124 protein-coding genes, 3 tRNA genes, 2 pseudogenes and 1 riboswitch (2 of these 130 cut by a window edge) are annotated in these 115,343 nt (G+C 38.7%); of the genes and pseudogenes, 118 read left to right on the top strand and 11 right to left on the bottom strand.

Annotation, left to right across the window (positions count from 1 at the left end; genetic code table 11):
* The 16 genes and pseudogenes from NML75_RS04245 to NML75_RS04170 form a co-directional block, all read left to right on the top strand.
* Positions 1-65: the 3' end of a DUF969 domain-containing protein gene (locus NML75_RS04245; RefSeq protein WP_254804130.1), read on the top strand. The gene continues 625 nt to the left of window position 1, outside the view; the window shows 65 of its 690 coding nt (coding positions 626-690); its start codon lies off the left edge, out of view; its stop codon occupies positions 63-65.
* Positions 62-985 carry a DUF979 domain-containing protein gene (locus NML75_RS04240; RefSeq protein ID WP_254804129.1) on the top strand — a complete coding sequence of 308 codons (924 nt, stop codon included), beginning with the start codon at positions 62-64 and terminating at the stop codon, positions 983-985. The genes NML75_RS04245 and NML75_RS04240 overlap by 4 nt, the downstream gene beginning before the upstream one ends.
* A gap of 13 nt (positions 986-998) precedes the next feature.
* Complete coding sequence (gene pcp, locus NML75_RS04235; RefSeq protein ID WP_254804128.1) at positions 999-1,643, top strand: pyroglutamyl-peptidase I; 645 nt, start codon at positions 999-1,001, stop codon at positions 1,641-1,643.
* 125 nt (positions 1,644-1,768) lie between these two features.
* Positions 1,769-1,999, top strand: coding sequence for a DUF2969 domain-containing protein (locus tag NML75_RS04230; RefSeq protein ID WP_070677178.1), 231 nt, complete (start codon positions 1,769-1,771; stop codon positions 1,997-1,999).
* A 49-nt stretch (positions 2,000-2,048) separates the two neighbouring features.
* A tRNA-Tyr gene (locus NML75_RS04225) sits at positions 2,049-2,129 on the top strand.
* A 9-nt stretch (positions 2,130-2,138) separates the two neighbouring features.
* Positions 2,139-2,210: transfer RNA gene (locus NML75_RS04220), tRNA-Gln, on the top strand.
* A gap of 159 nt (positions 2,211-2,369) precedes the next feature.
* A complete protein-coding gene (gene rpsA / locus NML75_RS04215) occupies positions 2,370-3,572 on the top strand; it encodes a 30S ribosomal protein S1 (RefSeq protein WP_004253232.1) in 1,203 nt (400 codons plus the stop codon).
* A gap of 84 nt (positions 3,573-3,656) precedes the next feature.
* On the top strand, positions 3,657-4,154 hold the full coding sequence (locus NML75_RS04210) for a GAF domain-containing protein (protein ID WP_254804127.1): 498 nt from the start codon (positions 3,657-3,659) through the stop codon (positions 4,152-4,154).
* The gene (gene dnaX, locus NML75_RS04205) at positions 4,154-5,818 is read left to right on the top strand and encodes a DNA polymerase III subunit gamma/tau (protein ID WP_254804126.1); all 1,665 of its coding nucleotides are present in this window, start codon (positions 4,154-4,156) and stop codon (positions 5,816-5,818) included. Before NML75_RS04210 ends, dnaX begins: the two co-directional genes overlap by 1 nt.
* A 22-nt stretch (positions 5,819-5,840) precedes the next feature.
* Positions 5,841-6,035 carry a DUF3272 family protein gene (locus tag NML75_RS04200; RefSeq protein ID WP_006153320.1) on the top strand — a complete coding sequence of 65 codons (195 nt, stop codon included), beginning with the start codon at positions 5,841-5,843 and terminating at the stop codon, positions 6,033-6,035.
* 154 nt (positions 6,036-6,189) lie between these two features.
* The gene (gene sufC, locus NML75_RS04195) at positions 6,190-6,960 is read left to right on the top strand and encodes a Fe-S cluster assembly ATPase SufC (protein ID WP_000114489.1); all 771 of its coding nucleotides are present in this window, start codon (positions 6,190-6,192) and stop codon (positions 6,958-6,960) included.
* A 27-nt stretch (positions 6,961-6,987) separates the two neighbouring features.
* A complete protein-coding gene (sufD, locus tag NML75_RS04190; RefSeq protein ID WP_254804125.1) occupies positions 6,988-8,250 on the top strand; it encodes a Fe-S cluster assembly protein SufD in 1,263 nt (420 codons plus the stop codon).
* 10 nt (positions 8,251-8,260) lie between these two features.
* A complete protein-coding gene (locus NML75_RS04185; protein ID WP_254804124.1) occupies positions 8,261-9,487 on the top strand; it encodes a cysteine desulfurase in 1,227 nt (408 codons plus the stop codon).
* On the top strand, positions 9,474-9,914 hold the full coding sequence (gene sufU, locus NML75_RS04180) for a Fe-S cluster assembly sulfur transfer protein SufU (protein ID WP_254804123.1): 441 nt from the start codon (positions 9,474-9,476) through the stop codon (positions 9,912-9,914). The genes NML75_RS04185 and sufU overlap by 14 nt, the downstream gene beginning before the upstream one ends.
* Positions 9,915-9,972: 58 nt before the next feature.
* Positions 9,973-11,385, top strand: a complete 1,413-nt coding sequence (gene sufB, locus NML75_RS04175) for a Fe-S cluster assembly protein SufB (protein ID WP_004253255.1) — start codon at positions 9,973-9,975, stop codon at positions 11,383-11,385.
* Positions 11,386-11,508: 123 nt separating this feature from the next.
* Positions 11,509-11,730 (top strand): annotated as a pseudogene (locus NML75_RS04170) (amino acid permease); the annotation flags it as partial.
* Positions 11,731-11,852: 122 nt separating this feature from the next.
* On the opposite strand, the gene pbp3 reads toward NML75_RS04170, so the two are convergent.
* Positions 11,853-13,094: a D-alanyl-D-alanine carboxypeptidase PBP3 gene (pbp3, locus tag NML75_RS04165; protein ID WP_060955866.1), complete on the bottom strand. Its 1,242-nt coding sequence runs from the start codon at positions 13,092-13,094 to the stop codon at positions 11,853-11,855.
* Between the two features lie 105 nt (positions 13,095-13,199).
* Here pbp3 and NML75_RS04160 point away from each other — a divergent pair, with 105 nt between their 5' ends.
* From NML75_RS04160 to NML75_RS04100, 13 genes are all read left to right on the top strand, one after another.
* Positions 13,200-14,300 carry an AI-2E family transporter gene (locus NML75_RS04160; protein ID WP_060955865.1) on the top strand — a complete coding sequence of 367 codons (1,101 nt, stop codon included), beginning with the start codon at positions 13,200-13,202 and terminating at the stop codon, positions 14,298-14,300.
* Between the two features lie 198 nt (positions 14,301-14,498).
* The gene (gene tuf, locus NML75_RS04155; RefSeq protein WP_004253262.1) at positions 14,499-15,695 is read left to right on the top strand and encodes an elongation factor Tu; all 1,197 of its coding nucleotides are present in this window, start codon (positions 14,499-14,501) and stop codon (positions 15,693-15,695) included.
* Positions 15,696-15,965: 270 nt separating this feature from the next.
* Positions 15,966-16,604, top strand: a complete 639-nt coding sequence (tmk, locus tag NML75_RS04150) for a dTMP kinase (protein ID WP_254804122.1) — start codon at positions 15,966-15,968, stop codon at positions 16,602-16,604.
* Entirely contained in the window at positions 16,601-17,485 is an 885-nt protein-coding gene (locus NML75_RS04145; RefSeq protein WP_254804121.1) for a DNA polymerase III subunit delta', read from the top strand. The genes tmk and NML75_RS04145 overlap by 4 nt, the downstream gene beginning before the upstream one ends.
* A 35-nt stretch (positions 17,486-17,520) precedes the next feature.
* Complete coding sequence (yabA, locus tag NML75_RS04140; RefSeq protein ID WP_004253267.1) at positions 17,521-17,838, top strand: DNA replication initiation control protein YabA; 318 nt, start codon at positions 17,521-17,523, stop codon at positions 17,836-17,838.
* Positions 17,839-17,840: 2 nt separating this feature from the next.
* Positions 17,841-18,719, top strand: a complete 879-nt coding sequence (gene rsmI / locus NML75_RS04135; protein ID WP_254804120.1) for a 16S rRNA (cytidine(1402)-2'-O)-methyltransferase — start codon at positions 17,841-17,843, stop codon at positions 18,717-18,719.
* A gap of 78 nt (positions 18,720-18,797) precedes the next feature.
* Positions 18,798-19,754 carry a hypothetical protein gene (locus NML75_RS04130; RefSeq protein WP_254804119.1) on the top strand — a complete coding sequence of 319 codons (957 nt, stop codon included), beginning with the start codon at positions 18,798-18,800 and terminating at the stop codon, positions 19,752-19,754.
* 157 nt (positions 19,755-19,911) lie between these two features.
* Entirely contained in the window at positions 19,912-21,246 is a 1,335-nt protein-coding gene (gene trmFO, locus NML75_RS04125; RefSeq protein WP_254804118.1) for a methylenetetrahydrofolate--tRNA-(uracil(54)-C(5))-methyltransferase (FADH(2)-oxidizing) TrmFO, read from the top strand.
* A gap of 83 nt (positions 21,247-21,329) precedes the next feature.
* Entirely contained in the window at positions 21,330-22,067 is a 738-nt protein-coding gene (gene pyrH, locus NML75_RS04120; protein ID WP_004253279.1) for a UMP kinase, read from the top strand.
* Between the two features lie 8 nt (positions 22,068-22,075).
* Positions 22,076-22,633 carry a ribosome recycling factor gene (frr, locus tag NML75_RS04115; RefSeq protein WP_006152642.1) on the top strand — a complete coding sequence of 186 codons (558 nt, stop codon included), beginning with the start codon at positions 22,076-22,078 and terminating at the stop codon, positions 22,631-22,633.
* A gap of 60 nt (positions 22,634-22,693) precedes the next feature.
* Entirely contained in the window at positions 22,694-23,548 is an 855-nt protein-coding gene (gene cvfB / locus NML75_RS04110; protein WP_254804117.1) for an RNA-binding virulence regulatory protein CvfB, read from the top strand.
* Positions 23,549-23,556: 8 nt separating this feature from the next.
* Positions 23,557-23,772 (top strand): YozE family protein, encoded by a 216-nt coding sequence (locus NML75_RS04105; RefSeq protein WP_004253287.1) that lies wholly within the window; start codon positions 23,557-23,559, stop codon positions 23,770-23,772.
* An 84-nt stretch (positions 23,773-23,856) separates the two neighbouring features.
* Positions 23,857-24,843, top strand: a complete 987-nt coding sequence (locus tag NML75_RS04100) for a PhoH family protein (RefSeq protein WP_004253290.1) — start codon at positions 23,857-23,859, stop codon at positions 24,841-24,843.
* Between the two features lie 49 nt (positions 24,844-24,892).
* On the opposite strand, the gene ald is transcribed toward NML75_RS04100, so the two are convergent.
* The gene (ald, locus tag NML75_RS04095; RefSeq protein WP_254804116.1) at positions 24,893-26,005 is read right to left on the bottom strand and encodes an alanine dehydrogenase; all 1,113 of its coding nucleotides are present in this window, start codon (positions 26,003-26,005) and stop codon (positions 24,893-24,895) included.
* Positions 26,006-26,245: 240 nt separating this feature from the next.
* Between ald and NML75_RS04090 the strand changes: the two genes are divergently transcribed.
* The 12 genes from NML75_RS04090 (at position 26,246) to NML75_RS04035 (ending at position 37,375) form a co-directional block, all read left to right on the top strand.
* The gene (locus NML75_RS04090; protein ID WP_254804115.1) at positions 26,246-26,887 is read left to right on the top strand and encodes a helix-hairpin-helix domain-containing protein; all 642 of its coding nucleotides are present in this window, start codon (positions 26,246-26,248) and stop codon (positions 26,885-26,887) included.
* Entirely contained in the window at positions 26,871-29,081 is a 2,211-nt protein-coding gene (locus NML75_RS04085; RefSeq protein WP_254804114.1) for a ComEC/Rec2 family competence protein, read from the top strand. Before NML75_RS04090 ends, NML75_RS04085 begins: the two co-directional genes overlap by 17 nt.
* A 122-nt stretch (positions 29,082-29,203) precedes the next feature.
* Entirely contained in the window at positions 29,204-30,490 is a 1,287-nt protein-coding gene (locus tag NML75_RS04080) for a peptidase U32 family protein (protein WP_006148665.1), read from the top strand.
* Between the two features lie 13 nt (positions 30,491-30,503).
* On the top strand, positions 30,504-30,815 hold the full coding sequence (locus NML75_RS04075; protein WP_006148664.1) for a CHY zinc finger protein: 312 nt from the start codon (positions 30,504-30,506) through the stop codon (positions 30,813-30,815).
* Between the two features lie 229 nt (positions 30,816-31,044).
* Positions 31,045-31,245, top strand: coding sequence for a F0F1 ATP synthase subunit C (locus tag NML75_RS04070; protein WP_001054551.1), 201 nt, complete (start codon positions 31,045-31,047; stop codon positions 31,243-31,245).
* Positions 31,246-31,277: 32 nt separating this feature from the next.
* On the top strand, positions 31,278-31,994 hold the full coding sequence (gene atpB / locus NML75_RS04065; protein ID WP_006148663.1) for a F0F1 ATP synthase subunit A: 717 nt from the start codon (positions 31,278-31,280) through the stop codon (positions 31,992-31,994).
* An 18-nt stretch (positions 31,995-32,012) separates the two neighbouring features.
* Entirely contained in the window at positions 32,013-32,507 is a 495-nt protein-coding gene (gene atpF / locus NML75_RS04060; RefSeq protein ID WP_004253314.1) for a F0F1 ATP synthase subunit B, read from the top strand.
* Positions 32,507-33,043: a F0F1 ATP synthase subunit delta gene (locus NML75_RS04055; protein WP_223338978.1), complete on the top strand. Its 537-nt coding sequence runs from the start codon at positions 32,507-32,509 to the stop codon at positions 33,041-33,043. The genes atpF and NML75_RS04055 overlap by 1 nt, the downstream gene beginning before the upstream one ends.
* A 14-nt stretch (positions 33,044-33,057) precedes the next feature.
* Positions 33,058-34,563: a F0F1 ATP synthase subunit alpha gene (gene atpA / locus NML75_RS04050; RefSeq protein ID WP_006152674.1), complete on the top strand. Its 1,506-nt coding sequence runs from the start codon at positions 33,058-33,060 to the stop codon at positions 34,561-34,563.
* A gap of 15 nt (positions 34,564-34,578) precedes the next feature.
* Complete coding sequence (locus NML75_RS04045) at positions 34,579-35,457, top strand: F0F1 ATP synthase subunit gamma (protein ID WP_004253324.1); 879 nt, start codon at positions 34,579-34,581, stop codon at positions 35,455-35,457.
* An 81-nt stretch (positions 35,458-35,538) separates the two neighbouring features.
* Positions 35,539-36,945, top strand: a complete 1,407-nt coding sequence (atpD, locus tag NML75_RS04040) for a F0F1 ATP synthase subunit beta (protein ID WP_036757320.1) — start codon at positions 35,539-35,541, stop codon at positions 36,943-36,945.
* 10 nt (positions 36,946-36,955) lie between these two features.
* Complete coding sequence (locus NML75_RS04035) at positions 36,956-37,375, top strand: F0F1 ATP synthase subunit epsilon (protein WP_006148659.1); 420 nt, start codon at positions 36,956-36,958, stop codon at positions 37,373-37,375.
* A gap of 42 nt (positions 37,376-37,417) precedes the next feature.
* Here the strand turns inward: NML75_RS04035 and NML75_RS04030 are convergent, their stop codons facing one another.
* The gene (locus tag NML75_RS04030; protein ID WP_254804113.1) at positions 37,418-38,431 is read right to left on the bottom strand and encodes a lactonase family protein; all 1,014 of its coding nucleotides are present in this window, start codon (positions 38,429-38,431) and stop codon (positions 37,418-37,420) included.
* 188 nt (positions 38,432-38,619) lie between these two features.
* Here NML75_RS04030 and NML75_RS04025 point away from each other — a divergent pair, with 188 nt between their 5' ends.
* The 4 genes from NML75_RS04025 to NML75_RS04010 all read left to right on the top strand — a co-directional run bounded on the left by NML75_RS04025 (position 38,620) and on the right by NML75_RS04010 (position 42,395).
* Positions 38,620-39,783 carry an AI-2E family transporter gene (locus tag NML75_RS04025; RefSeq protein ID WP_254804112.1) on the top strand — a complete coding sequence of 388 codons (1,164 nt, stop codon included), beginning with the start codon at positions 38,620-38,622 and terminating at the stop codon, positions 39,781-39,783.
* Positions 39,773-41,005, top strand: a complete 1,233-nt coding sequence (locus tag NML75_RS04020; RefSeq protein ID WP_004253338.1) for a tetratricopeptide repeat protein — start codon at positions 39,773-39,775, stop codon at positions 41,003-41,005. Before NML75_RS04025 ends, NML75_RS04020 begins: the two co-directional genes overlap by 11 nt.
* 170 nt (positions 41,006-41,175) lie before the next feature.
* Complete coding sequence (locus NML75_RS04015) at positions 41,176-42,012, top strand: DegV family protein (RefSeq protein ID WP_049495720.1); 837 nt, start codon at positions 41,176-41,178, stop codon at positions 42,010-42,012.
* A 107-nt stretch (positions 42,013-42,119) separates the two neighbouring features.
* Entirely contained in the window at positions 42,120-42,395 is a 276-nt protein-coding gene (locus tag NML75_RS04010; protein ID WP_004253345.1) for an HU family DNA-binding protein, read from the top strand.
* A 212-nt stretch (positions 42,396-42,607) separates the two neighbouring features.
* On the opposite strand, the gene NML75_RS04005 is transcribed toward NML75_RS04010, so the two are convergent.
* Both NML75_RS04005 and NML75_RS04000 read right to left on the bottom strand, forming a co-directional pair.
* Entirely contained in the window at positions 42,608-42,850 is a 243-nt protein-coding gene (locus tag NML75_RS04005) for a type B 50S ribosomal protein L31 (protein WP_004253349.1), read from the bottom strand.
* A gap of 92 nt (positions 42,851-42,942) precedes the next feature.
* Positions 42,943-43,881 carry a DHH family phosphoesterase gene (locus NML75_RS04000; protein ID WP_254804111.1) on the bottom strand — a complete coding sequence of 313 codons (939 nt, stop codon included), beginning with the start codon at positions 43,879-43,881 and terminating at the stop codon, positions 42,943-42,945.
* Positions 43,882-43,984: 103 nt separating this feature from the next.
* Between NML75_RS04000 and NML75_RS03995 the strand changes: the two genes are divergently transcribed.
* The 22 genes and pseudogenes from NML75_RS03995 to NML75_RS03890 all read left to right on the top strand — a co-directional run bounded on the left by NML75_RS03995 (position 43,985) and on the right by NML75_RS03890 (position 56,152).
* Positions 43,985-44,428, top strand: a complete 444-nt coding sequence (locus NML75_RS03995; protein WP_004253355.1) for a flavodoxin — start codon at positions 43,985-43,987, stop codon at positions 44,426-44,428.
* Between the two features lie 115 nt (positions 44,429-44,543).
* Entirely contained in the window at positions 44,544-44,810 is a 267-nt protein-coding gene (locus NML75_RS03990; protein ID WP_254804110.1) for a chorismate mutase, read from the top strand.
* Complete coding sequence (gene crcB, locus NML75_RS03985) at positions 44,807-45,181, top strand: fluoride efflux transporter CrcB (RefSeq protein WP_254804109.1); 375 nt, start codon at positions 44,807-44,809, stop codon at positions 45,179-45,181. The genes NML75_RS03990 and crcB (NML75_RS03985) overlap by 4 nt, the downstream gene beginning before the upstream one ends.
* Positions 45,175-45,504 (top strand): fluoride efflux transporter CrcB, encoded by a 330-nt coding sequence (crcB, locus tag NML75_RS03980; RefSeq protein WP_254804108.1) that lies wholly within the window; start codon positions 45,175-45,177, stop codon positions 45,502-45,504. Before crcB (NML75_RS03985) ends, crcB (NML75_RS03980) begins: the two co-directional genes overlap by 7 nt.
* 118 nt (positions 45,505-45,622) lie before the next feature.
* Positions 45,623-45,970, top strand: coding sequence for a 50S ribosomal protein L19 (gene rplS, locus NML75_RS03975; RefSeq protein WP_001068670.1), 348 nt, complete (start codon positions 45,623-45,625; stop codon positions 45,968-45,970).
* A gap of 42 nt (positions 45,971-46,012) precedes the next feature.
* Positions 46,013-46,084: transfer RNA gene (locus NML75_RS03970), tRNA-Arg, on the top strand.
* A gap of 367 nt (positions 46,085-46,451) precedes the next feature.
* Complete coding sequence (locus tag NML75_RS03965; RefSeq protein WP_254804107.1) at positions 46,452-46,814, top strand: hypothetical protein; 363 nt, start codon at positions 46,452-46,454, stop codon at positions 46,812-46,814.
* Positions 46,815-47,035: 221 nt separating this feature from the next.
* On the top strand, positions 47,036-47,512 hold the full coding sequence (locus NML75_RS03960) for an Imm6 family immunity protein (RefSeq protein ID WP_254804106.1): 477 nt from the start codon (positions 47,036-47,038) through the stop codon (positions 47,510-47,512).
* Positions 47,509-47,952, top strand: a complete 444-nt coding sequence (locus NML75_RS03955; protein WP_254804105.1) for a hypothetical protein — start codon at positions 47,509-47,511, stop codon at positions 47,950-47,952. The genes NML75_RS03960 and NML75_RS03955 overlap by 4 nt, the downstream gene beginning before the upstream one ends.
* Positions 47,953-47,961: 9 nt before the next feature.
* On the top strand, positions 47,962-48,408 hold the full coding sequence (locus NML75_RS03950; RefSeq protein WP_254804104.1) for a hypothetical protein: 447 nt from the start codon (positions 47,962-47,964) through the stop codon (positions 48,406-48,408).
* An 11-nt stretch (positions 48,409-48,419) separates the two neighbouring features.
* A complete protein-coding gene (locus tag NML75_RS03945) occupies positions 48,420-48,893 on the top strand; it encodes an SMI1/KNR4 family protein (RefSeq protein WP_254804103.1) in 474 nt (157 codons plus the stop codon).
* Between the two features lie 65 nt (positions 48,894-48,958).
* Positions 48,959-49,360 (top strand): hypothetical protein, encoded by a 402-nt coding sequence (locus NML75_RS03940; protein ID WP_254804102.1) that lies wholly within the window; start codon positions 48,959-48,961, stop codon positions 49,358-49,360.
* Between the two features lie 44 nt (positions 49,361-49,404).
* Positions 49,405-49,755, top strand: a complete 351-nt coding sequence (locus NML75_RS03935) for a hypothetical protein (protein WP_254804101.1) — start codon at positions 49,405-49,407, stop codon at positions 49,753-49,755.
* 18 nt (positions 49,756-49,773) lie between these two features.
* Positions 49,774-50,175, top strand: coding sequence for a hypothetical protein (locus NML75_RS03930; protein WP_254804100.1), 402 nt, complete (start codon positions 49,774-49,776; stop codon positions 50,173-50,175).
* Positions 50,148-50,498: a hypothetical protein gene (locus NML75_RS03925; RefSeq protein ID WP_254804099.1), complete on the top strand. Its 351-nt coding sequence runs from the start codon at positions 50,148-50,150 to the stop codon at positions 50,496-50,498. The genes NML75_RS03930 and NML75_RS03925 overlap by 28 nt, the downstream gene beginning before the upstream one ends.
* Before the next feature lie 24 nt (positions 50,499-50,522).
* Positions 50,523-51,008: a hypothetical protein gene (locus NML75_RS03920; protein WP_254804098.1), complete on the top strand. Its 486-nt coding sequence runs from the start codon at positions 50,523-50,525 to the stop codon at positions 51,006-51,008.
* Between the two features lie 98 nt (positions 51,009-51,106).
* On the top strand, positions 51,107-51,997 hold the full coding sequence (gene ifs / locus NML75_RS03915; RefSeq protein WP_254804097.1) for an NAD glycohydrolase inhibitor: 891 nt from the start codon (positions 51,107-51,109) through the stop codon (positions 51,995-51,997).
* Positions 51,998-52,207: 210 nt separating this feature from the next.
* Positions 52,208-52,870 (top strand): annotated as a pseudogene (locus NML75_RS03910) (DUF443 family protein).
* A gap of 60 nt (positions 52,871-52,930) precedes the next feature.
* Complete coding sequence (locus NML75_RS03905; RefSeq protein WP_254804096.1) at positions 52,931-53,902, top strand: hypothetical protein; 972 nt, start codon at positions 52,931-52,933, stop codon at positions 53,900-53,902.
* A gap of 153 nt (positions 53,903-54,055) precedes the next feature.
* The gene (locus NML75_RS03900) at positions 54,056-54,682 is read left to right on the top strand and encodes a lantibiotic ABC transporter permease (protein WP_254804095.1); all 627 of its coding nucleotides are present in this window, start codon (positions 54,056-54,058) and stop codon (positions 54,680-54,682) included.
* Positions 54,683-54,744: 62 nt separating this feature from the next.
* Positions 54,745-55,632 carry a hypothetical protein gene (locus tag NML75_RS03895; protein WP_254804094.1) on the top strand — a complete coding sequence of 296 codons (888 nt, stop codon included), beginning with the start codon at positions 54,745-54,747 and terminating at the stop codon, positions 55,630-55,632.
* A 46-nt stretch (positions 55,633-55,678) separates the two neighbouring features.
* Positions 55,679-56,152, top strand: coding sequence for a hypothetical protein (locus NML75_RS03890; protein ID WP_254804093.1), 474 nt, complete (start codon positions 55,679-55,681; stop codon positions 56,150-56,152).
* 74 nt (positions 56,153-56,226) lie between these two features.
* On the opposite strand, the gene yidA is transcribed toward NML75_RS03890, so the two are convergent.
* Together yidA and NML75_RS03880 are read right to left on the bottom strand one after the other, a co-directional pair.
* Complete coding sequence (yidA, locus tag NML75_RS03885; RefSeq protein WP_006148642.1) at positions 56,227-57,033, bottom strand: sugar-phosphatase; 807 nt, start codon at positions 57,031-57,033, stop codon at positions 56,227-56,229.
* A 12-nt stretch (positions 57,034-57,045) separates the two neighbouring features.
* Positions 57,046-58,350, bottom strand: a complete 1,305-nt coding sequence (locus tag NML75_RS03880) for an HD domain-containing protein (RefSeq protein ID WP_006148641.1) — start codon at positions 58,348-58,350, stop codon at positions 57,046-57,048.
* Between the two features lie 72 nt (positions 58,351-58,422).
* On the opposite strand from NML75_RS03880, the gene NML75_RS03875 reads away from it, so the two are divergent.
* Positions 58,423-58,800, top strand: a complete 378-nt coding sequence (locus NML75_RS03875; protein WP_004253378.1) for a DUF1934 domain-containing protein — start codon at positions 58,423-58,425, stop codon at positions 58,798-58,800.
* A gap of 179 nt (positions 58,801-58,979) precedes the next feature.
* Here the strand turns inward: NML75_RS03875 and NML75_RS03870 are convergent, their stop codons facing one another.
* On the bottom strand, positions 58,980-60,062 hold the full coding sequence (locus tag NML75_RS03870; protein ID WP_004253381.1) for a DEAD/DEAH box helicase: 1,083 nt from the start codon (positions 60,060-60,062) through the stop codon (positions 58,980-58,982).
* Positions 60,059-61,036, bottom strand: coding sequence for a Gfo/Idh/MocA family protein (locus tag NML75_RS03865; RefSeq protein WP_254804092.1), 978 nt, complete (start codon positions 61,034-61,036; stop codon positions 60,059-60,061). The genes NML75_RS03870 and NML75_RS03865 overlap by 4 nt, the downstream gene beginning before the upstream one ends.
* 146 nt (positions 61,037-61,182) lie before the next feature.
* On the opposite strand from NML75_RS03865, the gene NML75_RS03860 reads away from it, so the two are divergent.
* The 10 genes from NML75_RS03860 (at position 61,183) to sdbB (ending at position 68,726) form a co-directional block, all read left to right on the top strand.
* A complete protein-coding gene (locus tag NML75_RS03860; protein ID WP_254804091.1) occupies positions 61,183-61,878 on the top strand; it encodes a YoaK family protein in 696 nt (231 codons plus the stop codon).
* A gap of 269 nt (positions 61,879-62,147) precedes the next feature.
* On the top strand, positions 62,148-62,462 hold the full coding sequence (gene rplU, locus NML75_RS03855; RefSeq protein WP_003007734.1) for a 50S ribosomal protein L21: 315 nt from the start codon (positions 62,148-62,150) through the stop codon (positions 62,460-62,462).
* Between the two features lie 15 nt (positions 62,463-62,477).
* Positions 62,478-62,822 (top strand): ribosomal-processing cysteine protease Prp, encoded by a 345-nt coding sequence (locus tag NML75_RS03850; protein ID WP_070677270.1) that lies wholly within the window; start codon positions 62,478-62,480, stop codon positions 62,820-62,822.
* A 16-nt stretch (positions 62,823-62,838) separates the two neighbouring features.
* Complete coding sequence (gene rpmA / locus NML75_RS03845) at positions 62,839-63,132, top strand: 50S ribosomal protein L27 (RefSeq protein WP_000916509.1); 294 nt, start codon at positions 62,839-62,841, stop codon at positions 63,130-63,132.
* Positions 63,133-63,345: 213 nt separating this feature from the next.
* Positions 63,346-64,605, top strand: coding sequence for a UDP-N-acetylglucosamine 1-carboxyvinyltransferase (locus tag NML75_RS03840; RefSeq protein WP_074324155.1), 1,260 nt, complete (start codon positions 63,346-63,348; stop codon positions 64,603-64,605).
* 17 nt (positions 64,606-64,622) lie between these two features.
* Positions 64,623-65,174: a GNAT family N-acetyltransferase gene (locus tag NML75_RS03835; RefSeq protein ID WP_006145664.1), complete on the top strand. Its 552-nt coding sequence runs from the start codon at positions 64,623-64,625 to the stop codon at positions 65,172-65,174.
* The gene (gene spxR / locus NML75_RS03830; protein WP_036757618.1) at positions 65,167-66,444 is read left to right on the top strand and encodes a CBS-HotDog domain-containing transcription factor SpxR; all 1,278 of its coding nucleotides are present in this window, start codon (positions 65,167-65,169) and stop codon (positions 66,442-66,444) included. Before NML75_RS03835 ends, spxR begins: the two co-directional genes overlap by 8 nt.
* 15 nt (positions 66,445-66,459) lie before the next feature.
* Positions 66,460-67,320: a methionyl aminopeptidase gene (locus NML75_RS03825; RefSeq protein WP_045763436.1), complete on the top strand. Its 861-nt coding sequence runs from the start codon at positions 66,460-66,462 to the stop codon at positions 67,318-67,320.
* Positions 67,321-67,442: 122 nt separating this feature from the next.
* Positions 67,443-68,150 (top strand): thiol-disulfide oxidoreductase-associated membrane protein CcdA2, encoded by a 708-nt coding sequence (gene ccdA2 / locus NML75_RS03820; protein WP_070677276.1) that lies wholly within the window; start codon positions 67,443-67,445, stop codon positions 68,148-68,150.
* A 12-nt stretch (positions 68,151-68,162) separates the two neighbouring features.
* Complete coding sequence (gene sdbB / locus NML75_RS03815) at positions 68,163-68,726, top strand: thiol-disulfide oxidoreductase-associated lipoprotein SdbB (RefSeq protein ID WP_070677279.1); 564 nt, start codon at positions 68,163-68,165, stop codon at positions 68,724-68,726.
* 62 nt (positions 68,727-68,788) lie between these two features.
* Here the strand turns inward: sdbB and NML75_RS03810 are convergent, their stop codons facing one another.
* Positions 68,789-69,775 carry an L-lactate dehydrogenase gene (locus NML75_RS03810; protein ID WP_004253416.1) on the bottom strand — a complete coding sequence of 329 codons (987 nt, stop codon included), beginning with the start codon at positions 69,773-69,775 and terminating at the stop codon, positions 68,789-68,791.
* 194 nt (positions 69,776-69,969) lie between these two features.
* On the opposite strand from NML75_RS03810, the gene gyrA reads away from it, so the two are divergent.
* From gyrA to NML75_RS03680, 26 genes are all read left to right on the top strand, one after another.
* Positions 69,970-72,438 (top strand): DNA gyrase subunit A, encoded by a 2,469-nt coding sequence (gene gyrA / locus NML75_RS03805; protein WP_254804090.1) that lies wholly within the window; start codon positions 69,970-69,972, stop codon positions 72,436-72,438.
* Positions 72,438-73,187, top strand: coding sequence for a class A sortase (locus NML75_RS03800; RefSeq protein WP_254804089.1), 750 nt, complete (start codon positions 72,438-72,440; stop codon positions 73,185-73,187). The genes gyrA and NML75_RS03800 overlap by 1 nt, the downstream gene beginning before the upstream one ends.
* 287 nt (positions 73,188-73,474) lie before the next feature.
* Positions 73,475-74,551, top strand: coding sequence for an aspartate-semialdehyde dehydrogenase (locus tag NML75_RS03795; RefSeq protein WP_254804088.1), 1,077 nt, complete (start codon positions 73,475-73,477; stop codon positions 74,549-74,551).
* A 139-nt stretch (positions 74,552-74,690) separates the two neighbouring features.
* Positions 74,691-75,626 (top strand): 4-hydroxy-tetrahydrodipicolinate synthase, encoded by a 936-nt coding sequence (dapA, locus tag NML75_RS03790; RefSeq protein ID WP_254804087.1) that lies wholly within the window; start codon positions 74,691-74,693, stop codon positions 75,624-75,626.
* Between the two features lie 98 nt (positions 75,627-75,724).
* Positions 75,725-76,588 carry a DNA-processing protein DprA gene (dprA, locus tag NML75_RS03785; protein ID WP_254804154.1) on the top strand — a complete coding sequence of 288 codons (864 nt, stop codon included), beginning with the start codon at positions 75,725-75,727 and terminating at the stop codon, positions 76,586-76,588.
* A 120-nt stretch (positions 76,589-76,708) separates the two neighbouring features.
* The gene (gene topA / locus NML75_RS03780; protein WP_247921455.1) at positions 76,709-78,796 is read left to right on the top strand and encodes a type I DNA topoisomerase; all 2,088 of its coding nucleotides are present in this window, start codon (positions 76,709-76,711) and stop codon (positions 78,794-78,796) included.
* 108 nt (positions 78,797-78,904) lie between these two features.
* On the top strand, positions 78,905-79,264 hold the full coding sequence (locus NML75_RS03775) for a YbaN family protein (RefSeq protein WP_036757599.1): 360 nt from the start codon (positions 78,905-78,907) through the stop codon (positions 79,262-79,264).
* A gap of 92 nt (positions 79,265-79,356) precedes the next feature.
* Complete coding sequence (locus tag NML75_RS03770; protein WP_254804086.1) at positions 79,357-79,989, top strand: copper homeostasis protein CutC; 633 nt, start codon at positions 79,357-79,359, stop codon at positions 79,987-79,989.
* 43 nt (positions 79,990-80,032) lie between these two features.
* Entirely contained in the window at positions 80,033-80,689 is a 657-nt protein-coding gene (locus NML75_RS03765; protein WP_254804085.1) for an MmcQ/YjbR family DNA-binding protein, read from the top strand.
* A gap of 313 nt (positions 80,690-81,002) precedes the next feature.
* Positions 81,003-82,565, top strand: coding sequence for a 2-isopropylmalate synthase (locus NML75_RS03760; RefSeq protein WP_254804084.1), 1,563 nt, complete (start codon positions 81,003-81,005; stop codon positions 82,563-82,565).
* Positions 82,566-82,576: 11 nt separating this feature from the next.
* Positions 82,577-83,614: a 3-isopropylmalate dehydrogenase gene (gene leuB / locus NML75_RS03755; RefSeq protein ID WP_254804083.1), complete on the top strand. Its 1,038-nt coding sequence runs from the start codon at positions 82,577-82,579 to the stop codon at positions 83,612-83,614.
* Positions 83,611-83,880 (top strand): DUF1294 domain-containing protein, encoded by a 270-nt coding sequence (locus NML75_RS03750; protein WP_254804082.1) that lies wholly within the window; start codon positions 83,611-83,613, stop codon positions 83,878-83,880. The genes leuB and NML75_RS03750 overlap by 4 nt, the downstream gene beginning before the upstream one ends.
* Positions 83,881-83,883: 3 nt before the next feature.
* On the top strand, positions 83,884-85,266 hold the full coding sequence (gene leuC, locus NML75_RS03745) for a 3-isopropylmalate dehydratase large subunit (RefSeq protein ID WP_254804081.1): 1,383 nt from the start codon (positions 83,884-83,886) through the stop codon (positions 85,264-85,266).
* Between the two features lie 9 nt (positions 85,267-85,275).
* Positions 85,276-85,869, top strand: a complete 594-nt coding sequence (gene leuD / locus NML75_RS03740; RefSeq protein ID WP_070677321.1) for a 3-isopropylmalate dehydratase small subunit — start codon at positions 85,276-85,278, stop codon at positions 85,867-85,869.
* 27 nt (positions 85,870-85,896) lie between these two features.
* Entirely contained in the window at positions 85,897-86,676 is a 780-nt protein-coding gene (locus NML75_RS03735; RefSeq protein WP_070677323.1) for an L-threonylcarbamoyladenylate synthase, read from the top strand.
* A 199-nt stretch (positions 86,677-86,875) separates the two neighbouring features.
* Complete coding sequence (guaC, locus tag NML75_RS03730) at positions 86,876-87,859, top strand: GMP reductase (protein WP_070677326.1); 984 nt, start codon at positions 86,876-86,878, stop codon at positions 87,857-87,859.
* Positions 87,852-87,948, top strand: a riboswitch (purine riboswitch). Its footprint overlaps the gene before it by 8 nt.
* Before the next feature lie 76 nt (positions 87,949-88,024).
* On the top strand, positions 88,025-88,606 hold the full coding sequence (locus tag NML75_RS03725; RefSeq protein WP_006151911.1) for a xanthine phosphoribosyltransferase: 582 nt from the start codon (positions 88,025-88,027) through the stop codon (positions 88,604-88,606).
* The gene (locus NML75_RS03720; RefSeq protein ID WP_254804080.1) at positions 88,606-89,865 is read left to right on the top strand and encodes a nucleobase:cation symporter-2 family protein; all 1,260 of its coding nucleotides are present in this window, start codon (positions 88,606-88,608) and stop codon (positions 89,863-89,865) included. The genes NML75_RS03725 and NML75_RS03720 overlap by 1 nt, the downstream gene beginning before the upstream one ends.
* A 92-nt stretch (positions 89,866-89,957) precedes the next feature.
* Positions 89,958-91,916, top strand: coding sequence for an NAD-dependent DNA ligase LigA (ligA, locus tag NML75_RS03715; RefSeq protein WP_254804079.1), 1,959 nt, complete (start codon positions 89,958-89,960; stop codon positions 91,914-91,916).
* A gap of 106 nt (positions 91,917-92,022) precedes the next feature.
* Entirely contained in the window at positions 92,023-94,305 is a 2,283-nt protein-coding gene (pulA, locus tag NML75_RS03710; RefSeq protein ID WP_254804078.1) for a type I pullulanase, read from the top strand.
* 408 nt (positions 94,306-94,713) lie between these two features.
* Positions 94,714-96,642, top strand: a complete 1,929-nt coding sequence (gene glgB, locus NML75_RS03705; protein ID WP_074324143.1) for a 1,4-alpha-glucan branching protein GlgB — start codon at positions 94,714-94,716, stop codon at positions 96,640-96,642.
* Positions 96,632-97,774, top strand: a complete 1,143-nt coding sequence (locus NML75_RS03700) for a glucose-1-phosphate adenylyltransferase (RefSeq protein WP_074324142.1) — start codon at positions 96,632-96,634, stop codon at positions 97,772-97,774. The genes glgB and NML75_RS03700 overlap by 11 nt, the downstream gene beginning before the upstream one ends.
* Positions 97,764-98,903 (top strand): glucose-1-phosphate adenylyltransferase subunit GlgD, encoded by a 1,140-nt coding sequence (glgD, locus tag NML75_RS03695; protein ID WP_225750270.1) that lies wholly within the window; start codon positions 97,764-97,766, stop codon positions 98,901-98,903. Before NML75_RS03700 ends, glgD begins: the two co-directional genes overlap by 11 nt.
* Positions 98,900-100,333 carry a glycogen synthase GlgA gene (gene glgA / locus NML75_RS03690; protein ID WP_049496435.1) on the top strand — a complete coding sequence of 478 codons (1,434 nt, stop codon included), beginning with the start codon at positions 98,900-98,902 and terminating at the stop codon, positions 100,331-100,333. The genes glgD and glgA overlap by 4 nt, the downstream gene beginning before the upstream one ends.
* Before the next feature lie 62 nt (positions 100,334-100,395).
* Entirely contained in the window at positions 100,396-101,037 is a 642-nt protein-coding gene (serB, locus tag NML75_RS03685) for a phosphoserine phosphatase SerB (protein ID WP_254804077.1), read from the top strand.
* 18 nt (positions 101,038-101,055) lie between these two features.
* Entirely contained in the window at positions 101,056-102,165 is a 1,110-nt protein-coding gene (locus tag NML75_RS03680; RefSeq protein WP_254804076.1) for a glycerate kinase, read from the top strand.
* 2 nt (positions 102,166-102,167) lie between these two features.
* On the opposite strand, the gene NML75_RS03675 is transcribed toward NML75_RS03680, so the two are convergent.
* Positions 102,168-102,611 (bottom strand): DUF1694 domain-containing protein, encoded by a 444-nt coding sequence (locus NML75_RS03675; protein ID WP_074324138.1) that lies wholly within the window; start codon positions 102,609-102,611, stop codon positions 102,168-102,170.
* A 163-nt stretch (positions 102,612-102,774) separates the two neighbouring features.
* Here NML75_RS03675 and eno point away from each other — a divergent pair, with 163 nt between their 5' ends.
* From eno to NML75_RS03605, 14 genes are all read left to right on the top strand, one after another.
* Complete coding sequence (eno, locus tag NML75_RS03670) at positions 102,775-104,079, top strand: surface-displayed alpha-enolase (protein WP_254804075.1); 1,305 nt, start codon at positions 102,775-102,777, stop codon at positions 104,077-104,079.
* A gap of 177 nt (positions 104,080-104,256) precedes the next feature.
* A complete protein-coding gene (gene xseA, locus NML75_RS03665; protein WP_254804074.1) occupies positions 104,257-105,597 on the top strand; it encodes an exodeoxyribonuclease VII large subunit in 1,341 nt (446 codons plus the stop codon).
* A complete protein-coding gene (locus tag NML75_RS03660) occupies positions 105,575-105,787 on the top strand; it encodes an exodeoxyribonuclease VII small subunit (RefSeq protein ID WP_075567625.1) in 213 nt (70 codons plus the stop codon). The genes xseA and NML75_RS03660 overlap by 23 nt, the downstream gene beginning before the upstream one ends.
* On the top strand, positions 105,784-106,659 hold the full coding sequence (locus tag NML75_RS03655) for a polyprenyl synthetase family protein (RefSeq protein ID WP_254804073.1): 876 nt from the start codon (positions 105,784-105,786) through the stop codon (positions 106,657-106,659). Before NML75_RS03660 ends, NML75_RS03655 begins: the two co-directional genes overlap by 4 nt.
* Positions 106,652-107,467 carry a TlyA family RNA methyltransferase gene (locus NML75_RS03650; RefSeq protein ID WP_254804072.1) on the top strand — a complete coding sequence of 272 codons (816 nt, stop codon included), beginning with the start codon at positions 106,652-106,654 and terminating at the stop codon, positions 107,465-107,467. The genes NML75_RS03655 and NML75_RS03650 overlap by 8 nt, the downstream gene beginning before the upstream one ends.
* The gene (locus tag NML75_RS03645; RefSeq protein ID WP_006148593.1) at positions 107,460-107,891 is read left to right on the top strand and encodes an arginine repressor; all 432 of its coding nucleotides are present in this window, start codon (positions 107,460-107,462) and stop codon (positions 107,889-107,891) included. Before NML75_RS03650 ends, NML75_RS03645 begins: the two co-directional genes overlap by 8 nt.
* A 6-nt stretch (positions 107,892-107,897) precedes the next feature.
* Positions 107,898-109,565 (top strand): DNA repair protein RecN, encoded by a 1,668-nt coding sequence (recN, locus tag NML75_RS03640; RefSeq protein WP_254804071.1) that lies wholly within the window; start codon positions 107,898-107,900, stop codon positions 109,563-109,565.
* Complete coding sequence (locus NML75_RS03635; protein WP_070677373.1) at positions 109,566-110,294, top strand: metallophosphoesterase family protein; 729 nt, start codon at positions 109,566-109,568, stop codon at positions 110,292-110,294.
* Positions 110,295-110,375: 81 nt separating this feature from the next.
* Positions 110,376-112,199: a translation elongation factor 4 gene (lepA, locus tag NML75_RS03630; RefSeq protein WP_070677376.1), complete on the top strand. Its 1,824-nt coding sequence runs from the start codon at positions 110,376-110,378 to the stop codon at positions 112,197-112,199.
* A 73-nt stretch (positions 112,200-112,272) separates the two neighbouring features.
* The gene (locus NML75_RS03625; protein WP_254804070.1) at positions 112,273-112,884 is read left to right on the top strand and encodes a hypothetical protein; all 612 of its coding nucleotides are present in this window, start codon (positions 112,273-112,275) and stop codon (positions 112,882-112,884) included.
* 212 nt (positions 112,885-113,096) lie between these two features.
* Positions 113,097-113,684, top strand: coding sequence for a hypothetical protein (locus NML75_RS03620; RefSeq protein WP_254804069.1), 588 nt, complete (start codon positions 113,097-113,099; stop codon positions 113,682-113,684).
* 188 nt (positions 113,685-113,872) lie between these two features.
* Positions 113,873-114,349: a PTS sugar transporter subunit IIA gene (locus NML75_RS03615; RefSeq protein WP_254804068.1), complete on the top strand. Its 477-nt coding sequence runs from the start codon at positions 113,873-113,875 to the stop codon at positions 114,347-114,349.
* A 41-nt stretch (positions 114,350-114,390) separates the two neighbouring features.
* The gene (locus NML75_RS03610) at positions 114,391-114,696 is read left to right on the top strand and encodes a PTS sugar transporter subunit IIB (RefSeq protein WP_006148587.1); all 306 of its coding nucleotides are present in this window, start codon (positions 114,391-114,393) and stop codon (positions 114,694-114,696) included.
* Between the two features lie 44 nt (positions 114,697-114,740).
* On the top strand, positions 114,741-115,343 hold the 5' end (the start) of the coding sequence (locus NML75_RS03605) for a PTS galactitol transporter subunit IIC (protein ID WP_254804067.1). The gene runs 873 nt beyond the window's last position; the window shows 603 of its 1,476 coding nt (coding positions 1-603); its start codon is at positions 114,741-114,743; its stop codon lies beyond the right edge, outside the window.

The following is a 115,343-nucleotide window of genomic DNA, read 5'->3' as shown; positions in this document are numbered from 1 at the left end:
TGTACAATTACTTATTTGATAGAAAACTGCTAGCGAATAAGCTTAGTAAAGGAAAAGAAGAATGACCAATCTAGCAAGACAGTTATTAGAGTTAACCTATATTGTGATTGGTTGTCAATTTCTTCACACGGCCTATTGTAGCTATAAAGACAAAACAAACCCAGTTCGCTTTGGAACAGCTGGGTTTTGGGCTTTATTGGGAATCAGTTTTATTGGTGGTTCCTATCTACCATCTATCGTTGTTGGAATTATCGTAGTGCTCTTAGCCCTACTAACACTCTTTAAACAGGTTCGTATCGGGACCTTGCCATCTCTGAATGAAGTCAAGGCAAATATTGAAGCTAAACGGTTGAAGAATAAAATTTTTATTCCGGTCATGTTGATGGCTTTGATTGCTTTAGTATTAGCAAAAATGATCCCTGAGTTTAGTAAGATTGCTATCAGCCTTGCAGCATTTCTTGCAACCATCTCTCTTTTATTGATTACTAAAAGTTCTCCTAAAAGCTTGCTGGCAGAAAATAATCGCATGGTTCAGCAAGTCTCAACTAGTGGGATTGTGCCCCAACTTTTAGGGGCTTTGGGAGCGATTTTTACCGTAGCAGGAGTTGGAGATTTAATGTCACATCTGATAAGTGATTTTGTGCCTTCGGGGAGTCGGTTGATGGGTGTAGTGGCTTATGTGTTGGGGATGGTTCTATTTTCAATGATTATGGGAAATGCCTTTGCGGCCTTTACTGTCATTACTGCTGGAATTGGTGTGCCCTTTGTATTTTCCTTGGGAGCAGATCCAATTATGGCGGGTGCTCTTGCTATGACAGCAGGTTGTTGTGGGACTCTATTAACCCCAATGGCTGCTAATTTCAATACTCTACCTGTAGCCCTTTTGGATATGAAAGATCCAAATGGCGTTATCAAAGCACAAGTAGGAGTAGCTATTGTCATGATTATCATACATGTATTTCTGATGTACTTTTTGGCATTTTAGTAAAGGAAATAAAATGAAAATATTAGTTACAGGATTTGATCCTTTTGGTGGTGAAAAGGTCAATCCAGCTCTAGAAGCTGTTAAATCATTACCGTCTGAAATCAATGGTGCAGAGCTCCATTGGGTAGAAATCCCAACGGTCTTTTATAAATCAGCAGAGGTTTTAGAAGCAGAAATAAATCGATACCATCCAGATGTTGTGCTTTGCATTGGACAAGCAGGAGGAAGAGCGAGTTTAACTCCTGAGAGAGTTGCTATCAATCAAGATGATGCTAGAATTCCAGATAACCAAGGAAATCAACCGATTGACACTCCAATTCGCCTTGATGGAGAAGCCGCCTATTTTAGCACACTCCCTATCAAAGCAATGGTACAAGCCATAAAAGAAGAAGGGCTACCTGCTACAGTATCCAATACAGCTGGAACCTTTGTTTGCAATCATCTGATGTATCAGGCTCTCTATTTAGCGGATAAGAAATTTCCCAATATGAGAGCAGGATTTATGCATATTCCCTATATGACAGAGCAAGTGGTAAATAAGCCTAATACTGCATCCATGTGCTTAAGAGATATTGTCCGAGGTATCGAAGCTGCTATTGGTGCTATCGTGGACCATAAAGATAAAGATTTGAAGTTGGTCGGAGGGACGACTCACTAATGATTCAATTTTCAAATTAAAAAAATATTCCTTAAACTCTCTGTCAAGATAAGCATGGTAGAGAGTTTTTTCTTGCTAGATTAGGGAATTTCTTGTAAAATAGAAAAAGTGAAAAGAGGTATGGTATGAGCAAAAAGGATAAAAAAATTGAGATTCAATTGTCAGATGCTAAAGTAGTAGTTGGAAAAGATAAGTACGCTGGTTATACTTTAATGATTGGTAAAAAGTTAATCGGCGAAATTGCCGAACTAGACAACCAATTTGCAATCATAAAGAATGGAAATGTCGATAGTTTTTACAAGAATCTTGAAAAAGCTGTGGAAATATTGATTGAGAACTATAATTTAGCAAAATAATGCTTGTTTTTTGCAAATTTTCATGATATAATAGTTTTCGTTGATTGTCGGAGAGATAGCGAAGAGGCTAAACGCGGCGGACTGTAAATCCGCTCCTTCGGGTTCGGGGGTTCGAATCCCTCTCTCTCCATATCATCAATGGGGTATAGCCAAGCGGTAAGGCAAGGGACTTTGACTCCCTCATGCGTTGGTTCGAATCCAGCTACCCCAGTTCTTAGGTAATAAATTCAAGATAAAAAGAAAAATATCTTAGGGTATTTTATTTTTATAATTGAAGGACGTTCGAGATGTTCATGTCGTTGCGGGTGCTTAGGAAAAAAATTATAAGTATGTCAAGTTAAAAAGACTTGATTGTTGGAGGATTTTTTAGATGAATGAATTTGAAGATTTGCTAAATAGCGTTAGCCAAGTTGAACCTGGTGATGTTGTTAGTGCTGAAGTATTGACAGTTGATGCTAATCAAGCTAACGTTGCAATCTCTGGAACTGGTGTTGAAGGTGTCTTGACTCTTCGCGAATTGACAAACGATCGCGATGCAGATATCAATGACTTTGTAAAAGTAGGTGAAGTATTTGATGTTCTTGTACTTCGTCAAGTAGTTGGTAAAGATACTGATACAGTAACATACCTTGTATCTAAAAAACGCCTTGAAGCTCGCAAAGCATGGGACAAACTTGTAGGACGCGAAGAAGAAGTTGTTACAGTTAAAGGAACTCGCGCTGTTAAAGGTGGACTTTCAGTAGAATTTGAAGGTTTGCGTGGATTTATCCCAGCTTCAATGTTGGATACTCGTTTCGTACGTAACACTGAGCGTTTTGTAGGTCAAGAATTTGAAGCTAAAATCAAAGAAGTTGACCCTAAAGAAAACCGCTTCATCCTTTCACGTCGTGAAGTTGTAGAAGCAGCTACTGCAGCAGCTCGTGCAGAAGTTTTCGGTAAATTGGCTGCTGGTGATGTAGTAACTGGTAAAGTTGCTCGTATCACAAGCTTCGGTGCTTTCATCGACCTTGGTGGTGTTGACGGATTGGTTCACTTGACTGAATTGTCACACGAACGTAACGTTTCACCAAAATCAGTTGTAACTGTTGGTGAAGAAGTAGAAGTGAAAATCCTTGACCTTAACGAAGAAGAAGGACGTGTATCACTTTCACTTAAAGCAACAACACCTGGACCATGGGATGGCGTTGAGCAAAAATTGGCTAAAGGTGACGTTGTAGAAGGTACAGTTAAACGTTTGACTGACTTCGGTGCATTTGTTGAAGTATTGCCAGGTATCGATGGACTTGTTCACGTATCACAAATTTCACACAAACGTATTGAAAATCCAAAAGAAGCTCTTACAGTTGGTCAAGAAGTTACTGTTAAAGTTCTTGATGTTAATGCTGATGCAGAACGTGTATCACTTTCTATCAAAGCTCTTGAAGAACGTCCAGCTCAAGAAGAAGGACAAAACGAAGAAAAACGTGCTCCACGTCCACGTCGTCCAAAACGTCAAGAAAAACGTGACTTTGAACTTCCTGAAACTCAAACGGGATTCTCAATGGCTGACTTGTTCGGAGACATCGAACTTTAATCAATCAGAACTAATTATAAATCCTTTGTTGTAAAACAAGGGATTTTTCTTTTTTCAACTAGTATTTTTTGATATAATGGATTTATGTTACATTCCGAAAAAGAATCAATTTACCAAATTGTAAATGAACAACTCTCTAGTCTTTTAGAAGGTGAGACCAATGTGTTGGCTAATCTATCAAATGCTAGTGCTCTCTTAAAAATGAACTTTCCTCGTACTGTCTTTGCAGGTTTCTATTTATATGACGGAAATGAGCTTATTTTAGGCCCTTTTCAGGGTGGAGTCTCATGTGTTAGAATTTCGCTCGGAAAAGGAGTTTGTGGTGAGTCAGCGGCTAGCCGTCAAACAGTTATCGTTGTCGATGTCAAGACTTATCCAAATTATATTTCTTGTGATAGTAGTGCTCGTAGCGAGATCGTACTTCCAATGGTAAAAAATGGACAGCTTTTGGGTGTATTAGATTTGGACTCATCTCATGTTGATGATTATGATGAAATTGATCAATGCTATTTAGAAGAGTTTGTGTCCATTTTACTAGATAAGACAGTATGGAAATTTTCAATGTTTGAGGAGAAAGCATAATGTATCAGGCGCTTTATCGAAAATATAGAAGTCAAAATTTTTCACAGCTAGTGGGCCAGGAAGTTGTTGCTAGAACTCTTAAACAGGCTGTAGAACAGGATAAGATTAGTCACGCCTACCTATTTTCAGGGCCTCGTGGAACTGGTAAGACTAGTGTGGCTAAGATTTTTGCTAAGGCTATGAACTGCCCTAATCAAGTAGGGGGAGAACCTTGTAATAACTGTTACATCTGTCAAGCTGTTACGGATGGAAGTTTAGAAGACGTTATCGAAATGGATGCTGCTTCTAATAATGGGGTTGATGAAATTCGTGATATTCGTGATAAATCAACTTATGCTCCAAGTATAGCTCAGTATAAGGTTTATATCATTGATGAGGTTCATATGCTTTCGACAGGTGCCTTTAATGCCCTTTTGAAAACACTGGAAGAACCAACTCCTAATGTAGTCTTTATTTTGGCAACGACTGAGCTTCATAAAATTCCTGCAACTATTTTGTCTCGTGTTCAACGATTTGAGTTCAAGTCCATTAAGACTCAGGATATTCGAGATCATATCTTCCAGATTTTAGAAAAAGAAGGGATTGATTACGAAACAGAAGCTGTTGAAATTATTGCTCGACGAGCTGAAGGTGGGATGCGGGATGCCTTGTCAATTCTAGACCAGGCATTAAGCTTAACCCAAGAAGCTAGATTGACAACTGCAGTCTCAGAAGAAATCACTGGTACCATTAGTTTAAGTGCCTTGGATTATTACGTAGCTGCTTTAGCTCAAAAGGATGTACCAGGAGCCCTTCAAAATCTTGATTTGATTTTTGAGAATGGAAAGAGCATGGCACGTTTTGTAGTCGATTTGCTGCAATATCTACGTGATATCTTAATTGTTCAAGCAGGCGGAGAAAATACACATCATAGTGATGCATTTGAGAAAAACTTAGCTCTTCCGCAGGATGTCTTGTTTGAGATGATTAGTTTTGCTACTAAAAGTCTAGCTGATATTAAGGCTAGCCTACAACCTAAAATTTATGCCGAAATGATGACTATTCGTTTAGCAGAAATTGATTCTCAACCAGAACTTTCAGGTGAGGTGGCTGAGGAATTGTCTTCTCTTCGAGAAGAAGTTGCACGATTGAAACAAGCTCTTGCAAATGTTGGTTCTAATCCCAAACAAACTGTTTCTACACCAAGTCGTCCGACTAACAGTAAATCAATCTATCGTGTAGACCGAAATAAGGTGCAGTCTATTCTTCAAGAAGCAGTAGAGAATCCAGACTTAGCCCGTCAAAACTTAATCCGTCTTCAGAATGCTTGGGGAGAAGTCATTGAAAGCTTATCTGGTCCAGATAAGGCACTCTTAGCTGGTTCTAAACCAGTTGCGGCTAATGAACACCATGCGATTTTGGCTTTTGAATCGAATTTCAATGCTGGTCAAACCATGAAACGAGACAATCTTAACACCATGTTTGGCAATATTCTTAGTCGTGCCGCTGGATTTTCTCCAGAGATTCTTGCTATTTCTATGGAAGAATGGAAGGAAGTTCGAGCTGCATTTTCAAGCAGAGCTAAAGGTTCTCAAGAACAAGTCGTGAAGGAAGAGACTGAAGAGTCCATACTTCCTCAAGGCTTTGAATTTTTAGCAGATAAAGTGACTATAGCCGAAGATTAAAAGGAATTGGTGGTAAAAGACTATGAACAGACAACAATTTATTATCATGGCCTTCTTTACTGCTGCTGAGACTTATTTCTTTAATGAATCCATCATGGAGCAACGGTATATCGTGGCCTTGCTTTGGGCTATTTTGATCCTGAGAAATTTTCGCGTGAGTTATATCATGGGTAAAATTGTGAGCGCTATAGATGATCATTTTCAAGGGAAGAAGTAGCTCCTAGCTTCTAGACAAAATCAAAGCCTTTTAGGCTTTTTTTTGTTATACTATTAAGGTATATTTATTGACATTTTACCGTGTTTTTCTAGAGATTTAAAAAGGTTAAATTTCTGGTAAATACAGTAAAAAGGATGAAAAGAAAGGAACAATCATGTCAGTATTAGAGATCAAAGATCTTCACGTTGAAATTGAAGGAAAAGAAATTTTAAAAGGGGTCAATCTGACTCTTAAAACAGGAGAAATTGCAGCTATCATGGGACCAAATGGTACCGGTAAGTCTACTCTTTCAGCTGCTATTATGGGGAACCCAAACTATGAAGTCACTAAAGGTGAAGTCTTGTTTGACGGTGTAAACATCCTTGAATTGGAAGTGGATGAACGTGCGCGTATGGGACTTTTCCTTGCCATGCAATATCCATCAGAAATTCCTGGGATTACAAATGCTGAGTTTCTTCGTGCAGCTATGAATGCTGGGAAAGAAGATGATGAGAAGATTTCAGTTCGTGAATTTATCACTAAGTTAGACGAAAAAATGGAATTGCTCAACATGAAAGAAGAAATGGCAGAGCGTTATCTCAACGAAGGTTTCTCAGGTGGTGAGAAAAAACGTAACGAAATTCTTCAACTCTTGATGTTGGAACCAACTTTTGCACTCTTAGATGAGATTGACTCTGGTCTTGATATTGATGCCCTTAAAGTTGTCTCTAAAGGTGTGAATGCTATGCGTGGTGAAGGTTTTGGTGCTATGATCATTACTCACTACCAACGTCTTTTGAACTATATCACACCAGATGTGGTACACGTTATGATGGAAGGTCGTGTTGTTCTTTCTGGTGGTCCAGAATTAGCTGCACGCTTGGAACGTGAAGGATACGCGAAACTAGCTGAAGAACTTGGCTATGACTACAAGGAAGAATTGTAATTCCCTCGTATCTTTTAGGAGAAGTAAATGACTAAAGAAACTATTAAACTTTTTTCAGAAATGCACGCTGAACCAAGCTGGTTGTCAGACCTCCGTCAAAAAGCTTTTGACAAGATTGAGACTTTGGAATTGCCAGTCATTGAGCGTGTAAAATTTCACCGTTGGAATCTTGGTGATGGTACCATCACAGAAAGTGAACCATCAGCAAATGTTCCTGATTTCACTGCTTTAGATAATCACTTGAAATTGGTGCAGGTTGGAACTCAAACTGTTTTCGAACAAATTCCAGTTGAGTTGGCTGAACAAGGAGTGGTCTTTACAGACTTCCATTCGGCTTTAGAAGAAATTCCAGAACTCGTAGAAGAATTTTTCATGTCATCAGTAAAATACGACAATGACAAGTTGGCTGCTTATCATACTGCTTACTTTAATAGTGGTGCTGTTCTCTATATTCCAGACAATGTCGAAATCACAGAACCAATCGAAGGAATATTCTACCAAGACAGTGATAGTGATGTGCCATTTAACAAGCATATTCTGATCATTGCAGGTAAAAACTCTAAAATCAGCTACCTCGAACGTTTAGAATCACGCGGTGAGGGTAGTACTAAGGCGACTGCTAATATCACTGTTGAAGTGATTGCACGTTCTGGTGCTCAAGTGAAATTTGCTGCAATTGACCGTCTTGGTGAGAATGTCACTGCCTACATTAGCCGTCGTGGTAAATTAGGTAACGATGCAAGTATCGACTGGGCTATCGGTGTCATGAACGAAGGAAATGTTGTTGCTGACTTTGATAGTGACCTACTTGGAAATGGTAGCCATGCAGACCTCAAGGTCGTAGCTCTTTCAAGTGGTCGTCAGGTGCAAGGGATTGATACTCGAGTGACTAACTATGGTTGCATCTCTATCGGTAATATCCTTCAACATGGAGTAATTCTTGAAAAAGCAACTTTGACCTTCAATGGTATTGGACACATCATCAAGGGTGCTAAGGGAGCGGATGCTCAACAAGAAAGTCGTGTTCTCATGCTTTCAGACCAAGCACGCTCCGATGCCAACCCAATTCTTTTGATTGATGAAAATGATGTCACCGCAGGTCACGCGGCTTCTATTGGTCAAGTTGATCCAGAAGACATGTACTACCTCATGAGCCGTGGATTGGACAAGGCAACTGCAGAACGTTTAGTTGTTCGTGGTTTCCTTGGATCCGTTATCGTTGAAATCCCTGTCAAGGAAGTTCGTGATGAAATGATTGCGACGATCGAAGAAAAATTGTCAAAACGCTAAGGGGAAGCCTATGTTAGATGCAGAAGCTATTCGCAAGGATTTTCCAATTTTAGATCAGATTGTCAATGACGAACCTCTGGTTTATTTGGATAATGCTGCGACGACACAAAAACCACTAGCTGTTCTGGAAGCCATTAACCGCTACTATGAACAGGATAATGCAAATGTCCACCGAGGTGTTCATACCTTGGCAGAGCGTGCGACAGCATCTTATGAAGCCGCTCGTGAAACCATTCGCAAGTTCATCAACGCAGGTTCGACAAAGGAAGTACTCTTCACTAGAGGAACTACGACTAGTCTCAACTGGGTGGCACGTTTCGCTGAGGAAATCTTGACTGAAGATGACCAGGTCTTGATTTCAGTCATGGAACACCATTCCAATATTATTCCATGGCAGGAAGCTTGCCGAAAGACTGGGGCAGAGCTTGTTTATGTCTATCTCAAAGATGGAGCTCTGGATATGGATGACTTGCGAGCTAAATTGACTGACAAGGTCAAGTTAGTCTCACTAGCTCACGCATCAAACGTTCTTGGAGTGGTTAATCCTATCAAAGAAATCACACAAATGGCTCACCAAGTTGGAGCCATCATGGTGGTAGATGGTGCTCAATCTACGCCTCATATGAAGATTGATGTACAGGATTTGGATGTGGACTTCTTTGCCTTTTCAGGTCACAAGATGGCTGGTCCGACTGGTATTGGTGTTCTTTACGGTAAAGAAAAATATCTGGAGCAAATGTCACCAGTTGAATTTGGCGGCGAGATGATTGATTTCGTCTATGAGCAATCTGCTAGTTGGAAGGAATTGCCTTGGAAATTCGAGGCTGGAACTCCTAATATGGTTGGTGCTATTGGACTTGCAGCTGCCGTGGATTATCTTGAAAAGATTGGTATGGACGTCATTGAAGCCCACGAACAAGAATTGATTGCATACGTCTATCCAAAATTACAGGCAATTGAAGGATTGACCATTTACGGTTCGCAAGATTTGGCTCAACGTTCAGGAGTTATTGCCTTTAACCTAGGTGATCTTCATCCTCATGACCTTGCAACTGCTCTGGATTATGAAGGCGTGGCAGTTCGTGCGGGTCACCATTGTGCGCAACCTTTGCTTCAATATTTGGATGTTCCAGCAACAGCTCGCGCTAGTTTTTATATCTACAACACCAAGGCTGATTGCGACAAGTTGGTAGATGCCCTACAAAAGACAAAGGAGTTTTTCAATGGCACTTTCTAAACTAGATAGCCTTTATATGGCAGTGGTAGCAGACCATTCGAAAAATCCTCATCATCAAGGAAAGTTAGAAGATGCTGAGCAAATCAGCCTCAATAATCCAACCTGCGGGGATGTTATCAACCTCTCTGTCAAGTTTGACGCAGAGGATCGTTTGGAAGATATTGCTTTTCTAAATTCAGGATGCACGATTTCCACTGCTTCTGCTAGTATGATGACGGATGCTGTTTTGGGCAAGACCAAGCAAGAAATTTTAGAACTTGCAACCATTTTTTCTGAAATGGTTCAAGGGCAAAAAGATGACAGACAAGATAGTCTCGGCGATGCAGCTTTCTTATCAGGAGTTGCCAAATTCCCTCAGCGAATCAAATGCGCAACCCTAGCTTGGAATGCCCTGAAGAAAACAATTGGAGACCAAGAAAACAAATAAGACAAGCTTTCTTTGTCTTATAAATCATTAGAAAAAAAAGAATGAAAGAAAGGATATTATGGCTGAAGAAAGAGTAGAACCAAAACCAATTGATCTTGGTGAATATAAATTTGGTTTCCATGACGATGTAGAGCCTGTCCTATCGACAGGAAAAGGATTGAATGAAGATGTTATTCGTGAACTATCAGCTGCTAAGGGAGAACCTGAGTGGATGTTGGAATTCCGTTTGAAATCTTATGAAACCTTCAAAAAAATGCCCATGCAAACTTGGGGAGCAGACTTGTCAGAGATTGACTTTGATGACTTGATCTACTACCAAAAACCATCTGATAAACCAGCCCGTTCTTGGGATGACGTTCCTGAAAAAATCAAAGAAACTTTTGAACGGATCGGGATTCCTGAAGCTGAGCGTGCCTATCTAGCTGGAGCTTCTGCCCAGTATGAGTCAGAAGTGGTTTACCATAACATGAAGGAAGAATTTGAGAAGTTAGGAATTATCTTTACAGATACAGATTCTGCCCTCAAGGAATACCCAGACTTGTTTAAGCAATACTTTGCGAAATTGGTACCGCCGACAGATAACAAGTTGGCCGCCCTCAACTCAGCAGTATGGTCAGGTGGAACCTTTATCTACGTGCCAAAAGGTGTCAAGGTAGATATTCCACTTCAAACCTATTTCCGTATCAATAACGAAAATACTGGACAGTTTGAACGTACCTTGATCATCGTTGATGAGGGAGCAAGTGTACACTACGTAGAAGGATGTACAGCGCCAACTTATTCAAGCAACAGCTTGCACGCTGCTATTGTAGAAATCTTTGCTTTGGACGGAGCTTATATGCGTTATACGACTATTCAAAACTGGTCTGACAACGTTTATAACTTGGTAACCAAACGTGCTAAAGCTTTGAAAGATGCGACTGTTGAGTGGATTGATGGAAACTTGGGTGCCAAAACGACGATGAAATATCCATCTGTTTACCTAGATGGAGAAGGTGCGCGTGGGACTATGCTTTCGATTGCCTTTGCCAATGCAGGGCAACACCAAGATACTGGTGCCAAGATGATCCACAATGCTCCACATACGAGCTCGTCTATCGTCTCTAAATCAATCGCTAAAGGCGGTGGTAAGGTAGACTACCGTGGACAAGTGACTTTCAACAAGAACTCTAAGAAATCTGTTTCTCACATCGAGTGTGACACCATTATCATGGATGACTTGTCTGCATCTGACACTATTCCATTTAATGAAATCCACAACTCGCAAGTAGCTTTGGAACACGAAGCCAAAGTATCTAAGATTTCAGAAGAACAACTCTATTACCTTATGAGTCGTGGCTTGTCAGAGACTGAAGCAACTGAGATGATTGTCATGGGATTTGTAGAGCCCTTCACCAAAGAACTTCCAATGGAGTATGCAGTTGAGCTTAACCGCTTGATTAGCTATGAGATGGAAGGATCAGTTGGGTAATCATTATAAAAAAACTGAGCAAATATTACATTTGTTCAGTTTTTTTAGATACAATTTTATAAATATTCACAAAATACATTATCTGTGGTAAAATAAAACAATTATTGTTAGTGGAGATGAAGAATGAATATTTTTAGAATAAAAGACTTCAGTCTAAGTAAAACAGAAATGCATCGTCATTTGAAGTTATGGGATTTAATTCTTTAAGGAATTGGGGCCATGGTGGGAACTGGTATTTTTACCATTACAGGAACAGCTGCAGCAACACTAGCAGGACCTGCTCTTGTGGTATCTATCGTGATTTCTGCGATTTGTGTGTCCTTTATGCTTCAATATACTCTTGAAACTTGGATAGCATTTGTATTAGCCTTAATAGTAGGAGTTATTACTTACTTTACTTATGGCTATAAAAACTCTACACTATCAAAAAATCAATAAAGAAAAAATCGCGATTTTTCGCGATTTTTTTATAATTTTTCATTTACAAATCGAACGAAACGATTCCACCATACTTTTAAGAAGAAGGCTTTCTCAACATTTTTATCAGCAACCATTTCAAAGGTTGGTTTGTCAGTTGTGATATAACCTTGACCGACTAAGTCCTTGTCGTCATAGGTCAGATGTCCAACGACCGTACCTGCTTCTAGAGGAGCAACATGCTCAGTAGCATCAGGTGTGTATGTAACACTTGATTCCGCTCGACTACCAAGACGTTGAACAATTTTTATATCTTCTTTAGCGACTGCTGTAACCGTATCTTGCTTCCCGTCATAAACTGGAGATTTGCTATCTTGGTAGCTTTCCCCTTGCTTAACGATTGTTTGGAGAGCAAAATTAGATGAGATATAGTCCAGAAGAGCTGAAGTTGCTGTGAAACGAGCGTAAGGATTGGTATCTTGGTTGTCAGCGTTAAGGACAACTGTAATAATACGCATTCCTTTTTCTACAGTTGTTCCGACAAAGGATGCTCCAGCCTTATCAGTAGTTCCAGTTTTTAGGCCGTCAATTCCCCCACGGTAGGCCGGCATACCATCTAACATTGAGTTTGTAGAATGAATAGTCATTCCTGCAAAAGTGGAAGAAGGTTTCTTCGTGATTTCTAAAACTTGAGGATATTTGAGGATAAGATTACGAGCGACAACTGCAACATCATAGGCGCTCATCTTATTTTCGTCATCTTTCTTAGAACCAGGATAGATATTATTCCCAAGAGTTTCATTATTTAGACCAGTTGTATTGACGAGGGTAGCATCTTGAATTCCCCATTCAAGAAGTTTAGCCTTCATCATATCAACAAAGTCTTTTTCTGATCCAGCAACCTTTTCTGCCAATGCGATAGCCGCACTATTGGCACTAGATACCAATGTTGCTTCTAGCAACTCTTCAACAGTGTAGTTACGAGCTTCCATAGGAACGTTACTTGCTTCGGAGTTGGTTGTGAGCTGGTAGGGGTAATCTGAAATTTCCACTGGGGTAGAAAGAGTGATTTTGCCTTGCTCTAGAGCTTCATATACTAGGTAAACGGTAAGTAGTTTACTGATAGAGGCAATTTCAACCGGTTGGGTTGCATCTTTTTCATACAAAATCTTACCACTGTTAGCCTCAACAGCGATGGCGTGTTTTGCTGCGACATCAAAATCCTGAGCAAAAACAGTAGTAGCAGAACCAAATGAAATAAGCGTGATTAATGTTAAAAATAATTTCTTCATAGTAACTTTATTCTATCATAAAGACAAAAAATATTCTTGTTTTTATAATGTAGGTTATCAATCTTTTTGGAAATATGGTAAAATAGGAAAAAGAGGAGGTGGCTTATGTTTCGGAGAAATAAATTATTCTTCTGGACCACTGAGATATTATTAATAACCCTTATTTTCTACTTATGGCGAGAAATGGGTGCTATTATTACACCATTTGTAAGTGTCGTAAATACAATCATGATTCCTTTTTTACTAGGTGGATTTCTCTACTACTTAACAAATCCAATCGTTATCTTTTTAGAGAAGGAATGTCGCATTAATCGAATCATTGGTATTTTGTTAACACTTTGTGTTCTCTTTGGAACCATAGTGATAGCTGTCGTCTATCTCTTGCCGATTTTAATCAATCAGTTGAGTAGCTTAATTAATTCTAGCCAAGATATCTATTCTCGAATCCAAGATTTAGTGATAGAATTATCGAAATATCCTACTTTCCAAGAGCTAGATATTCAACAAACAATCCAACAATTAAATCTTTCTTATGTCGATATTTTACAGAATATCTTAAATAGTGTGACAAATAGTGTGGGAAGTGTCCTTTCAGCTTTGGTAAGCACTGTTTTAATTATCATTATGACACCGGTTTTCTTGATTTATTTCCTTTTAGATGGTCATAAATTCTTACCGATGCTAGAAAGAACTATTTTAAAGCGAGACAAACTCAATATATCTGGTTTAATAACAAACTTGAATGAGACTATTTCCCGTTACATAAGTGGAGTATCAATCGATGCATTTATTATCGGGTGTTTGGCTTTTATTGGTTATAGTGTGATTGGCTTAAAATATGCATTAGTTTTTGCTATTTTCTCAGGTTTAGCAAATTTGATTCCTTATGTTGGACCGAGTATTGGACTAATTCCGATGATTATTTCAAATCTGTTTACAGATCCTCAAAAGATGATTATAGCAGTTATCTATATGCTGATTATCCAACAAGTAGATGGGAATATCCTATACCCTCGTATTGTTGGTGGAGTCATGAAAGTTCATCCGATTACAATTCTCGTGCTATTATTGTTGTCAAGTAATATCTATGGTGTCGTAGGTATGATCGTTGCCGTTCCTACCTACTCAATTCTCAAAGAAATATCCAAATTCCTAGTCCGACTTTATGAAAAACATAAAGAAGTACAAGAAGTGGGAGAAAAATAAAGATTTTAAAAGAAACGGATTCATCTGTTTCTTTTTTTATCAATAAATCGACAACTTATAGTAAGATTAAGAATAATTAATAAAAACTTTGTAAAACACTTGCAATTTAGCTAAAATTTGATAAAATAGTAAGGAAAGTTAGACTGTATTGCCTACTGTCTATCTATAAAATATATTTTATTGGAGGCTTTTACTCAAATGGCAAAAGAAAAATACGATCGTAGTAAACCACACGTTAACATTGGTACTATCGGACACGTTGACCACGGTAAAACTACCCTAACTGCAGCTATCACAACTGTTTTGGCACGTCGCTTGCCTTCAGCAGTTAACCAACCTAAAGACTATGCGTCTATCGATGCTGCTCCAGAAGAACGCGAACGCGGTATCACTATCAACACTGCGCACGTTGAGTACGAAACTGAAAAACGTCACTATGCTCACATCGACGCTCCAGGACACGCGGACTACGTTAAAAACATGATCACTGGTGCCGCTCAAATGGACGGAGCTATCCTTGTAGTAGCTTCAACTGACGGACCAATGCCACAAACTCGTGAGCACATCCTTCTTTCACGTCAGGTTGGTGTTAAACACCTTATCGTCTTCATGAACAAGATCGACTTGGTTGACGACGAAGAATTGCTTGAATTGGTTGAAATGGAAATCCGTGACCTTCTTTCAGAATACGACTTCCCAGGTGACGATCTTCCAGTTATCCAAGGTTCAGCTCTTAAAGCTCTTGAAGGTGACTCTAAATATGAAGACATCATCATGGAATTGATGAACACTGTTGATGAGTACATTCCAGAACCAGAACGTGACACTGACAAACCATTGCTTCTTCCAGTCGAGGACGTATTCTCAATCACTGGACGTGGTACAGTTGCTTCAGGACGTATCGACCGTGGTACTGTTCGTGTCAACGACGAAATCGAAATCGTTGGTATCAAAGAAGAAACTTCAAAAGCAGTTGTTACTGGTGTTGAAATGTTCCGTAAACAACTTGACGAAGGTCTTGCAGGAGATAACGTAGGTGTCCTTCTTCGTGGTGTTCAACGTGACGAAATCGAACGTGGACAAGTTATCGCTAAACCAGGTTCAATCAACCCACACACTAAATTCAAAGGTGAAGTTTACATCCTTACTAAAGAAGAAGGTGGACGTCACACTCCATTCTTCAACAACTACCGCCCACAATTCTACTTCCGTACTACTGACGTTACAGGTTCAATCGAACTTCCAGCAGGTACTGAAATGGTAATGCCAGGTGATAACGTGACAATCGACGTTGAGTTGATCCACCCAATCGCCGTAGAACAAGGTACTACATTCTCTATCCGTGAGGGTGGACGTACTGTTGGTTCAGGTATGGTTACAGAAATCGAAGCTTAATTCGATTTAGTTCCCAGAAGAACAATTATTTAAGTCAGACATTAAAAGAATCTTGCTATGCAAGGTTCTTTTTTTCAAGCTATACAAAGACAAAATAAGACAGTATGGTAGTTGATTACGAATATAGAAACTTAAATAAATAATTATCTACTTTATTAACGAATGTATATCCTAGTTTTTCAGAATAAATTTTTATTAGGTTAAAAAGCTTTTCACAAATGCCTGTTTTTTTGATAGAATAGAAGGAAGAAAAAAAGAAATGAGTTCGTCATGTCAAAAGGATTTTTAGTCTCTTTAGAGGGGCCAGAGGGAGCTGGTAAAACGAGTGTGCTTGAAGCTATCCTTCCTTTGTTAGAAGAAAAGAATATTGAGTTTTTAACAACACGTGAGCCAGGTGGTGTTTTGATTGGTGAGAAGATTCGAGAAGTCATTTTAGATCCTAGTCATACTCAGATGGATCCAAAGACAGAGTTGCTTCTCTATATTGCAAGTCGTAGACAGCACCTAGTAGAGAAGGTCTTGCCAGCACTTGCAGCTGGAAAATTGGTCATCATGGATCGTTTTATTGATAGTTCAGTTGCTTATCAAGGCTTTGGTCGTGGTTTGGATATTGAAGCTATTGACTGGCTCAATCAATTTGCGACAGATGGTCTCAAGCCGGATTTGACACTTTATTTTGATATTGAAGTAGAAAAGGGGCTTGAAAGAATCGCGGCAAACAGCGATCGCGAAGTCAACCGTTTGGACTTGGAAGGTTTAGACCTGCACAGAAAAGTTCGTCAAGGCTATCTTTCCCTTCTTGAGAAAGAAGGTGAGCGTATAGTTAAAATCGATGCGAGTTTACCACTAAGTCAAGTGGTTGAAAATACTAAACAAGTTTTATTTGACAGAATGGGGCTGACAGAATGAATCAAGAGCAATTAAGAGCTTGTCAACCCCAGCAATTTGACCGTTTTGTTCACATCTTAGAACAAAGACAGCTGAATCATGCCTATCTCTTTTCAGGGTATTTTGGAAGTTTAGAGATGGCCTTATTTCTTTCTAAGAGTTTATTCTGTACAGAAAAACAAGGTGTCTTGCCTTGCGAGTCTTGCCGAAATTGTAAGTTGATTGATCAGGAAGAATTTCCTGATGTCACCATTATTCGTCCGATGAATCAAATCATTAAAACGGAACGAATCCGAGAATTAGTTGGCCAGTTTTCTCAATCAGGAATCGAAAATCAACGTCAGGTTTTTATTATTGAACAAGCAGAAAAAATGCATGCCAATGCCGCCAATTCACTACTAAAGGTCATTGAAGAACCGCAAAGTGAGATTTATATTTTCTTCTTAACCAATGATCAAGAGCAAATTTTACCAACCATTCGAAGTCGCACACAGATTTTCCAATTTAAGAAACAGGTCGAAAGCCTTAGGAATCAACTTGAACAAGCAGGATTGGTCAAAAATAAAGCAAGGCTTTTAGCTGAGTTTAGTCAATCGCAAGCAGAAGCCGAAAAACTGATAAATCAAACAAGTTTTTGGACTCTACTTGAAGAAAGTGAACGATTCTATTCTTGGTTAGAAGATGGAAAAAAGGAATCTTATTTACAGGTCTCAAAATTAGCTAGTTTAGCAGATGACAAAGAAAAACAAGACCAAGTCTTTAGAATTTTAGAAGTTTTAGCAGGCCAAGAGATTCAAAAAAATGCAGCACGTACAATATTGCAAAACCTTCTCGAAGCCAGAAAAATGTGGAAAGCAAATGTGTCTTTCCAGAATTCTTTGGAATACCTAGTTTTACAATAAAATGAACATGAAAACAGAAAAAGAAAGGGCTGTTCATGAACAAGAAAGAATTATTTGATGCCTTAGATGATTTTTCTCAACAGTTGTTGGCAACCTTGGCAGATGTCGAAGCCATCAAAAAAAATCTCAAGAGTGTTGTAGAAGAGAATACAGCTCTTCGTTTAGAGAACGATAAACTGAGAGAGCGCTTGAGTGAGGAAGAAGAAACAGCTCCAACGAAGACCAAACATGTTAGAGAAAACGTGAGTCGAATCTATGATGACGGTTTTCATGTATGTCGCGACTTTTATGGTCAACGTCGTGAACAAGATGCAGAATGTATGTTTTGTGATGAATTGTTGTTTAGGGAGTAAGCATGCAGATTCAAAAAAGTTTTAAAGGTCAGTCACCTTATGGTAAGTTATATCTTGTCGCAACTCCGATTGGGAATCTAGAAGATATGACCTTTCGTGCTATTCAGACTTTGAAAGAAGTGGACTGGATTGCTGCCGAGGATACTCGTAATACTGGTCTATTGCTGAAGCATTTCGATATTTCAACCAAACAAATCAGTTTTCATGAGCATAATGCCAAGGATAAAATTCCTGATTTGATTGGTTTTCTGAAAGCGGGACAAAGTATTGCTCAGGTTTCTGACGCCGGTCTGCCTAGTATCTCGGACCCTGGGCATGATTTGGTCAAGGCAGCAATTGAAGAAGATATAGTAGTTGTCACAGTTCCAGGTGCTAGCGCAGGAATTTCTGCCTTGATTGCCAGTGGTTTAGCTCCACAACCCCACATTTTTTATGGATTCTTACCTCGAAAATCGGGACAACAAAAGCAATTTTTCGAATCAAAAAAAGATTATCCTGAGACCCAGATTTTTTATGAATCTCCACATCGTGTGGCTGATACCCTAGAAAATATGCTAGAGGTCTACGGTGATCGTTCAGTTGTCTTAGTTCGAGAATTGACTAAGATTTTTGAAGAATACCAACGGGGGAAAATCACTGAGTTGCTTGAAAGTATCTCTGAAACACTGCTCAAGGGCGAGTGTCTTCTGATTGTGGAAGGTGCTAGTCAAGAAGTAGTAGATAAGGATGAAGAGGATTTGTTCTCTGAAATACAAGAGCGCATCCAAGAAGGTGTTAAGAAAAATCAAGCCATTAAGGAAATCGCTAAGATTTATCAGTGGAACAAAAGTCAGCTCTACGCTGCCTACCACGAATGGGAAGAGAAACAAGAAAACGACTAAACAGGGAAGTTTTCCTTCTTCCCGAAATAGAAATAACAATCATAAGTACTTTACTACGAATGCTTAATTGGAGGGGTAATGAAAAGCAAAGTGTTGAAGAAAGTATTTGGCCTACTGTTTCCTATTCTCACGTTATTTATTTTGTCAGCATGTAACAACAGAGTCGATCGTGATTTAGCTAAAACAGCTATTTCAAACATTCGTTCCGTAGTAGAAGCTGCAGGGTTAGAAGCAGAAGGATACTCGACTGCTGATACCTTTGGATACTACGGATTTCCATTTTACATTAAAGGAAATAAAAAATTTGTAGATGTCTATGTGGATTTTGAAAAAGATTATGTTGAGAAGACACCAGTCCTTAGATACAATCCGCGACTTAAAGAAGTTGAAAAGAAAATTTTCTTTGGTTTTTCCAAAAAAACAGTCTATCGTTTAGAAATGGAGTATGTTTCTGAAGATGATAACTATGACCGACTTGATGAAGCTTATAATAAGATACTTCAAAGTGATAGTTTGACTTCTACGTATTTAAAGGATAATCAGCTTAAGAAGCTCTATATTAAAAATTCAATTGAATTGGAATCTTTTGAATCCTATTACTCTTTAGTTCCAAAAGAAGAATACAGTGGTAACCCTAAAACTCGTCTTGAAGAACAAGAAAAAAGAGAGGCAATTCTGAAGACGGATGTAGAAGAACTAACTCCCTTAATCGAGGATTTAGACCCAAGTAGAGTCAACAGTCTAGATGAAGATGTGCTTGTTCGCTATCGAGATATACTCTTGAAAAGAGTTACTGAAAATCGTTCGACTTTTAGTATTGAGATAGACATTGATATAGAGCAGGTACGAAGACAAAATCTTCAATTAACTAATGAAGATTTTGAGAATTGGACAGAATCTGATTTTCAATACTTACTCGGTCAAATAGTTGAAATCGAAAAACTACCTAGGAATACAGAAGTACGTTTTACTATAAAATATGAAAGCAAACTGAGATCGTATGATTTTAAAAAATTCAGTTTTATTAAACAATAATTTAGGAAAGACATTCAGGAATCCTCCTGTCTGTCTTTTTACTTAGCTTTTTGGTATAATGGACCAAGTATTAATTTAGAAAGATTTGTGGGTGTCAAACAGTCCAGTAGCTTGTTTTTATTTGGACCTAGGTTCCACCCAAAGAGGTATTAGTGTCATGTCTCAATCTTATATCAATGTTATCGGTGCTGGTTTGGCAGGTTCGGAAGCAGCCTACCAAATTGCAGAGCGTGGTATTCCAGTTAAACTTTATGAAATGCGTGGTGTCAAATCAACACCTCAGCATAAAACAGATAATTTTGCAGAATTAGTGTGTTCCAACTCATTACGAGGGGATGCTCTTACAAATGCTGTCGGGCTCCTCAAGGAAGAAATGCGTCGTCTTGGTTCTGTGATTTTAGAATCAGCAGAAGCAACCCGTGTTCCTGCAGGTGGAGCGCTTGCGGTTGATCGTGACGGTTTTTCTCAAATGGTTACTGAAAAAATTGCCAATCACCCTTTAATTGAAGTGGTTCGTGATGAAATTACAGAATTGCCGACAGATGTTATTACGGTTGTCGCTACTGGTCCCTTGACTAGCGATGCCCTGGCTGAGAAAATTCATGCCCTTAATGACGGCGATGGCTTCTATTTCTACGACGCGGCAGCGCCTATTATCGACGTCAACACCATCGATATGAACAAGGTCTATCTTAAATCACGTTATGATAAGGGAGAAGCTGCCTACCTCAATGCTCCGATGACCAAGCAAGAGTTTATGGATTTCCATGAAGCTTTGGTCAATGCAGAGGAAGCACCCCTTAATTCTTTTGAAAAAGAAAAGTACTTTGAAGGCTGTATGCCAATTGAAGTTATGGCTAAACGTGGCACTAAAACCATGCTTTATGGCCCTATGAAACCAGTTGGTCTAGAATATCCAGAAGACTATAAAGGGCCTCGTGATGGCGACTTTAAAACACCGTACGCAGTCGTTCAGCTTCGTCAGGACAATGCGGCTGGAAGTCTCTATAACATCGTTGGTTTCCAAACTCACCTCAAATGGGGAGAGCAGAAGCGTGTCTTCCAAATGATTCCAGGACTAGAAAATGCTGAGTTTGTCCGTTATGGTGTCATGCATCGTAATTCCTATATGGATTCGCCAAAACTTCTTGAGCAAACATACCGTTCTAAGAAACAGCCAAATCTCTTCTTTGCTGGTCAGATGACAGGTGTGGAAGGCTATGTTGAGTCGGCTGCTTCAGGATTAGTTGCTGGAATCAATGCTGCTCGTCTTTTCAAGGGAGAAAGTGAGGCTATTTTCCCAGAGACTACAGCTATCGGTAGTTTAGCTCATTATATCACTCATGCTGATAGCAAGCATTTCCAACCCATGAATGTCAACTTCGGGATTATCAAGGAGTTAGAAGGTGAGCGTATTCGTGATAAAAAGGCTCGTTATGAGAAAATTGCAGAACGTGCCTTGTCTGATTTAGAGAAATTTTTATCTGTCTAATTTTTTTGAAAGAATTGTTCATGATACTATAAAAATCCTTGAAATTGTGATAAAATAGGTAGGATGAAAAAAGGAGAGAGAAAATGGTAGAACCTAAGTATAAACGTATCTTAATCAAGCTATCTGGTGAAGCCCTTGCTGGCGAACGTGGTGTCGGTATTGATATCAAAACCGTCCAAAGTATGGCCCAAGAAATCAAGGAAGTTCACGAGCTAGGAATTGAAATCGCCTTGGTTATCGGTGGTGGAAACCTTTGGCGTGGAGAACCTGCAGCAGAAGCTGGTATGGATCGTGTTCAAGCGGATTACACTGGAATGCTTGGGACAGTCATGAATGCTCTTGTGATGGCAGATTCATTGCAACAAGCTGGTGTTGATACTCGTGTACAAACAGCTATTGCCATGCAACAAGTAGCAGAGCCTTATATTCGTGGACGTGCCCTTCGCCACCTTGAAAAAGGGCGTATCGTTATCTTTGGCGCGGGAATTGGTTCACCTTACTTCTCTACAGATACAACAGCGGCTCTTCGTGCAGCCGAGATTGAAGCGGACGCTATTTTGATGGCTAAGAATGGTGTAGATGGTGTCTACAATGCGGATCCTAAGAAAGATAAAACGGCTGTTAAATTTGAAGAATTGACTCACCGTGATGTTATTAATAAAGGTCTCCGTATCATGGATTCAACAGCTTCAACTCTATCAATGGATAATGACATTGACTTGGTTGTCTTTAATATGAACCAACCTGGCAATATCAAACGTGTTGTATTTGGTGAAAATATCGGAACAACAGTTTCAAACAATATCGAAGAAAAGGAATAAGAAAAATTATGGCTAACGCAATTGTAGAAAAAGCTAAAGAGAGAATGACTCAATCTCACCACTCACTTGCTCGTGAATTTGGTGGTATCCGTGCAGGTCGTGCTAACGCTAGCTTGCTTGACCGTATTACTGTTGAATACTATGGTGTCGAAACACCTCTTAACCAAATCGCTTCTATCACAATTCCTGAAGCGCGTGTCTTGTTGGTAACACCATTTGATAAATCTTCTCTAAAAGATATCGAACGTGCCTTAAACGCTTCAGATCTTGGTATTACACCAGCTAACGATGGTTCTGTTATTCGCTTGGTAATCCCAGCTCTTACAGAAGAAACTCGTCGCGACCTCGCTAAAGAAGTGAAAAAAGTTGGTGAAAATGCTAAAGTAGCGATCCGTAATATTCGTCGTGACGCTATGGATGAAGCTAAAAAACAAGAAAAAGCTAAAGAAATCACTGAAGATGAATTGAAGACTCTTGAAAAAGATATTCAAAAAGCGACAGACGATGCTGTTAAACACATCGACGACATGACTGCCAATAAAGAAAAAGAAATCTTGGAAGTCTAAGAAATAAACAGAAAAACTCAGTTGGCATTGCTGGCTGAGTTTTATTCGAAAGAAGGAAACATGAATACAAATCTTGCAAGTTTTATCGTTGGACTCATCATCGATGAAAATGACCGTTTTTACTTTGTACAAAAGGATGGTCAAACATACGCTCTTGCTAAAGAAGAAGGTCAGCATACAGTTGGTGATACCGTTAAAGGTTTCGCCTACACAGACATGAAGCAAAAACTTCGCTTGACAACTCAAGAAGTGACTGCAACTCAAGATCAATTTGGTTGGGGAACGGTAACAGAGGTTCGTAAGGATTTAGGTGTTTTTGTTGATACAGGGCTTCCTGACAAGGAAGTCGTTGTGTCACTGGATATCCTACCTGAACTGAAAGAGCTTTGGCCTAAGAAGGGCGATAAACTTTATATTCGTCTAGAAGTAGATAAGAAAGACCGTATCTGGGGAGTTTTGGCTTATCAGGAAGACTTCCAACGTTTGGCACGTCCAGCATACAACAACATGCAAAATCAGAACTGGCCTGCAATCGTTTATCGTCTTAAGTTATCAGGAACTTTTGTCTATCTACCAGAAAACAACATGCTTGGATTTATCCATCCAAGTGAGCGCTATGCAGAGCCACGTTTGGGCCAAGTGTTAGATGTGCGTGTCATTGGTTTCCGTGAAGTTGACCGAACGCTTAATCTATCGCTAAAACCTCGCTCTTTTGAGATGTTAGAAAATGATGCACAAATGATTCTGACTTACTTGGAAAGTAATGGTGGATTTATGACCTTAAATGACAAATCATCACCAGATGACATCAAGGCTACCTTTGGTATTTCTAAAGGTCAGTTTAAAAAAGCTCTTGGTGGTTTAATGAAAGCTGGAAAGATTAAACAAGACCAATTTGGTACAGAGTTAATTTAGGGAGGCTTATGCGAAAATCATTTTATACTTGGCTTATGACAGAGCGTAATCCTAAAAGTCATAGTCCCAAAGCAAATTTAGCGGATCTTGCCTTTGAGGAGTCAGCCTTCCCAAAACATACGGATGATTTCGATCAGGTGAGCCGATTTTTAGAAGAACATGCTAGTTTTTCCTTTAATATGGGAGACTTCGATCGTATCTGGCAAGAATATTTAGAACATTAAAAAGGGCATTGGTGTTAAGGATAGCAATTTCTAATTGCCTTTGCTATAATAAAAAGAAATTAAAGAGTTAGAGAGGTTCTTTATTTGAAGGAACATTCAATAGACATTCAGTTAAGTCATCCAGATGACCTGTTTCATCTTTTTGGTTCCAATGAACGCTATCTTCGCTTGATGGAGGATGAGTTAGATGTTATCATCCATGCTCGTACAGAGATTGTACAAGTCTTGGGAGAGGAGTCTTCTTGTGAAGAAGCACGACAAGTAATTCAAGCCTTGATGGTCTTGGTCAATCGTGGCATGACAGTAGGAACTCCGGATGTGGTGACAGCCATCAATATGGTTAGAAACAATGAAATCGATAAGTTTGTTGCCCTCTATGAAGAAGAGATTATCAAAGACAATACTGGTAAGCCGATACGTGTAAAGACACTAGGTCAAAAACTTTATGTAGATAGTGTTAAGAACCATGATGTGACCTTCGGGATTGGGCCAGCGGGGACAGGTAAGACCTTCCTAGCAGTGACCTTGGCTGTTACAGCTCTCAAACGTGGCCAAGTCAAGCGTATTATCCTGACTCGTCCAGCAGTAGAAGCTGGAGAAAGCCTAGGATTTCTACCTGGTGATTTGAAAGAAAAAGTAGACCCTTATCTTCGACCAGTCTATGACGCCTTGTACCAAATTCTTGGGAAGGACCAAACAACTCGTCTCATGGAGAGAGAAATTATTGAGATTGCGCCTTTGGCCTACATGCGTGGACGTACCTTGGATGATGCCTTTGTCATCTTGGATGAAGCCCAAAATACAACCATCATGCAGATGAAGATGTTCTTGACACGTCTTGGATTCAATTCTAAAATGATTGTCAATGGGGATATTAGCCAGATTGACCTACCACGTAATGTTAAATCAGGTTTGATTGATGCCCAGGAAAAACTTAAGAATATTCACCAGATCGACTTCGTTCATTTTTCAGCCAAGGATGTGGTTCGCCATCCAGTCGTTGCTCAGATTATCAGAGCATATGAACCTCGACCTGTCAAAGCTGAAGAAAATCAAGAAGAAACAGAATAAAGAAAAAGAGCAGTTGAAAAACTGCTCTTAATTTTTTTTGAATTTCTTATTAAACAAGTTCACTGATAGGTGTGAAGTCACGTTCTAAACCTTCAGCAACTGGTTGGCTGGTGAGTTGACCTTGATAAGTTGTAACCCCTTCACGCAAACCAGCATCTTCAAGGATTGCTTTCTTAAATCCTTTTCCTGCCAAGGCTTCGATATAAGGAAGGGTCACATTTGTAAGGGCGATAGTAGAAGTACGAGCAACTGCTCCAGGAATGTTAGCAACCGCATAGTGAAGGACACCGTGTTTCTCATAGACAGGCTCATCATGGGTTGTCACACGGTCAGCTGTTGCAATAACACCACCTTGGTCTACAGCAACGTCTACGATGACAGAACCAGGACGCATTTGTTGAACCATGTCATCTGTCACTAATTTTGGAGCTTTAGCACCAGGAATCAATACTGCACCGATAACAACGTCTGCTTCACGCACACTTGCTTCGATATTAAATGGGTTAGACATGAGTGTTTGGATTTGGTGACCAAAGACATCTTCAAGTTCAGAGAGACGTTTAGCACTGATATCTAGAATAGTTACTTGAGCACCTAAACCAAGAGCGATACGTGCTGCGTGTGTACCAACGACACCACCACCGATAATGGTCACTTTTCCTTTTGGTACACCTGGGACACCACCTAAAAGAACTCCAGAACCACCAGCTTGTTTCGTCAAGAAGTGAGCTCCGATTTGGACAGCCATACGACCTGCAACCTCACTCATTGGAACCAATAGAGGAAGTTGACCTTCAGTATTGCGTACAGTTTCATAAGCAACACCAGTTGTTTTCGCTGCAAGCATAGCATCCGCTAATTCTGGGGCTGCTGCCATGTGCAAGTAGGTGAAGAGAAGTAAATCGTCACGCAAGAACTGGTACTCACTAGCAAGGGGTTCCTTGACTTTAACAACGAACTCTGCAGCCCAGGCTTCAGCAGCAGTTGCGACAATCTCAGCTCCTTGCTTTTCATAGTCAGCATCAGCAAAACCAGATCCAAGTCCAGCATTTGTTTCAATGAGGACTCGGTGACCACGACCGACAAGACTCTGTACACCAGCAGGTGTCAAAGCAACACGATTTTCATTATTTTTAATTTCCTTTGGAATTCCAATTAACATAGAGATTAGCTCCTTATTTAACATCTAGGTTCTTATACGAAATCATCACAGGAAGAACCCAGTCATTTCTTGTGATGTTCTTATTTTATATGAAACCGCTAAAAATTGCAAGAAAAACTTATTTCTCTACTTAAGATATGTCTTGAATAAGGAAGATTATTTTGCAAATAAGTAAGCAGTTGAAAAGATTTTTCAGCTGTTTTTTCTTTGCATTACGAATAAGATAAGAGAGGAGAAATTATGGAAGAACTTATTGAGAAAATCAAAGAATATAAAATCATTGTTATCTGTGCTAGTTTGGGTTTGGTCTTAGGTGGATTTTTCCTCCTAAAGCCAGTTGTTCAAGCACCTGCTAAGGAAAGCAATTTGCAAACAGAAGTTACAACTGTTTCAAAGGATTTGACGGAGGAAAAGGAAGATAAAAATCAGAAGGAAGAAGTGGTGGAGCAGGATCTGATTACTGTTGATGTAAAAGGTGCGGTCAAATCACCTGGAATTTATGATTTGCCAGTTGGAAGTCGTATCAACGATGCTGTTCAAAAAGCTGGTGGCTTGACAGATAATGCTGATAGTAAGTCTATCAATCTTGCCCAGAGAATTAGTGACGAAGCGCTTGTCTATGTTCCAACTAAGGAAGAAGTTACCAGTCAAGAGGCGCATTCAAATGCTTCCAACACCAAAGAAAATAAGAAAGTCAATCTCAATAAAGCCAGTTTAGAGGAGCTTAAACAAGTCAAGGGGTTGGGAGCCAAACGTGCTCAGGATATCATCGACCACCGTGAGTCCAACGGTAAGTTTAAGTCAGTTGATGAGCTCAAAAAGGTTTCTGGTATTGGTGCAAAAACGATAGAAAAGTTAAAAGAGTATGTCACAGTGGATTAGTCGATTTCCCATCCCAAAAATCTATCTTAGTTTTCTTTTGCTATGGCTCTACTATGCTATTTTTTCAGCAAGCTTTTTAGCACTCTTGGGCTTTGTCTTTTTACTGCTCTGCCTCTTTTTTCAATTTCCATGGAAGACTGTGGTCAAGGTTCTCTTTGTTTGTGGTCTTTTTGGAAGCTGGTTTATATTTCAAAAATGGCAACAAGAAGAAACGAGTCAACATCTTGTTGACTCCGTTAATACGGTACGAATCTTGCCTGATACTATCAAGGTCAATGGAGATAGTTTATCCTTTCGTGGGAAGGCTGATGGCAGACTCTTTCAGGTCTATTATAAATTCCAGTCAGAGGCTGAAAAGGAAAGGTTTAAAGAGTTATCTGAACTGCATGAGATAGTAGTAAAAGGAAAGCTAGCTATTCCTCAAGGAGCAAATAATTTTGCTGGATTTGATTATCGAAACTATCTCAAAACACAGGGGATTTATCAGACCTTAACTATATCGGAAATTGTCGAATTAAAGAAAGCATCCAGCTGGGATATAGGAGAAAATCTATCCAGCTTGCGGAGAAAAACAGTTGTCTGGATAAAAAGGAAATTTCCTGACCCCATGCGTAATTATATGACAGGTCTTTTATTGGGTCATTTGGACACCGACTTTGAGGAAATGAATGAACTCTATTCCAGTCTAGGGATTATTCACCTTTTTGCTCTGTCAGGAATGCAAGTAGGATTCTTCATGAATACTTTTAAGAAATTCCTTTTGCGACTTGGGATGAGCCAAGAAAACTTAAAATGGCTTGTCTATCCATTTTCCTTGGTTTATGCAGGTTTGACAGGGTTCTCAGCTTCTGTTATTCGTAGTCTCTTACAAAAACTTTTGGCTCAACATGGGTTCAAGGGGCTGGATAACTTTGCTTTGACGGTCCTTGTCTTGTTTATCGTGATGCCGAATTTCTTCCTAACTGCTGGAGGAGTGCTCTCCTGTGCCTATGCCTTTATCCTGACCATGACTGGTGAAGAAGTAGCAGGGATAAAAGGTCTGGTGAGAGAAAGTTTCATTATTTCCTTAGGAATTCTGCCGATTTTATCATTCTATTTTTCTGAATTTCAACCTTGGTCCATACTCTTAACCTTTGTCTTTTCTTTTTTATTTGATATGGTCTTGCTACCACTTTTATCAATGCTCTTCTGTCTTTCATGGATATATCCTATTACCCAGTTTAACTTTCTCTTTGAATGGCTAGAGAACATCATACGCTATGTATCTCAGCTATCTACTAGGCCCTTTATTTTTGGTCAACCGAGTCTTTGGGTTCTGGTGTTTCTTTTAATTTCTTTGGCTATAGTCTATGACTATCGTAAAAATTTGAAGAAAGCACCTTTGCTTATCCTATTTATCGTTTCCCTTTTCTTAGTAACCAAACATCCACTGGAAAATGAAATCACAGTCCTAGACATGGAGCAGGGGCGGAGCATTTTCCTAAGAGACATGACAGGAAAGACAATATTACTGGATGTCGGTGCAAAGTTAGCAGTTGAGAAAAAAGAAGCTTGGCAGGAGAAAGTCACCTCGAGCTTTGCCAAACGGAGTTTAATTCCCTATCTGAAAAGTCGAGGAGTGGCAAAGATTGATCAGCTTGTTTTAACGGATAGTGAACCTAAGCAACTAGACCATCTACTAGAAATTAGTAAAGCATTCAATCTTGGAGAGATTCTAGTAACTGAAGAAACTCTATCTAAAAGAGAATTTATGGATAAATTAGAGGAAAGTAACTTGAAAGTACGTCCTATTAAAACAGGAGAGCAGTTAGTTATTTTTGGGAGTAGTTTAGAAGTAATCGAAAATCAAAACAGGGATAGTAAAGCCTCAATAGCAATGTATGGAAAGCTACTAAATCAAACTTTTCTAGTCACTGGAAATATAGAGGAGAAGTTCTTAAACAAGTCTTATTCAAAAATCCAAGCAGATGTAGTGCTAACTCATCAGCAAGCAACGAAGAAAAAGACAGATGTCGAAGTCTTCGAAATCTTTCAGCCTAAAATCACTGTCGTTTCTGTAGACAAGAAGAAAAAATTTAAAGAAAAAAATGGGGTGAATAACCAAGAATTTGGGAATTCGATTTACAAAACGGATCAAAAGGGGGCCATTCGTTTTAAAGGTTGGAGTGCTTGGAAAATAGAAACAGTTCGCTGAGCTTAGCTTTACAAGAAAATTAAAATTGTCTAAACAATCAATCAAAACTTGATTTTAGAACCTTTTTGCTATAAAATGGTAAAGATCAGTGTCAAACTTTTATATTGCAAATAGGAGAAAACATGACAAAAACTTTGAAACGTCCTGAGGTTTTATCACCTGCAGGAACTCTTGAAAAACTAAAAGTAGCTGTTCAATACGGTGCAGATGCTGTCTTTATCGGTGGTCAGGCCTATGGTCTACGTAGCCGTGCTGGTAACTTTACTTTCGAACAAATGGAAGAAGGAGTACAGTTTGCGGCTAAGTATGGCGCTAAGGTTTATGTAGCGGCTAATATGGTTATGCACGAGGGAAATGAAGAAGGTGCTGGAGAATGGTTCCGCAAATTGCGTGATATCGGAATTGCAGCGGTTATCGTGTCTGATCCAGCCTTGATCATGATCGCTGCAACAGAAGCACCAGGACTTGAAATCCACCTTTCAACCCAGGCCAGTGCGACTAACTACGAAACCCTAGAATTCTGGAAAGAACTTGGTTTGACTCGTGTTGTTTTGGCGCGTGAGGTTTCTATGGAAGAATTGGCAGAGATTCGCAAACGTACAGATGTTGAGATTGAAGCTTTTGTACATGGAGCTATGTGTATCTCATACTCTGGTCGTTGTACTCTATCAAACCACATGAGCATGCGTGATGCCAACCGTGGTGGATGTTCACAATCTTGCCGTTGGAAATACGACCTTTACGATATGCCGTTTGGCAAAGAACGTAAGAGTCTCAAGGGAGAAATTCCTGAAGAATTCTCTATGTCTGCGGTTGATATGTCTATGATTGACCATATCCCAGATATGATTGAAAATGGTGTGGACAGTCTTAAGATTGAAGGCCGTATGAAGTCTATCCACTATGTTTCAACAGTAACAAACTGCTACAAGGCTGCTGTTGATGCCTATCTTGAGAGTCCTGAAAAGTTTGAAGCTATTAAGCAAGACTTGATTGATGAAATGTGGAAGGTTGCCCAACGTGAGTTGGCTACAGGTTTCTACTACGGAACACCATCTGAAAATGAACAACTGTTTGGTGCTCGTCGAAAGATCCCAGAATACAAGTTTGTTGCTGAAGTAGTAGCTTATGATGCTGCAACCCAAACAGCAACTATTCGTCAACGTAACGTTATCAACGAAGGCGACCAAGTTGAGTTCTACGGTCCAGGTTTCCGTCATTTTGAGACATATATTGAAGACCTTCACGATGCTAAAGGAAATAAAATCGATCGCGCCCCAAATCCAATGGAACTTTTGACTATCAAGGTTCCTCAACCAGTAGAAGCTGGTGACATGGTACGTGCCTTGAAAGAAGGTCTCATCAATCTTTACAAAGAAGATGGAACAAGCGTTACAGTTCGTGCCTAGATAAGGAAAGTCAATGGTTCAAGCTCATGGATTACTAGTAGATGATGAAAGCAGATGTGTTCATTACCATAGTGATAAAGATATCGTAGCGCTCCAGTGTAATGAGTGTAAGAAATACTATGCCTGTTATCAGTGTCACAATACGCTAGAGGAGCACACATTTTCTCCCTATCCTTTAAGACTTAAACAGAATAAACCTATCTTATGTGGTTCCTGTAAGACGACCCTAACTTATGAGGAATATACAGAGAAAGGAAACTGTCCTCACTGTAAAGCTGCATTCAATCCAGCTTGCCAGAGCCACCATTTATATTATTTTAAATAAGAAACGATAAATCCAAGTTGTAAAACTTGGATTTTTCTTTTCAGAAAAATAGGAAAGATAAGGAAAATAACCTGAAAAGACATTAAAATTTTCTATATGATTGTCTTGAAAATCGTAAAATTAGAAATAAATGATTTGAAACGCTTTCAATGCTAGTAAAGAGTTGACAAAAGCAAATTTTAGGACTAAACTAGGGAAGTAAATTTAATTTAAAAAAGGAGAATTCGTCATGAATTTAACATTTTTCGGTCTATGTCTTGCCTGTATGGGTGTATCTCTTGCAGAAGGATTTTTGATGAACGGTTTGTTCAAATCTGCAGCACGCCAACCAGATATCATTCCACAATTGCGTAGTTTGATGATCATGGGGATTGCCTTTATCGAAGGAACTTTCTTTGTAACCTTGGCGATGTCATTCGTTATCAAATAGACAACTCTATTTAGAAATGGAGGTGTCAAACCATGGAAGAAAGTTTGAATCCAACCGTTAATATTGGACCAATATCCTTTGATTTGACCCTGCTTGCCATGTCTCTTGTAACTGTTTTGATGGTTTTTGCCTTTGTCTACTGGGCAAGTCGTAAAATGGCCATCCGTCCAAAGGGCAAACAGAATGCTCTTGAGATGATTTATGACTTTGTGATTGGTTTTACAAAACCAAACATTGGAGATTCATATATCAAGGATTATTCCTTGTTCTTGTTCTCTCTATTTCTGTTTATCTTGGTTGCCAACAATATTGGCTTAATGGCAAAAGTACAAACAACAAACGGTTATAACTTGTGGACTTCCCCAACAGCCAACCTTGGATACGATTTATCCCTCTCCTTATTGATCACTTTGATCGCCCATGTAGAAGGAATTCGTCGTAGAGGCGTTAAAGAATATTTGAGAGCATTTGTTACTCCTGGCTTTATGACTCCGATGAACGTTTTAGAAGAGTTCACCAATTTTGCCTCCTTGGCGATTCGGATTTACGGAAATATCTTTGCCGGTGAGGTTTTAGCAGGATTGCTATTGGCCTTGTCACAACATGCCTTGTATTGGTATCCTTTTGCCTTTATTGCAAACATGTTATGGACAGCATTTTCGATTTTCATTTCATGTATTCAAGCTTATGTATTTACCATGTTGTCATCTATGTACATTGGTAAAAAAATAAATGAAGGGGAAGAGTAAGTAGAGGAGGATTAGAAGATGGATTTAACTATTAGTACCATTATTGGTGATTTTATTCTGATCGCTGGTTCCTTCCTTTTATTGATCTTTTTAGTGAAGAAATATGCTTGGGGAAATATTACCAGTGTCTTAGATGAACGCGCTGAAAAGATTTCTTCAGATATTGATGGTGCCGAGGAAGCCCGTAAAAAGGCAGAGGAACTTGCTAGCAAACGCGAAGCTGAGTTAGCAGGTAGCCGTACCGAAGCTAAAACGATTATCGAGAATGCAAAGGAAACAGCTGAGAAAAGTAAAGCTGATATTTTGGCTGAAGCTAAACTTGAAGCAGGCCGCTTAAAAGAAAAAGCCAACCAAGAAATTGCTCAAAATAAAGCTGAAGCTTTACAAAGTGTTAAGGGAGATGTGGCAGACTTGACAATCAGTCTAGCTGGAAAAATTATCTCCCAAAACCTTGACAGTCAGGCCCATAAAGAACTTATTGATCAGTATATCGATCAGCTAGGAGAAGCTTAATGGACAAAAAGACTCTAAAGGTAATTGAAAAATACAGCATGCCTTTTGTCCAATTAGTGATTGAAAAAGGAGAAGAAGACTCTATTTTTTCAGACTTGTCTCAAATCAAGCAAGTAGCTGAAGAAACAGGCTTACCTTCTTTTTTAGCTCAGGTGGCAGTAGATGAGTCGGATAAAGAAAAAACGGTTCGTTTTTTCCAGGACTCTGTGTCACCTTTAGTACAAAACTTTATCGAGGTTCTACTTTACAATCACAGATCAAACCTGTTTTATGATGTGATTGTAGATTGCTTGAATCGTCTTGAAAAAGAAACCAATCGTTTTGAAGTGACTATTTTGTCTGCACATCCTTTGACTGATGAACAGAAAGAACGACTAATTCCTCTAATCGAGAAAAAGATGTCACTAAAAGTTCGTAGCATTAAGGAAAAAATTGACGATAGTTTAATCGGTGGTTTTGTTATTTTTGCCAATCACAAGACAATTGATGTGAGTATTAAACAACAACTTAAAGTTGTTAAGGAAAATTTGAAATAGAAAGTGGTGTTCTTTTGGCAATTAACGCACAAGAAATCAGCGCTTTAATTAAGCAACAAATTGAAAATTTCAAACCCAATTTTGATGTGACTGAAACAGGTGTTGTAACCTATATTGGTGACGGGATTGCGCGTGCTCATGGTCTCGAAAATGCCATGAGTGGTGAGCTGTTGATTTTTGAAAATGGCTCTTATGGTATGGCGCAAAACTTGGAATCAACAGATGTCGGTATTATCATCCTTGGGGACTTTACAGATATCCGTGAAGGCGATACAATTCGTCGTACAGGGAAAATCATGGAAGTTCCAGTTGGTGATAGCTTGATTGGACGTGTTGTCGATCCCCTAGGTCGTCCAGTGGATGGTTTGGGTCCAATCAACACAGACAAGACTCGTCCAGTTGAAGCACCAGCTCCTGGTGTTATGCAACGTAAGTCTGTATCAGAACCATTGCAAACAGGTTTGAAAGCTATTGACGCCCTTGTTCCAATCGGTCGTGGCCAACGTGAGTTGATCATTGGTGACCGTCAAACAGGGAAGACAACTATCGCTATTGACGCTATCTTGAACCAAAAAGGTCAAGATATGATTTGTATCTATGTAGCGATTGGACAAAAAGAATCAACAGTTCGTACACAAGTAGAAACACTTCGTCAGTACGGTGCCTTGGATTACACAATCGTTGTGACAGCTTCAGCTTCACAGCCTTCACCATTGCTCTACCTCGCACCATATGCTGGAGTTGCTATGGCAGAAGAGTTCATGTACCAAGGGAAGCATGTCTTGATTGTTTATGATGACCTATCTAAACAAGCGGTAGCTTATCGTGAACTTTCTCTCTTGCTCCGTCGTCCACCAGGTCGTGAGGCCTTCCCAGGGGATGTCTTCTACCTTCACAGTCGTCTACTTGAGCGTTCTGCTAAAGTTTCAGATGAGCTTGGCGGTGGTTCTATCACGGCTCTTCCATTTATCGAGACCCAAGCAGGAGATATCTCAGCCTATATCGCGACAAACGTAATCTCTATTACGGATGGACAAATCTTCCTAAGTGATAGCCTCTTTAATGCGGGTATTCGTCCAGCTATTGACGCGGGTTCTTCTGTATCTCGTGTTGGTGGTTCTGCTCAGATTAAAGCCATGAAGAAGGTTGCTGGTACTCTTCGTATCGACCTTGCTTCATACCGAGAGTTGGAAGCCTTCACTAAATTTGGTTCAGACTTGGATGCTGCTACTCAGGCTAAATTGAACCGTGGTCGTCGTACTGTAGAAGTATTGAAACAACCAGTTCATAAACCATTACCTGTTGAGAAACAAGTAACCATTCTGTATGCCTTGACTCATGGATTCTTGGATACTATATCAGTTGATGATATTGTTCGTTTTGAGGAAGAATTCCATGCCTTCTTTGATGCGCAACATCCAGAGATTTTGGAAACTATTCGTGAAACAAAAGACTTGCCAGAAGAAGCAGTCTTGGATGCTGCGATTACTGAGTTTCTCAACCAATCCAGTTTCCAATAAGAATAGAGGTGTCAGATGGCAGTATCTCTAAATGATATTAAAACAAAAATCGCCTCAACGAAAAATACTAGTCAAATTACTAACGCCATGCAGATGGTTTCTGCAGCTAAGTTAGGTCGTTCTGAAGAAGCTGCACGCAACTTCCAGATTTATGCTCAAAAAGTCCGTAAACTCCTTACAGACATCCTTCACGGAGATGGTGCTGGCGGATCAACAAATCCAATGTTGATTAGTCGCCCTGTCAAAAAAACAGGCTATATCGTCATTACATCTGACCGTGGTCTTGTTGGAGGATATAACTCTTCAATCTTGAAGGCTGTCATGGAACTGCAACAAGAATATCATCCATCAGGTGATGATTTCGAAGTCATCTGTATTGGTGGTATGGGAGCAGACTTCTTTAAAGCTCGTGGTATTCAACCAATTTATGAATTGCGTGGTCTAGCCAGTCAACCAAGCTTCGATGAAGTTCGCAAGATTATTTCAAAAACTATTGAAATGTACCAAAATGAACTTTTCGATGAGCTCTATGTTTGCTACAACCACCACGTGAATACACTGACAAGTCAAATGCGTGTGGAGCAGATGCTTCCAATTGTCGACTTGGACCCAAATGAAGCAGATGATAACTACAGCTTGACATTTGAGCTTGAAACAAGTCGTGAAGAAATCTTGGATCAACTATTGCCACAGTTTGCAGAAAGTATGATTTATGGTGCTATTATTGATGCCAAGACAGCTGAAAATGCGGCAGGGATGACGGCTATGCAAACAGCTACAGATAATGCTAAAAAAGTTATCAATGATTTGACTATCCAGTATAACCGTGCCAGACAGGCGGCGATTACACAAGAAATTACAGAAATCGTAGCAGGAGCTAGTGCTTTAGAATAAAGCAATATTGCTCAGAGAAATGAACTTAGGACCTAGTCATACTAGGAACCGACAGTATCTTATACAGAATAGGAGAAGTAGATGAGTTCAGGTAAAATTGCTCAGGTTATCGGTCCCGTTGTAGACGTCATGTTTGCAGCAGGTGAGAAACTACCAGAGATTAATAATGCACTTGTCGTCTACAAAAATGACGAAAGAAAAACAAAAATCGTCCTTGAAGTAGCCTTGGAGTTGGGAGATGGTATGATTCGTACCATCGCTATGGAATCAACTGATGGCTTGACCCGTGGTTTGGAAGTATTGGACACAGGTCGTCCAATCTCAGTACCAGTTGGGAAAGAAACTCTAGGACGTGTCTTCAACGTTTTGGGAGATACCATTGACTTGGAAGCTCCTTTTGGTGAAGATGCAGAGCGTCAGCCAATTCATAAAAAAGCACCAACTTTTGATGAATTGTCTACCTCTTCAGAAATTCTAGAAACAGGGATCAAAGTTATCGACCTTCTTGCCCCTTACCTTAAAGGTGGTAAGGTCGGACTCTTCGGTGGTGCCGGAGTTGGTAAGACCGTATTGATCCAAGAATTGATTCACAACATTGCCCAAGAACACGGTGGTATCTCAGTATTTACTGGTGTTGGGGAACGTACTCGTGAAGGGAATGACCTTTACTGGGAAATGAAAGAATCAGGCGTTATCGAAAAAACAGCCATGGTATTTGGTCAAATGAATGAGCCACCAGGAGCACGTATGCGTGTTGCTCTTACTGGTTTGACAATCGCTGAATACTTCCGTGATGTAGAAGGTCAAGATGTTCTTCTCTTCATTGACAACATTTTCCGTTTCACACAAGCTGGTTCAGAAGTATCTGCCCTTTTGGGTCGTATGCCATCAGCCGTTGGTTATCAACCAACCCTCGCAACAGAAATGGGTCAATTGCAAGAACGTATCACTTCAACTAAGAAGGGGTCTGTAACCTCTATCCAGGCTATCTATGTGCCAGCGGATGACTATACTGACCCAGCGCCAGCAACAGCCTTCGCTCACTTGGACTCAACAACTAACTTGGAACGTAAACTGGTTCAATTGGGGATTTACCCAGCCGTTGACCCACTTGCTTCCAGCTCACGTGCCTTGGCACCTGAAATTGTTGGAGAAGAGCATTATGCAGTAGCTGCTGAAGTGAAACGTGTTCTTCAACGTTACCATGAGTTGCAAGATATCATTGCCATCCTTGGTATGGATGAGCTTTCTGACGAAGAAAAGACTTTGGTTGCTCGTGCACGCCGTATTCAGTTCTTCTTGTCACAAAACTTCAACGTTGCGGAACAATTTACAGGTCAACCAGGATCCTATGTTCCAGTAGCTGAAACTGTTCGTGGCTTCAAGGAAATTCTCGACGGTAAATACGATCATTTGCCAGAAGATGCCTTCCGTGGAGTAGGTTCAATCGAAGATGTTATTGCTAAGGCTGAAAAAATGGGATTTTAAGAGGTGATCTATGGCACATTTAACTGTCCAGATCGTGACACCAGATGGCCTCGTCTATGATCACCATGCCAGCTTTGTATCGGTACGAACTCTGGATGGTGAGATGGGGATCTTGCCACGACATGAAAATATGATTGCGGTTCTAGCAGTTGATGAAGTAAAGGTTAAACGCATCGATGATGATACTCATGTGAACTGGATTGCAGTAAACGGAGGAATCATTGAGATTGCTAATAATGTCATTACCATTATTGCTGACTCAGCTGAACGTGCGCGCGATATTGATGTTAGTCGTGCAGAACGTGCTAAACTTCGTGCAGAACGTGAAATCGAAGAAGCACAAGACAAACACTTAATCGACCAAGAGCGCCGTGCTAAAATTGCATTGCAACGTGCTATTAACCGTATCAATGTCGGAAATAAATTATAAAATAAAAAATGAACTTGTTTTACAAGTTCATTTTTTTAAGCCCTATTTATTGAAACTTATGCAGACTGCTTCAGGAACATGAAATTCATTAGAGAGTTCTGCCAGTCTACCAGTTTCAGGATTGCGCTTAAAGACAGTCGCATTATCAGAATCCTGGTGAACAGCGATAAGGAATTCTTGGTCAGGTGACAAATCAAAATCACGTGGATTTTTCCCATTGGTTGGAACAATCTCTAATAATTCCAAGCTTCCATCTGCTAAAATGCTATAAACAGCGATAGAATCATGGCCTCGATTAGAAGCGTAGAGGAATTTGCCATCTTTAGAAAGACGAATAGCCGCAGTACCATTAAAACCACTATAGTCATCTGGTAAGGTTGAAATGACCTGCATTTGTTCAAATTCTCCAACACCATCGTAAATCAATACTTCAATCGTACTGTTGAGTTCACAGATGAGATAAGCAATCTTGTAGTGGTGGTGGAAAACAAGGTGACGAGCACCAGCGCCGGGATTACAATTATAAGTTGCTAGTTTCGTCAACTTTCCTTCTAGATCGACATCATAGGTAATGACCTCGTCAGTACCCAAGTCACAAGTTACCAAATATTGGTCTGGTGTTAAATCGGTGTAGTGTACGTGGGGAGAAGCTTGGTTTTCATGTGGACCATGGCCAGTGTGTTGAACTTTGTCTGCCAATTCAAGACAGCCATCTTCTTTACGTTTATAGACTAGAACTTGACCTTTATGATAGTTAGCGCCATAAACTAGTCCCCGTGTCTCATCGACCGCAACATAGCAGTGAGGAGCACCTTCTTCAACGACGTGATTCAGGAGGACACCATCAGTTTTGTATGCTGCGATTCCACCTTTGCCATCATGGCTTCCGACAGTATAGAGATGCTGATGCTGATCAAAGGCTAAGTAGGTTGGACTTGGCTCGGTTGCAAAGAGTTCTAGATTTGAGAGTTTGCCAGTCTCAGTATCAAAATCAGCCTTGTAAATCCCTTGAGAAATACGTCGTGTATAGGTTCCAAAATATACTATTTCTTTCATATTCATACCTCTAGAAAAAGATAATTCAATTATAACATAAAAAGGCCTGCTAGATGAAAAATCTAAGTCAGAAAAAATAGCTCTTTCCTTGCCAAGAAGACAAATTTATCCCTTGCTAAAAGACTATAAAAAAACCTTATTTTTCTTAAAACATGGTATAATGTTAGGACAAAGGAAAGGAAGAAAAAATGGAACAAAAAGAGAAACACTTTACCTTATCTTGGTTTTTTAAATGGTTTTTAGACAATAAAGCAATTACTGTTTTCTTGGTGACCTTGTTATTAGGTCTCAATATTTTTATTCTCAGTAAAATTGGCTTTTTATTTTTCCCAGTTATAGACTTTTTATCAGTAGTGATGTTGCCGGTTATCTTATCGGGTCTACTTTTTTACCTCTTAAATCCACTAGTAGATCTGATGGAGAAGTACAAGATTAACCGTGTCTTAGCCATCAGTATTATCTTTATCATTATTGCAATACTCTTGATTATTGGACTAGCCGTTGCAATTCCAAACCTTCAACGTCAAGTAGTCGTTTTTGCGCAAAATGTCCCAAGTTATCTCGAGGATGCTGACAGAGTTATTGATGATCTTGTTACCAAGCGTTTGCCGGATGACTTTAGACCACAATTGGAGCAAGTTTTAGCTAATTTTTCAACACAAGCAACTGCTTGGGCAAGTAATATTTCTTCTAAGGCTGTTAACTGGGTGAGTGCTCTTATCAGTGGAACGTCACAGGTCATTGTCGCTCTGATCATCATGCCATTTATGCTCTTTTATCTCCTTCGAGATGGAAAAGGACTTAGAGACTATATTACTCAATTCTTACCAAATAAATTGAGAGAACCAGTTGGTAAGGTTCTTTCAGAAGTCAATCAACAACTTTCCAATTATGTTCGAGGGCAAATTACAGTGGCTGTAATCGTCGCCATCATGTTTATTATCTTATTCAAGATTATAGGACTTCGTTATGCTGTTACTTTAGGTATTACAGCCGGTTTTCTCAATTTAGTTCCTTATCTAGGTAGTTTTCTTGCAATGATTCCAGCCCTTATTTTGGGTTTGATTGCTGGTCCTGTTATGCTCTTAAAAGTTATTATCGTTTTCATTGTAGAGCAAACTATAGAGGGACGTTTTGTTTCTCCACTGATTTTGGGTAGCCAATTGAATATTCACCCAATTACCATTCTTTTTGTACTGTTGACTTCAGGATCCATGTTTGGTATTTGGGGTGTATTGCTAGGTATTCCAATCTATGCTTCCGCAAAAGTAGTCATCTCAGCAATTTTTGATTGGTATAAAGGAGTTAGTGGACTTTATGAACCAGTAGAGGAGACTGAAGGTGAACAATAGTCAACAAATGCTCGAGGCCTTGGAGCAACAAGATTTATCAAGAGCTGATTCTTTTTTCCAAAATGCCCTAGAGGAAGATTCAGATGAAGTTCTTCTTGAACTTGCTGCATATCTCGAAGGGATTGGTTTCTATCCACAGGCAGCACAGATCTATGAGAAATTAGCGCCGAAATTTCCAGAAGTCTACATCAATCTAGCTGCAATAGCTGGTGAGGATGGACTTATCGAAGAAGCTTTTGATTATTTAGAGAAGATTGGTCCAGAAAGTGAATGGTACGTATCAGCTCTTGCCTTAAAAGCAGATTTATATCAGATGGAAGGATTGACAGATGTTGCGCGTGAGAAGCTTTTAGAAGCTCGTAGCTACTCTGATGATCCTCTCCTGATATTTGGACTAGCTGAACTAGATAGTGAGCTAGGAAACGATTTAGAAGCCATTAAGGGCTATGCTCAACTAGATAATCGAGTTATCTACGATCAAACTGGAATTTCGACCTATCAGAGAATTGGTCTTGCTTATGCACGTTTAGGTAAGTTTGAATCTGCAATAGAATTTTTAGAAAAAGCCTTAGAGTTAGAATATGATGATCAAACAGCCTTTGAGCTTGCAAGTCTCTATTTTGACCAAGAAGACTACCAGAAAGCCGTACTATACTTTAAACAACTAGACACTATTTCTCCAGATTTTGAGGGTTATGAATATGGTTATAGTCAAGCACTGCATAAGGAGCATCAGACAGAAGAGGCTCTTAAAATAGCTCAACAAGGCTTGTCAAAAAATCCTTTTGAAACTCGGCTCTTACTCCTTGCATCTCAGCTATCTTATGAGTTGCATCAACCTGAGCAAGCAGAAGCTTATCTGATTCAAGCACAAGAAAATGCTGATGACCAGGAAGAAATTTTGCTACGCTTAGCTACCATCTACCAAGAACAAGAAAGATACGAAGATATTCTAGCTTTAGCAGTCTATGAACCTGAAAACCTCTTGACTAAATGGATGATTGCGCGAAGCTATCAAGAGACTGAAGAATTAGATGCAGCATATGATCTCTATAAGGAACTTGCTACTGAACTCAAGGATAATCCAGAGTTTTTGGAACAGTTTATTTATTTGTTAAGAGAGTTAGGTAAGCTAGAAGAAGCAAAAGACTACATTCAATCCTATCTACAATTAGTACCTGATGATTTACAAATGCAAGATTTGTATGATTATTTATCTTAAATACAAAAGATAATCACCAAGCAAAGGTGATTTTCTTTTTTTATTAAAAAGAAGTATAAATTGCTTTAAATTTAGGTGGATTGAGTATGAACTTTTAGTATTTTTTTGATATAATTGTTATAGTTATAAGTTGAATAATCAACAATAGTAAAAATAGAAAGATTAGAAAAATGACAAAAGTAAAAATTGTAACGGATTCTTCGGTTACTATTGAACCGGAAGTGGTTAAAGAATTTGATATTACTGTTGTTCCACTATCTGTAATGATTGATAGTGTCCTTTATTCAGATGCAGATCTTGAAGAAGGAGAATTTCTTCGCTTGATGCAAGCTAGTAAAAATCTTCCTAAGACTAGTCAACCACCAGTGGGACTCTTTGCAGAAATTTTTGATGATTTGGGTAAGGATGGTAGTCAGATTCTAGCAATTCACATGTCCCATGCTTTATCAGGAACTGTTGAAGCGGCTCGTCAAGGAGCAAGTTTGTCAACAGCAGATGTCACTGTTTTGGATAGTTCATTCACAGATCAGGCATTGAAGTTCCAAGTTGTGGAAGCTGCTAAACTAGCTCAAGAAGGAAAAGACCTTGAAACTATTCTAACCCATGTAGAGGACGTAAAAAATCACACTGAACTCTACATCGGTGTTTCAACTTTAGAAAATCTTGTAAAAGGTGGTCGCATTGGCCGTGTTACCGGTTTGCTGAGCTCTTTACTGAATATTCGAGTAGTTATGCAAATGAAAGACCATGAGCTTCAACCGATTGTCAAAGGACGTGGTTCAAAAACCTTTAAGAAATGGTTGGATGAGTTAGTAGCCACTCTTTCAAATCGTTCAGTAGCTGAGATTGGTATTTCTTATGCAGGTACAAATGAATTTGCAAACGAGATGAAAGCTGTTCTACAACCTTACGTTGAAAAACCGATTTCAGTCCTAGAAACAGGCTCAATTATCCAAACTCACACCGGGGAAAACGCCTGGGCGATCTTAATTCGCTATAATTCCTAAAAAAATTGAGAAAAATCAATAAAAACGTGTTTTTGACTTGACCTAAAAGGAATTTTAGGTTATGATTATAAGTGTTAATTAGAAATAATTTTGGAGGATTCATTAACATGGCAAACAAACAAGATTTGATCGCTAAAGTAGCAGAAGCTACAGAATTGACTAAGAAAGATTCAGCAGCAGCAGTTGACGCTGTATTCGCAGCTGTAACTGAATTCCTTTCAGCTGGTGAAAAAGTTCAATTGATCGGTTTTGGTAACTTCGAAGTTCGTAAACGTGCAGCTCGTAAAGGTCGCAACCCACAAACTGGTAAAGAAATCAAAATCAAAGCTTCTAAAGTTCCAGCATTCAAAGCTGGTAAAGCTCTTAAAGAAGCCGTTAAATAATGATTTTATAAAAAACCTATTAATCAAGCGTCAAGCTTGGTTAGTAGGTTTTTTTGTTTTATAGAGGACTTGTTACGAAAGTAGAAGTAGAAATAAGAATTAGGACCATTATAAGCTTTAAAAAAATTAAAGCTTGAAAAAATAAAAGAAACAAAAAAACAACTCCGAATCGAAGTTGTTTTCGTTTAACCGTATACAAGTGATGCGGTTGATTATTTGAGACCGTATTTTTTGTTGAAACGATCCACGCGTCCATCTGCTTGAGTGAACTTTTGACGTCCAGTGTAGAATGGGTGTGAGTCTGATGAAATTTCCACACGGATCAATGGGTAAGTTTCGCCTTCGAACTCAACTGTTTCGCTAGAGCGTTTTGTTGAACCGCTAAGGAATTTGTAACCAGTAGTTGTGTCCATGAAGACAACTGGGCGATATTCTGGATGGATATCTTTTTTCATTTTGCAATATTTCCTTTCTGCCATGGTCTCTTTGCGAGCCATAGATTGTTACCATACTAGTCTATCAGATTCTGAAAAGTTTGGCAAGCTTTTTATCTATTTTTCAGCAAGTTTTTTAATTTTTGGTAGATGAGCTCATTCTCTTCTAAACTATACGAATTTGCTCCACTAGCAAGAGGATGGCCACCGCCATCATGTTCTTTTGCAACTTCATTGATTGGGACAAATTTACTGCGAAGACGTACGCGGTAGTGACCATCTGCTTGCTCCACAAAGATTCCCCAAAGGCTAACAGTATCAATACGGCCCGGAGCTCCAACGATGGCTGCTGTTTCCGCATCAGTAACGTCGTATTTCTTCAAGATTTCTTGGGTGAGAATAACACGTGCAGCACCATTTTCATCAACTTCTAAGTGGTCATAAACATAACCCTGGAGTTTGGCAATCTTAAAGCTCATAGTATCCATTTTACGAGTTAATTCAGCGTAGTCAAAGTTATGTTCTCTGAGTTGACTTGCGATAAGAAGCGTACGTGCAGAAGTAGAAGGGTAGAGAAAACGGCCGGTATCACCAATAATTCCAGCGCTGAGCATTTTAGCAGCGTAGTCGGATAATTCTAAGTTAGTTGCTTCAGCAAAGAGAGCAATCATCTCACTCGCACTACTAGAGTTTGTATCTACCCAAACAAGATCGCCGTAGACTTCGTCATTTGGATGGTGGTCAATTTTGATAATAGTCTCAGCCTTAAGATATCGTTTATCATCAATACGTGCTGTGTTTGCTGTATCACAGATAATGGCTAGTGCACCTTGATAGTCTGTGTCCTCTACCTGATCCATTTTAGCAAGCCAAGTTAAGGTTGGTTCATTAAAACCAACTACTTTTATCGTTTTTTCTGGAAAATGATGCTCAAGCAAGGCTTTTAAACCTACCTGACTCCCCAGAGCGTCAGGATCTGGTTTCATATGACGGTGGATGATAATAGTATTGTATGCTTTAATTTTTTCTAAAATTTGGTGACAAATTTCCATAATGAACCTCAATTCTTTCTCATTTCATTTTAGCACAAGAGTTTTTATTTTTAAAATGAAAAAGATGTGATATAATGGAGAAAGATTAATTGAGGAGGACCTTATGGCATTAGCAAAAATTGTATTTGCCAGTATGACCGGTAATACTGAAGAAATCGCTGATATTGTAGCAGATAAATTAAGAGAATGTGGTTTAGAAGTGGATGTTGATGAGTGTACAACCGTTGACGCTTCTGACTTTTTAGAAGCAGACATCGCCATTGTCGCAACCTATACCTACGGAGATGGAGAATTACCAGATGAGATGATGGACTTCTACGAAGATCTAGCAGACCTCAACTTGAGCGGTAAAATCTATGGTGTAGTCGGATCAGGTGATACTTTCTACGATGAATTCTGTAAAGCTGTTGATGACTTCGACCGAGTATTTATTGCTACTGGAGCTGAAAAGGGTTCAGAGTGCGTTAAAGTTGACCTTTCTGCCGAGGAAGAAGATATTGAACGCTTGGAGCAATTCGCAGAAGAATTAGCTGCTAAAGTAGGATAAGCATGAAGTGCACTGATGAAAATTGTCAGTGCAGTTTTTATTAAGCAGGATTAGGACTTTACTAGCCTATTTAGTGCTTTTTTTGTACAATAGTTCAATTAAAAAAGGAGACTCTATGGATTTAGATAATATTCGAAAAGAAATCGATAAAATCGATGACCAGATCGTTCAACTTTTAGAAGAGAGGATGCATTTAGTTGAAGGAGTAGTTGCCTATAAAAAATCTTCAGGAAAACCTATTCTAGATACTAAAAGAGAAGAAGTTATCTTTGAAAAAGTCAAAAATCGTGTAGGCAATAAAAAATACGAAGATACAATTGTTGAGACTTTTTCAGATATTCTCAAACGTTCACGTGATTATCAGGATAAAACGATCAAATGAAAAAAGAAAAATTTTACCCTCTAGGAATCTTTCTAGCTGGTATGCTGGGAGGAATTGTGCGTTTTCAGATTTCGAGATGGTTGCCATCTAGTCCAGACTTCCCTTTGGGAACACTAGTAGTCAACTATTTAGGAATTTTTTGCCTTGTCTACCTTGTAAAAGGTTATCTGGTTTATAAGGGAAGTAGTAAGGGCGTCATTTTAGCACTCGGAACAGGATTCTGTGGTGGCTTAACGACATTTTCTAGTCTCCTATTAGATGCTGTGAAATTACTGGACACAGGGCGGTACCTTAGTTTGGTGTTGTATTTGATTTTGAGCATCGGTGGTGGGCTTCTATTTGCTTATTGTCTAGGGAGGAAGAAATGGTAGTATTTTATCTAGGACTTGCTTGTGGACTGGGTGCTCTTGTTCGTTATTTCTTTTCACGTTATAATCAGGGTTCAGTGCTACCACTAGGAACACTCATAGCTAATCTTCTAGGTTGTTTTTTGATTGGATTATGCTATAACCACGTGGAGTCAAAAGAAGTCTATTCTATACTTGCAACGGGTTTTTGCGGTGGTTTGACTACTTTCTCAACTTTGAATGATGAACTACAAAAACTGCTAAGTGACAAGAAGGCATTTTATAGTTATTTATTATTAACCTACTTACTTGGTTTTCTTGCAATTTTTTTGGGAATTTTGCTTTAAATTTCTTTACTTTTTCTAGGAAATTTGATAAACTGTATCTTGTGTGTAATGGACGCACAAAAATACAGTTTATCCGCTGAGGAAAAATCCTCAAGATTGACAAAGATAGGAGAATAAAATGAATCCATTAATCCAAAGCTTGACTGAAGGTCAACTTCGTACAGATATCCCTTCATTCCGTCCTGGTGACACTGTTCGTGTACACGCGAAAGTTGTCGAAGGAAACCGTGAACGTGTTCAGATATTTGAAGGTGTTGTTATTGCACGTAAAGGTGCTGGCATCTCAGAAAACTACACAGTTCGTAAAATCTCTAACGGTGTAGGTGTTGAACGTATCTTCCCAATCCACACTCCACGTGTTGAAAAGATCGAAGTTGTTCGTTATGGTAAAGTACGTCGTGCGAAATTGTACTACTTGCGTGCTCTTCAAGGTAAGGCAGCTCGTATCAAAGAAATCCGTCGTTAATTCGATGAACAAAACTCTGCTGCAAGGCAGGGTTTTTCTCTAGCTCCCTTAGTTCAATGGATATAACAACTCCCTCCTAAGGAGTAGTTGCAGGTTCGATTCCTGCAGGGTGCATAATAAGAAGCGTAAAGAAACATAAAGAACACTGAAAATTCAGTGTTTTTTTTTGACCAAATTTTGAACCATTCATAAGATATCCATGGTGTGGTATAATAGGAGAAAGTATAGGTACTAATTTGATTGGGATTTCTCTCCTTAGAACAATATTAAAAAGACGCAAATTTTGTAGTTGAAACGGGTACTTATGTACAAGAATTAAATGCATATGTAAAATTTATAGGATACGAAGGCAAAAATACTTTGTACGCCTTTGTTGGATTAGATGAAGTACTGGAAATATAACGACATATCATGTAAAAACTGTTGATTATCTTATCAAACAGGCACCTAGTCTAGGATTTGAACGTTAAGGAGAAATTTAATGATTTTTGTAAAAAAAATAGAATGGATAGATATTGATACCAAAGAAGCGGATGTCACTTTATCGGATAATAAATATGAATTAGTTTGCTTTTCAGATGAATTTTTTGGAAAGATTGGCGGAAAGTTTGATGACATGCTATATGCTATTGTTGATGGAGACGTATATAAAAGCGAAGATAATCTATTTCTAGTAAAGCACCTGAATAATTTTGAATATTTTATAATTGCTAAAATATTTGATAAAACAAGAAATATCGCTCAGGTAGGAGAATTTTTGATTAATACGGGTGGAGGAATTCCAAATGATCTTGAGAATGGTGAATTTGTTGAATTTCGTGTTAGAAGGATTGATATTTATTAATGTTCAGTGAAAGTCATACGTAAAATTGATTAACTCTATTGGAAAAGATTTTTGAAGACTACCAAGAAACGCAGTAAACTATAAAAAAATTAGGTAGGCGAACTTCCAGATGATTATGTATCACCACTTAAGTAAGGGAAAATACAAAATTTATCGGAACTGTAAGCTTTAAAGAGACGTAGTTTGTTTATTTCAAGGTATTGAAATGAAAGGGAAAAAATATGTTTGATAGTTATTTTATGCTAATTTTTTCAGAAGCGATCGTTGATCAACTTGAAACACCCTATAAACCTCAGATTCGCTCTGCTTTCGATGCTTGTTGGGACTTTTTGGAGAATAAAGATAGAGGTGGAGAAGAACTCTATGCTCTTTTGGATGACGGAACAGATTATGGTGGTATTTTCATTTATATGCAATTGGATGAAAATGAAGCGAATATCCCCACCTGGGATAATATCAATTACGCGATAGGCGCAACTGCAAAAGAAGCTTATTCATTTGAAAATAAGGAAGATCTACCGTCTCCTTTGGAAAATATCGATGATACTTTAACAGAGATTTTTATTGAGAATTTAAAAGAAATCAATTTTAATTTTTATGATCACGTTCAGGATGTCAAAGACTTTCTTGCGCGTGGCAAATCACCATCTAAGGAAGAGGCCATAAACGAATTAAAGAGAATAGGATTATTGCAATGAAAAAATTTGAAGATAAATTTATGGAAGTTCAGGCTAGTATGATTTCACTAGCTATGGAATATGTCCATAATCAAGCAGAAAAAGTATATATCTATGCGATAGCGGACAGTTTGTATAGTTTTAATGTATTTTATAAGATTAGAGGAAATATTGTACACAAACACTTAGTAAATGATTTTTTACCTAGAAAATCACACATTGATACCAGTTTACAATCTCTCTTGTTGAAAGAAGGTGTCAAGGATGTAAAATCAATGCTTGATGTCTGCCAAGAATACAAACGTGAACATCCAACTGAAATGTGGTTGATTTATGATGCACAGAAAAACAGCCTTGATAGTCGCTATAGCTATGAAGGGCGTTACGACAAGGATGAGGAATTACTTCCACGCCTAGAGTTTGAAAAATGGTTTGAAGAAGTAAAAAGCAAGCAACTGTAGGAGAAGATAATGACACAATTTGAAGATAAATTTATGGAAGTTCAAGCTAGCATGATTTCATTAGCAATGGAATATGTCCAAAATCAAGCAGAAAAAGTATACATTTATTGTATCTCTGAAGAAGCATTGCAATCATATAAAGTTTTTTATAAGATTAATGGTATTGTAATCGAAATGGACAAAGTTAATGAAGTTGCGACAAATAAAATAGATGATTCCGATAATATGGCATTCGCTTTATTGGAATACGGAGCTGAAGACATACAGAAATTGATTGATGTCTGCCAAAAATACAATCGTGAGCACCCAACTGAAATGTGGTTGATTTATGATGCCAAGAAAAACAGTCTTGATAGTCGCTATAGTTATGAAGGGCGTTATGACAAGGATGAGGAATTGATTCCACGTCTAGAGTTTGAAAAATGGTTTGAGGAAGTAAAAAGCAAGCAACTGTAGGAGAAGAATATATGCCCCAACAAGATCAATCAGTCATCTACCCTTTGCCAACTGATGCGCTATTACAGGAAAGAGAAGTAGCGTGGAAAGTTCGATTACCTGAAGATTATAAGGAATTTATAAAGAATGAGAATGGATTGATTCCGTCAAAACGGTATTTTCATTTTGGGAATAATGAGAAAGTAATCGACCGCTTTTTAGCTATACTAGCTATTTCAGGTGAGAAGCCTGAAGAGGTTTATGATATCGGAGTGGTGAGTACACAATTGGAAGGGCGCATTGTCTTTGATGAAGATTATGTCGGAATGCAACTAATCCCCATAGCAGCATTGTTTGGTGGTGATTTTATTTGTCTAAATTATATAGAGGATCCCAAAAATCCAAGCATGTGCATCTGGTTTCACGAAGAATCATATGAGCTAGAACCTGCTATAGAGTTTGTAGCTAATAACTTTACAGAGTTTTTAGCTATGTTACAAGATTAGTTATGTAATGGATAGATATTGATTTAGAACGAAAACGTCGAGGATGGTTAAAGCGAGGCCTATAAATGAGTGAACTTTACTTACCGATAAGAGAGAGTCTAGGTTATCAGAATGTCAAGCAAGCGTTAGAGCAAGTTTTTTCGATTGATCTTGATACGATTGCCATTCATGAAGGAGAAGATGAAAATTTTAATTTTCCCTTCGTGTATAAGGGTTATCATATGACGATGGGGATATCATCAACCGGTAAAAATAGACAATTGGAAGCTGGAGAGGGTGGCTTGTTTAACATATGGTTCACCCAAGCTGATGAACAGAAATTTTCCATTACCTTTTTATCCAAGATAATCGATGATAAGAGTATCAAAAGAGTGTATGGATGTGATGAAAAGTCAGTTGAACACACCTTGCAACTATTAAAAGACTTTCTAAATTCAGACAGAGCAGAAGTCTTATTAAAGAATTGACCAAATAGATTTTAAAGAATGATGTCTTTGAGGAGAATAGTGATATGGAATTAAATGAAACTGAGAAGTTTGCTATAGAAACGAGCCGAATGATTCGAACTTATTTTGGGAATAGAATGGATAGTTTAGGTATATATGATATTGTTGAAGAAGCTAATCATCATGAGTTTAAAATTGACTTTGAAGCTTACGATTTTTTTGCGATTGAATTTGATTATGAAAATGATCTCTGTGAATTCTTTATTGTTTTATCGAAAGAAGTGAAGCTATCCCTTACTAAAGAGCCAGCTGTATATAGCCAAATAACAGATTGGGATAGTTATTTAAAAGGAATCAAGGATGAGCTCGAACTCCGGATTCCGGATAAGTTTTTAAAAGCCAAGGGATGGCTATAAAGAATAGAAGGAGTTTTTATGGAAGAGAATCAAATATTTCAACTAGCAGTGAAAACTAGTGAAAAAATAAAAAATGTATTTGGTGAGCGTATCACTGAGCCAAAAATTGTGGATGTTGTTGAGTATTTACCTTATCAGCGATTTGGAATTCGGTTTGTTGCGTATGATTATTATTTAATATTCTTCAACTATGATAGAGGATTTTGTAGCTTTTCTATTTTTGTAGGTGAGCGATACGGAGCCTCTTTGAATGGTGGTAAAAGTATGGTCGGCTTTGGTGAAATAAAAGATTGGGATAGCTACTTAAAAGAAATTATGGCGGAAATCGAGCTTCATATTCCCGACAAGTTTTTAAAAGCCAAAGGATGGTATAAAAGAAGAGGTATATTACAATGTTTGAAAGTGAAATGGATTTTTTAGCGGATGAATTCTGCGATATATTGGATAGAGTTTTTGCCAAGCGAATTGGAACATTTTGTATATACGATATAGTTGACGAACCCAATCATCAAACTTTTAAAATAGATTTTAAGGCTTACGATTACTTCGCAATTGAATTTGATTATGAAAATGACATGTGTGAATTCTTCATTGTTTTAACGAAAGAAGTGAAGGTGTCAATCACTAAAGTGCCGGTTGTATTCAGCCAGATATCAGATTGGGATAAATACTTAAAAGGAGTTATGGATGAGATTGAACTTCGCATTCCAGACAAGTTTTTAAAAGCCAAAGGATGGTTGTAGACTGGAACTCGTAGGGGATAAAATATGTACGCGGTATATAAAGGTATTAGATATTCAGCTGAACAATTTGCTGGTGAAAGAAAAATTACATTACATAGCAAATCTCAAGATGAACGCTTTGAAGCATATGTTTCTAAAATAAGTGGTCGAGTGTTTAAAGATCATTTTGTCAAAAAAGTCAAGATGGAAGAGCTAGACTATCTATACAGTATTCATTATGAGATTCAATATAAGGGACATTCTTTTTATGTTAGTAGTGGGATGATTCGAAGAAATGTTGAGAAAGATTGGTTTGAAATAATACCAAGCGCCAACCAAAATGAAATAAAGGATGAGTTGGGATTCAAGCAGATAAACAAATTAGAATGGGCAAAAGAGATTAGCCGAAAAGACATTGAAATCTTAAAAATAGTCGAAACACCTTTAGGAATCTTTAAAGATCAGGAAGTTAAGGTAAAAAGTTTAGAAGGCCAAGATATTGATGATTTTTTAAATTCTATTGAACAATAATGTTTTGATGATGTATCACCATTGACATAGCATGTGAGGAACTTATTTATACACTATTAGTTGAAGGGATTCTTAGAATAAATCAATGGAGTAAATAAATGAAAAAATTTGAAATACCAGAGCCTAAAGAATATGAATCTTTTGTTAATTTTTATCGTGATATGATGAGAGAAGGAAAAGAGGAGGAAGCTTTTTTAGGTACAAATCCAAAATATCGTATATGGCAACGGGATTCTTATGAACTTGATAGTACAGACATTTTAGTATTGATGGAATATTGCTTATATCCTCTGTATGTGGAAGGTGATAGGGATATAGCGCGCAGAACTTTTGAAATCTTGAAAGATTTTAGCTTATCTATTGATTTAATGAGATTAAAGAAAGTAATGAAATATATTTCTGTTCAAAGTAAATGGATAAAAAAATATACAAGTCTTCCCTTTGTTATTGAAACAGATGAGTTAGTAAGAAATATTATAGAAAGTATTTCAAAATTATCAGATGAGCAGAAACGTACTTATACCTATGAAAGACTATGTAATGTATTAGACCGTAGTCCATTATACAGACAGTGTGACGAAGAAAAGGTAGAGAAGATTCTTAAGGAATTCAAGGAAAAATACTACAATCCACCTAAGGTAGTAGAAACCATTAAAACAGTTGAGAAAATTGAACTAGATGTTACAAGCATCGATGCGATGGGTGTTTCAGATGACCATCTAGAGTTGTTGTTGATTGATGAAAACAAATGGATAGAGTCATTAGAAGAGGAGCATCTCTTGAAACTTCAAGAAAAACTCAACAACTACATCTACTTCCTCGAAAGCAAGCAGTATGTGGAGCGATATGGTGATAAGTTTGATAAGAAAGTCATCCATATCACCTTCCAATATTCTCCATCTGATAATGGACTAGCCTTTCTTGCAACAGTTCAGAAGGTATTGCAACCAACGGATATGAGCTTGAAGGTGGAATTGCCAGAGGGATAAAGGGAGCGAAACTAGTCACAAAAACACTGGATAACCAGTGTTTTTTCTTTGACCAAATTTTGAACCATTCATAAGATATCCATGCTGTGGTATAATGGACATAGAATGTTTAGGAGAAAGAAATGAAAAAAGGCTTATTTTGGCTTGTTAGTGAAACGCTAATGCTTTCGATACTTTTTGAGCTGAATAGGTTTAGTTTGGGTGGTAAATATGGAATTAAAATTTAAAGAAACAAATAAAACGTTTCATAAAATCGTAGAATTTAAAGGTGAAAAATATCTTTTGGATATGACAAGTATTAGTCCTAAAACTTATTTCTGGGGTTCTCTTCCTAGTGAAATCACAGCTAAATGCTTGAAGTTAGATAAAAGAGATACGAGTTTTGAGAGCTTAGCTCCAACTATGAGCAAATCTCTTGGTATTGGAATAGGTGTAGCAATAGGATGAGCTGGTTATGGGATTGTTACGAATGCTTTTAAGAGTTATGACATTAGCCATAATATTTCTTTTAAATTAGGATTATTTTTCCTCTCTATTGTCCTAGCTTATCTTACTTTCAGGTTCATTGCTTTTGTGGTTCGTCGTAGTCTTCACCAAAAGCTCTCAAGTAAAGGAACGAAGTATCAAATAGTTTTCAAATTAGCAAGCTCACAACGTCAGCTAAAACTGTATAAACTTCTGCCTATTCTTTTTGTTGCAGTTATAGGATGTTTAGGATTTTATATATTTACTGATAATGGAACAGAGGCCTCTATCCTTATCATTAACAGTATTTTATTTTTGGGTTTCTTTACGGTGATCTTAGGTATGTTACCACTCCGAGAAAGTTACGAGAAGCAAGAGATTATTTTTGAAAAAATAGAAAAATTATAAAATGAAAAGAAACATAAATGCTGTTTTATAACTGATTTTTAATGAGCATTAGGAGATAGTATGTTAAAATCGAATAAGTGGATATTCCTTGCGATTTCCGTTCCCTTTATGATTCTTGCTTTGTCTTATTTGTTTGTTAGGGTACCGATTGGGAACACTGGTAAGTTCATTCATGATCATGAGGATTCTATCAAGAGAGAAATTATTGCAGACATAGATAGTCAAGGGCAATATATAAAGTCAGTGACGCTTTTACCAGGTTCTGCGAGGGGAAGCTTTGATAATGGTGGAGATGTAGGTGGAAATTATCATATTTCCTTTACAGCCTATGCTAATAATAATCGCAAGCAGTCAATGAAAGTAGAATTAGTCTTTCCTGATGCTGGTATAGGTCCTTTTACATTTATAAAACCAAATCCTTATAAATCTCCTGAAACTATGAGGAGATGGTACTTATCAGTAGTAGAGGTATCAAGTGATCCCTCATGGGATTGGAAGAGAGAGTATGATAAATTGAATGAAACGATGAATAATCTTTTGAATGCCTCTGTTAACAAAGGCAAGGATGTATCCTCGAAAGTTCAAAAAGAGATCATGATTGGTTTACTTAACAGATGGCTACAAGAACATGAGGAAAATTTCAAACTAGCTATCCAAACCAACCTGTATAGAAACGACCCAGAATTGGAACAGAAATTAGGAAAGATTCAAAGTATCAGTGTAAGTGTAAGTAAACATCAAATATACACTCCTTCGATAGGTAGAGACATTCGTTTTGATGTTCGATTTGAGAAATATCCTGAAGAAATAGCTACTATAAACGTTCGTTTGCATTCCCAAGGGAAACAAACGGTTTTTGAGGATCCGTCAGTAGCTGCAACTATTAGTTTTGAAAGAGAACGTTTTTCTATAAAAACTGAGTATGACTCCAAACTATTTCCTATTTTTAATCAAAGTCGATTTGGTAATAGCAATGGAGAAATATCTTATGATCTCCCAAAAGATTATGAAAATCAATTCTTAATTCCTTAACTATCAAGCAAGCTATTAGGCTTGCTTTTTCTTTATCTTCTACCTTATAAGTTGGTAATCATGTGTGATTAAAGTACATGGAAATAGATAATGAGGAACCGCTCTCTTTTGTGTTATAATAGACATAGATTTTATGGTTTTTGAGGGAGAGAAATGAAAGAAAAATATTATGAATTTTTGAATATAGCAGTTGTGGATACTAGTCCTATAAAGAACTCTGACTTTTTAAAGTCAGTTGCGATGGAGGTAATTTTTGCTTTACTGATATTTATAGTGTCTATTGTTATAGAAGGTGAGATACATGATGTGAGTATGATTATCCTTTACATCACTATCTATCATATATTGGTTTCATTGTTCATGTTTTTGCTATTCCAAAATTTTTCCAAATCAAAATTATTGCAATTGATTCCAGCTAGTTCTATTTTAATTTCTCATGTTGAGTTTCTTTTCTGGAGTTCTTTATTTTTGGGGAAGAACTACTGGTCTGTCTTCATGGTGTTGAGTGTCCTAAGCATTATGTTTCAACTACTAACCTTTGTTTACCAGTTGTTAATTGTCCCTAAAGCTAAGAAATTACCACATGGTGAGTATAGGAAGAATCTTTTATTTCTTCCTTCTGTTGTTTACCTATTTATTTCAGCAATTGTAATAGTTATAGCACGTTTATTTACGTTGCCAGCGGTATATGTTCTTACTTCCCTTGTTGTAGCGAGCATAGTCTGTCTTCCCTTCTATTGGCTTGAATATGCACGAGTATTTACCGGTTGGAAAAAGTAATCGTCGGGTTGAATGGTAATGTTATTGATAATACAATATAAATGCTACTTGGGGATAGAAATATGAAAAAAGGTTTATTAATTGGCTGTTTATCCATAGTTATACTATTTGTAATGTTCATAATCCTTAGTCCTATTCTTGCAATGATGGATATGTGGGGTCTATTTGCCCATGCAAGTCGGAATGAACTTGAGCAAGCTGTACATCGTTCTTATGAGAACTACGGTCTTACAGGTCAGTTTGAGTTAGAAAAATACGAAAAAAACTATACAAGTGTAGGAGGATTTGTAATCCATGGTACTTACACTGAAAATATAGATGGTAAAACCTATCAGGCTAATTCCCGTTTTGAATACTATACTCGTCCTTCGGAAAACAAAAAGTATAAAAAGACGGATGCAGAAGTAGATTATGAACAAAACAAAAAAATTTATCAGGCTTTTCCAGAATTAGCCTATCTAGGAATTGAGATTAGTCCAGGTACCAGCGAATTTTTAAAAAAATTGGATACTTCAATAACAGATCCTAAAATGACTGCTTTGAAGTACGAAGGGATTGATTTTCAATTTAATAGTAAATCTGGCAACATGTATCTTTATGATGAAATATTAGAGGAAAATCAAAGAAAAGGACAAGCATTACAAGGGATGTATCCTATGGATGCTCAATATCTTTTCCAAAAAGATATTTTTATACCAGAGTTTCAATTTCGATACTACACCCCAGAAGACAAGAAGGATCAGTTATATGATGCCTATCTTAAAGACCTTGAATCGCAAATGAAAGAATTTTATAACAATCAATCCTTACCAAGCGGTCTTTATGCTGTAAAGATTGATAGATATGAAGGGGATAAACTTGTCAATAATAGCGGTAGATATTATGTGAAGATTGAGAATCATCAAGTTGTGGAGTTTATCAAAGATTTACAACAGGAGTCACTGGACTAATGCTTTTCAGATGTATAGAATTTTGGAGAAAGAGGTAATATGTCAGATGTCCCAAGAAGAATACCCTCGACTAAAAAAAGAATATAAAATTCGCTTAGTCTTAGTAATAGTTCTATTCGTATTATTTTCTATCCTAAGTATCTTGCTTATCATAAATCTCAATAGATTTATCCCGCTAGGCGCGACAGCCATGGCTACAGTTGTGCCATTTAACCATTTTTTACTCGTTCCACTTTGGGAAGAGAAAAAAGCGATTGAAGCAGAGCATCTTGAATGGAAGGACCTTAGTACAAGCGGAGCCAGGGTCCCTTCGACAGAAGCGAGTAAACGAAACATAGCAACTATTGGGAGCGTTGTTGCCTTGTTCTTATCGTTTGCTTTACTCTATAGGCCTGCTAAGGTATACCAGAAGGTGCCTACTGCCGATGAACTAAAGAACCTTCCCAAGATTGAGAACAAGGGCATTCCTAAACTGGATAATAAGAAAATTCCAAAAATAAAAAGGGAATCAGAAGAGTAATCTGTAATGAAAATACCCCAGGAGTTAGACTTTTTCTCTAACTTCTGGGGTGCTTTTATTATATTCTATTCAGTTTACAAGACCCAAGTTCGAATGGCATGGGCAACGCCGGATTCATCATTTGTTTTGGTGATGTATTTGGCGATTTTTTTGAGTTCTGGGTTTCCGTTTTCCATAACAACGGGATTTCCAACGACTGCTAGCATGGCACGGTCATTTTCTTCATCACCGATCGCCATAGTTTCATCTTTGCTTAGTCCAAGTTTCTCAGCTAGGTGAGTGATAGCAGATCCCTTGTCTACATCCTTTTTAAGGAGTTCTAGGTAAAATTGAGCAGATTTGTTGATAGAGTATCGCTCGTAAAATTCTGCTGGAATCTTTTCAATAGCAGCATCGAGAATCTCTGGTTCGTCGATAAACATACATTTGACGATTTCTTTATCAGCCATCTCTTCAGGTGTACGGTAAAAAATTGGCATGCTGACGAGAGTTGACTCGTGTACGGTGTATTTTCCGATATTGCGATTGGCAGTGTAGATGCCGTCTTTGGTAATAGCATGCATATGGACTCCCAGTTTACGGCTGAGAAATTCCATATCAAGATAGTCCTCGTAAGTCAAGGATTCGCTGATAATCTCATGGCCATTAGCGGTTTCTTGGACAAGGGCACCGTTGAAGGTCACAACATAGTCTCCTTCGTCTCTCAACTGCAAGTCGTCAAGAAGTTTGGCAACACCAGCGATGGGGCGTCCTGTTGCAATGACAACCTTGACCCCAGCTGCTTTGGCATCTTGGATAGCTGCAAAAACTTCTGGAGTAATTTCTTTTTTGCTATTAACCAGGGTACCATCAATATCGACGGCGATTAGTTTTATACTCATAAATTTCCTCTGTTATTTCTTGTCTGGAGTAAAATGATCATTCTCAATCAAATGTGAAAATTGTTGAATGATATTCGTGAAAATACTGTTTTGCTTAAGCATTTCTTTAGGGAAGTAGAAACGGTTGTCACCATGACGGCTTCCTGCAAGAGATTGGACGATAGGAGATAGGCTAGAAAGTTCTGCCAGCTCGCCATTCTTTTGGACAATCTCGATTTGAGTTCTTGGATTTGCAGACTCTGGTCGATAAATATCGTAAGGAAGGTCAAAATTCTTATGGATAGCAGTGTAGTAGTTGGGGTCAAACCCAATTTCTTCTACGAAATTCCGCATGATCTCAAGTTTGTCTTGGTCGTCCTCAGAAAAAGTAATAGATTTAAAGACCTTACGGTTGATAAAACGTTGCGAAAGATCAGCTAGAATTTTATCTGTACTAGTCATCCAGAGTTGGAAATAGGTATTCATAACCCCGTCGTCAAGTGCAAGATAGTCAGATAAGGTTACCTTCTTCTCAAAAAATGGCAGTAGATGTGGGGATGTAAGGGCAAAGAAGTCCTTATTTTCAGGATAGAGCTCCTTAGCACGTTTGAGAAGATTTTGCAGAAGGACTTCCATGGCGCGTGTGGCTGGGTGGAAATAAACCTGCATATACATCTGGTAACGACTGAGTACATAGTCCTCGATGGCATGCATCCCATTACGCTGAAAGGCAATGCCATTTTCAACAGGACGAATGACACGAAGAATACGAGTGAGGTCAAACTGGCCATAAAAAGCACCGGTGAAGTAGGAGTCGCGTAGGAGATAGTCCATACGGTCTGCATCAATCTGACTAGAAATGAGCTGAACCACTTGTTTGTTTGGATAAGTGTGGTCGATAACGCTGGCTACTTTTTTTGGAAAGTCCGGTGCAACCTGCAAAAGAACCTGATGAATCTCTGTATCAGGGCTTTGGATAATTTCCTGGGTAATTGCCTCATGGTCGGTGTCAAAGAGATTTTCAAAAGTATGAGAGTAGGCACCGTGTCCGAGATCATGTAGTAAAGCTGCAGTCATGGTTAGTAGTGACTCGTTAGAATCCCATTCCTCAGGATATTTCTCCTCAAAAATCTCAGTGATTTGACGGGCAATTTCGTAGACACCCAAACAGTGAGAAAAACGACTATGCTCTCCACCATGGAAAGTATAGCTAGATGTCCCAAGCTGTTTGATGCGACGGAGCCGTTGAAATTCTTTGGTATTGATCAGGTCATAAATGACTTGATTATTAACGTGGATATAGTTGTGAACTGGGTCACGAAATACTTTTTCATTCATAAGACCATTATAGCAAATTCCTTGCCTTTTTGGTAAAATAGTAGGGATAAGTGAGAAGAAAGAGGAATAGTTGTGAAGATTAGAATGAGAAATACCATCAAGTTCGATGACCAATTGGAAGTAATCGACCAACTTTATGATGTTGAATTACGGGAAAAGGGCGATTTTTCCTATCTCCTTTTTTACAATGAAGACCAAGAAAAAGTAGTTTTGAAATTTAATGGGGAGGAACTTGTCATGACACGTTTCTCAAATCCCAAGACCATCATGCGTTTTCTCAAGGATTCTGATAGTTTAGCCTATATTCCAACACCTATGGGACTGCAGGAGTTTATCATCCAAACAAGCCACTACGAAGTTGGTGAAGAGAAGATTGAACTAGCCTATCAACTACAAAACAAAGAAGGAGTTCCATTTGCCAACTACCGTTTAGAAATTACTTGGGGATAAGAAAAAGAGGCTGGGAAAAAAGTTCTAGCCTCTCAATTGTATTTGGAGTGTCGAGCAAGACGCAGTGGTTGAGTGGGCTCTAATACGCTGATTTCATCAGCTTTTACAGCCCTACTCAACTGTGCGGAGGTGGGACGACGAAATCGAATTCTAACGAATTACCGATTTCTGTCCCACTCTCATTTGATATAGAGTTCTTGATTTTTTAGGACGATTTCACGTACACTTGCAAATTTCTTAAGTTTTTTAAGTTCTTCTGGATGGGTTACAAGGGTGATGACATAGCCATCTTTACCCATACGCCCTGTACGACCCGCACGGTGAGTGTAAGTTTCCGTGTCTCTAGGGACGTCAAAGTTAATCACGCATTCCAAGCTATCAATGTCGATACCACGAGCCAGAAGGTCTGTCGCAAGAAGTAGTGTCAGTTGATTATCTTTGAATTTTTCTAGAATAACTTTTCTAAATTTAACGTTGACATCGCTAGCTAGCGAAACTGCTAAAACATCACGGTATTGTAATTTTTCCTCGGCGCTTCCAAGATCAGACAAGCTATTAAAGAAGACAAGACCACGGAAATCTTCAACCTGTGCCAGTTTACGAAGCATATCTACTCTGTGACGTTGGTCTACTTGCATGTAGAAGTGTTGGATGTTGTCTAACTTTTGGTCTGAGAGGTCAATGATGCGCGTGTTAGGTGCAATCTTATCTTGGTCAAATTTGGTAGTGGCACTCATGTAAATAAGTTGATGGTCACGAGGTGCGTAGTTGGTAATTTTCTCGACAAAATGAATTTGAGAATCATCAAGGAGTTGGTCGAATTCATCAAGAATGATTGTTTCCACGTTCATCATCTTGATTTTTTTCAATTTGACCAGTTCAAAGATACGACCAGGTGTTCCAATCAGAATTTCTGGTCCTTTTTTAAGTCGTTCAATTTGGCGTTTCTGGCTCGAACCGGATAGAAATAGCTGAGCTGTTAATCCGATAGCCTCACCCCAGGTTTTAGTGACTTCAAAAATTTGTCCAGCAAGCTCAGTATTAGGTGCTAAAATCAATAATTGTTGGGCTTTTTTCTTTTGCAGTTTGAGAAGACTAGGTAGGAGATAGGCTAAAGTTTTCCCTGTACCAGTTGGACTGACTCCAAGTAGGTTTTCACCTTCTGTTATTGGTTCAAAAAGTTGAGTTTGAATGGGAGTAAATTCTTGGAATCCCAGTTGATCAATCAATTCTTGCCATTCGGTAGGTAGTTTGGTTTTCATTTTTCTGCCTCAAATCTAATGCCAGCATTCTGGCGCATGGTATAAAGTAGCTCATGGACGTGTGTCGCATCATCAATCCAAGATTGGTAGAGATTCAGGTCTGCTTGCTTAATCATATGTGCGAAAGCAGCAACTTCCTCAGTCATGGTGTGAGGAGCCTGCTGGATAGGAAGTTGAACTTCATTTCCTTGATGGTCTGTAAAAGTAGCTGATTGGACATGCTCGATTGTATTAAGTGTCAAGGTTCCATCAGTAGTATAAATCTCACAAGGAAGATTAGAAGTGATATTCTTTCCTGCTTTGATGTGTACTTGATAGTCAGGATAGTAGAGCATGCCGTCACCGTTCAAATCGATACTATTATCTAGTTTCTGAGCTTGATAGGTTGCATGAGTCGGTTTTCCAAATAAGCGAACAGCAGCGTAGATAGGATAAATACCAAGATCCATGAGTGCACCACCTGCAAAACGGTCTGAGAAAACATTAGGAGTATCGCCAGCAAGTAGGTTAGGCATCTTAGAAGAATATTTAGCGTAGTTAAAGTCTGCACCCAGAATTTGTTTGTTTGCAAGAAAGTCTTTGATTGTGGTAAAAGCATCTTCGTGGTAGTTTCTTGCTGCTTCAAAGATAAAACATTTATTATCTTTAGCCGTTTGAACTAATTCCTGCCATTCTTGTGGTTGAGTGACAGCTGGTTTTTCAAGGATGACATGTTTTCCAGTAGATAAAGCCATCTTTGCCTGACTATAATGCAATGAGTTCGGACTAGCGATATAAACCACTTCGAATGAATCATTAAAGAAATCATTTAGCTGATCAAATAGCTTAACGCCTTGATACTGTTCAACAAACTTTTCTGCGGTTTCTATTTTTCTAGAATAGACTGCACTCAGTTGAAATTTCCCGCTAGTATGGGCAGCATCTAGAAAATGATGGCTGATTGAACTAGTTCCTATGATACCAAGTTTTAGCATAGTTACTCCTTTTCCACAAGTAATGATTGATTTCATTATATCATAGAAAGAGCCAACTCGTTACCTTGAGATAATTCTTTTGCTTTGATACTTCGAAATTTCTAGAAAAAATGGTACAATAGTTACAGTAAATTTAGGAGTTTAGTATGAGATTATTACCTATGAGAAAGATTTCTCGTCATTCAAAAAGATTGGCGCTTTTTTTGACTTTTTGTGCAGGCTATGTAGATGCCTATACGTTTATTGTAAGAGGCAATACCTTAGTCGCTGGGCAAACAGGGAATGTGGTATTTCTATCAGTCGGAATCGTTCAGAGAAATTTGGCTGATGCTGAAATAAAGATATTGACACTTTTATCTTTCATGTTAGGCGTTTTTTTGCTTACGATTTACAAGGAAAAACTTCGCATTGTTAAAAAACCCATTCTATCACTTGTTCCATTAGCTATTTTATCATTGATAATCGGCTTTGTTCCATTGAGTGTTGATAACATGTTTATTATTCCTCCTCTGGCTTTTTGTATGGGTCTGGTTACAACAGCTTTTGGAGAGGTTTCTGGAATTGCCTATAACAATGCCTTTATGACGGGAAATATCAAACGCACCATGTTGGCTTTTGGCGAATACGTCCGGACCAAGCACACAGCCTTTTTGATGGAAGGATTGATTTTTGTGAGCCTACTTGTTAGTTTCATTCTAGGAGTAGTATTTTCAGCTTACTTAACGATTATCTTCAACGAAAAAACGATTTTAGGTGTCCCTATCATGATGAGTATTTTTTATCTAAGTATGGTTTTATCTTCTTTACAAAAAAAGTCTGATAAAAGGCTGAATTTTGAGTGAAAATACTTGTCAAAAATTTGGAATCATGCTATACTTGTAGAGTTGACTATGCACGATCCTGTGCAACCGCACGAACATCGTTGCTCGTCGTATAACAAATTTAAACTTCGTCATTATCGCCTTGCCTAACATAAGTTATGTCTTCAGCTTAATTCCTAGTTTATTCTTTGTTATACTAAGAGCTCTTCTTTTAAGTGGTTCGTCCCACGATGCTAGGCGAGTCTTCACAAAAATTCGGGGAAACCCCAAAAAATCATAGGAGGTGCATAATGAGCACATACGCAATTATCAAAACTGGCGGAAAACAAGTTAAAGTTGAAGTTGGTCAAGCAGTTTACGTTGAAAAATTGAACGTTGAAGCTGGTCAAGAAGTTACTTTTAACGAAGTTGTTCTTGTTGGTGGTGAAAACACTGTTGTCGGAACTCCACTTGTTTCTGGAGCTACTGTAGTTGGAACTGTTGAAAAACAAGGAAAACAAAAGAAAGTTGTTACTTACAAGTACAAACCTAAAAAAGGTAGCCACCGTAAACAAGGTCACCGTCAACCATACACTAAAGTTGTCATCAACGCAATCAACGCTTAATTTTAAGGAGAACACATGATACAAGCAGTCTTTGAGAGAGCCGAAGATGGCGAGCTGAGGAGTGCGGAGATTACTGGACACGCCGAGAGTGGCGAATACGGCCTAGATGTCGTGTGTGCATCGGTTTCTACGCTTGCCATAAACTTTATCAATTCCATTGAGAAATTTGCAGGCTATGAACCAATCTTAGAATTAAACGAAGATGAAGGTGGCTATCTGATGGTTGAAATTCCAAAAGATCTTCCTTCTCACCAGAGAGAAATGTCACAATTATTCTTTGAATCATTTTTCTTAGGTATGGCAAACTTATCGGAGAACTCTTCTGAGTTCGTCCAAACCAGAGTTATCACAGAAAACTAACACGGAGGAAAACATTATGTTAAAAATGACTCTTAACAACTTGCAACTTTTCGCCCACAAAAAAGGTGGAGGTTCTACATCAAACGGACGCGATTCACAAGCTAAACGTCTTGGAGCTAAAGCAGCTGACGGACAAACTGTAACTGGTGGATCAATCCTTTACCGTCAACGTGGTACACACATCTATCCAGGTGTAAACGTTGGACGTGGTGGAGACGATACTTTGTTCGCTAAAGTTGAAGGCGTAGTACGTTTCGAACGTAAAGGTCGCGATAAGAAACAGGTTTCTGTTTACCCAATCGCAAAATAAACATTAAATAAGGCTTTCCAAGATTTTTGGAAAGCTTTTTTTCTTGAACAATATTTGTATCAGTTATTTTTTAAGTTTACTTCAGAAACTGTTTTAAATCAATAAAATCTTAAGGAGCTTATTTGATTTATTATGATAGATAATAAGAAGGAAATATGGTATAATATAGGGTGAGACCTTATGAATAAATAGTGAAAGAGTATAAAAAAAATAATGAAAAAAATAGTCATTAACGGTAGACGTCCATTAAAGGGTGAGATAACCATTAGCGGAGCAAAAAATAGTGTAGTTGCTCTGATTCCTGCTATTATTTTATCAGATGATGTAGTTATTTTGGATTGTGTTCCAGATATCTCCGATGTCGCTAGTTTGGTTGATATTATGGAAATTATGGGTGCGAGTGTTAAGCGCTATGATGACGTTCTAGAAATTGATCCTCGTGGTGTTCAAAATAAACCAATGCCATACGGTAAGATTAACAGTCTTCGCGCATCCTATTATTTCTACGGTAGTCTTCTTGGACGTTTTGGTGAAGCAACAGTAGGTTTGCCTGGTGGATGTGACTTGGGTCCTCGTCCTATTGACTTGCACTTGAAAGCTTTTGAAGCTATGGGTGCTAAGACAACCTATGAGGGAGATAATATGAATCTCTCAACTAATGGTTCTAAGTTACAGGGTGCTAGTATTTATATGGATACTGTAAGTGTAGGAGCAACTATTAATACGATGCTTGCAGCAGTAAAAGCTCAAGGACGTACAGTCATTGAAAATGCTGCTCGAGAGCCTGAAATTATTGATGTAGCTACTTTGTTAAATAATATGGGAGCTCATATTCGTGGTGCAGGTACGGATATGATTACTATCGATGGTGTTGAATCTCTACACGGCACACGTCATCAAGTTATTCCAGATCGTATCGAAGCTGGTACTTATATTTCTTTAGCTGCTGCTGTGGGACAAGGAATTCTTATTAACAATGTACTTTATGAACATTTAGAAGGTTTTATTGCGAAACTTGAAGAAATGGGTGTTCATATGACTGTTTCTGAAGATAGTATCTTTGTTGAAGAGCAGAAAAATCTAAAAGCTGTTAATATCAAGACTGCTCCATATCCAGGATTTGCTACAGACCTTCAACAACCGATTACACCACTTTTGTTGAAAGCAGAAGGACGAGGAACACTGATTGATACCATTTATGAAAAACGTGTGAACCATGTCTTTGAATTAGCTAAAATGAACGCAGATATTTCAACAACAAACGACCACATCCTTTATAAGGGTGGAAATCCTTTGCAGGGTGCAAAAGTTAAGGCGACAGACCTACGTGCTGGAGCTGCCTTGGTTATTGCTGGCTTGATGGCTGAAGGAAAAACAGAGATTACCAATGTTGAATTCATCCTACGAGGCTACTCAAATATTATTGAGAAATTACGTAAGCTTGGAGCAGATATTGAGCTAATCGAAGATTAGCCATTTTGAGGAACACAATGAATATCTGGACAAAATTAGCAATGTATTCTTTCTATGAGACGGAACGTTTGTATTTCCGTCCATTCTTTTTTACGGATGTAGATGACTTTCATGCTCTAGCATCAGACCCTGAAAATCTCCAATTTATTTTTCCTACGCAAGCCAGCATTGAGGAAAGTCAATATGCTCTTGCTAACTACTTTATGAAATCACCTTTGGGAATTTGGGCGATTTGTGATAAGAAAGCACAGAAGATGATTGGAGCCATCAAGTTTGAAAAGCTGGATGAAATCCGTAAAGAAGCAGAAATTGGCTATTTTTTAAGGAAAGATTATTGGTCTCAAGGATATATGACGGAAGCAGTGACTAAATTACGCGATTTGTCTATGGATCAGTTTGAATTAAAGCAACTTTCTATTGTGACGCATTTAGAAAATAGTGCTAGTCAAAAGGTTGCACAAAAATCAGGCTTCGTTCTATATCGTCGTTTCAAGGGTAGTGATCGATATACTCGTAAGATGCGGGATTATCTAGAATTTCGCTATACAAAAGGAGAGCTAAATGAGTAAACACCAAGAAATTTTAGCTTATTTAGAAGAATTACCAGTCGGAAAACGGGTCAGTGTTCGAAGTATTTCAAATAGGCTGGGAGTGAGTGATGGTACAGCTTATCGTGCTATCAAAGAAGCTGAAAATAGAGGATTGGTTGAAACACGTCCTCGAAGTGGAACTGTCCGTGTCAAGTCCAAAAAAGTTGCCATTGAGAGATTAACCTTTGCAGAAATTGCAGAAGTCACTGGTTCAGAAGTTTTAGCTGGCCAAGCAGGTTTGGAGAGAGAATTCAGTAAATTCTCCATTGGAGCCATGACAGAAAAAAATATTCTTTCTTATCTTCATGATGGTGGTCTACTTATTGTCGGTGATAGAACACGGATCCAATTATTGGCACTTGAAAATGAAAATGCTGTCTTGGTAACGGGTGGATTTGAAGTTCATAAAGATGTTTTGGATGCTGCTAATAAGAAAAATATCCCAGTGTTACGCAGTAAACATGACACATTTACCATTGCAACCATGATTAACCGAGCTTTGTCAAATGTACAAATAAAGACAGATATTTTAACGGTTGAAAAAATCTATCGCACTTGTCATGAATATGGTTTTTTACAAGAAACGGATACTGTAAAAGATTATTTAGATTTAGTTCGTAAGAATAGAAGTAGTCGATTCCCTGTTATCAATCAGCACAAGGTTGTTGTTGGTGTCGTGACCATGCGTGATGCTGGAGATAAGTCACCAGGGACTACCATTGATAAGGTCATGACAAGAACGGTCTATATGACAGGCCTAGCAACGAATATTGCTAACGTGAGCCAGAGAATGATTGCAGAAGATTTTGAAATGGTACCTGTTGTACGGAGCAATCAAACCTTGCTTGGTGTCATTACTAGACGTGATGTTATGGAAAAAATGAGTCGTTCTCAGGTCTCAACTTTACCAACCTTTTCAGAACAGATTGGACAGAAGTTATCTTATCATCATGATGAAGTTGTTATTACAGTCGAACCCTTTATGTTAGAAAAAAATGGTGTTCTGGCTAATGGTGTTCTTTCAGAAATCTTGACTCATATGACGCAAGACTTGGTCGTTAATAGCGGTCGTAACCTCATCATTGAACAAATGTTGATTTACTTCTTACAGGCTGTTCAGATTGATGATGTTCTACGGATTCAAGCTAGAATTATTCATCATACGAGACGATCGGCTATTATTGATTATGACATTTATCTCAATCATCAAATTGTATCAAAAGCAAATGTAACTGTAAAAATTAATTAGAATCTAGGAGAAAACATGATTACATTAAAATCAGCTAGAGAAATCGAAGCTATGGATAAGGCTGGTGATTTTCTTGCAAGTATCCACATTGGCTTGCGTGATATCATTAAGCCAGGTGTTGATATGTGGGAAGTAGAAGAGTATGTTCGCCGTCGTTGTAAAGAAGAGAATTTCCTTCCACTACAGATTGGTGTTGATGGGGCAATGATGGACTATCCATATGCAACCTGCTGTTCGCTCAATGACGAAGTAGCACATGCCTTCCCTCGTCATTATATCCTCAAAGAGGGTGACCTCCTCAAGGTTGATATGGTTCTTGGTGGGCCAATCGCGAAGTCTGACCTCAATGTTTCTAAACTCAATTTTAACAACGTTGAGCAGATGAAAAAATATACTCAAAACTTTACGGGTGGTTTGGCTGATTCTTGTTGGGCATACGCAGTTGGTAAACCATCAGAAGAAGTTAAAAACTTGATGGACGTGACCAAGGAAGCTATGTATAAGGGGATCGAACAAGCTGTTGTTGGCAATCGCATCGGCGATATTGGTGCAGCGATTCAAGAATATGCTGAAAGTCGTGGATACGGCGTTGTTCGTGATCTTGTAGGACACGGTGTTGGACCAACCATGCATGAAGAACCAATGGTTCCAAACTATGGTATCGCAGGTCGTGGCCTTCGCCTTCGTGAAGGTATGGTTTTGACAATCGAACCTATGATTAATACAGGTGATTGGGAAATTGATACAGACATGAAAACAGGCTGGGCTCACAAAACTATAGATGGTGGTCTATCATGTCAGTATGAGCATCAGTTTGTTATTACCAAGGATGGACCTGTTATCTTGACAAGTCAAGGTGAAGAAGGAACTTATTAATCAAAAGGGAGCTGAGCTCCTTTTTTTCGTTTTAGTTGAAATCAAATTTGCGTAGCAGATATCTTACAAACGTTTTCTTTTATAGTAAAATATAAGATGACTATATGAAAGAAGGTTCTTAATTGGAAAGTATTATATTTTTTATTTCTGTCTTTATAGCTGGGGTCTTGTCATTCTTTTCTCCCTGTATTTTTCCCTTGTTACCAGTCTACGCAGGTGTTCTGCTAGATGATCAAGAGGAGTCAAGGACATTTCGTTTTTTGGGTAAAGATGTTGCCTGGTCAGGATTGATTCGGACACTCTGTTTTATCGCAGGTATCTCTCTAATTTTCTTTATTCTAGGGTTTGGAGCAGGATTTCTTGGGAATTTACTTTATGCCGACTGGTTCCGTTATGTCATGGGAATCATGATTGTTATACTGGGTTTGCATCAGATGGAAATTCTTCACTTACAAAAATTAGAGGTACAAAAAACAGTAACATTTAAGCAAAAACAGTCTAGCAAATATTTGTCGGCCTTTTTACTGGGTATCAGCTTCAGCTTTGGCTGGACTCCATGTATAGGCCCAGTTTTAAGTTCTGTTTTAGCACTGGCTGCCTCAGGAGGAAATGGAGCTTTTCAAGGGGCTTTATTAACCCTAATTTATACACTTGGAATGGCGCTTCCATTTTTAGTATTGGCCTTGGCATCAGGTCTGATCATGCCTTATTTTAGTAGAATTAAATCTCACCTACTCTTATTGAAAAGAATTGGTGGTTTACTAATTATTCTCATGGGAATTTTATTAATGTTGGGACAGTTAAATGTCTTATCTGGAATATTAGGATAAAAGGAGTAATCTATGAAAAAAACAATCTATTTTGGACTTAGTTTCTTATCTATCTTTCTTTTGATTGCTTGTGGCAAGGAAGAGAAGGAACCAAGTCAGGAAAATCAAACGACTCAAGCACAGCAGCAAGCAACGGTTAAGCAAATAGCTGTAGGAGCAGAAGCACCGGATTTCACGCTCCAATCTATGGATGGAAAAGAAGTGAAATTATCAGATTATAAAGGAAAGAAAGTTTATCTTAAATTTTGGGCTTCTTGGTGCGGACCTTGTAAAAAAAGTATGCCTGAATTAATGGAACTTGCTGCAAAAGAAGATCGTGATTTTGAAATATTATCTGTTATTGCACCCGGCCTTCAAGGCGAAAAAACGATCGACCAATTTCCAAAATGGTTTGAGGAGCAGGGCTATAAGGATATACCTGTCTTATATGACACTAAGGGAACTACCTTCCAAGCCTATCAGATTCGAAGTATCCCAACTGAATACCTAATTGATTCAAATGGTAAAATTGCTAAGATTCAGTTAGGTGCAATTAGCAATGCAGAAGCTGAAGCAGCTTTTGCACAAATGGATTAACGTTATAAAAAATGTCTAGACTGTTTTGTCTAGACATTTCTTTTTTTTAAAATTAAATTGAATTAGTTTTTAGAAGCAGCTTGGAATTCTGGGTTTTTCCATGCTTCGTCAATAATTTCTTGCAATTCACGAGCAGAAAGTTGCATTTTTTGAGTTTCAGCATCGTTCAATGGGATGTTAACTGGGCGAACGATACCATGCGCACCAACGATAGCTGGTTGACCGATAAAGACGTTTTCAACTCCGTATTGTCCTTCTTGGAAGACTGAAAGTGGAAGAACCGCATTTTCATCATCAAGGATAGCTTTTGTGATACGAGCAAGAGCAACTGCGATACCGTAGTATGTAGCACCTTTTTTGTTGATGATTGAGTAAGCAGCGTCACGAACTGAGATGAAGAGTTCAACAAGATCCGCTTCATTCAAGTCACGGTTAGCTTGTAACCATTGTTCCAATTTAACACCGGCAACGTTAGCGTGTGACCAAACTGCAAATTCAGAGTCACCGTGCTCACCCATGATGTAGGCGTGAACTGAACGAGCATCAACACCGATAGTTTCAGCAAGTGCTTGACGGAAACGAGCTGAGTCAAGTGAAGTACCTGAACCGATAACACGTTCTTTAGGGAATCCTGAGAATTTCCAAGTTGAGTAAGTTAAAATGTCAACTGGGTTAGCAGCAACAAGGAAGATACCGTCAAAACCAGACGCAACAACTTGTTCAACGATTGATTTGTTGATAGCAAGGTTTTTACCAACAAGGTCAAGACGAGTTTCACCTGGTTTTTGTGGAGCACCGGCAGTGATAACTACAAGGTCTGCATCCGCACAGTCTTCGTACTTAGCTGCATAGATTTTTTTAGGTGAAGTAAAAGCTAGCGCGTGGCTAAGGTCTTCGGCATCACCAACTGCTTTTTCAAATAATTGAGGAATTTCAATGATACCAAGTTCTTGTGCAATTCCTTGTGTTACGAGGGCAAAAGCGTAAGATGAACCTACGGCACCGTCACCGACGAGGATAACTTTTTTGTGTTGTTTAGTTGCTGTCATTTGTCTAAACATCTCCTTTATTTTATTAAGGGGGAACCCCATTTGATTTCATTCTATCACTTTTGCTAGGCTTTGTCACGGATATACCTTCGGGATAAATATGTAAACGTTTTACACGTGTTGTTAGACTGTAAAATAGTCCAAACTATGGTATAATATATGTAATTACTAATAGTGAAACGAGGCATTTGTTAATGCAAGATAAAAATTTAGTGAATGTCAATCTGACCAAGGAGATGAAGACTAGCTTTATCGACTACGCCATGAGTGTAATCGTATCGCGTGCTCTTCCTGATGTTCGTGATGGGTTGAAACCTGTTCATCGTCGTATTTTGTACGGAATGAACGAATTAGGAGTTACGCCTGATAAACCTCATAAAAAATCTGCCCGTATTACAGGGGACGTAATGGGTAAATACCACCCACACGGTGATTCATCTATTTACGAGGCTATGGTCCGTATGGCACAATGGTGGAGTTATCGCTACATGCTTGTAGATGGACATGGAAACTTTGGTTCCATGGATGGTGATGGTGCTGCCGCGCAACGTTATACCGAAGCTCGTATGAGCAAGATTGCCCTTGAAATGCTTCGTGATATCAATAAAAATACCGTTGATTTTGTTGATAACTATGATGCCAATGAGCGCGAACCGGTAGTTTTACCAGCTCGTTTCCCAAATCTATTGGTAAATGGTGCTACAGGTATCGCCGTTGGTATGGCGACCAATATTCCACCTCATAATTTAGGTGAAACCATTGATGCTGTTAAACTCGTCATGGATAATCCTGAAGTTACAACTAAAGATTTGATGGAAGTTTTGCCTGGTCCAGATTTTCCAACCGGTGCCCTAGTTATGGGGAAATCAGGTATTCATAAAGCATACGAGACAGGTAAGGGATCTATTGTTCTTCGTTCTCGAACAGAAATCGAGGAAACAAAAACTGGTCGTGAACGTATCGTTGTTACTGAATTCCCATATATGGTCAACAAAACCAAAGTACATGAACATATTGTGCGTCTGGTTCAAGAGAAACGTATTGAAGGAATTACAGCTGTTCGTGATGAATCTAACCGTGAAGGTGTTCGCTTTGTTATTGAAGTTAGACGCGACGCATCAGCTAATGTTATTTTGAACAACTTATTCAAGATGACTCAGATGCAGACTAGCTTTGGTTTTAACATGCTTGCTATCCAAAATGGTGTTCCAAAGATTTTATCGCTTCGCCAAATCTTGGATGCATACATTGAGCACCAAAAAGAAGTTGTGACTCGTCGCACTCAATTTGATAAAGAAAAAGCTGAGGCACGCGCGCATATCTTAGAAGGATTGTTGATTGCACTAGATCATATTGATGAAGTCATTCGTATCATCCGTGCCAGTGAGACTGATGAAGAAGCTCAATCAGAATTGATGAGCAAATTCAAGCTTTCTGAACGTCAAAGTCAAGCAATTCTTGACATGCGTCTTCGTCGTTTGACAGGTTTGGAACGTGATAAGATACAATCTGAATATGATGACCTTATTGCTTTGATTGCTGATTTAGCAGATATTCTTGCTAAGCCAGAACGTGTTGTACAAATTATCAAAGAAGAATTGGATGAAGTCAAACGGAAGTTTGGAGATAAACGCCGTACTGAGTTGATGGTCGGAGAAGTCTTGACACTTGAAGATGAAGACTTGATTGAAGAGTCTGATGTTCTCATCACTTTATCAAATAAAGGTTATATCAAACGTTTGGACCAAGATGAGTTCACAGCTCAAAAACGTGGTGGACGTGGCATACAGGGAACTGGAGTTAAGGACGATGACTTTGTGCGTGAATTGGTTTCTACTAGCACCCATGATCACTTGCTCTTCTTTACCAACAAAGGTCGTGTCTATCGTTTGAAAGGTTATGAAATCCCAGAATATGGTCGTACAGCAAAGGGATTGCCTGTAGTTAACCTCTTGAAACTGGATGAGGGAGAAAGCATCCAAACTATCATTAATGTCGAATCAGAACGTAGTGATGATGCATACATCTTCTTTACGACTCGAGCAGGTATTGTCAAGAGAACTAGCGTTAAAGAATTTGCCAACATTCGTCAAAACGGTCTAAAAGCCTTGAATTTGAAAGATGAGGACGAATTGATTAATGTTCTTCTTACTCAAGAAGATACTGACATCATTATCGGTACTAAATTAGGTTATGCAGTTCGTTTCAACCAGTCTACTGTTCGTAGCATGAGTCGTAGTGCTACTGGTGTTAAAGGGGTAAATCTTCGTGAAGGAGATGCTGTAGTTGGAGCTAGAGTAATTACTGACCAAGATGAGGTCCTCATTATCACCGAAAAAGGATATGGTAAGCGTACAGTTGCCACTGAATATCCAACTAAAGGTCGTGCTGGTAAAGGTATGAAAACCGCTAATATTACAGATAAGAATGGTCATCTTGCAGGTCTTCTAACAGTAAAAGGTAACGAAGATTTGATGGTTATCACAGATACCGGTGTCATGATTCGAACAAATGTTGCCAATATTTCACAAACTGGACGTTCAACTATGGGAGTAAAAGTTATGCGTCTAGATGAGAATGCTAAGATTGTAACCTTTACAACAGTTGCGGCAGCTGAGAAAGAAGAAGTTGGGGCAGAAAACGAAACAGAAAGTGAAGAATAATGTCTCAAAAAAGAATAAAAAGTAAAAAAAATAAGCGTAAGAATCTACTGATTAATATTTTGGCTGGATTTCTAATCCTTTTGTCTCTAGCTTTGATTTTTAATTCGAAGATACGTGATGTAATTATGATTTGGAATACCAATAAATATCAAGTAAGTCAGGTTTCAAAAGAGGAAATTGAGGAAAATAAAACTGCTACTGGAAATTTTGATTTTGACTCTGTAAAATCCTTATCTTCAGAGGCAGTACTTTCAGCTCAGTGGAATTCCCAACAACTTCCAGTGATTGGGGGTATTTCTATTCCAGAACTTGAAATGAATTTGCCTATTTTTAAGGGGCTGGATAATGTGAACCTGTTCTATGGTGCTGGAACGATGAAAGCTAATCAGGTTATGGGGCAGGGAAATTATTCATTGGCAAGTCACCGGATTTTTACTGGTAAAGATGCAGATCAGAAGCTATTTTCACCCTTAGCACGTGCTACTAATGGAATGTTCATTTATCTAACAGATAAAGAAAAAGTTTATAAATATGAAATAGTAGAAGTTAATAAGGTAACTCCAGATCGCATCGATGTTATTGAAGACAGAGAAGGGATTGACGAGCTGACTTTGGTAACCTGTGAAGATGCTAACGCTACAGAACGGATAATTGTTAAAGCAAATTTGAAGGAAGTTAAAGACTATTTAGAAGCTTCTCCAGAAATATTGCAATCATTTACTAAACCATATAAACAATTTTATGAATAGTAGAAGAGGTTGGGACAAAAGAGCCCGACCTCATTTTTTATTAGCAATCAAACTTTGACGCGGTAGCTGATTGAACTTTTTGTTCGTCTTTTAGACTCCAAAAAGCTCCTAATCATCCTCGCGGGGCTGGGACTACGAAATCGAGACTTTGTCTATCGATTTCTGTCCCACCGCCTTTTCTTGTCAATTTCAGAAAATAGATAAGGTAAAGACTTTTCAATTTTTGTAAAAAGTAGTATAATGTTTCTATTATAGAAATTTTTAGAAAATTCCAAAAGAGGTTTGTTATGGGATATACAGTTGCTGTTGTTGGTGCTACAGGTGCCGTTGGTGCTCAAATGATCAAAATGTTGGAAGAATCAACTCTTCCAATTGATAAGATTCGCTACCTTGCTTCTGCACGATCTGCAGGAAAGGTCTTGCAATTCAAGGGCCAAGATGTGACTATTGAAGAAACAACAGAAGAAGCTTTTGAAGGAGTTGATATCGCTCTCTTCTCAGCTGGTGGTTCAACTTCTGCAAAATACGCACCTTATGCTGTTAAAGCTGGGGCAGTAGTAGTAGATAACACTTCTTATTTCCGTCAAAATCCAGATGTGCCATTGGTTGTTCCTGAAGTAAACGCCCATGCTCTTGATGCTCACAACGGGATCATTTCATGTCCTAACTGTTCAACTATTCAAATGATGGTAGCTCTTGAACCAGTTCGTCAAAAATGGGGCTTAGACCGTATCATCGTTTCAACTTATCAAGCTGTTTCAGGTGCAGGTATGGGAGCCATTCTTGAGACACAACGTGAATTGCGTGAAGTATTGAATGATGGTGTAAATCCACGTGATTTGCATGCGGAAATCTTGCCATCAGGTGGCGATAAGAAACACTATCCAATTGCTTTTAATGCCCTTCCTCAAATTGATGTCTTCACTGATAATGACTATACTTATGAAGAAATGAAGATGACAAACGAAACTAAGAAAATCATGGAAGACGATAGCATTGCCGTTTCAGCAACTTGCGTGCGTATTCCTGTCTTGTCAGCTCACTCTGAGTCTGTTTACATTGAAACAAAAGAAGTGGCTCCAATCGATGAAGTCAAAGCTGCGATTGCTGCCTTTCCAGGTGCAGTTCTTGAAGACGATGTGGCTCACCAAATCTATCCTCAAGCTATCAATGCGGTTGGTTCACGTGATACATTTGTCGGACGTATCCGGAAAGACTTGGATGCTGAAAAAGGGATCCACATGTGGGTTGTTTCTGATAACCTTCTCAAGGGTGCTGCTTGGAACTCAGTTCAAATTGCAGAAACCCTTCATGAACGTGGTCTAGTACACCCAACAGCTGAGTTGAAGTTTGAATTGAAATAGGGAGCAAAACAGAAATCAGTAACTCGAAGAGTTTGATTTCTTCTTCGCTATCTAGCGAATCTACTTATTTTATGTACAGAACAGGAGGCAAAGGCAAGTAAGCCCCAGCCTCTTTCTTATATAGAGAAAGGTTTTTTCTATGTCTTATCAAGATTTAAAAGATTGTAAAATTATCACTGCTTTTATTACTCCTTTTCATGAAGATGGCTCCATAAATTTCGATGCTATTCCAAAGTTGATTGAACATTTATTGGCACATCATACAGACGGAATTCTCTTGGCGGGGACAACTGCTGAGAGTCCGACTCTTACTCACGATGAGGAGTTACAGTTGTTTGCAGCTGTTCAGAAGGTTGTTAATGGACGTGTTCCTTTAATCGCTGGTGTTGGTACTAATGATACACGCGACTCTATTGAGTTCGTCAAAGAAGTAGCGGAGTTTGGTGGTTTTGCGGCTGGTCTTGCGATTGTTCCTTACTACAATAAACCATCTCAAGAAGGTATGTACCAACACTTTAAAGCTATTGCAGATGCCTCTGATTTGCCAATTATTATCTATAATATTCCAGGTCGTGTAGTAGTAGAGTTGACACCAGAAACTATGCTTCGCTTAGCGGAACATCCAAATATCATTGGTGTTAAGGAATGTACTAGCCTTGCAAATATGGCCTATTTGATTGAGCACAAACCTGAAGAATTCTTGATCTACACTGGTGAAGATGGGGATGCCTTCCATGCTATGAACTTGGGTGCTGACGGGGTTATCTCTGTTGCTTCTCATACCAATGGTGATGAAATGCATGAAATGTTCACTGCGATTGAAGAAAGTGATATGAAGAAAGCGGCAGCTATTCAACGCAAGTTTATTCCCAAAGTTAATGCTCTCTTCTCATACCCAAGTCCTGCACCTGTTAAGGCAGTCCTTAACTATATGGGATTTGAAGCTGGTCCAACGCGCCTCCCATTGGTTCCTGCGCCTGAAGAGGATGCTAAACGCATTATCAAGGTTGTTATTGACGGAGACTACGAAGCAACTAAAGCGACTGTTACTGGAGTTCTTCGACCTGATTACTAACATAACAAAGATAAATAGAAACTTCCTAACAAGTAAAATTGTTGGGAGTTTTTTTCTTTTTCTACGAATAGATAAATAGAGAGAAAAAGGAGTTGATCATGAAAATTAAGATTGATAATTTCGAGATTTATAAGTTAAAGCAAGCAGGTTTGAGTAATCAGCAGGTTCTGAAAGTACTTCAATATGGAGAAATTTATGATCAGGAATTGAGTTTAGAGACAATTGCTGAAGCCTCAGAGTGTCGTAATCCAGTAGTTTTTATGGAGCGATATCATAAACTGACTTTTGAAAGCATGGAACGTTTAAAGAAAGATTTTGAAAAGTTCCCATCATTTTCGATTCTGGATGATGTTTATCCCATTTCGCTTAGTGAAATTTACGATGCACCTGTATTGCTTTTTTATAAAGGAGATTTAAATCTCTTAAAATTACCAAAGATAGCAGTTGTAGGGAGTCGCTCTTGTAGTCAAATCGGAACCAAATCAGTCCGGAAAGTCATCGAAGAACTGGAGAATGAATTAGTTGTGGTAAGCGGACTTGCTAGAGGAATCGACACAGCAGCCCATATGTCAATTCTTCAAACTAGTGGCAAAACGATTGGCATTATTGGGACTGGTTTAGATGTCTATTATCCACGCTCCAATAAACGCCTTCAAGAATATATTGGAGACAATCATTTAATACTAAGTGAGTACGGTCCAGGAGAAGAACCATTGAAATTTCACTTTCCTGCCAGAAATCGCATTATTGCAGGATTATGTCGAGGAGTTATCGTTGCAGAAGCTAAAATGAGATCTGGTAGCTTAATCACTTGCGAGCGTGCTATGGAGGAAGGTAGAGATGTCTTTGCGATTCCAGGTTCCATTTTAGATGGACGCTCAGACGGCTGTCATCATTTAATCCAAGAAGGAGCAAAGTTGGCAACATGTGGGCAGGATATACTAGCAGAATTTGAATTTTAATAAATGAAATGATTTCATTTAGCAAACTTTTCTTCTATTATATGGGTGTTATGTCTTGACAGGTTTTTAAAAATGGTTTACACTTTATAAAGTTTAATTACTTTGAGAAGGTGTGATACTGTGGTAACGGCAACCAAAAAGAAAAAATCAACAAGTAAAAAAAATCTTGTAATCGTAGAGTCGCCTGCTAAGGCGAAAACGATTGAAAAATATCTAGGACGTAATTATAAGGTTTTAGCCAGCGTAGGACATATTCGTGATTTGAAAAAATCAAGTATGTCAGTTGACGTGGAAAATAATTACGAACCGCAATATATCAATATTCGTGGGAAAGGTCCTCTCATCAATGATTTGAAAAAAGAAGCTAAGAAAGCTGATAAAGTCTTTCTTGCAAGTGACCCGGACCGGGAAGGGGAGGCTATTTCATGGCATTTAGCGCATATTTTGGATTTAGACGAGAATGATACCAACCGTGTTGTTTTCAACGAGATTACCAAAGATGCAGTAAAAAATGCCTTTAAAGAACCTCGTAAAATCAATATGGATTTGGTAGATGCCCAACAAGCCCGTCGTGTTTTGGACCGTTTAGTGGGATATTCAATTTCACCAATTCTTTGGAAAAAGGTTAAAAAAGGCTTATCAGCAGGACGTGTTCAGTCTGTTGCTCTTAAGCTAATCATTGATCGTGAAAATGAGATTAATGCGTTTCAACCAGAAGAGTATTGGACTATTGATGGTACCTTCAAAAAGGGAACCAAGCAATTCCAAGCTTCTTTTTATGGAATGAATGGCAAGAAGATGAAGTTGACTACCAATGATGAAGTCAAAAAAGTTTTATCTCATTTGAACAGCAAGGATTTTACAGTTGATCAAGTAGATAAAAAGGAAAGAAAGCGAAATGCCCCTCTTCCATATACAACGTCTTCTATGCAGATGGATGCTGCTAACAAGATTAACTTCCGTACTCGAAAGACTATGATGGTTGCTCAGCAACTTTATGAAGGAATCAATATTGGTACAGGTGTCCAAGGTTTGATCACCTATATGCGTACGGATTCTACTCGTATCAGTCCAGTTGCTCAGAATGAAGCTGCTAGCTACATCAATGAACGTTTTGGTAGTAAGTATTCTAAACATGGTAGCAAGGTGAAAAATGCCTCTGGCGCTCAAGACGCCCACGAAGCTATTCGTCCTTCAAGTGTCTTTAATACACCTGAGAAAATTGCTAAGTATTTGGATAAAGACCAGCTAAAACTTTATACCCTTATCTGGAACCGCTTTGTAGCGAGTCAAATGACTGGTGCAATTTTTGATACCATGGCTGTTAAACTTTCGCAAAATGGTGTTCAATTCGCGGCTAATGGTAGTCAGGTTAAGTTTGATGGTTATTTAGCCATTTACAACGATTCTGATAAAAATAAGATGCTGCCTGATATGGAAGTAGGAGATGTGGTCAAACAGGTTAATAGCAAACCTGAACAACATTTCACACAACCACCGGCACGTTATTCTGAGGCTACTTTGATTAAGACCTTGGAAGAAAACGGAGTTGGACGCCCATCTACCTATGCTCCAACCATTGAAACAATCCAAAAACGTTACTATGTAAGACTAGCATCTAAACGCTTTGAACCAACTGATCTAGGTCAAGTCGTTAACAAGCTGATTGTTGAATACTTCCCAGACATTGTAAATGTGAAATTTACCGCTGAAATGGAAGGGAAGCTGGATGATGTCGAGATTGGAAAAGAGGAATGGCAACGAGTCATTGATGAATTTTACAAACCATTCTCTAAAGAAGTTGCAAAAGCTGAAGAGGAGATGGAAAAAATTCAAATCAAGGATGAGCCAGCTGGATTTGACTGTGAAGTTTGTGGTAGTCCTATGGTAATTAAGATTGGACGCTTCGGTAAGTTTTACGCATGTAGCAATTTCCCAGATTGTCGACATACGCAAGCCATTGTTAAAGAAGTCGGTGTTACATGTCCAAATTGTCATCAAGGGCAAATCATCGAACGCAAAACCAAACGTAATCGTATTTTCTATGGATGCAATCGTTATCCAGAATGTGAGTTTACCTCTTGGGATAAACCTGTTGGACGTGATTGTCCTAAATGTGGTCACTTCCTCATGGAGAAAAAAATCCGTGGTGGCGGGAAACAGATTGTATGTAGCAATGGTGACTACGAAGAAGAAAAGATTAAATAAAAATAATTAGGGCTGAAATGATAATTTCAGCTCTTTTTAATTTAAACTTGACAGATTTTATCTTTTTATGCTTAACTAGAAGAAGATTATTCTTACTTAGGAGTAGATATGCGCATTATTTATCTTAGCATTGGATTTATTTCACTAGCTTTGGCAATCGTTGGAGTTGCCTTGCCACTATTACCGACAACACCCTTTCTCTTGTTGTCAATAGCTTGTTTTTCAAAATCTTCTAAACGTTTTGAAAAATGGCTCTATCATACCAAGCTCTACCAAACCTATGTTGCGGACTTTAGAGAAACTAAGTCTATTGCGCGTGAACGGAAGAAGAAGATTATCGTATCGATTTATATTTTGATGGGCATCTCCATTTATTTTGCTCCGCTCTTACCTGTAAAAATTGCTTTAGGCTGCTTAACAGTATTTATAACCTATTATCTCTTTAAGGTAATACCAGATAAAGAATAGCTAAAAAAGTAATGATTTTCCTTGATAAAAAGTAGGGGTTACTTAAAACAATATGATATAATAATATTAAAGAAAGCTTCAAGGAGTATCAAATGATTTACGAATTTTGTGCTGAAAATGTGACCTTGCTTGAAAAAGCTATGCAGGCAGGAGCTCGCCGTATTGAGCTCTGTGATAATTTAGCAGTTGGTGGAACGACACCAAGCTACGGAGTAACCAAGGCAGCTGTTGAACTTGCATCAAACTACAATACGACTATCATGACGATGATTCGTCCACGTGGTGGTGACTTTGTTTACAATGACCTCGAGATTTCTATTATGCTTGAGGATATTCGTCTAACTGCTCAAGCAGGTAGCCAAGGGGTCGTCTTTGGTGCCTTAACAGCAGATAAGAAATTTGATAAGGATAACCTTGAAAAGTTGATTGCTGCATCTAAAGGTATGGAGATTGTCTTCCATATGGCTTTTGACGACTTAAGTGACCAAGATCAACTAGAAGCTATTGATTGGCTTAGTCAAGCTGGAGTGACACGCATCCTGACTCGTGCTGGTGTATCTGGCGACTCGTTAGAGAAACGTTTTGATCACTACCGCAGAATTTTAGAACACGCTGCAGGAAAAATTGAAATTTTACCTGGTGGGGGGATTGACATGGACAACCGTCAAACCTTTATTGACCAACTGGGCGTGACACAATTACATGGAACAAAGGTTGTCTTTTAAAAAATAGAAAGGAACTGCTAGCTTTTGGTAGCAGTTTTCGCTTATGTTTGAAATTTTTAAAGCCTATCAGTTTAATAGTAAAAAGGCTAAAGAGTATGGATTTATAGAAAATCAAGGTGTATGGACCTATAGTTCAACTATCTTGCAGGGAGATTTTCTCATGATGGTTACAGTTGAGGATGGGGACTTAAGTTTTCATGTTTATGACCAAGAAACTGGTGACCTCTATCCTCAAGTCCACATGGAAAGCATGAGAGGAACTTTTGTCGGAAGTGTTCGAGAGGCATGTCTAGAGGAACTTTTTGATATTAGAAAGGCCTGTTTTGAGGTACAGGAATTTCTCTGTCCACAGACCAAGAGAATCATGGCGTTTGTTCAAGAAAAGTATGGCAATCAGCTGGAATATCTATGGGAGAAATCGCCTGATACGGCTGTTTTACGCCATGAAGATAATCAGAAGTGGTATGCTATTTTAATGAGAATTCCTTGGGATAGGCTAGATAAGGGTAGAGAAGGGCTAGTGGAAGCAGTCAACCTCAAACACGACCAAGTAGCTGACTTGCTTTCACAATTGGGAATTTACCCAGCCTTTCATATGAATAAACGCTATTGGATTAGTCTTCCACTCGATGACACTCTAACTGACGAAAAGGTCCTTGAATTATTTGAGAGAAGTTGGTTTTTGACTTCTAAGAAATAAATAAACATATTTGAATTTTCAAATACTTTCAATTAGCAAAATATTCTTTATTGAAGAAATTTTCAGAAAATATTGGATTTTTTCTTGACAAGTGATTTTTCCTATGCTAGAATACTAAACAAGACATCAAACAAAGGAGAAAGCCAAACATGAAAACAGCTAAGTTTAATCAATTTGCTTTGTTGTTGAGGTACTCGGACTAGTGCAAAAGCATTAGTCCTGTTTGGCTTACCAAGCGGGAGTAAATCAACATCTCGCTTGGAACTCCGAGCGAGATGTTTTTTCTATATCGAAAATGTGAAGGAGAATTCTCATGCGTGTAGTTGAGTTTTTAGATACCAGTCTCCGAGATGGTGAGCAGACACCAGGTGTCAATTTTTCAATAAAGGAAAAGGTTGCTATAGCAAAACAGCTAGAGAAATGGGGGATTTCAACAATCGAAGCTGGTTTTCCAGCTGCTAGTCCAGATTCATTTACAGCTGTTCAAGAAATTGCTAAGGCTATGAAAAAAACAGCCGTGACAGGCTTAGCTCGTTCTGTTAAATCAGACATTGACGCTTGTTATGAAGCACTTAAAGATGCAAAGTATCCTCAGATTCACGTCTTTATCGCTACCAGTCCAATTCACCGTAAGTATAAGCTCAATAAGAGTAAGGAAGAGATTTTGGAAGCAATCAGTGAACATGTTTCCTATGCACGGAGTAAGTTTGAAGTAGTAGAATTCTCTCCAGAAGATGCTACTAGAACTGAGCTGGACTTTCTCCTACAAGTCGTTCAAACTGCGGTCGATGCGGGTGCGACTTATATCAATATTCCTGATACAGTAGGTTTTACAACTCCAGAGGAATACGGAAGTATCTTTAAATATCTGATTGACAATGTCCAAACTAATCGTCAGATTATCTATTCTCCTCATTGTCATGATGACCTTGGAATGGCAGTAGCAAATAGCCTTGCAGCTGTAAAGAATGGTGCAGGACGTGTCGAAGGAACCATTAACGGAATCGGTGAACGAGCTGGGAATGCTGCTTTAGAAGAAATAGCGGTAGCTCTCAATATTCGTCAAGATTATTACCAAGCAGAGACAAGTATAATCCTAAACGAAACGATTAATACGTCCGAAATGGTCTCTCGCTTCTCAGGGATTCCAGTTCCCAAAAATAAGGCCATTGTTGGTGGCAATGCCTTCTCTCACGAATCGGGTATTCACCAAGATGGCGTTCTTAAAAATCCTCTTACTTATGAAATCATCACCCCTGAATTGGTCGGTGTTAAGAGCAATAGCCTTCCGCTTGGAAAATTATCTGGTCGACATGCCTTTGTAGAGAAACTGAGAGAACTGGCCTTAGACTTCACAGAAGAGGATATCAAGCCACTCTTTACTAAGTTCAAGGCCTTGGCAGATAAGAAACAAGAAGTCACAGACGCAGATATTCGTGCTCTGGTAGCTGGAACCATGATTGAAAACCCAGAAGGCTTTCACTTTGATGATTTGCAACTTCAAACTCATGCGGAAAATGAAATTGAAGCGACTGTCAGATTGGCTAATTTGGATGGTGAGAAAGTCAACTTTAATGCGACTGGACAAGGTTCTGTGGAAGCTATCTTTAATGCTATTGACAAGTTCTTCAATCAATCTGTTCGCTTGGTGTCTTACACAATTGATGCGGTGACGGATGGTATAGACGCTCAGGCAAGGGTTTTGGTTACTGTTGAAAACAAAGATACAGAAACCATCTTTAACGCGGCAGGACTTGACTTTGATGTACTAAAGGCATCAGCCATTGCCTATATCAATGCAAATACTTTTGTTCAAAAAGAGAATACCGGAGAGATAGGTCCAAATGTTTCCTATCGCGACATGCCTAGTCTTTAAAGGAGAATACCATGACAAAGAAAATTGTTGCTCTAGCAGGTGATGGAATTGGCCCAGAAATCATGGAAGCTGGTTTAGAAGTTCTAGCATCTATAGCCAAAAAAACAGACTTTGACTTTGAGATAGTCAGACAACCTTTTGGCGGTGCAGGAATTGATACCACAGGACACCCTTTGCCAGACGAAACGCTCAAGGCTACTAGGGAAGCGGATGCTATCCTCCTTGCTGCAATTGGTAGTCCTCAGTATGATAATGCTACAGTTCGACCCGAACAAGGGCTTTTAGCACTCCGCAAGGATCTTAATCTTTATGCCAATATTCGTCCAGTTAAGATTTTTGATAGTCTTAAGCACTTATCGCCTCTCAAACCTGAACGAATTGCTGGTGTTGACTTTGTTGTAGTACGTGAGTTGACAGGTGGGATTTATTTTGGGGATCATATCCTTGAAGAGAAAAAAGCGCAAGATATCAACGACTATAGCTATGAGGAAGTAGAACGGATTATACGTAAGGCTTTTGAAATCGCAAGAAGTCGGAGAAAAATCCTTACCAGTATTGATAAGCAAAATGTTTTGGCAACCTCAAAACTTTGGCGCAGAGTGGCTGAGGAAGTCGCAAAAGATTATCCCGACGTAACCTTGGAACACCAGTTGGTCGATTCAGCTGCCATGCTCATGATTACCAATCCAGCCAAGTTTGATGTTATCGTGACAGAGAATCTTTTTGGAGATATCCTATCAGACGAATCAAGTGTTCTATCTGGTACACTTGGGGTTATGCCATCAGCCAGTCACTCTGAGAATGGACCGAGTCTCTATGAACCCATTCATGGTTCGGCGCCTGATATCGCAGGCCTAGGAATCGCCAATCCCATTTCTATGATTTTATCAGTTGCTATGATGTTGCGAGATAGTTTTGGACGATATGAGGATGCGGAGCGTATCGAAGAAGCAGTTGAAGCAACTTTAGCTGCAGGAATTTTAACGAGAGACATAGGAGGACAGGCTTCGACCAAGGAAATGACGGAAGCCATCATTGAAAGATTATGAAGATAAATCAAGGAATTACTTTTGCTATTTTGATTTGGAATCTATTGGTATTTATGATTTATGGTATTGACAAATCCAAAGCAAGAAAAGGTGCTTGGCGCATCCCGGAAAAATATTTATTATCATTTGCTTTCTTATGTGGTGGTTTTGGTGCTTGGTTGGCAGGTGTTACCTTTCACCACAAGACTAGAAAATGGTATTTTAAAACGGTTTGGTTCCTAGGAATAGTGACTACACTAGTAACTTTGTATTTGATATGGAGGTAATGAATGGCAGGAAAATCGATTTTTGATAAATTATGGGACCTCCATGTGATTACAGGAGAAGAAGGACAACCTCAACTCATGTATGTGGATCAGCACTATATTCACGAGGTGACCAGTCCTCAAGCTTTTCAAGGATTGCGAGATGCAGGACGTAGATTGAGACGACCAGATTTAACATTTGGTACCTTTGACCACAATGTCCCGACAGTTAATATCTACGATATACGTGATATAATCTCCAAAGCACAGATTGATAAGTTAGCTGAAAATGTTGAAGAGTTTGGAATCGAACATGCTGCCCACGGTTCAGAAAAACAAGGTATCGTTCATATGGTTGGTCCAGAAACAGGAAGAACACAACCGGGAAAATTTATCGTCTGTGGTGATAGCCATACTGCTACCCACGGTGCCTTTGGAGCTATCGCCTTCGGAATTGGAACCAGTGAGGTCGAACATGTCTTTGCAACCCAAACCGTTTGGCAGGTTAAACCCAAGAAAATGCTTGTGGAATTCACAGGAGTTCCTCAAAAAGGGGTTTATGCCAAAGATTTCATTCTAGCCTTGATTGCCAAATACGGTGTTGCTTGTGGTGTTGGCTACGTGGTGGAGTATCGAGGTCAGGTCATTGATGCACTTAGTATGGAAGAACGAATGACTATCTGCAATATGTCTATCGAGTTTGGCTCTAAGATGGGAATTATGAATCCAGATCAGAGGACTTATGATTATTTGAAGGGTCGAGAGTGTGTTCCCAAGGACTTTGATGAAGCAGTAGCTGATTGGAAAAGACTGGTTAGTGATGAAGATGCCGTTTATGATAAGGTTATTCGTTTGGATGTCTCAGAATTGGCTCCTATGGTGACTTGGGGAACCAATCCTGCTATGGGTGTTGACTTTGATTCTAGCTTCCCAGAAATAAAGGATATGAATGATGAACGAGCCTATTATTACATGGATTTGCAACCAGGTCAAAAACCAGCAGATATCCAACTAGGCTATGTCTTTATTGGTTCTTGTACCAACGCTAGACTTAGTGATTTGCAACTGGCGGCTCGCTTTGTAGAAGGGAAGAAGATCGCCCCTAACTTAACAGCTATTGTGGTACCTGGTTCTCGACCAGTCAAGCGAGCTGCTGAGAAGTTGGGCTTGGACAAGGTTTTTCTAGATGCTGGTTTTGAATGGAGAGACCCAGGCTGCTCCATGTGCCTCGGGATGAATCCTGATAAAGTACCAGATGGTGTTCATTGTGCCTCAACTAGCAACCGTAACTTTGAAGATCGACAGGGCTTTGGTGCTAAGACTCATCTCTGTAGTCCAGCTATGGCAGCTGCGGCAGCAATCGCAGGGCGATTCGTAGATGTACGGCAAATGCCAGAAGCTCAGTAAGGAGAGGATATGGAGAAATTTACAGTTTATACAGGAACAACCGTTCCTCTCATGAATGATAACATCGACACCGACCAAATTCTTCCCAAACAGTTTCTGAAGTTGATTGACAAGAAAGGCTTTGGTAAGTACCTCATGTATGCTTGGCGTTATCTGGATGATAACTACACTGAGGATCCAGATTTTGTCTTTAATCGGCCAGACTACCGTAAGGCTACTATCCTTATCACGGGAGATAACTTCGGGGCTGGTTCTTCGAGGGAGCACGCAGCTTGGGCATTAGCAGATTATGGTTTTAAGGTCGTAATTGCAGGATCTTTCGGTGACATTCATTACAATAATGAACTCAATAATGGCATGTTGCCAATTGTTCAACCAAGGGAAGTTAGAGAAAAACTCGCCCAGCTCCAACCAACTGATCAAGTGACGGTTGACTTGGAACAACAAACAATCATCTCACCAGTTGGGGAATTCACTTTCGAAATTGATAACGAATGGAAACACAAGCTCTTAAATGGTTTGGATGATATCGGTATTACCATGCAGTACGAAGATTTAATTGCTGCTTATGAAAAACAACGCCCAGCCTACTGGCAGGATTAGAAAAAATATAGAAAAGGAAATAGAACTATGACAAAACACATTCAATGGGACGGAACACTTTCACAAGAAGGCTACGACATTTTAAAAGGTGAGGGCGGATGTATCGTTTGTCCTACTAAAGTCGGTTACATTATCATGACTAGTGACAAGGCTGGACTTGAGCGTAAGTTTGAAGCCAAAGAACGTAACCGTAACAAACCAGGTGTTGTCCTCTGTGGTAGCATGGACGAGCTATGCGCTTTAGCACAGCTAAATCCTGAAATCGAAGCTTTCTATCAAAAACATTGGGACGAAGATATTCTCCTTGGTTGTATTCTTCCTTGGAAACCAGAAGCTTTTGAAAAATTGAAAGCATACGGTGATGGACGTGAAGAACTCATGACAGACGTTCGTGGTACTAGCTGTTTTGTCATCAAGTTTGGTAAAGCTGGTGAACAATTAGCTGCCAAACTTTGGGAAGAAGGGAAAATGGTCTACGCTTCATCTGCAAACCCTTCTGGAAAAGGAAATCGTGGTAAAGTGGAAGGAATTGGGGAGCGTATCGAAGGAGCAGTGGATCTTGTCATCGAAGCAGACGACTATGTTGCTTCAATCCAGCCAGACAAAACAGTTGAAACTCGCTACGAGCAAGGTGTGATGGTGTCTATGGTTGATAAAGACGGCAAGCTCATTCCAGAACAAGGTGGAGCACGTTCAACTTCACCAGCACCAGTTGTGATTCGTAAAGGACTTGACATCGATAAAATCATGATGCATCTGTCAGAAACCTTTAACTCATGGGACTACCGTCAAGGGGAGTATTATTAAGACTAAACATAAATTAGAGAGTCTATAAACTCTCTATTTTTTGTGAAATAACGAGTAAAATCCGAACATAATAATTTTAATGTTTCAAAATGTTTGACAAAAACTTTACCTTAGTTTATAATCTTTAAAGGAAACGTCGGAAAAGACGTAGTGATGCGAAAGCATAGGTAGGTCATTATAAAAGAAACGAGACATCGAAATGTTAAACGAATTTCCGATTTTTGACTATGAAGATATTCAGCTAATTCCTAATAAGTGTGTTCTTAAAAGTCGTGCAGAAGCTGACACACAAGTAACACTAGGGAAGCACACCTTTAAATTACCAGTTGTTCCTTCTAATATGCAAACTATCTTGGATGAAGATGTTGCAGAACAACTTGCAAAAGGTGGTTATTTCTATATCATGCATCGCTTCGATGAAGCTGGACGCATTCCTTTTGTGAAACGCATGCATGAAAAAGGGTTGATTGCATCTATCTCTGTTGGTGTTAAAGATTACGAATATGATTTTGTTAGTCAATTAAAGGAAGATGCTCCAGAGTACATCACTATTGATATTGCTCATGGACATGCCGACAGCGTGATTTCAATGATTCAGCACATTAAGAAAGAATTGCCAGATACCTTTGTCATCGCCGGTAACGTTGGTACTCCCGAGGCAGTTCGTGAACTTGAAAATGCTGGAGCAGACGCTACTAAGGTCGGGATCGGTCCAGGTAAAGTATGTATTACTAAGGTTAAAACTGGTTTTGGTACTGGTGGTTGGCAGTTAGCAGCTCTTCGCTGGTGTGCTAAGGCTGCGCGTAAACCGATTATTGCCGATGGTGGTATCCGTACACACGGAGATATTGCCAAGTCAATCCGGTTTGGTGCAAGTATGGTTATGATTGGTTCTTTATTTGCAGGCCATATCGAAAGCCCTGGTAAAACTGTCGAAGTCGATGGGAAACAATTTAAAGAATACTATGGTTCCGCTTCAGAATACCAAAAAGGTGCCTATAAGAATGTCGAAGGTAAGAAAATTCTTCTTCCTGCCAAAGGACATTTACAAGATACCCTAACTGAAATGGAACAAGATTTGCAAAGTTCGATTTCTTATGCTGGAGGTCGAAAGGTAGCTGATCTTAGACATGTGGATTATGTGATTGTGAAGAACTCTATCTGGAATGGAGATGCTCACTAAAAATATGATTACTTATTTATGTCGCGAATTGGCGTGGCGTTTCTACAAGGTACCGTAAATACCTAACAATGAGTAAGTCGAAGAGAGATTAAAGAAGCAGGAATATCTGTTTCAATCTTTCTAAGGGGCTTACTATGTAAGTCCCTTTTTATTTCGGAGGTTATTGTGAAATTACTAGAGGAACGTATTTTAAAAGATGGGAATATTCTAGGTGAGAATATTCTTAAGGTGGATTCTTTCTTAACTCACCAAGTTGATTATAAGTTAATGCGCGAGATTGGCCGTACCTTTGCAGAATATTTTAAAAATGCAGGTATTACCAAAGTCGTAACCATTGAAGCATCTGGAATTGCTCCAGCTCTATATGTTGCAGAACAATTAGATGTACCTATGATTTTTGCTAAGAAGGCAAAAAATATTACCATGAATGAAGGAATTTTGACTGCTGAGGTTTATTCTTTCACTAAGCAAGTTACTAGTACCGTATCCATTGCGGGGAAGTTCTTATCTCCAGGAGATAAAGTATTAATTATTGATGATTTCTTGGCTAATGGTCAAGCAGCTAAAGGTTTGATTCAGATTATCGAACAAGCTGGTGCTACAGTCGAGGCCGTCGGGATTGTAATTGAAAAATCATTCCAAGATGGTCGTGAACTGTTAGAAAAATCAGGTCATCAGGTAGTATCACTTGCTCGTTTAGAGCGTTTTGAAAATGGAAGAGTTATCTTCAAGGAGGCAGAAATCTAATGAATCAAAAAGAAAACCACTCAAAAGCGGCCGTATTGGGCTTGCAACACTTACTTGCTATGTACTCAGGTTCAATCCTGGTACCAATCATGATTGCAGGTGCCCTAGGTTACTCACCTCAACAACTGACATACCTTATCTCTACAGATATCTTTATGTGTGGTGTTGCAACTCTATTGCAGTTACAATTAAATAAATATTTCGGTGTCGGTTTACCGGTTGTTCTGGGTGTGGCCTTTCAGTCTGTTGCTCCACTTATTATGATTGGACAAAGTCACGGTAGTGGTGCTATGTTTGGTGCCTTGATTGCTTCTGGTATTTATGTCGTTCTTGTAGCAGGTGTATTTTCTAAGATTGCTAATCTGTTCCCTTCAATCGTAACAGGTTCTGTCATTACAACAATCGGATTAACCTTGATTCCAGTAGCTATCGGAAATATGGGAAATAACGTCGAAAAACCAACGGGACAAAGTCTAGCATTAGCAACAATCACTATTCTTATCATTCTCTTGGTTAATATCTTTACAAAAGGTTTTATTAAGTCAATTTCTATTTTGATTGGTTTGATTGCAGGTACTATCATCGCTGCGACTATGGGCTTGGTTGATTTCTCTCCAGTAGCAGAAGCTCCACTTGTTCATATCCCAACTCCATTCTACTTTGGTGCTCCACAATTTGAGATTTCTTCTATTGTAATGATGTGTATTATCGCTACTGTATCAATGGTAGAATCAACTGGTGTATATCTTGCCCTTTCTGATATTACTAAAGATCCAATCGATAGCACTCGTCTCCGTAATGGTTATCGTGCTGAAGGTCTTGCTGTTTTACTTGGTGGACTTTTCAATACCTTCCCTTATACAGGATTTTCACAAAACGTAGGTTTGGTGAAACTTTCAGGTATTCGTACCCGTTTACCGATTTACTACGCTGGTGGTTTCCTCATCTTACTTGGTCTCTTGCCTAAGTTTGGTGCCTTGGCACAGATTATCCCAAGTCCAGTTCTTGGTGGAGCCATGCTCGTCATGTTTGGTTTTGTTTCTCTACAAGGGATGCAAATCTTGGCACGTGTGGATTTCGAACATAATGAACACAATTTCCTCATTGCAGCAATTTCTATTGCTGCTGGGGTTGGATTAAACGGAAGCAACCTCTTCAATACTCTACCAACAGAATTACAAATGTTCTTCTCAAATGGTATTGTCATTGCGAGTGCTGTAGCCATTATCTTGAATGCTATTTTGAATCGTAAAAAATAAAAATAAGTGAGAAGGATAGAAATATCCTTCTCATTTTCTTTTTTAGAACTTCTGTATTGTTTCTATAGTCCTTTTTATGGTAAAATGGTTCTATGAATGAAAGAATGAAAGTGCTCGTTGAGTTGCTCAATCGCTATGCGACAGAGTATTATACAAGTGACAACCCATCTGTATCTGATAGTGAGTATGATCGTCTCTATCGTGAATTGGTAGAGTTAGAAAAAGCTCACCCTTATCAAGTTTTACCAGAAAGTCCAACCCACCGTGTTGGCGGTAAGATTCTAGATGGTTTTGAAAAATATAGTCATCAGTATCCTCTCTATAGTTTGCAGGATGCTTTTTCTCGTGAAGAGCTCGATGCCTTTGATGCGCGTGTTCGTAAAGAATTAGATGAAGTTACTTATATCTGTGAGTTAAAAATTGATGGTTTATCGATTTCCTTGACTTATGAGCAAGGAATTTTTGTTGCTGGAGCTACTCGTGGTGATGGTTCAGTCGGTGAGAATATCACAGAAAATCTCAAACGTGTCAAGGACATTCCTTTATCTTTACCAGAGAAGTTAGATATCACTGTTCGTGGTGAATGTTATATGCCAAGAGCTTCTTTCAATCAAGTCAATCTTGCTCGTCAAGAAAACGGTGAGCCAGAGTTTGCTAATCCACGAAATGCTGCTGCAGGAACCCTTCGCCAGTTAGACACAGGAGTAGTAGCTAAGCGTAATCTTGCAACTTTCCTCTATCAGGAAGCAAGTCCTTCAACTAGAGATAGCCAAGAGAAGGTTTTAAATCATCTGGAACAGTTGGGCTTTGTGGTTAACCCTAGACGACTATTAGCCCACAGCATGGACGAAGTTTGGGAATTTATCCAAGAAGTAGGTCAAGAAAGAGACCAATTGTCTTATGATATCGACGGTGTCGTGATTAAGGTCAACGACCTAGCTGGTCAAGAGCAACTTGGTTTTACAGTTAAAGCGCCTAAGTGGGCAGTCGCTTATAAGTTCCCTGCAGAAGAAAAAGAAGCAAAATTGCTTTCTGTTGACTGGACAGTTGGTCGTACGGGAGTTGTAACTCCGACTGCTAATCTTACTCCGGTGCAATTGGCAGGTACAACAGTTAGTCGTGCAACCCTGCATAATGTAGACTATATCGCTGAAAAGGATATCCGCAAGGATGATACAGTCATTGTCTACAAGGCAGGCGATATTATTCCCGCTGTTTTACGAGTGGTTGAGTCTAAGCGAGTGTCTGAGGAGAAACTAGACATTCCAACAAACTGTCCAAGTTGTGAGAGCAAGCTATTACACTTTGAAGATGAGGTGGCTCTTCGTTGTATAAACCCACGTTGTCCAGCTCAAATCAAGGAAGGTCTAATTCACTTCGCATCCCGTGATGCCATGAATATCTCTGGCCTTGGTCCATCAAACGTAGAAAAATTATTTGCCACCAATTTAGTTAAAGATGTTGCAGATATTTATCGCTTAACTGTGGAAGATTTTCTCTTGCTAGATGGCATCAAAGAGAAATCAGCTCAAAAACTTTACCAGGCTATTCAAGCTTCTAAAGAAAATTCTGCTGAAAAACTTTTGTTTGGTTTAGGGATTCGTCATGTTGGAAGCAAGGCAAGTCAGTTACTCTTACAACATTTCCATTCAATCGAATCACTTGCACAAGCAAATCCTGAAGAAGTAGCAAGCATCGAAAGTTTGGGAAGTGTTATTGCTCAAAGTCTCCAATCTTATTTTGAGACTGAGGGTGCAAAAATTCTTTTAAGTGAATTGAAAGAATTAGGTGTTAATCTAGACTATAAAGGCCAGGTCGTTGCAGCAGATGCTGCCTTATCAGGTCTAACTGTTGTATTGACAGGGAAACTCGAACGTCTTACTCGCTCGGAAGCCAAAAGTAAGCTAGAAAATCTTGGTGCCAAGGTAACGGGTAGCGTATCTAAGAAGACTGACCTTGTGGTAGCGGGAGCCGATGCAGGAAGCAAACTCCAAAAAGCACAAGAACTTGGAATTGAGATTCGAGATGAAGCTTGGTTGGAGAGTTTGTAAGGAATACATAGTCTAGAATAATCATCTATGATTTCTTGCTTCTATTCAAATAAGTGAATCAAGAAATGTTACTATATAAAATAATAATTAGAAATTAGGGAAAAACATGTACAACTATCCTGTACTTATTCATTATCATCGTAAGGATGAAGCATATCAGAGTTGCAACTTTAGTAAATGGCCAGCTGATTCAGTAGAATTTGTTAAAGAGCAAGAATACTTTGGAGAAAAATTTTCATTTACCCAATCAAATGAAACACCTCTTGAACAAATGGTGTTTACAGTTGATAAAGATGGAGTAAGCAAAGAATATCCTATCCGATTCAATCATTATCCACTCTTAACAGAAGTTTGGATTTTAGATGGAGATGCCACCGTTTATTATTCTGAAAACCCAGCCATTGCAAGTCCACACTATAAAGATCAAAATCCATTTGCTTTTGATAAAGCGATTAACAGTGCTAGTTTTGATCACCACTGGGGTTACCAAGGAGAGTTGGGATGCCAGGTTTCTGAAGAAGAAACAAGCTTTAAACTTTGGTCGCCAACAGCAACAACTGTACAAGTTGTAGTTTATGAATCAGCAAGTAATGATGCGGCTATTCTAAAGACTTATGAAATGCAACGTGGTAACAGTTATTCATATAGTCACAAGGATAATACAATTGGCGTTTGGAATTTGACAGTTCCTGAAAGTCTTGCTGGTCGTGCCTATCAATATCAGATTAATTTTCCACATCATCAATCATTGACACGAGATCCATATACCATTGCGACAAGTCCAGATGGCAAACGTTCAGCGATTCTTTCAGAAAAAGAACGTCAAGTTGAAGGTTTTGAAGTTAAGAATGGAACGGAAGCTACTTGGCGATTGGAAAATTCTTGTCAAGCGGTTGTTTACGAAATGCACATTCGTGACTTGACAAAGTCTGAAACTTCTGGTGTTGTTCCAGAATTAAGAGGAACATTCTTGGGTGCTGCCCAAACTGGAACAGTCAATCACTTCGGTCAGTCTACTGCATTTGACTACATCAAGGAACTTGGTGTTAACTATGTTCAACTGCAACCAATTGCTGATCGTCACAAAGAGTATGATTCAGATGGAAATGTTACCTACAACTGGGGTTACGATCCACAAAACTACAATGCACCAGAAACCAGCATGTCTACGAATCCAAATGATCCAGGTCAAGTCATCCGTGATTTAAAGACGATGATTCAAGCTTATCATGATGCTGGAATCGGCGTTATCATGGATGTGGTATACAACCATACGTTTTCAACTGTTGATGCCCCATTCCAAACAACCGTTCCAGACTATTATTACCGAATGAACCGAGATGGAAGTTATCAAAATGGTACTGGTGTAGGAAACGAGACTGCTAGTGAACACGAAATGTTCCGTAAGTACATGATTGATTCACTTCTTTATTGGGTGAATGAGTTTAATATTGATGGTTTCCGCTTTGACTTGATGGGAATCCATGATGTTAAAACGATGCAGATGATCCGTTGGGCTATGGATGAAGTTGATCCTAAAATTATCCTTTATGGAGAAGGCTGGGATATGGGAACTGGTCTTGCTCCTTATGATAAGGCTAAGAAAGACAATGCCTATCAATTACCTAATATTGGCTTTTTCAATGATGATCAACGTAATGCGATTAAGGGTGCTGAAGTTTATGGTGATATCAAATCAGGCTTCGTAAGTGGTGCTGCCACTGAACCAATTGTTGCCAAAGCTATCCTTGGTAGTCGTGAACTGGGCTCTTATCTAAGCCCTAACCAGGTTGTCAACTATGTAGAAGCCCATGATAACTATAACTTGCATGATTTATTAGCAACACTTCATCCAACAGAAGACCAAGCAAGTATCATGAAAAAGGTAGAAACAGCAACTGCAATGAATCTACTCATGCAAGGCATCTCCTTTATGGAACTTGGTCAAGAGTTTGGACGTACTAAACTGGTTCCTACAGGTGAAAACGGTGAGTTGACTCATGATGATCGCGAACGTGCTATGAACAGTTATAATGCTCCAGACGCTGTTAACCAGGTAGACTGGGACTTAATCAATGAGCGTCAAGAAAGCATTGAATTTATTCGTCAGATTATAGGTCTTAAAACAAAGACTAGTGCCTTTTCATATCCTACATACGAGGAAGTATACCGTCACGTCTTTGTTCACACAGCTATTGAAAATAGTGGCTGGATTGTCTATGAGATTCAGGGAACTAAAGAACATTTCTTGGTTGTATTTAATGCCAAAGGTGCATCTTTCTATTATGAAAATGCTGGAAATCTAGAAATGTTGGTAACAAATAGTCGTTCAAATCAAGAAAACACTCTTGATAATGTGAGCGTTGCAGTTATGAATGTTTTAGTTTAAAAAAAATAAAACTCAAGATTAATCTTGAGTTTTTTTATATATAAATTTGTCCTAATAAAAAATATGGGAATATTACTAAAAATAGTTGAAAATTTCAGAAAATTTGATAAAATTGTACTTAAGATACTTTATCCGAACAAAAAGTTTGATTCATGAAAATAACGTTAAGTTTTTTAAGTATCTGTTTTGCAAAATTAGGATTGAAAAAAATAATGTAAGTGATTTAATGCTACAAAAACTGATATCAAGGTAGAATATCAATAAATACTGAAAATATAAGAAATGTCAAGATAATTACTTGAAGATTTTCTAAAAAATATTTATGATAATTCGGAAATTGGTTGAAAGTTTTCTTAAAAGATAGTATAATAGAAATATAGAAAACGCTTACAATATAAAGGGGGATTTATGGATACATTAGAAGCTTTAAGAACTTTTACAACAGGCGAAAATTTCCATCTTCAGCACTATTTGGGCGCACATCGTGAGGAGAAAGACGGGGAATGGGGTTACACATTCCGAGTTTGGGCTCCGAATGCGCAGGCTGTTCATCTAGTCGGTGATTTCACGAATTGGGTTGAAAATCAAATCCCTATGGTTCGAAACGAATCTGGAGTTTGGGAAGTTTTTACAACTTTTGCCCAAGAAGGTCAGATTTATAAATATCATATCACACGGGCTAACGGTCATCAGCTTATGAAGATTGATCCTTTAGCTGTTCGGTATGAAGCACGTCCAGGAACAGGGGCTGTGTTAACAGAAATTCCAGAAAAGAAATGGAAGGATGGACTTTGGTTAGCTCGTAGAAAACGTTTGGGATTCTTCGAAAGACCAGTTAATATTTACGAAGCCCATGCTGGTTCGTGGAAACGAAATCCAGATGGAACTCCATATAGTTTTGCTCAATTAAAAGAAGAGTTGATCCCTTACTTAGTTGAAATGAACTACACTCATATTGAGTTTATGCCTTTGATGGCTCACCCGCTAGGTTTAAGTTGGGGCTATCAACTGATGGGATATTTCGGTTTAGAACATTCTTACGGAAGACCAGAAGAGTTTCAAGACTTTGTTGAGGAGTGTCACTTAAACAATATCGGTGTTATCGTGGACTGGGTTCCAGGTCACTTTACAATCAATGATGATGCCTTAGCCTACTATGATGGAACTCCGACTTTTGAATATCAAGACCATAATAAAGCTCATAACTATGGTTGGGGGGCATTAAACTTCGACTTAGGGAAAAACGAAGTACAATCTTTCCTAATTTCTAGCATTAAGTTCTGGATTGATTTTTATCATTTAGATGGTATCCGTGTTGATGCCGTAAGTAATATCCTTTATCTTGATTATGATAATGCACCTTGGACACCAAATAAAGACGGTGGAAATCTTAACTACGAAGGCTATTATTTCCTTCAGCGGTTAAATACTGTTATTAAGCTAGCTCACCCTGATGTCATGATGATTGCAGAAGAAAGCTCTTCGGCAACTAAAATAACAGGTCCGAAAGAGATGGGTGGTCTTGGATTTGACTACAAGTGGAACATGGGCTGGATGAATGATATCTTACGTTTCTACGAAGAAGATCCAATTTACCGCAAGTATGATTTTAACCTTGTAACCTTCAGTTTTATGTATGTCTTTAATGAAAATTATCTCCTACCATTCTCACATGATGAGGTTGTACATGGTAAGAAGAGTATGATGCATAAGATGTGGGGGGATCGTTACAATCAATTTGCAGGCCTTAGAAATCTTTATACTTATCAAATTTGTCACCCTGGTAAGAAATTGCTCTTTATGGGTAGCGAATTCGGTCAATTCTTAGAGTGGAAATCAGAAGAGCAATTAGAATGGTCAAACCTTGAAGATCCAATGAATGCCAAGATGAAATACTTCACATCTCAGTTGAATCAACTTTATAAGGACCACCGTTGTCTTTGGGAAATTGATACAAGCTATGATGGAATTGAAATTATCGATGCAGATAATAGAGATCAGAGTGTTCTTTCCTTTATTCGTAAAGGAAAGAAAGGCGAGATGCTAGTCTGTGTCTTTAATATGGCACCAGTCGAACGTCCTGATTTCACAATTGGACTGCCAGTTGCAGGTGTGTATGAAGAAATTTGGAATACAGAGCTAGAACAATGGGGTGGTGTGTGGAAAGAGCATAACCAAACCGTTCAAACTCAAGAAGGGTTATGGAAGGATTATGAGCAGACTTTGACCTTTACTTTACCAGCTATGGGGGCAAGTATCTGGAAAATCAAACGTCGCTTGAAACCCGCTAAAAAAGAATCAAATAAATCTCAAAAAGGAGTAGAAAATGAAGAATGAAATGCTAGCTTTAATCCTTGCCGGTGGGCAAGGAACTCGTCTCGGTAAACTCACTCAAAGCATTGCAAAACCTGCTGTGCAATTTGGTGGGCGCTATCGTATCATTGACTTTGCTCTTTCTAACTGTGCCAACTCTGGCATCCATAATGTTGGGGTTATTACACAGTATCAACCACTAGCTCTCAACAGCCACATAGGTAATGGTTCTAGTTGGGGTCTTGATGTAATTGATTCAGGTGTTTCTATCCTTCAACCTTACTCTGCAAGTGAAGGAAATCGTTGGTTTGAAGGTACAAGTCATGCGATTTACCAAAATATTGACTATATCGATAGCATTAATCCTGAGTATGTTTTGATTCTTTCAGGAGACCATATCTACAAGATGGACTACGATGATATGCTCCAATCACACAAGGATAACAATGCCAGCTTGACAGTAGCTGTCTTGGATGTACCACTAAAAGAAGCTAGTCGTTTCGGTATCATGAATACAGATGCTAATAATCGCATTGTTGAATTCGAAGAAAAACCTGCCCAACCAAAATCAACCAAGGCATCAATGGGGATTTATATCTTTGACTGGAAACGACTTCGCAACATGCTAGTTGCAGCTGAAAAGGCTAACCTAGATATGTCTGATTTCGGAAAGAATGTTATTCCAAATTATCTTGAGACAGGTGAAAGTGTCTATGCTTATGAATTTAATGGATACTGGAAGGATGTTGGTACAATCGAATCTCTTTGGGAAGCAAATATGGAATACATCTCTCCAGAAAATGCTCTAGATAGCCGAAATCGTCAATGGAAAATTTATTCTCGTAACCTTATCGCTCCACCAAACTTCCTTGGAGAATTTGCTCAAGTAGAAGACTCTCTAGTAGTAGATGGATGTTACGTGAATGGTACTGTAAAACATTCCATTCTTTCTACAGCTGCTCAAGTGCGTAAGGGAGCAGAAGTTGTTGATTCTGTCATCATGAGTGGAGCAGTTATCGGTAGAGGTGCTAAAATTACACGTGCAATCATCGGTGAAGGTGCAATTATTGCCGATGGTGTTGAAATTGATGGTACAGAAGAAGTACAAGTAGTCGGATATAACGAAGTAGTGGGGGTAGCAACAGATGAAGATTGATAAATATTCAGCGATTTTAGGAAATACCGTTGGTTTCCATGATATGTCAACCTTGACAAGTAACCGTCCAGTGGCAAGTTTGCCATTTGGAGGAAAGTATCGTTTGATTGACTTCCCACTCTCAAGTTTAGCAAATGCTGGTGTTCGAAGTGTCTTTGGAATCTTCCAACAAGATAACATCAGCTCTGTATTTGACCACATTCGTTCAGGACGTGAATGGGGCTTGAATACCCTTCTTAGCCACTACTATCTTGGAATCTACAATACTCGTGTGGAAAGTAGTACTGTTGGTAAAGAGTATTATCAACAACTCTTGACTTATTTAAAACGTTCTGGATCTAACCAAACGGTTTCCTTGAACTGTGACGTTTTGGTAAATATTGATCTTACTCAGGTTTTCCATTTGCATAATACTACAAAATCTCCTATTACGGTTGTTTATAAGAAACTACCTAAAAAGGATATTTCAGAAGTAAATGCTATCCTAGATATTGATGAAACTGACCACGTGCTCTCTCACAAACTCTTCGATAAAAAAGCTGAACAAGAATACTACAACATGTCAACGGATATCTTTGTTGTAGATACTCAATGGTTGATTGAACGTCTGGAACAAGAAGCTCAGAAAGAACACCCAGAAAAACTACGTTATGTTCTACGTGACTTAGCAGTAGAATCAGGTGCTTTTGCATACGAGTATACTGGTTACTTGGCAAATATTCATTCTGTAGAAACATACTACCAAGCCAATATTGATATGCTTGATCTGCATAAATTCTACTCTCTATTCTCTCCAAATCAAAAGATTCACACAAAGGTGAAAAACGAAGAACCAACTTATTATGCACCTGGTTGTGAAGTAAATACTTCGCAGTTTGCTTCTGGTAGTATTGTCGAAGGTAAGGTTGTTCGTTCAGTTGTTTCACGTAATGTTCAAATTCATAAAGATAGCTTAGTTAAAGAATCTATTGTTTTCCCTCGTGTTGTCATTGGTGAAGGTGCTCAAGTTGAGTATGCAATTATTGATAAGGGTGCTGAAGTAGCTGATGGAGTTGTTATTCGTGGTACAGCAGAAAATCCTGTTGTCATCAAAAAAGGTGAAAAAGTAACAGAGGACATTCTTTCATGAAAATTTTATTTGTAGCAGCCGAAGGAGCCCCTTTTTCTAAAACAGGTGGCTTGGGAGATGTTATCGGGGCTCTTCCAAAATCATTAGTTAAAGCTGGTCATGAAGTTGCTGTTATACTGCCATACTATGACATGGTGGAAGCCAAGTTTGGTGATCAAATTGAAGATGTTCTTCAATTTGAAGTATACGTTGGTTGGCGTAGACAATTTTGTGGCATTAAGAAGACTGTTCTAAATGGTGTTACCTTCTACTTTATTGACAACCAGTATTATTTCTTCCGTGGTCATGTGTATGGTGATTTCGATGATGGTGAACGTTTTGCCTTCTTCCAACTTGCGGCTCTGGAAGCTATGGAGCGTATTGGATTTATCCCAGATGTTCTTCATGCTCATGATTATCATACAGCTATGATTCCTTTCTTGTTGAAGGAAAAATACAGATGGATTCAAGCCTATCAAAACATTAAGACTGTCTTAACGATCCACAACCTGGAATTCCAAGGTCAATTCTCTGAAGGTATGCTTTGGGATTTGTTCCGAGTTGGTTTTGAACGCTATGCAGATGGTACAGTTCGCTGGAATGACTGCCTGAACTGGATGAAGGCTGGTATCCTCTATGCAGATCGTGTATCTACTGTTTCGCCAAGCTATGCTTATGAAATCATGACAACAGAGTTTGGATGTGGCTTGGATCAGATTTTACGAATGGAGTCTGGTAAGGTTTCTGGTATTGTAAATGGAATCGATACGGATCTTTATAATCCAGAAACGGATCCTTTGTTGGATTATCATTTTAATAAATCAGATCTATCAGGAAAAGGTCAGAATAAAGCTAAACTTCAAGAGAAAGTTGGTCTTCCAGTTCGTCCCGATGTTCCAATGATTGGTATTGTGTCGCGTTTAACAAGACAGAAAGGTTTTGATGTCGTTGTTGAAGGTTTGCATCGCATGCTTCAAGAGGATGTTCAAATCGTTCTCTTGGGTACAGGTGATCCTGGTTTTGAACAAGCCTTCTCATGGTTTGGTCAAGTATTCCCAGATAAACTATCTGCCAATATTACCTTTGATGTCAAGCTAGCACAAGAAATTTATGCAGCCTGTGATATTTTCCTCATGCCAAGTCGTTTTGAACCTTGTGGACTTTCTCAAATGATGGCTATGCGTTATGGAACATTACCACTTGTTCATGAGGTGGGCGGGTTGAGAGATACTGTCCAACCGTTTAATCCAATTGAAGGAACGGGTACAGGATTTAGTTTTGACAACTTGACGTCATACTGGCTTAACTGGGCTCTTCAAACTGCTTTGGATGTTTACTATAATCATCCTGACGTTTGGAAGAGACTTCAAGTCCAAGCTATGGAATGTGACTTTTCTTGGGATACAGCTTGTCAGTCTTATCTTGATTTGTATCACAGCTTAGCAAATTAAATAAATAAAATCGTATGATGGTTTCATACGATTTTTTGAGATGATGAAAGTATGGGGAATAAATGAATAAAGCTAGAGGACTCTGTGTGCTCGATGTAGATGGAACTCTGATAGAAGAAGAGGTTATTGATTTATTAGGGAAAGAGGCAGAATGCGAAAAAGAAGTTGCCCTGCTAACAGCTCAAGCTATGAGAGGAGAATTAGACTTCGAAGCAAGTTTAAAAAGACGTGTTTCTCTTCTTAAAGGTCTCTCTATCAATGTTTTTGATAAGATTTATCATGAGCTTCATCTTAGTAAGAACGCTGCCCAGTTTATTAAAGTTCTTCAAGAAAATCAGATAGAAGTCGGTTTAGTATCAGGTGGATTTACCACTATTGTAGAAAGATTAGCAAAAGATTTGGGGATTTCATTATATACTGCTAATCAACTGGAAATCAGAGATGATCATTTAACTGGAAATCTAATTGACCCTATTATAAGCAGAGAAGTTAAAGAAGAAAGACTTATAAGGTGGGCTAAAGAATTAGAAGTGCCTTTCGAGAGAACGATAGCTATCGGTGATGGAGCTAATGACTTAAAAATGCTTAAAAGAGCAGGGCTTGGAGTAGCTTTTTGTGCCAAGGATATTGTGAATAAGGAAATAAATATTCAGGTAGATGAGAGAGATTTTGGGAAAGTTTTGGAAATGATAGACTTCCTTTAGATAGAAAGAGGAATCGAAATGAAAGTTGTTATCGCGCCAGATTCTTTCAAAGAGAGTCTACCTGCAAACGAAGTAGCAGAAGCTATAAAAAGAGGATTTAAAAGGGTGATACCGGATGCTGAATGTTTACTTTTACCTGTTGGTGATGGAGGTGAAGGAACAGTAGACGCCATTAAAAGTTCTCTAGGTTTGGAAGAAAAAAGAGTCCAGGTAACTGGACCTTTTGGTGATGAGGTTTTGATGTCTTACTTTCAAAAAAGAGATTTAGCTCTATTTGAAGTTGCAAATTTAGTGGGTCTTGCTAAAATCCCTTTTGATAAACGTAATCCTCTAGAGATTCAAACAAAGGGAATTGGTCAACTTATTCTCCATTTGATAGAACAAGGAATCAAAGATATCTACGTTGGTGTCGGTGGTACGGCTAGTAACGATGGTGGAATTGGCATTGCTTCAGGACTTGGTTACCAGTTTTATGACAAAAACGGAATTGTACTTCAAGCAAATGGTCTATCACTATTTGATATCAGGAAAATTTTGAAGGAGGGAGTAATTCAAATTCCTTCTGATGTACATATAAAAATACTTGCAGATGTTACCAATCCGCTTTGTGGACCTTATGGTGCTACCTTTACATTTGGGAAACAAAAGGGATTGGATCCATCTGAATTTCAAGAAGTTGATGCTGCTATTAAAGACTTCTATAGTAAAGTTGGACCCGAAATATTAAAATTAGATGGTGCAGGAGCAGGTGGTGGAATTGCCGCTGGTTTGTGTGCCTTCGCTGGAGCAGAGATTGTATCTGGTATCCAAACTTGTTTGGATTTGATAAACTTCGATCAAAAAGTTACTGATGCCGACCTAGTTATCGTTGGCGAAGGTAGACTGGACTCGCAAAGTCTAGCTGGAAAGGCGCCAATTGGAGTAGCAAAAAGAACACCAAATGGTGTTCCAGTTATTGCTATTTGTGGTAGTTTAGATGAGGATTTACCCCCTTTACCATTTGAGAATATAGTCGCAGCTTTTTCCATACTTGAAAAAAGCGAACCGTTAGCAGACAGTCTAAAAAAAGCAGCTGTTAATCTAGAAAATACAGCTGCAAGTATCGCACGAATCATGTCTTTGAGATAGAGTTAACCAAACCATTTTTTCCAGAGAGAAGTAGGAGCTTTCGTCTCTTGCTCTTGCCATAAGTCTGAAAAGGCCTTTCTGAGGTCTTTTTCACTTGTTTGAACCGGAACATCGCTATGGATAACCAGTCCGAAAGGAGAAGAGTTATGATCTTCAGAAACGATAGTTGCTTGGCAATCAGAATCTTTGGCATGTTTTAGATAAAAGACTTGTTTGTCAAATTCAACTTGAGGAGAAATTTTGACAAATAGAGGTTCGGTTTCTTTTTTAAAAGTCTCCAAAATAGTCAAAAAACCTTTTTGAAATTTGTCATCATTCGCAGTAGCGAGTTCAGCGTAACCAAGAACACGTTCTTCAAAGGTACCAAGAAAGCGTCTTTGTTCGTCTGGATTTAACTTAAGTCCACCATGAGCTTTTTCTAATATTTGTTTTGATATATCAGTCATAAATATAGTATATCATAAAAGTCTATAGATAAGGCGGAAAAGAAAGCGATTACTTAACAAACTTAAGGAAAATTTGCACAAAGATAACGTTTTTTCTTGAAAAAGGTATCTTTTTGATGTATCATAGAGGTGTAAAATAATTTAACTCAAAGGAGAGTAAAAAATGTCAATTATTACTGATGTTTACGCTCGCGAAGTCCTAGACTCACGCGGTAACCCAACACTTGAAGTAGAAGTTTATACTGAATCAGGTGCTTTCGGACGTGGTATGGTTCCATCAGGAGCTTCTACTGGTGAACACGAAGCAGTTGAACTTCGCGACGGTGACAAATCTCGTTACGGTGGTCTTGGTACACAAAAAGCTGTTGACAACGTAAACAACATCATTGCTGAAGCAATTATCGGCTACGATGTACGTGATCAACAAGCTATCGACCGTGCTATGATCGCTCTTGACGGTACTCCTAACAAAGGTAAATTGGGTGCAAACGCAATCCTTGGTGTGTCAATCGCTGTAGCTCGCGCTGCTGCTGACTACCTTGAAATCCCACTTTACAGCTACCTTGGTGGATTCAACACTAAAGTTCTTCCAACTCCAATGATGAACATCATCAACGGTGGTTCTCACTCAGATGCTCCAATCGCTTTCCAAGAATTCATGATCGTACCTGCTGGTGCACCTACATTCAAAGAAGCTCTTCGTTGGGGTGCTGAAATCTTCCACGCTCTTAAGAAAATCCTTAAATCTCGTGGTCTTGAAACAGCTGTAGGTGACGAAGGTGGATTCGCTCCTCGTTTCGAAGGAACTGAAGATGGTGTAGAAACAATCCTTGCTGCTATCGAAGCTGCTGGTTATGTTCCAGGTAAAGACGTATTTATCGGATTTGACTGTGCATCATCAGAATTCTACGATAAAGAACGCAAAGTATACGACTACACTAAATTCGAAGGTGAAGGAGCTGCTGTCCGCACTGCTGCTGAACAAATCGACTACCTTGAAGAATTGGTAAACAAATACCCAATCATCACTATCGAAGATGGTATGGACGAAAACGACTGGGACGGTTGGAAAGCTCTTACTGAACGTCTTGGTGGTAAAGTTCAATTGGTTGGTGACGACTTCTTCGTAACAAACACTTCTTACCTTGAAAAAGGTATCGAAGAAGGTGCTGCTAACTCAATCCTTATCAAAGTTAACCAAATCGGTACTCTTACTGAAACATTCGACGCTATCGAAATGGCGAAAGAAGCTGGTTACACTGCCGTTGTATCACACCGTTCAGGTGAAACTGAAGATTCAACAATCGCTGACATCGCAGTTGCAACAAACGCAGGACAAATCAAGACTGGTTCACTTTCACGTACTGACCGAATCGCTAAATACAACCAATTGCTTCGTATCGAAGATCAACTTGGTGAAGTAGCTGAATACCGTGGATTGAAATCATTCTACAACTTGAAAAAATAATCTAGTTCAGTGAACTAATTAAAGCCCTTGGATTTTTCCGAGGGCTTTTGTATATTATTAGACAAGCCCAAAGAAATCCAGTCTTGTTTTCGTATTCTAGAGGTGAAAAGAGAGATTTTTAAACGTTTTTTTGGTATAATAATACCCAGGAAAAACTAGAGAAAGAAGGAGGTTGAGATGGAAAAATATTTGTCGGTAACAACTTTGACTAAGTATCTGAAAATGAAATTCGATAAAGACCCATACTTGGAGAGGGTCTATTTAACTGGTCAGGTCTCTAACTTCCGGAAGCGTCCAACTCATCAATATTTTTCTCTAAAAGATGATCGAGCAGTAATCCAAGCGACTATTTGGTCAGGTATTTATCAGAAACTAGGTTTTGATTTGGAAGAGGGGATGAAGATCAATGTTATCGGTCGTGTCCAAGTCTATGAACCAAGTGGGAGCTACTCTATCATCATTGAAAAGGCAGAGCCTGATGGTGTAGGGGCTCTTGCGATTCAGTTCGAACAATTAAAAAAGAAATTATCAGAAGAAGGCCTTTTTCAAGAACGCTTTAAACAAGCAATCCCTCAGTTTGCAAAACGCATAGGGGTTGTGACTAGTCGTAGTGGTGCTGTTATACAGGATATTATTACTACCGTTAGCAGACGTTTCCCAGGGGTTGAGATTGTTTTATATCCTACCAAGGTTCAAGGCGAAGGGGCAGCAGAGGAGATTGCCCGTAACATTGCTAGAGCTAATGAACGAGAAGACTTAGATGTTCTGATCATTGGTCGTGGTGGTGGATCAATTGAGGATCTTTGGGCTTTTAACGAAGAGATTGTAGTGCGTTCTATCTTTGAATCGCGTCTTCCTATTATTTCAAGTGTGGGCCACGAAACAGATGTAACCTTGGCTGATTTTGTTGCTGACAAGAGAGCAGCAACACCAACTGCTGCAGCAGAGTTAGCTACACCTGTGACTAAGTTAGATCTACTGACCTACCTTAAAAATCAAGAGAAACGAATGGCTACTGCTGTACAAAATACTTTATCAAAGAAAAAAGAAGCCTTGAGAGGGCTTAGTCAATCAGTCATCTTTAAACAACCAGAGCGTTTATATGATGGATATCTGCAACGTTTGGATCAGTTAATGCTTCGACTGAAGCAGGGATTGAATGGTGAGTTAGTTAGAAATCAACAGAAGGTTCAAGCTCAAATTCACCGTTTGGAGCAATTATCGCCAAATGTTAAGATTCAGCGCTACCAAGACCATATTCAACAGCTAAAAAAATTAATGCGTAGCCGGATGGCTGTGATCTATGATGCCAAGGTTGCTGAAGTAAAACGCTTGTCAGAAGCTCTACTCATGTTAGATACGAGTCGTATCGTAGCAAGGGGTTATGCGATTGTTAAAAAAGAGGATACCGTGGTATCTTCAGCAAATGATTTGAAAAAAAATGACCAGGTGATGTTGATGATGCGAGATGGTCAGGTAGAATTAGAGGTTAAAGATGTCAAAACAGAAGAAATTTGAGGAAAACTTAGCAGAACTTGAAACGATTGTTCAGAGTTTAGAAAATGGTGAAATTGCACTAGAAGATGCCATTGCTGCTTTTCAAAAAGGGATGATATTATCAAAAGAATTGCAAGCGACACTTGATAAAGCTGAAAAGACCTTGGTTAAAGTCATGCAAGAAGATGGAACAGAAAGCGAACTTCTATGAACAAGCAAGAAAAATTAGCTTTGGTTGAGTCAGCTCTTGAGGAGTTTTATGGAGACCAGCAATTAGCTGCTAATCTCAGAGAAGCTGTTCTCTATTCTATTCATGCAGGTGGTAAAAGGATCCGTCCTTATCTGCTTTTAGAAGTGTTGGAGTCTTTGCAGGTGCCAATCACTATAGCTCATGCCCAGATTGCAGCAGCGCTTGAGATGATTCACACAGGAAGCTTAATTCATGATGATCTTCCTGCTATGGATGATGATGATTTTCGTCGTGGGCGTTTAACCAACCATAAGAAGTTTGGTGAAGCACTAGCAATTTTAGCAGGAGATGCCCTCTTTTTAGATCCTTATGCTTTGATAGCGCAAGCAGACTTGCCAAACGAAATTAAGGTAGATTTAATAGCTTCTTTGTCCCTTTCTTCTGGAAGTATGGGGATGGTCGCTGGCCAAGTTTTGGATATGGAAGGTGAAGGTAAACATTTAAACCTAGAAGAACTTCAGACCATCCATGCTAATAAAACGGGTAAACTCTTAGCCTTCCCTTTTCAAGCGGCAGGAGTTATTGCAGGATTGGATGAAAATCTTCAAAAACAGTTGAAAACAGTTGGAGAGCTGATTGGGCTTGCTTTTCAAGTGAGAGATGATATCCTTGATGTTACTGCTAGTTTTGAGGAAATTGGTAAAACACCACAAAAAGATTTGCAAGCTGAGAAATCAACCTATCCTGCTTTGTTAGGATTGGATGAGGCAAAAGTTTTTTGTAACCGAACTTTGGATCAGGCTAATGAAAAGTTAGACGTGATTAGCCAATTAGTTGACTTTGATAAAGAACCAATTGTAAAAATAGTAGAAAGTTTGAGAATCAATGCCTAAGGAAAGAGTAGATGTACTTGCCTACAAACAAGGTTTATTTGAAACAAGAGAACAGGCTAAGCGGGGCGTAATGGCTGGATTAGTGATTGCAGTCCTTAATGGTGAGCGTTTTGATAAACCAGGAGAAAAAATTCCTGATGATACTGAATTAAAACTCAAGGGTGAGAAACTCAAGTATGTTAGTCGAGGCGGCCTGAAACTTGAGAAGGCTTTAGAAAAATTTGACATATCAGTTGAAGGCAATACGACCATTGATATCGGCGCTTCAACAGGAGGCTTTACGGATGTCATGCTTCAAAATGGTGCAAAACTGGTTTATGCCGTTGATGTTGGGACCAATCAGCTAGCCTGGAAATTACGCCAAGATTCACGTGTTGTCAGCATGGAGCAATTTAACTTCCGCTATGCTGAAAAAACTGATTTTGAAGAAGAGCCAAGTTTCGCAAGTATCGATGTGAGTTTTATTTCTTTGAGTCTCATTTTACCGGCTCTACATAGAATATTGGCCGATCAAGGACAAGTTGTTGCACTCATAAAACCACAGTTTGAAGCAGGCCGAGAACAGATTGGTAAAAATGGAATTATCAGAGATGCCAAAGTTCACCAAAATGTTTTAGAATCAGTTACTAAAATGGCAGTTGATGAAGGATTCTCAGTCTTAGAATTGGATTTCTCTCCTATTCAAGGTGGACACGGGAATATTGAATTTCTTGCTTATTTACGTAAAGAAGAACATGCAAGCAACCAAGTAGTTTCTGAAATAGAAAAAGTAGTAGAAAAAGCACATAGAGAGTTTAAAGATGAATAAAAAAGAAAGACTTGAAAAGATTAGAAGATTTGTGACGGATTATCAAATCGGCACACAAGAAGAAATCGTTGAACACTTGAGAGAAGCAGGCATCTCTGCTACTCAAGCAACTGTTTCACGTGATATCAAAGAATTAGGGATTGTAAAAATTCCTTTGAAAGACAATACATATGTCTATGAATTACCAAAGTCAGTAGTTAAAAGTTTACAGTTAGCTGAGAACAATATTGAAAGTTTCGAAAGAATGGGTAATCTCATCAACTTAGATGTTATTCCTGGGAATACAATTTTTGTAAAAAGTCAATTGACTCAAACATTTTCGGATATGATTTTTAGCTGTTTAGCAGATGATAACTCAATTTTAATTGTGGCAAGAACTGAAGAAGCAGCTATAGAGATTGTTGAGCAAGTTAAAAAGTGGTAGGACCTTATGTTACTTGAAATTTCAATTAAAAACTTTGCCATCATTGAGGCTATTTCACTTAATTTTGAGAAGGGAATGACAGTTCTGACGGGGGAAACCGGTGCTGGGAAGTCTATCATCATCGATGCTATGAATATGATGCTGGGAGCAAGAGCTACAACGGACGTTATTCGTCATGGTGCTCCTAAGGCTGAAATCGAAGGTCTTTTCTCAGTTGAAAACAGTCATGCTTTGCAAATGATTTTTGATGAGCAAGGAATAGAGTTAGGTGATAAAATCATCATCCGTCGTGAAATTTTACAAAACGGGCGTAGTGTTAGTCGTGTCAATGGACAGATGGTTAATCTATCTGTTCTTCGCTCAATTGGACAGTATCTTGTTGATATCCATGGCCAACATGATCAAGAAGAGTTAATGCGTCCCCAATTGCACATTCAGATGCTTGATGGGTTTGGTGATGCAGATTTTCTGGAACTGAAGCAAGCCTATCAGACAAACTTTGATGCTTATCGTAAAATGCGCAAGCAACTTCTTGAGATTAAGAAAAATCAAGAAGAGCACAAGGCTCGTATTGAAATGTTGGAATTTCAGATGGCTGAAATTGAATCTGCGTCCTTACAGCCAGGTGAAGACCTCAAACTAAACAAAGAACGAGATAAACTTCTAAATCATAAAAATATTGCTGATACGTTGACTAATGCTTATACAATGTTAGATAATGAAGAATTTTCAAGTCTAGCTAACGTGCGTTCAGCTATGAATGATATGGAAAGTTTAGAAGAGTATGATGTAGAATATCGTGAAATTTCTACTTCCTTATCTGAATCTTATTATGTTCTAGAAGATGTTACAAAACGCTTAGAGGATATTATTGAAAGTCTTGATTTCGACGGTAATCGTCTAATGCAGATTGAAAGCCGTTTAGATCTCATTCACGCCGTTACACGTAAGTATGGTGGGAATGTTGACGATGTCTTGATGTACTTTGCTAAAATCACAGAAGAATACAACCTTTTGACTGGCAATCATTTATCTTCAGATGATATGGAAGTAGAACTCAAAAAATTGGAAGTAAGTCTAGTTGACTTAGCAACTAAGCTTGCATCTGCTCGACATAACTTAGCTCAACAATTAGAAATTGAGATTCAGCAAGAACTCAAAGACCTTTATATGGATAAGGCTCAGTTTCAGGTTCAATTTACTAAAGGTAAGTTTACTCGTGAAGGAAATGAAAGTGTTGAATTTTACATCTCCACCAACCCTGGAGAAGCTTTTAAACCATTGGTCAAAGTAGCTTCTGGAGGAGAGTTGTCTCGCCTCATGTTGGCGATTAAGTCTGCTTTTTCTCGTAAGGAAGGTAAGACCAGTATTGTATTCGATGAAGTGGACACAGGAGTTTCAGGTCGTGTAGCTCAAGCAATCGCTCAAAAGATTCATAAAATTGGTCAGAATGGTCAAGTATTAGCTATATCTCATCTTCCTCAAGTCATTGCGATTGCAGATTATCAGTTCTTTATTGAAAAGATAAGTAATGATTATTCAACTGTTTCAACAGTTCGCTTGTTGACAGTCGAGGAAAGAGTAGAAGAAGTTGCTAAAATGTTGGCTGGTGAGAATGTGACTGAAGCAGCACTTAGTCAAGCGAGAGAATTGTTACAAAGTAAGGAGAAATAAATGACAGACTATTATGTAATTGGAGATGTTCACGGAAAAGCAGGAATGCTCGAGGACCTTCTAAAAACATGGGATGGTAAGACTCAATTACTCTTTCTTGGAGATTTGATTGATAGAGGGGAAGATAGTCGTCGTGTTCTTGAAATGGTCAAAGACTTAGTAGAAAATCAAGGAGCGATTTGCATTTCAGGAAATCACGAGTACATGTTTTTAACTTGGTTGGATAATCCTGAAGAAAGCTATGACCACTATCGTCGTAATGGTGGGGATACAACTATTAATTCTATTTTAGGTCGTCCACTGGATGCACTAGTAGATGGAGTAGCAGATGCTAAGCGTGTAGAAACTGAAGCAGCAGACTTGGTTGCTTTTATCCGACAAATGCCATTCGTGATTGAAACGGATCAGTATATCTTTGTTCATGCTGGAATTGATTTAACTTTGGATGATTGGCATGAAACTACAGATTACAAGAAAGTCTGGCTCAGAAAACCATTCCACGAAGCAGTTAATCATACAGGAAAAACAATTGTTTTTGGTCATACACCAGTCTACGGACTTTTGGATCAAAAACCAGGAACTGCAGAACTTTGGATGACAGAAGATGGAAAAATCGGAATGGATGGAGGAGCTGTCTATGGTGGTGTCCTTCATGGAATTGTCTTTACTGACCAAGGTATGACAGACCACTATTTCATCGAAAATGACGGCTTTGTTGCTGAAGATTAATACTCTCTACAGGGTATTATGGTCTTGTCAAAAACATAAAAACAATTTATAATTAATAGATACCCTGAAAGGAAGAGAATCTTGAATTTAGAAGAATTGAAAAAACGTCAGGAGAAGATCCGAAACTTTTCCATTATTGCGCATATTGACCATGGGAAGTCAACATTGGCAGACCGTATTTTGGAGGCTACAGAGACGGTTTCTAGTCGTGAAATGCAAGCTCAGCTTCTTGATAGTATGGACCTAGAGAGAGAGCGTGGGATTACTATCAAACTGAATGCCATCGAGCTTAATTATACTGCCAAAGACGGCGAAACCTATATTTTCCACCTGATTGACACACCAGGACACGTGGACTTCACTTATGAGGTATCACGTTCTCTAGCTGCCTGTGAGGGCGCAATTTTGGTCGTTGATGCTGCTCAAGGGATTGAGGCTCAAACATTAGCTAACGTTTACCTTGCCTTAGATAATGATTTGGAGATCCTTCCAGTTATTAACAAGATTGACTTGCCTGCTGCAGATCCAGAGCGCGTGCGTACAGAAATTGAAGATGTCATCGGTCTGGATGCTAGTGAGGCTGTATTAGCTTCAGCAAAAGCTGGGATTGGAATTGAAGATATTTTAGAGCAAATTGTAGAAAAAGTTCCAGCACCAACTGGTGATGTATCAGCACCATTAAAAGCTTTGATTTTTGACTCAGTTTACGATGCTTATCGTGGCGTTATCCTCCAAGTTCGTGTCATGGATGGAGTTGTTAAGCCAGGTGATAAGATTCAGCTCATGAGCAATGGTAAAACCTTTGATGTTACTGAGGTCGGAATATTCACACCCAAAGCAGTAGGACGTGACTTCCTTGCGACAGGTGACGTTGGTTATATTGCAGCATCTATCAAGACTGTTCAAGACACTCGTGTCGGTGATACAGTTACCTTGGCGGCAAACCCGGCTTCAGAACCCCTATCTGGATACAAGCAGATGAATCCGATGGTTTTCGCAGGTCTTTATCCAATCGAGTCAAATAAATACAATGACCTTCGTGAAGCCCTTGAAAAATTGCAGTTGAACGATGCTAGTCTTCAGTTTGAACCCGAAACATCGCAAGCTCTTGGTTTTGGTTTCCGTTGTGGCTTCCTTGGCCTTCTTCATATGGATGTTATTCAGGAACGTTTGGAACGTGAGTTCAACATTGACTTGATCATGACTGCACCATCCGTTATCTACAAGGTCAATCAAACTGACGGTGAGTCTATGGATGTATCGAATCCATCTGAGTTTCCAGACCCAACCAAAATTGCGTCCATTGAAGAACCTTATGTTAAAGCACAAATCATGGTACCACAAGAATTCGTAGGAGCAGTAATGGAACTAGCTCAGCGCAAACGTGGTGACTTTGTAACAATGGATTATATTGATGATAATCGTGTGAATGTTATCTATCAAATTCCACTTGCTGAAATTGTCTTTGATTTCTTTGATAAGCTCAAATCTTCAACACGTGGGTACGCAAGTTTTGACTATGAATTGTCAGAGTATCGCCCATCTAAACTGGTTAAAATGGATATCCTTCTCAATGGAGACAAGGTTGATGCTCTTAGCTTTATCGTTCACAAAGATTTTGCCTACGAACGTGGTAAATTGATCGTAGATAAACTCAAAAAAATCATCCCTCGTCAACAATTTGAAGTGCCCATTCAAGCTGCAATTGGACACAAGATTGTGGCTCGTACTGATATCAAAGCCCTTCGTAAGAATGTGCTTGCCAAGTGTTACGGTGGTGACGTTTCACGTAAACGTAAACTCCTTGAAAAACAAAAAGCTGGTAAGAAACGGATGAAAGCTATCGGATCAGTAGAAGTTCCTCAAGAAGCCTTCCTAAGTGTCTTGAGTATGGATGAAGAATAATTAATTCCTAAAACAGTTATCTTTTGACACTTATCTTTTCTTTCATTAGAATATAGGTGAAAGGAGAAGGATTATGAAAAAAATCGTCAGCTTATCTACACTTTTAGTGTGTTGCCTTTGCCTCGCTGCTTGTAATACTTCAAAATCTAAAAAAGAAGCGGCTTCAGAAACAACAACATTTCAAGAAACTACTACAGCCCAAGAAACAACAACTGTAGCCGAATCAACGATTGAGGATACCCAGGTAATTGGGTCAGATGATTATGGCTACGTAAAAGTTCCAAAATCATGGATTCATTTTGCAGAAGTTGAGGGTGGTGACGATATCCAGTACTGTGATGGAACAGACGTCAATATTGTAACTTTAAATACCTTTAAACCAGAGCATTTAGGTGTTAGCGAAAGTGAATATGCTGCTCTCGACGCTGTTCAAGTTTCTACTAGTGTTTATCAAACTAAACAACAAAGCAAGGATTTCTCTAAAGTTTGGGGATCTAAGTCAAAAATTGGTGGTTATGACGCCTATGTCGTAAACTGTATTGCTAAAAATGGTAAATATCTAGTGATCTGGATCTTTAAATCAGATGATGGAAAGTTTAGATACGTTTCTCTAGAAGGAACACCTGAAGTTTTAAAGAATATGCTTCCATTAATTGAACAAAGTTGGACTAATAAAAAGGCTTAAAAGGCAGGATTTTTCCTGCTCTTTTTTTATCCAGTTTTATTTAGGATATCAAAAAGATTTCCTGATTAGAGCTTTTTGCAATGAAAAAAAAGAATGAGTTTTAGTAAATATAATAGTAGATTTATTGTATTTTTGATAATACTGCTAGTTTACAGAATATATTTGACACTTTGTTCTTCTTGCTTTAGAATAGTAGTGAAAGGAGAATTATCATGAAAAAATTGATAACTTTATCTACACTTTTGCTTTGTGGTATCACTCTTGCTGCTTGTAATACAAATACTGGTAAAAAAGATGTAACAGCTGAAACTACCACAATTGTTCAGGAAACTACTAGTCAGGAAACAGCAGAAGCTACAACAACCGTTCCAACTAAAGATACACAATGGATTGGATCAGATGATTATGGATACATGAAAGTACCTAAATCTTGGGTTCAAAGTGATGCCGGTGGGAATAATGTTGATTTTATGTACAGTGATGGTACTGACAAGAATGCTATTTCAGTTAAAAGTATAAATGCAGACGGAAAAGATCTCACTAATTTGCAGACCAATTTTGAACAAAAGATAAAAGAAAATCCTAGATTTACAAATGTTAGAACTGATAAGGGAAATATTGGGGGCTATGATGCCGTCAAAATTTATGCAGATTATAATAATAATAGTAGAAAAGTAGTTATTTGGTTATTTAAGTCGGATGATAATATGATTAGATTAGTTACTCTTGAAGGTAATTTAGAAATCGTAAACGAAATTACTCCAATAGTAGAAGAAAGCTGGACAGTGAAAAAGAATTAAAACTAAAACAGGATATTTATCCTGTTTTTTTATTTATTTTCACCCTTTAAAGAATATGTATAAAATCAAACTGTTTACAATCAAACAAAAAAAATAAAAATCAAACAAAATGCAACAAAAAATATTGACAACGGTTTCATATAGTGATATACTTGTATCATAAAAGTTAAATATGAAGGGAGAAGGTCATGGGATTAGATCATTTCTTCAGCAAAGACTTAGTTTTTTGTTTAGAAGCAGATAATCAAGAGCAACTCTTTGATCAAGTTGCAACCCTATTGGAAGAAAAGAAAGTTGTTACGGATACCTATCGATCGGCATTGATTGAACGTGAAAAAATGTTCCCAACCGGTTTAGATATGGAATTTCTTGGGAAGGACTTGCCGAATGTAGCAATCCCTCACACAGACACGATTCATAATTTAACTGAAAACGTTGTTGTGGTACGCTTAGCGAAACCAGTAACATTCCACAACATGATTGCTCCTGACAAGGAAGTAGAAGTATCATTACTCTTCTTTATCATCAATAATTCAAGTTCGAGTCAAACTAATATTCTCGCTCAATTGATGGACTTCTTTACAGGTAATGGTCATCTAGAAGCACTTTCTAAGATTACAGAACCAGAAGCTTTGTTCCAGTATATCTCAGAAGCAACTGTTTAAATTCATAAATAAATAGTAAATAAAAATCGGAGGAAATCCAAATGATTAAAATTCTTGCTGCATGTGGTGCAGGTGTCAACTCAAGCCACCAAATTAAAAGCGCTCTAGAAGAAGAGCTATCTAACCGTGGATACGACGTACAGTGTGACGCAGTTATGGTTAAAGATGTCAACGAAGACTTGATTAAAGGTTATGATATCTTCACACCAATTGCTGCAACAGACTTAGGTTTTGACCCTGGTATCCCAGTAGTAGAAGCTGGACCTATCTTATTCCGTATTCCAGCGATGAGCGCTCCAGTCTATGACAATATTGAAGCAGCAATCAAAGAACACGGATTAAGTTAATTATTATTTTGTAAGTTTCCATAAAAATAAAGGGAGGAAAAATTATGGACGTCATTATTAACATAGCCAACGAGGTCTTTAAACCTATTTTGGAAATGGGTGCACCAGTCATCATGCTGATCGTGTTGACACTCTTGGCTTTACTCTTTGGAGTGAAATTCTCCAAAGCGCTTGAAGGTGGTATCAAACTTGCCATCGCACTTACTGGTATCGGTGCTATCATCGGTATGCTTAACGGAGCTTTCTCAGCTTCGCTTGCAAAATTCGTTGAAAACACAGGTATTCAGTTAAATATTACTGACGTTGGTTGGGCACCACTTGCTACAATCACTTGGGGTTCTGCTTGGACACTTTACTTCTTGCTCATCATGTTAATCGTTAACGTTGTGATGCTTGCAATGAAGAAAACTGACACACTTGATGTTGATATCTTCGATATCTGGCACTTGTCTATCACAGGTCTTTTGATTAAATGGTATGCTGACAACAATGGAGTTAGCCAAGGAGTTTCACTCTTTATCGCGACTGCAGCAGTTGTTCTTGTTGGGGTTCTTAAAATCATTAACTCTGACTTGATGAAACCTACATTTGATGACCTACTTAACGCACCAAGTTCATCACCAATGACTTCAACTCACATGAACTAC

Origin of the sequence: Streptococcus sp. CF4-3, from assembly GCF_024295385.1 — a bacterium.
In the GTDB taxonomy this organism is placed as follows: Bacteria; Bacillota; Bacilli; order Lactobacillales; family Streptococcaceae; genus Streptococcus; species Streptococcus infantis_I.
Note: the sequence above shows the minus strand (reverse complement) of the source record. Positions and strands in the feature narration are given on the sequence as shown.

Coding starts and splice junctions, on each gene's coding strand:
- NML75_RS04240 (WP_254804129.1), top strand. CDS start 62: ATGACCAATCTAGCAAGACAGTTATTAGAGTTAACCTATATTGTGATT.
- pcp (WP_254804128.1), top strand. CDS start 999: ATGAAAATATTAGTTACAGGATTTGATCCTTTTGGTGGTGAAAAGGTC.
- NML75_RS04230 (WP_070677178.1), top strand. CDS start 1,769: ATGAGCAAAAAGGATAAAAAAATTGAGATTCAATTGTCAGATGCTAAA.
- rpsA (WP_004253232.1), top strand. CDS start 2,370: ATGAATGAATTTGAAGATTTGCTAAATAGCGTTAGCCAAGTTGAACCT.
- NML75_RS04210 (WP_254804127.1), top strand. CDS start 3,657: ATGTTACATTCCGAAAAAGAATCAATTTACCAAATTGTAAATGAACAA.
- dnaX (WP_254804126.1), top strand. CDS start 4,154: ATGTATCAGGCGCTTTATCGAAAATATAGAAGTCAAAATTTTTCACAG.
- NML75_RS04200 (WP_006153320.1), top strand. CDS start 5,841: ATGAACAGACAACAATTTATTATCATGGCCTTCTTTACTGCTGCTGAG.
- sufC (WP_000114489.1), top strand. CDS start 6,190: ATGTCAGTATTAGAGATCAAAGATCTTCACGTTGAAATTGAAGGAAAA.
- sufD (WP_254804125.1), top strand. CDS start 6,988: ATGACTAAAGAAACTATTAAACTTTTTTCAGAAATGCACGCTGAACCA.
- NML75_RS04185 (WP_254804124.1), top strand. CDS start 8,261: ATGTTAGATGCAGAAGCTATTCGCAAGGATTTTCCAATTTTAGATCAG.
- sufU (WP_254804123.1), top strand. CDS start 9,474: ATGGCACTTTCTAAACTAGATAGCCTTTATATGGCAGTGGTAGCAGAC.
- sufB (WP_004253255.1), top strand. CDS start 9,973: ATGGCTGAAGAAAGAGTAGAACCAAAACCAATTGATCTTGGTGAATAT.
- pbp3 (WP_060955866.1), bottom strand. CDS start 13,094: ATGAAGAAATTATTTTTAACATTAATCACGCTTATTTCATTTGGTTCT.
- NML75_RS04160 (WP_060955865.1), top strand. CDS start 13,200: ATGTTTCGGAGAAATAAATTATTCTTCTGGACCACTGAGATATTATTA.
- tuf (WP_004253262.1), top strand. CDS start 14,499: ATGGCAAAAGAAAAATACGATCGTAGTAAACCACACGTTAACATTGGT.
- tmk (WP_254804122.1), top strand. CDS start 15,966: ATGTCAAAAGGATTTTTAGTCTCTTTAGAGGGGCCAGAGGGAGCTGGT.
- NML75_RS04145 (WP_254804121.1), top strand. CDS start 16,601: ATGAATCAAGAGCAATTAAGAGCTTGTCAACCCCAGCAATTTGACCGT.
- yabA (WP_004253267.1), top strand. CDS start 17,521: ATGAACAAGAAAGAATTATTTGATGCCTTAGATGATTTTTCTCAACAG.
- rsmI (WP_254804120.1), top strand. CDS start 17,841: ATGCAGATTCAAAAAAGTTTTAAAGGTCAGTCACCTTATGGTAAGTTA.
- NML75_RS04130 (WP_254804119.1), top strand. CDS start 18,798: ATGAAAAGCAAAGTGTTGAAGAAAGTATTTGGCCTACTGTTTCCTATT.
- trmFO (WP_254804118.1), top strand. CDS start 19,912: ATGTCTCAATCTTATATCAATGTTATCGGTGCTGGTTTGGCAGGTTCG.
- pyrH (WP_004253279.1), top strand. CDS start 21,330: ATGGTAGAACCTAAGTATAAACGTATCTTAATCAAGCTATCTGGTGAA.
- frr (WP_006152642.1), top strand. CDS start 22,076: ATGGCTAACGCAATTGTAGAAAAAGCTAAAGAGAGAATGACTCAATCT.
- cvfB (WP_254804117.1), top strand. CDS start 22,694: ATGAATACAAATCTTGCAAGTTTTATCGTTGGACTCATCATCGATGAA.
- NML75_RS04105 (WP_004253287.1), top strand. CDS start 23,557: ATGCGAAAATCATTTTATACTTGGCTTATGACAGAGCGTAATCCTAAA.
- ald (WP_254804116.1), bottom strand. CDS start 26,005: ATGTTAATTGGAATTCCAAAGGAAATTAAAAATAATGAAAATCGTGTT.
- NML75_RS04090 (WP_254804115.1), top strand. CDS start 26,246: ATGGAAGAACTTATTGAGAAAATCAAAGAATATAAAATCATTGTTATC.
- NML75_RS04085 (WP_254804114.1), top strand. CDS start 26,871: ATGTCACAGTGGATTAGTCGATTTCCCATCCCAAAAATCTATCTTAGT.
- NML75_RS04080 (WP_006148665.1), top strand. CDS start 29,204: ATGACAAAAACTTTGAAACGTCCTGAGGTTTTATCACCTGCAGGAACT.
- NML75_RS04075 (WP_006148664.1), top strand. CDS start 30,504: ATGGTTCAAGCTCATGGATTACTAGTAGATGATGAAAGCAGATGTGTT.
- NML75_RS04070 (WP_001054551.1), top strand. CDS start 31,045: ATGAATTTAACATTTTTCGGTCTATGTCTTGCCTGTATGGGTGTATCT.
- atpB (WP_006148663.1), top strand. CDS start 31,278: ATGGAAGAAAGTTTGAATCCAACCGTTAATATTGGACCAATATCCTTT.
- atpF (WP_004253314.1), top strand. CDS start 32,013: ATGGATTTAACTATTAGTACCATTATTGGTGATTTTATTCTGATCGCT.
- NML75_RS04055 (WP_223338978.1), top strand. CDS start 32,507: ATGGACAAAAAGACTCTAAAGGTAATTGAAAAATACAGCATGCCTTTT.
- NML75_RS04045 (WP_004253324.1), top strand. CDS start 34,579: ATGGCAGTATCTCTAAATGATATTAAAACAAAAATCGCCTCAACGAAA.
- atpD (WP_036757320.1), top strand. CDS start 35,539: ATGAGTTCAGGTAAAATTGCTCAGGTTATCGGTCCCGTTGTAGACGTC.
- NML75_RS04035 (WP_006148659.1), top strand. CDS start 36,956: ATGGCACATTTAACTGTCCAGATCGTGACACCAGATGGCCTCGTCTAT.
- NML75_RS04030 (WP_254804113.1), bottom strand. CDS start 38,431: ATGAAAGAAATAGTATATTTTGGAACCTATACACGACGTATTTCTCAA.
- NML75_RS04025 (WP_254804112.1), top strand. CDS start 38,620: ATGGAACAAAAAGAGAAACACTTTACCTTATCTTGGTTTTTTAAATGG.
- NML75_RS04015 (WP_049495720.1), top strand. CDS start 41,176: ATGACAAAAGTAAAAATTGTAACGGATTCTTCGGTTACTATTGAACCG.
- NML75_RS04010 (WP_004253345.1), top strand. CDS start 42,120: ATGGCAAACAAACAAGATTTGATCGCTAAAGTAGCAGAAGCTACAGAA.
- NML75_RS04005 (WP_004253349.1), bottom strand. CDS start 42,850: ATGAAAAAAGATATCCATCCAGAATATCGCCCAGTTGTCTTCATGGAC.
- NML75_RS04000 (WP_254804111.1), bottom strand. CDS start 43,881: ATGGAAATTTGTCACCAAATTTTAGAAAAAATTAAAGCATACAATACT.
- NML75_RS03995 (WP_004253355.1), top strand. CDS start 43,985: ATGGCATTAGCAAAAATTGTATTTGCCAGTATGACCGGTAATACTGAA.
- NML75_RS03990 (WP_254804110.1), top strand. CDS start 44,544: ATGGATTTAGATAATATTCGAAAAGAAATCGATAAAATCGATGACCAG.
- crcB (WP_254804109.1), top strand. CDS start 44,807: ATGAAAAAAGAAAAATTTTACCCTCTAGGAATCTTTCTAGCTGGTATG.
- crcB (WP_254804108.1), top strand. CDS start 45,175: ATGGTAGTATTTTATCTAGGACTTGCTTGTGGACTGGGTGCTCTTGTT.
- rplS (WP_001068670.1), top strand. CDS start 45,623: ATGAATCCATTAATCCAAAGCTTGACTGAAGGTCAACTTCGTACAGAT.
- NML75_RS03965 (WP_254804107.1), top strand. CDS start 46,452: ATGATTTTTGTAAAAAAAATAGAATGGATAGATATTGATACCAAAGAA.
- NML75_RS03960 (WP_254804106.1), top strand. CDS start 47,036: ATGTTTGATAGTTATTTTATGCTAATTTTTTCAGAAGCGATCGTTGAT.
- NML75_RS03955 (WP_254804105.1), top strand. CDS start 47,509: ATGAAAAAATTTGAAGATAAATTTATGGAAGTTCAGGCTAGTATGATT.
- NML75_RS03950 (WP_254804104.1), top strand. CDS start 47,962: ATGACACAATTTGAAGATAAATTTATGGAAGTTCAAGCTAGCATGATT.
- NML75_RS03945 (WP_254804103.1), top strand. CDS start 48,420: ATGCCCCAACAAGATCAATCAGTCATCTACCCTTTGCCAACTGATGCG.
- NML75_RS03940 (WP_254804102.1), top strand. CDS start 48,959: ATGAGTGAACTTTACTTACCGATAAGAGAGAGTCTAGGTTATCAGAAT.
- NML75_RS03935 (WP_254804101.1), top strand. CDS start 49,405: ATGGAATTAAATGAAACTGAGAAGTTTGCTATAGAAACGAGCCGAATG.
- NML75_RS03930 (WP_254804100.1), top strand. CDS start 49,774: ATGGAAGAGAATCAAATATTTCAACTAGCAGTGAAAACTAGTGAAAAA.
- NML75_RS03925 (WP_254804099.1), top strand. CDS start 50,148: ATGTTTGAAAGTGAAATGGATTTTTTAGCGGATGAATTCTGCGATATA.
- NML75_RS03920 (WP_254804098.1), top strand. CDS start 50,523: ATGTACGCGGTATATAAAGGTATTAGATATTCAGCTGAACAATTTGCT.
- ifs (WP_254804097.1), top strand. CDS start 51,107: ATGAAAAAATTTGAAATACCAGAGCCTAAAGAATATGAATCTTTTGTT.
- NML75_RS03905 (WP_254804096.1), top strand. CDS start 52,931: ATGTTAAAATCGAATAAGTGGATATTCCTTGCGATTTCCGTTCCCTTT.
- NML75_RS03900 (WP_254804095.1), top strand. CDS start 54,056: ATGAAAGAAAAATATTATGAATTTTTGAATATAGCAGTTGTGGATACT.
- NML75_RS03895 (WP_254804094.1), top strand. CDS start 54,745: ATGAAAAAAGGTTTATTAATTGGCTGTTTATCCATAGTTATACTATTT.
- NML75_RS03890 (WP_254804093.1), top strand. CDS start 55,679: ATGTCCCAAGAAGAATACCCTCGACTAAAAAAAGAATATAAAATTCGC.
- yidA (WP_006148642.1), bottom strand. CDS start 57,033: ATGAGTATAAAACTAATCGCCGTCGATATTGATGGTACCCTGGTTAAT.
- NML75_RS03880 (WP_006148641.1), bottom strand. CDS start 58,350: ATGAATGAAAAAGTATTTCGTGACCCAGTTCACAACTATATCCACGTT.
- NML75_RS03870 (WP_004253381.1), bottom strand. CDS start 60,062: ATGAAAACCAAACTACCTACCGAATGGCAAGAATTGATTGATCAACTG.
- NML75_RS03865 (WP_254804092.1), bottom strand. CDS start 61,036: ATGCTAAAACTTGGTATCATAGGAACTAGTTCAATCAGCCATCATTTT.
- NML75_RS03860 (WP_254804091.1), top strand. CDS start 61,183: ATGAGATTATTACCTATGAGAAAGATTTCTCGTCATTCAAAAAGATTG.
- rplU (WP_003007734.1), top strand. CDS start 62,148: ATGAGCACATACGCAATTATCAAAACTGGCGGAAAACAAGTTAAAGTT.
- NML75_RS03850 (WP_070677270.1), top strand. CDS start 62,478: ATGATACAAGCAGTCTTTGAGAGAGCCGAAGATGGCGAGCTGAGGAGT.
- rpmA (WP_000916509.1), top strand. CDS start 62,839: ATGTTAAAAATGACTCTTAACAACTTGCAACTTTTCGCCCACAAAAAA.
- NML75_RS03840 (WP_074324155.1), top strand. CDS start 63,346: ATGAAAAAAATAGTCATTAACGGTAGACGTCCATTAAAGGGTGAGATA.
- NML75_RS03835 (WP_006145664.1), top strand. CDS start 64,623: ATGAATATCTGGACAAAATTAGCAATGTATTCTTTCTATGAGACGGAA.
- spxR (WP_036757618.1), top strand. CDS start 65,167: ATGAGTAAACACCAAGAAATTTTAGCTTATTTAGAAGAATTACCAGTC.
- NML75_RS03825 (WP_045763436.1), top strand. CDS start 66,460: ATGATTACATTAAAATCAGCTAGAGAAATCGAAGCTATGGATAAGGCT.
- sdbB (WP_070677279.1), top strand. CDS start 68,163: ATGAAAAAAACAATCTATTTTGGACTTAGTTTCTTATCTATCTTTCTT.
- NML75_RS03810 (WP_004253416.1), bottom strand. CDS start 69,775: ATGACAGCAACTAAACAACACAAAAAAGTTATCCTCGTCGGTGACGGT.
- gyrA (WP_254804090.1), top strand. CDS start 69,970: ATGCAAGATAAAAATTTAGTGAATGTCAATCTGACCAAGGAGATGAAG.
- NML75_RS03800 (WP_254804089.1), top strand. CDS start 72,438: ATGTCTCAAAAAAGAATAAAAAGTAAAAAAAATAAGCGTAAGAATCTA.
- NML75_RS03795 (WP_254804088.1), top strand. CDS start 73,475: ATGGGATATACAGTTGCTGTTGTTGGTGCTACAGGTGCCGTTGGTGCT.
- dapA (WP_254804087.1), top strand. CDS start 74,691: ATGTCTTATCAAGATTTAAAAGATTGTAAAATTATCACTGCTTTTATT.
- dprA (WP_254804154.1), top strand. CDS start 75,725: ATGAAAATTAAGATTGATAATTTCGAGATTTATAAGTTAAAGCAAGCA.
- NML75_RS03775 (WP_036757599.1), top strand. CDS start 78,905: ATGCGCATTATTTATCTTAGCATTGGATTTATTTCACTAGCTTTGGCA.
- NML75_RS03770 (WP_254804086.1), top strand. CDS start 79,357: ATGATTTACGAATTTTGTGCTGAAAATGTGACCTTGCTTGAAAAAGCT.
- NML75_RS03765 (WP_254804085.1), top strand. CDS start 80,033: ATGTTTGAAATTTTTAAAGCCTATCAGTTTAATAGTAAAAAGGCTAAA.
- NML75_RS03760 (WP_254804084.1), top strand. CDS start 81,003: ATGCGTGTAGTTGAGTTTTTAGATACCAGTCTCCGAGATGGTGAGCAG.
- leuB (WP_254804083.1), top strand. CDS start 82,577: ATGACAAAGAAAATTGTTGCTCTAGCAGGTGATGGAATTGGCCCAGAA.
- NML75_RS03750 (WP_254804082.1), top strand. CDS start 83,611: ATGAAGATAAATCAAGGAATTACTTTTGCTATTTTGATTTGGAATCTA.
- leuC (WP_254804081.1), top strand. CDS start 83,884: ATGGCAGGAAAATCGATTTTTGATAAATTATGGGACCTCCATGTGATT.
- leuD (WP_070677321.1), top strand. CDS start 85,276: ATGGAGAAATTTACAGTTTATACAGGAACAACCGTTCCTCTCATGAAT.
- NML75_RS03735 (WP_070677323.1), top strand. CDS start 85,897: ATGACAAAACACATTCAATGGGACGGAACACTTTCACAAGAAGGCTAC.
- guaC (WP_070677326.1), top strand. CDS start 86,876: ATGTTAAACGAATTTCCGATTTTTGACTATGAAGATATTCAGCTAATT.
- NML75_RS03720 (WP_254804080.1), top strand. CDS start 88,606: ATGAATCAAAAAGAAAACCACTCAAAAGCGGCCGTATTGGGCTTGCAA.
- ligA (WP_254804079.1), top strand. CDS start 89,958: ATGAATGAAAGAATGAAAGTGCTCGTTGAGTTGCTCAATCGCTATGCG.
- pulA (WP_254804078.1), top strand. CDS start 92,023: ATGTACAACTATCCTGTACTTATTCATTATCATCGTAAGGATGAAGCA.
- glgB (WP_074324143.1), top strand. CDS start 94,714: ATGGATACATTAGAAGCTTTAAGAACTTTTACAACAGGCGAAAATTTC.
- NML75_RS03700 (WP_074324142.1), top strand. CDS start 96,632: ATGAAGAATGAAATGCTAGCTTTAATCCTTGCCGGTGGGCAAGGAACT.
- glgD (WP_225750270.1), top strand. CDS start 97,764: ATGAAGATTGATAAATATTCAGCGATTTTAGGAAATACCGTTGGTTTC.
- glgA (WP_049496435.1), top strand. CDS start 98,900: ATGAAAATTTTATTTGTAGCAGCCGAAGGAGCCCCTTTTTCTAAAACA.
- serB (WP_254804077.1), top strand. CDS start 100,396: ATGAATAAAGCTAGAGGACTCTGTGTGCTCGATGTAGATGGAACTCTG.
- NML75_RS03680 (WP_254804076.1), top strand. CDS start 101,056: ATGAAAGTTGTTATCGCGCCAGATTCTTTCAAAGAGAGTCTACCTGCA.
- NML75_RS03675 (WP_074324138.1), bottom strand. CDS start 102,611: ATGACTGATATATCAAAACAAATATTAGAAAAAGCTCATGGTGGACTT.
- eno (WP_254804075.1), top strand. CDS start 102,775: ATGTCAATTATTACTGATGTTTACGCTCGCGAAGTCCTAGACTCACGC.
- xseA (WP_254804074.1), top strand. CDS start 104,257: ATGGAAAAATATTTGTCGGTAACAACTTTGACTAAGTATCTGAAAATG.
- NML75_RS03660 (WP_075567625.1), top strand. CDS start 105,575: ATGTCAAAACAGAAGAAATTTGAGGAAAACTTAGCAGAACTTGAAACG.
- NML75_RS03655 (WP_254804073.1), top strand. CDS start 105,784: ATGAACAAGCAAGAAAAATTAGCTTTGGTTGAGTCAGCTCTTGAGGAG.
- NML75_RS03650 (WP_254804072.1), top strand. CDS start 106,652: ATGCCTAAGGAAAGAGTAGATGTACTTGCCTACAAACAAGGTTTATTT.
- NML75_RS03645 (WP_006148593.1), top strand. CDS start 107,460: ATGAATAAAAAAGAAAGACTTGAAAAGATTAGAAGATTTGTGACGGAT.
- recN (WP_254804071.1), top strand. CDS start 107,898: ATGTTACTTGAAATTTCAATTAAAAACTTTGCCATCATTGAGGCTATT.
- NML75_RS03635 (WP_070677373.1), top strand. CDS start 109,566: ATGACAGACTATTATGTAATTGGAGATGTTCACGGAAAAGCAGGAATG.
- NML75_RS03625 (WP_254804070.1), top strand. CDS start 112,273: ATGAAAAAAATCGTCAGCTTATCTACACTTTTAGTGTGTTGCCTTTGC.
- NML75_RS03620 (WP_254804069.1), top strand. CDS start 113,097: ATGAAAAAATTGATAACTTTATCTACACTTTTGCTTTGTGGTATCACT.
- NML75_RS03615 (WP_254804068.1), top strand. CDS start 113,873: ATGGGATTAGATCATTTCTTCAGCAAAGACTTAGTTTTTTGTTTAGAA.
- NML75_RS03610 (WP_006148587.1), top strand. CDS start 114,391: ATGATTAAAATTCTTGCTGCATGTGGTGCAGGTGTCAACTCAAGCCAC.